The organism is Ideonella sp. FW305-24, assembly GCF_058788035.1.
The window spans coordinates 1-106,005 of sequence record NZ_JBYTAI010000020.1; the positions used below are offsets into that span (position 1 = coordinate 1).

Sequence of the window (106,005 nt, forward strand, 5' to 3'; positions counted from 1 at the left end):
GACGAGAAGGGCGACATCAAGAACGGCGCCCTGACGCTGTACACCTACAAGGGCGACGCCCGCGAGCAGATCGCCGTCATCCACTGATCTCGGCTTCCGCCGAGTCCAAGGCCGCCTCCGGGCGGCTTTTTCATTTCGCCGTGCGGGAACCGTCGGCGAACGTTTGAAGCCATGCCCCATGGCTGCCTAAGCGCAGCGACCCGCGCAAACCTCCGGCCCGATGAACAACGCCAACCTTGCCATTTTGACCATTGCAGCACTGGCCACCCTGGGCGTGCTGATCCGACCCTTCAAGCTGCCGGAAGCCGTCTGGGCCGCTGCCGGTGCTGTGCTGATCGTGGTGTTCGGCCTGCTGCCGGTGCCCGATGCGCTGCGTGCGATTGCCAACGGGAACGATGTCTACCTCTTCCTGACCGGGATGATGCTGTTGTCTGAAACGGCCAGGCGCGAAGGCCTGTTCGACTGGGTCGCCGGTCATGCCGTGCACCATGCGGCGGGTTCGCCACGCCGGCTGTTTCTGCTGGTCTACGGGGTCGGGATCGTCGTGACGACGTTTCTGTCCAACGATGCCACTGCGGTGGTGTTGACCCCGGCCGTCTTCGCCGCGGCGCGCAAGGCCAGGGCGGAGCCGCTGCCGTATCTGTTCATCTGCGCGTTCATCGCCAACGCAGCCAGCTTCGTCCTGCCCATCTCCAACCCGGCAAACCTGGTGATGTATGGCGATCACGTGCCTCCGCTCGGGCAATGGCTTGCCAGCTTCGCCTTGCCGTCCCTGCTGTCGATCTCGGCCACCTACGTGGCACTGCGGTTCAGCCAGCGCCGGCATCTGGAGCAGCGCTGCGATGTGGCGCCCCCGCCAGATGCGCTTTCACCGGGCGGCTGGACGGCGCTGCTGGGGCTGTCAGCGACGGCGGTGGCGCTCACGGCCGTCTCCCTGCTGGACAAGCCGCTGGGGCTGCCCACCTGCCTGCTGGGGGTGCTCACCACTGCGGCGGTATTGCTTCGCGGGCGGTCAACGCCCTGGGCTGTGGTCAGGGACATCTCCTGGTCCGTGCTGCCGCTGGTGGCGGGCCTGTTCGTGCTGGTGGAGGCGCTGAACAAGGCCGGTGTGACCCCCATGCTGGCCGCGGCGCTGCAAGACAGCGTCCAGGCCGGGGAACGTGGCGCTGCTGCGGGCGCAGGGGTGCTGCTGGCCGTGGGCTCGAACCTGGTCAACAACCTGCCAGCCGGCCTCATTGCCAGCACGACGATTGCCCACGCCCACCCGCCGCAGATCGTTGTTGACGCATTGCTGATCGGCGTCGACCTGGGCCCCAATCTGTCCATCACCGGCTCGCTCGCGACCATCCTCTGGCTCTCCGCGCTGCGCCGCGAAGGCGAAGATGTCGGCTTCCTGCAATTCCTGAAGGTGGGGGCGCTGGTGATGCCTCCCGCGCTGCTGCTGGCGATCGGCGCGCGGCTGCTGATGGGCTGAGATCAAAAGACCATGGCCTGTTCGAACTGCTGCTGATGTTCGGCGCCGTCATGCTCCGGGCGCCATGGCAGTGATGGGCCTGGCGGCGCTGGCGCACAAAAAGAAACGGCCCTGGACATCGTCAGGGCCGTTCATCTGTAGAACATTGTCTTTTCCGGGTGCCTCAAAGGGGCGACCGGGAACCGTTTGGACGGCTCAAAGCAAGTTCGCGTGGCGGAGGGGGCGGGATTCGAACCCGCGGTGGGGATTAACCCACACACGCTTTCCAGGCGTGCGACTTAAACCGCTCATCCACCCCTCCGCAGGGCAGCCCACGATCATAGCGGATTTGTGGGCGTTTTCAAAAGCACGGTGTGGGATTTTGGTGCCGCACGGCGCTGCGGGTTCGTCGCTTGCTTCGGTGGCAGGGCGGTGGCGAGCAGGACGACAGCAGTCGTCTGCGTGCGACGCGACAGTGAACTCGCGTGTGCTGTCATCGTTCAGCCCTACACTTCGCCCTTCGTTTTTTTCCTGTTCCGCCCGGGGCCGCCGCCATGCAGCGCTTTCACTTTCCCATCGTGATCATCGACGAGGATTTCCGCTCGGAAAACACCTCCGGCCTGGGCATTCGCGCGCTGGCCGACGCGATCCAGAAAGAGGGCTTCGAGGTCATCGGCGTGACCAGCTACGGCGACCTCTCGCAGTTTGCCCAGCAGCAGAGCCGCGCCAGCGCCTTCATCCTGTCGATAGACGATGAAGAGTTCCAGACCGGCGACGAGCCGGTGCCGGCAGTGTTGAACCTGCGCAATTTCATCAGCGAGATCCGTTTTCGCAACGCCGAGATCCCGATCTACCTGTACGGCGAAACGCGCACTTCGGAGCACATTCCGAACGACATCCTGCGCGAGCTGCACGGCTTCATCCACATGTTCGAGGACACGCCGGAGTTCGTGGCCCGCCACATCATCCGCGAGGCCAAGAGCTACGTCGACAGCCTGGCGCCGCCGTTCTTCCGCGCGCTGATGGACTATGCACAGGACGGTTCCTACTCCTGGCACTGCCCCGGGCATTCCGGTGGCGTGGCCTTCCTGAAGAGCCCGATCGGCCGCATGTTCCACCAGTTCTTTGGCGAGAACATGCTGCGGGCCGACGTCTGCAACGCAGTGGAAGAGCTGGGCCAGTTGCTGGACCACACCGGCCCGGTCGCGGCCAGTGAGAAGAATGCGGCGCGCATCTTCAATGCCGATCACTGCTTCTTCGTCACCAACGGCACCAGCACCAGCAACAAGATGGTCTGGCACCACACGGTGGCGCCGGACGACGTGGTGCTGGTGGACCGCAACTGCCACAAGTCCATCCTGCACAGCATCATCATGACCGGCGCTGTGCCAGTCTTCCTGACACCCACGCGCAATCACTACGGCATCATCGGCCCGATCCCCGAGAGCGAGTTCACCAAGGCCTCGATCCAGGAGAAGATCGCCCGCCATCCGCTGCTCAAGGGCGTGGACCCGGCCAGCGTGCGGCCCAAGATCCTGACCGTGACGCAAAGCACCTACGACGGCGTGCTCTACAACACCGAGTCGATCAAGGGGCACCTGGACGGCTGGGTCGACACCATCCACTTCGACGAGGCCTGGCTGCCGCACGCCGCATTCCACAAGTTCTATGGCAGCTACCACGCGATGGGCAAGAACCGCCCGCGCCCGAAGGAGGCCATGGTCTATGCCACGCAGTCCACGCACAAGCTGCTGGCCGGCATCAGCCAGGCTTCGCAGGTGCTGGTGCAGGACTCGCAGACGGTGCAACTGGACAAGCACCTGTTCAACGAGGCCTACCTGATGCACACCTCGACCTCGCCGCAGTACGCCATCATCGCTTCGTGCGACGTGGCCGCGGCGATGATGGAGCCGCCCGGCGGCACCGCGCTGGTCGAAGAAAGCATCCGCGAGGCGCTGGACTTCCGCCGCGCGATGCGCAAGGTCGACAAGGAATACGCGGCCGACTGGTGGTTCACCGTCTGGGGCCCGGACGAGCTCGCGCCACACGACATTGGCAAGCCCGATGACTGGGTGCTCAAGGCCAACGAGGAGTGGCACGGCTTCGGCAACCTGGCGGCCGGCTTCAACATGCTGGACCCGATCAAGTCCACCATCATCACGCCGGGGCTGGACATGTCCGGCAAGTTCGCCAAGACCGGCATCCCGGCGTCCATCGTCACCAAGTTCCTGGCCGAACACGGTGTGGTGGTCGAGAAGACCGGCCTGTATTCGTTCTTCATCCTGTTCACCATCGGCATCACCAAGGGCCGCTGGAACACGCTGCTGACCGCGCTGCAGCAGTTCAAGGACGACTACGACCGCAACCAGCCGCTGTGGCGGATCCTCCCGGAGTTCTGCGCCGCGCATCCGCGCTACGAGAAGATGGGACTGAAGGACCTGTGCCAGTCCGTGCACGAGGCTTATGCCGAAGGCGACATTGCGCGCCTGACGACCGAGGTCTACCTGTCGGACCTGGAGCCGGCAATGAAGCCCAGCGAGGCCTTCGCCTACATCGCTCGCCGCGCGACCGAGCGGGTCGAGATCAACCAGCTCGAAGGCCGCGTGACCACCGCGCTGCTGACCCCATACCCGCCCGGCATTCCGCTGCTGATCCCGGGCGAGGTCTTCAATCGCCGCATCGTCGACTACCTGCGTTTCACGCAGGCCTTCAATGCCAAGTTCCCTGGCTTTGACACCGATGTACACGGCCTGGTCGCGGAAGACAATGACAAGGGTGAACGCCGCTATTACGTGGATTGCGTGCGCCAGGAAGCGATCTGACGCCTTCTGCTGGCGGGCTGACCTGACCGGTCGCATGGGCTGGGCCGGGTGATGCGTGCACTGATCACCTCGCTGTCACAGGGTGGGCGCCTGATCGTTTCGGGCATGCTGATGGCGGCCGTTGTGCACGCGGCCTTCGTGGTCCTGTTCCTGGCGGCGGGCGTCACCGGCCTGGCGGTCTTCAACGTCTTCGGCTGCCTGCTGTACCTGCTGATGACGCTGCTGATGCGCCAGCCGCGCTGGCGCCGGCTGTGCGAGGCGATGGCCGGCATCGAGGTGGTGCTGCATGCCTGCTTGGCCTGCTACTGGCTGGGCTGGGACAGCGGCTTTCACTACTACCTGCTGCTCATGCTGCCCACGCTGATGGTCAGCACGCTGATGCCGCGGCGCGCCAAATGGCTGGGCTGCGCCGCCTGCGTGCTGCTCTACCTGGGGCTGGACCTGCTGTCGCACCGCGGACCGCCGCCGCAGGTACTGCCGGGTGGCTGGCTGCAGGCGCTGCGCATGTTCAATGCCGCGGCCACGCTGACGATGCTGGCCGGCCTGTCGGCCATCTACTACAACCTGGTGCTGCGGGCCGAGTCCGGCCTGCGCGAGATGGCCAGTCTCGACCCGCTGACCGGCTTGCTGAACCGCCGCAGCCTGGCCGAACTGGCCCACGATCAATTGGCGCGGCTCAACGACGCCAGCTCACCGCTGAGCGCGCTCAGTGTGCTGCTGGGCGACGTGGACCACTTCAAGGCCGTCAACGACCAGCATGGTCATGAGGTGGGTGACCTGGTGCTGCGCGCCATCAGCCAGGCGCTGCAAAGCGGCATGCGGCAAGGCGACCTGCTCGGGCGCTGGGGCGGTGAGGAATTCCTGGTGCTGCTGCCGGGCACCGAGCTGCCGGCCGCGCGCATGGTGGCCGAGCGCCTGCGGGCGCTGGTGCAGGCGCGTTCGCTGCGGCTGCCAGGCGCGGCCACGCTGTTGCCTGTCAGCATCAGCTTCGGCCTTTGCCAGGCTCGGCCGGGCGAGCCGCTGGCGCAGGCAATTGCCCGGGCGGACCAGGCGCTCTACCGTGCCAAGCAGGCCGGCCGCAACCGGGTGGCGCTGGCCGATCAGGTCATCGACACCCAGCCGCCCAGTACCTTGCCGCCCCAAGACTGGGCCGAGCAGGATGCGCCATCGGCGGAAGGCGACGGCCGGGCATGAAAAAACCCGGCCTGGGCCGGGCTTGCGTGGGGACCGGCAGGGCCGGCTTATTCGTCCAGCGGCATGCCGCTCATCACGTGGCTGAAGCCGCCGTCGACGTAGGTGATCTCGCTGGTCACGCCGGCTGACAGGTCCGACAGCAGGAAGGCAGCGACGTTGCCGACGTCCTCGATCGTCACGTTGCGGCGCAGCGGGGCGTTCTTCGAGAAGATTTCCAGCAGCTTGCCAAAACCCTTGATGCCGGAAGCGGCCAGCGTCTTGATCGGGCCGGCCGAAATGCCGTTGACGCGGATGCCCTTGGGGCCCAGGCTGGCGGCCAGGTAACGCACGCTGGCTTCCAGCGAGGCCTTGGCCAGGCCCATGGTGTTATAGGCGGGCACCACGCGCATGGCGCCCAGGTAGCTCAGGGTCAAAAGCGCGGCTTGCGGACGCAGCGAGGGCAGGGCGGCCTTGGCCAGCGCCGGGAAGCTGTAGGCCGAGATGTCGTGCGCGATGCGGAAGTTCTCGCGGGTCAGCCCGTCGAGGAAATCGCCGGCAATGGCTTCGCGCGGGGCGAAGCCGATCGAATGCACGAATCCGTCAAAGCCTTCGGGCCAGGCGGTTTTCAGGTCGGTGAACAGGCGCTCGATTGCGGCGTCGTCGCCCACGTCGCAATCGAATATGAGGCTGGAGCCGAATTCGGCTGCAAACTCGGTGATGCGATCCTTGAAGCGCTCGCCAACGTAGCTGAACGCGAGTTCGGCGCCTTCGCGGTGGCAGGCCTTGGCGATGCCATAGGCGATGGAGCGATTCGAAAGCAGGCCCGTGATCAGCAGGCGCTTGCCGGCGAGAAATCCCATGCGGTCTCCGTGGACGGTAAGGTTGCGGCAGGCTATGCCTGTTCCGCAGTGTTCTTCGATATGCTGCCGCAATTCTCGCATGCAGTCAGGCCCGCGGCTTGCTGAAGCTCTGCCTTCGAGCTACAATCAGACTCTTCGCTAGAATTGCACCGAAGCGCTAGAAAGAGTGGGCGGATTTTTCCAGCCCATTTTTTTTGGCGTTTGTGTTTTCAGCTGCGGTTTTCCGCTGCGTGTTTCTGGCGGTCAGGCGTTTCAAGCGCCTTTTTGCTTCTTACTGGAAGGTATTCGCACCCTGATGAGCTGGAGCCAGGCCGTTGATCGTACGGTGACCGGATTGGGCTATGAACTCGTTGATGTCGAGCGATCGGCAGGCGGGTTGCTGCGCGTTTTGATCGACCGGGTGCCCGGTCGGGCCTACCCCACCGGGCCACATGAGTTTGTCACGGTTGAAGACTGTGAGGCGGTGACGCGCCAACTGCAGTATGTGCTGGAAGTCGAGAACGTCGACTATGCACGGCTGGAAGTGTCTTCCCCCGGGCTTGACCGGCCGCTGAAGACGGCCGCGCATTACCAGCGCTTTGTTGGCGAGCAAGTGCAGATCACGCTCAAGCTGCCGTTCCAGGGGCGCAAGAAATACGAAGGTGTGCTGCAGAAAGCCGAGGAGGCCGAGCAGGTCGCGCCGTCGGCTGGCGAGCAGGCCACCGCCACGGATGAAGCCGGCTGGCAGCTGGTGTTCAACGATGGCAAGGTCGACCAGGTACTGGACTTCAGCCTGGGCGAAGTGCGCGAGGCCCGGCTGGTGCCGGTGCTGGATTTCAAGGGGCGGCGTGGCAAAGCCACCCCGGCTGTGCCGCAGACGGCGGACGGCGACTCGAACGACGGAGGTCAACAAGAATGAACCGCGAAATGCTGATGTTGGTGGACGCGATCTCGCGCGAGAAGAGCGTGGAGCGCGATGTGGTGTTTGGCGCGGTGGAGGCCGCGCTGGCGTCTGCGACCAAGAAGCTGCACGGTGGTGAAGTGGACATCCGCGTCACCGTTGACCGTGACACCGGCGACTACGAGACCTTCCGCCGCTGGCACGTGGTCCCGGATGAAGCTGGCCTGCAGATCCCCGATGCCGAAATCCTGCTGTTCGAAGCGCTGGAACAAATTCCCGACATCGAGGTCGACGACCACATCGAGGAGCCGATCGAGTCCGTGACCATCGGCCGCATCGGTGCACAGGCGGCCAAGCAGGTCATCCTGCAGAAGATCCGCGATGCCGAGCGTGAGCAGTTGCTGAATGATTTCCTCGCCCGTGGCGAGAAGATCTTCGTCGGCACCGTCAAGCGCCTGGACAAGGGCGACATCATCGTCGAGTCGGGCCGCGTCGAAGGCCGGCTCAAGCGCGGCGAGATGATCCCCAAGGAAAACCTGCGCTCCGGCGACCGCGTGCGGGCCTTCATGGCCGGCATCGACCCGCTTGCCCGTGGCCCGCAGATCATGCTGTCGCGCTCTGCGCCTGGTTTCATGGTCGAGCTGTTCGCCCAGGAAGTGCCGGAAATCGAGCAAGGCCTGCTGGAGATCAAGAGCTGCGCCCGCGACAGCGGCTCGCGTGCCAAGATCGCCGTGGTCTCGCATGACAAGCGGGTCGACCCGATCGGCACCTGCGTCGGCGTTCGCGGTTCGCGCGTCACCGCGGTGACCAACGAACTGGCCGGCGAGCGCGTCGACATCGTGCTGTGGTCGGAAGACCCTGCGCAGTTCGTCATCGGCGCACTGGCGCCGGCCAACGTGCAGTCCATCGTCGTCGACGAAGAGCGGCACGCGATGGACGTCGTGGTCGACGAGGAAAACCTGGCGATCGCGATTGGCCGTGGCGGCCAGAACGTGCGCCTGGCGTCCGAGCTGACCGGCTGGCGCATCAACATCATGACGGCCGAGGAATCGGCCGCCAAGCAGGCGGAAGAGTCGGGCTCTATCCGCGCGCTGTTCGTCGACAAGCTCGACGTGGACGAAGAAGTCGCCAACATGCTGATCGGGGAAGGTTTCACCAGCCTCGAGGAAGTGGCCTATGTGCCGCTGCAGGAAATGTTGGAAATCGAAGGCTTCGATGAAGACACCGTCAGCGAGCTGCGCAATCGTGCGAAGGATGCGCTGCTGACGATGGAAATTGCCCGTGAAGAAAAGGTCGACGATGTTTCGCAGGATCTGCGTGACCTCGACGGCCTCAACCCCGCTCTGATCGGCCAACTGGCCGATGGTGGTGTGCACACCCGTGATGACCTGGCCGACCTGGCCGTCGATGAACTGGTCGAGATGACCGGTGTGGACGACGTGCAGGCCAAGGCGCTGATCATGAAGGCGCGTGAACACTGGTTCAACGCCTGAGCGCCCAGCCTACCCGCACGTCCCGCACACGGCACCAAGATCAAGGAAACTCAAGAATGGCTGTGACTACCGTCGCCCAACTCGCCGCGGAGCTGAACCGGCCCGCCGGGACGCTGCTCGAGCAGCTGAAGTCGGCCGGCGTCGCCAAGATTTCGCCTGACGATTCGCTCAACGAATCGGACAAGGAGCGCTTGCTCGACTATCTCCGCATCTCCCACGGCTCCACTGCTGGCGCCGACCGCAAGAAGATCACGCTGACCCGCAAGTCGACCAGCGAGATCAAGCAGGCCGACGCCAGTGGCAAGGCCCGCACCATCCAGGTCGAAGTGCGCAAGAAGCGCACCTTCGTCAAGCGCGACGACATGCCGGGCGGTGTCGAAGATGACGGCGTGGCCGCCGCTGCCGCCGAGGAAGCCGACCTCTCGCGTCGCGAGGAAGAGGCTCGCCTGCAGGCCGAGCAGATTCGCCGGCAGGAAGAAGAGCTGGCCGAAAAGCGCCGCCTGCGTGAAGAGCAGGAGCGCCAGGAGCGCGAGGCCAAGGCCGCCGCTGAAGCCGCTGCCGCCAAGGCCGCCGCCGAAGCTGCCGCGGCCGCCGAAGAAGCCGCTGCCAAGGCCGCCGCTGAAGCCAAGGCTGCTGCAGCCCTGGCCAAGGCCGCAGCGTCTGCATCGGCACCTTCCGGCAAGGGCTCCGCCCGTACCCCTGCGCCGGCACCTGCTCCCGCACCTGCCGTGGTGGCTGCGCCTGCCCCGGCGCCGGTGGCTGCCGAGCCGGTTGCACCGCCCAAGCCCGCGCTGCGCGTGGTGAAGGCGGCCGACACCGAGGCCGAAGAGCAAAAGCGCATGGCCGATCTGGCTGCGCGCCGCCAAAAAGCCGAAGCCGAAGCCTCTGCGATTCGCGACATGATGAATCGCAAGAGCAAGGTGATGATCGCGAAGAAGCCGGAGGAGCCGCCCAAGCCGGTCGAAGTGCCCAAGGAAGGCATCAAGGGTACGATCCACAAGGCCAAGGGCGCGCCTGGCGCACCCGCGACCACGGCCGCCACCGCTGCGAAGCCGGGCGACAAGAAGTCGGTCAAGTCCGAGAAGCTGTCTTCCAGCTGGGCAGACGACGCGAAGAAGCGTGGCGTTGGCGCGGCCAAGCCGCGCACCGATGCGGGCAGCAACCGTCCGGGCTGGCGTGCACCGCGCGGCGGCCGCCGTGGCGACAGCCGCGACATGGGCAACGTCTCGAATTTCCAGGCGCCGATCGAGCCGACCATCCAGGAAGTGCACGTGCCGGAGACCATTTCGGTCGCCGACCTGGCACACAAGATGTCGGTCAAGGCGGGTGAGCTGATCAAGGCCCTGATGAAGCTGGGCCAGATGGTCACCATCAACCAGCAGCTGGACCAAGAGACGGCCATGATCCTGGTCGAGGAAATGGGCCACAAGGCGCTGGCCGCCAAGCTGGATGACCCGGAAGCTTTCTCGGAAGAGGAAGAAGCCGCAGCCTCCGGCGAGGCGCTCTCGCGTGCACCGGTCGTGACCGTGATGGGCCACGTCGACCACGGCAAGACCTCGCTGCTGGACTACATCCGCCGCAGCCGCGTGGCCGCTGGCGAAGCGGGTGGCATCACGCAGCACATCGGCGCGTATCACGTGGAAACCCCGCGCGGCATGATCACCTTCCTGGACACCCCGGGTCACGCGGCCTTCACGGCGATGCGGGCTCGCGGCGCCAAGGCCACCGACATCGTGATCCTGGTGGTCGCGGCGGACGATGGCGTGATGCCGCAGACCAAGGAAGCGATCCACCATGCCAAGGCGGCGGGCGTGCCCATCGTCGTGGCCATGACCAAGATCGACAAGCCGGACTCGAACACCGAACGCCTGAAGGGCGAGCTGGTGGCCGAGCAGGTCGTGCCGGAAGAGTTTGGTGGCGAATCGCCGTTCGTGGGCGTGTCGTCCAAGACCGGCGTCGGCATCGACGAGCTGCTGGAACAGGTGCTGCTGCAGGCCGAAGTGCTGGAGCTGAAGGCGCCGGCGCAGGCAATGGCCAAGGGCATCGTGATCGAAGCCCGCCTGGACAAGGGCCGCGGCCCGGTCGCCAGCGTGCTGATCCAGTCCGGCACGCTCAAGCGTGGCGACGTGATCCTGGCGGGCTCCAGCTTCGGCCGCGTGCGTGCCATGCTGGACGAAGACGGCAAGGCCCTGGCCGAAGCCGGCCCGTCGATCCCGGTGGAAATCCAGGGCCTGACCGAAGTGCCGCAGGCAGGTGATGACTTCATGGTGCTGTCGGATGAACGCCGCGCCCGTGAAATCGCCACCTTCCGCCAGGGCAAGTACCGCGAAGTGACCTTGAACAGGCGCCAGGCTGCAAAGCTGGAGAACATGTTCGAGACCATGGGCCAAGGTGCTGCCCAGGCGCTGCCGCTGATCATCAAGGCCGACGTGCAAGGTTCGCAGGAAGCCCTGGCTTCTTCGCTGCTCAAGCTGTCGACCGACGAGGTCAAGGTGCAGATCGTGCACGCCGCGGTGGGCGGCATCAGCGAGTCGGACGTCAACCTGGCGATTGCCTCCAAGGCCATCATCATTGGCTTCAACACCCGTGCCGATGCGCAAGCCCGCAAGCTGGCCGAGCACAGCGGTGTCGACCTGCGCTACTACAACATCATCTACGACGCCGTGGATGAGGTGAAGGCGGCAATGGGCGGCATGCTGGCACCGGAACAGCGCGAAGAAGCGCTGGGCACGGCCGAGATCCGCGTGGTCTTCGTGGCCTCCAAGATCGGCACCGTGGCCGGCTCGATGGTCACCTCCGGCCTGGTTCGCCGCAACGCGAAGTTCCGCCTGCTGCGCGACAACATCGTGGTCTACACCGGCGAAGTCGAATCCGTCCGGCGCGAAAAGGACGATGTCCGCGAGGTCAAGGAAGGCTTCGAGTGCGGTATCAAGCTCAAGAACTACAACGACATCAAGGAAGGTGATCAGTTGGAATTCTTCGAGGTCAAGGAAGTGGCACGCACGCTGTAAAAGCGGGGTCGGGTTTCACCCTAGAACCCCGCCGGAAACGGCGGGGTTTTTACTTGGGGACCAAGCCTGATGCAACGCTGAACCGGAGCACATCCAGATGCGACACAAACGCAACATCCCCAACCGCAGCTTCCGCGTGGCCGACCAGATCCAGCGCGACGTGGCCGAGCTGATCCGCGACCTGAAGGACCCGCGCATCGGCATGGTCACGATCAATGCGGTCGAGGTCACGCCGGACTACGCGCATGCCAAGGTGCTGTTCTCGCTGCTGGTGGGCGATCCGGTCGAGACCGAGATCGCGCTGAACGAGGCTGCCGGCTTTGTCCGCAACGGCCTGTTCAAGCGCCTGGCGATCCACACCGTGCCCACATTGCACTTCAAGTTCGACCAGACGACTTCGCGCGCTGCCGAGCTGAGCAGCCTGATAAACCGTGCCAACGCCACCCGGGCCAAGGAAGACGAACCCGGTGGTCCGCAGGACTGACCGCGTTTTCTCTTTTTCCAAGCCAACGCCGATGAATTCCGCCAAGCCCCGCATCCAACGTCGTGCCCTGCACGGCGTGCTGTTGCTCGACAAGCCGATCGGCCTGTCGAGCAATGATGCGTTGCAGAAGGTCAAGTGGCTGTACCGCGCCGAAAAGGCCGGCCATACCGGCACGCTGGACCCGCTGGCCACCGGCCTGCTGCCGATCTGCTTCGGTGCGGCGACCAAGTTCTCGCAGGTCAGCCTGGATGCCGACAAGGGCTACTTGGCCACGTTGCGCCTGGGCCAGACCACGGTGGGCGGCGACCGCGAAGGCGAGATCCTCGCCGAGCGGTCGGTCAATGTCACCGGCGAACAGCTGCTTCACGCGGTCGCCAGCTTTCTCGGCCCGATCGACCAGATTCCGCCGATGCAGTCGGCGCTGAAGAAGGACGGGCGGGCGCTGTACGAATACGCCCGCGCCGGCATCGAGGTCGAGCGTGCAGCGCGCCGGGTCACGATTCATCGGCTGGACATCGTCTCGTGGCAGCCTGACGAGTTGTTGCTCACGCTGGACGTGCGCTGCACCAAAGGCACCTACGTGCGCACGCTGGCCCAGGACCTGGGCGAGCTGCTGGGCTGTGGTGCCCACCTGGCTGCACTGCGCCGCACGCACAGCGGCGGGCTGGGCCTGGCGCAGGCCGTCACGCTGACTCAATTGGCCGAGGAGGATGCCGATGCACGCGATGCAAGGCTGCAGCGGCCCGATACGCTGCTCGCTGACTGGCCGGCCCTGAGCCTGCCGGACACCGAAGCGGCCCGTTTTCTCACCGGATTGCGCCGTCGCGTGGCGCTTCCAGACACCCCGGCCGTGCGGGTTTACGGCCCTCAAGGAGCCGAGGGGCCGCTCCCGAGGTTTCTTGGCCCCGATTGCTCCGCTGCCTTTTTGGGCAGTGGCCACATTCTTGCTGGCGAATTGATCGCCGACCGCCTGCTCAGCCCCGTCGAGGTGCAGGCCTTGCTGGTTTCTTAGAAAGACCTCTCCCATGAGCCGACAGATCCGCAACATTGCCATCATTGCCCACGTGGACCATGGCAAGACCACCATGGTTGACCAACTGCTGCGTCAGTCGGGCACCTTCGCCGACCACGAGAAGGTGATCGACACCGTGATGGACAGCAATGCCATCGAACGTGAGCGTGGCATCACCATCCTGGCCAAGAACTGCGCGGTCAGCTGGGAAGGCACGCACATCAACATCGTCGACACCCCGGGCCACGCGGACTTCGGCGGTGAAGTCGAACGCGCGCTGTCCATGGTCGACGGCGTGGTGCTGCTGATCGACGCCCAGGAAGGCCCGATGCCGCAGACCCGCTTCGTGACCAAGAAGGCGCTGGCGCTGGGCCTGAAGCCCATCGTCGTCGTCAACAAGGTCGACAAGCCGGGCGCCAAGCCGGACGCCGTCATCAACGCCGCTTTCGACCTGTTCGACAAGCTGGGCGCCAACGACGAGCAGCTGGACTTCCCGGTCGTCTACGCCTCTGGCATCAATGGCTGGACCTCGCTGACCGAAGGCGCGCCCGGTGAACAGTGGGGCCCGGACATGTCGGCCCTGTTCAACACCGTGCTGCGCCACGTGCCGGCCCAGGAAGGCGATCCGGAAGCTCCGCTGCAGTTGCAGATCTCGGCACTGGATTACTCCACCTTCGTCGGCCGCATCGGCGTGGGCCGCATCAGCCAGGGCACGATCAAGCCGGCGATGGACGTGCTGGTGATGGAAGGCCCGGACGGCAAGGCCACCAAGGGCCGTGTCAACAACGTGCTGACCTTCCAGGGCCTGGACCGCGTGCAGGTCACCGAAGCCGGCCCGGGCGACATCGTGCTGATCAACGGCATTGACGAGATCGGCATCGGCGTCACCGTCACCAGCGTGGCCAACCCGGCTCCGCTGCCGATGCTGAAGGTCGACGAGCCGACGCTGACGATGAACTTCTGCGTCAACACCAGCCCGCTGGCTGGCCGCGAAGGCAAGTACGTCACCAGCCGCCAGATCTGGGACCGCCTGCAGAAGGAACTGCAGAGCAACGTGGCGCTGCGCGTCAAGGAAACCGACGAAGACGGCATCTTCGAGGTGATGGGCCGCGGCGAACTGCACCTGACCATCCTGCTGGAAAACATGCGCCGTGAAGGCTACGAGCTGGCCGTTTCGAAGCCGCGCGTGGTGTTCCACGACGTGGACGGCGTCAAGCACGAGCCGATCGAGCTGGTCACCGCCGACGTCGAAGAAACCCACCAGGGCGGCGTGATGCAGGCGCTGGGCGAGCGCAAGGGCGAGCTGGTCAACATGGAGCCGGACGGCCGTGGCCGCGTGCGCCTGGAATACCGCATCCCGGCGCGTGGCCTGATCGGTTTCTCGAACGAGTTCCTGAACCTGACCCGTGGTTCGGGCCTGATCAGCAACATCTTCGACGGCTACGAGCCGCACAAGGGCGAGATCGCCAGCCGCAAGAACGGCGTGCTGATCTCGATGGATGCCGGTGAAATCTTCACCTACGCGCTGGGCAAGCTGGACGACCGCGGCCGCATGTTCGTCAAGCCCAACGATCCGGTCTACGAAGGCATGATCGTCGGCATCCACAGCCGCGACAACGACCTGGTCGTCAACGCGACCCGCACCAAGCAGCTGACCAACTTCCGCGTCTCCGGCAAGGAAGACGCGATCAAGATCACGCCCCCGATCGACCTGACGCTGGAATACGGCGTCGAGTTCATCGAGGACGACGAACTGGTCGAGATCACGCCCAAGAGCATCCGCGTGCGCAAACGCCACCTCAGCGAACACGACCGCAAGCGCGCCTCCAGGGGCTGAATGGGGCACCCGGTCCCAGGAAATACCTGAGACCACCCGCCGAGCGGGTTGGCGGTGCCGCCTTGGGGCGGCCCGACGCCGGCCCCGCTCTGCGGTCTCGCTGTGAAAGCCGCCTTCGGGCGGCTTTGTTCTTTTTGACGCGTAGCAGTGATGGAACCAAGACAAGCAATGGGTCACGGCCGAGCCGTGGCGACGATGATGCTGGCCACCTTGATGTGGAGCATCGCCGGCGTGGTCACGCGCCAGCTCGACGCGCCCGGGCTGGCGGCCGAGCAGACCTTCTGGCGCAGCGCCGGTGCTGCCGCGTCGCTGGCGGTGCTGTTGCCGTGGCTGATGGGGCGTGAGGCGCTGCGGCGCTCGCTCACGCAAGGCGGCTGGGCCTTGTGGGCGTCAGCCTTGTGCTGGGCCATGATGTTCACAGCCTTCATGGTCGCGCTGGCGTTGACCACGGTGGCCAACGTGCTGGTGGCCGAAGCGCTGGGGCCGCTGTTTGCCGCACTGATCGGCCGTGTCACGCTGGGCCATCGCCTGCCGCGACGCACCTGGGGCGCCATCGCGCTGGCGGGCGCCGGCATTGCCTGGATGTACGGCCCGCAGCTGGCCGGCGCCGAGCCGCGCCACCTGCTGGGCAGTGCGTTGGCCATGGTGCCGCCGCTGGCCGCGGCCAGCATGTGGACGCTGCTGCAGGCCAACGAGCGCAAGCACCCCGGCGCGCGGGTCGACATGCGGCCTGCCGTGATGCTGGGCGCCACGCTCTCGGCGCTGGCCTGCCTGCCCTGGGCCTGGCCGCTGCAGGCCGGTGCGCATGACCTGGCCCTGCTTGGCGGCCTGGGCCTGGTGCAGCTGGCCATTCCCTGTGCGCTGGCCGTGGCGGCCGGGCGGGTGCTGAGCGCGCCGGAAGCTGCTTTGCTGGGGCTGCTGGAAATCCTCTTCGGCGTCGCCTGGGCCTGGGTCAGCGGGGCCGAAGAGCCGCCGCCCAGCGTGCTGGCCGGTGGACTGATGGTGCTGCTGGCGCTCGCCGGCAACGAGGCACTGGCAATGCGTGCGCGCCGGGGCACCTGAGCCTGCGGGCGGCACAATGGCCGCCTTGCCCGCTGCAGCTCGGCGGGTCCTCATTGCATCATCAAGACGGGCCTCGACGCCCGCGGAGACACTGTTCCATGACCGCATCCGCTTCTTCTTCGTCTCTGCCCGAGCTGGTCTCCGGCGGCCAGGTGCTGGCCGAGCAGCTGGGCGACATCGGCGTCATCACGCTGAACCGGGCCAACGCTTTGAACGCGCTGTCGCTGGGCATGGTGCGCGACCTGACCACGTTGCTGCTGCACTGGCGCGAGGACCGCGGCGTCAGCGCCGTGCTGGTGCAGGGCGCAGGGCGCGCCGGCAAGGCGCCGGCCTTCTGCGCCGGCGGCGACATCCGCTTTTTCCACCAGGCGGCCCTTGCCGGCAACCCGCAGCTCGAAGACTTCTTCACCGAAGAGTACGCGCTGAACCACCTGATCCACCGCTACCCCAAGCCCTACATCGCGCTGATGGACGGCATCTGCATGGGCGGCGGCATGGGCATCAGCCAGGGCGCCAGCGTGCGCGTGGTCACCGAGCTGAGCAAGCTGGCCATGCCCGAGACCCACATCGGCCTGTTCCCGGACGTGGGCGGTGGCTGGTTCCTGGCGCGCTGCCCTGGCCACACCGGCGAATACCTGGCGCTGACCGGCCAGACGCTGACTGCCGCCGACGCCATTTCGCTGGGTCTGGCGGATGCGCTGGTGCCGTCCGCCGCACTGCCGGCCCTGGTCGCTGCGCTGGCCCAGCCGTCAGCCGTGCCGGGCGGCCCGGCCGACATTCCGCACACCACCGAAGAGATCGCCACCCGCATTGCCGCCGCGCTGAAGCCGCATGCGCAGACGGCAGGCGAGGGCAGCCTGGCCGCGCACCGCAGCGCCATCGACCTGCACTTCAGCCTGCCCACGCTGGCCGCCATCGAAGCCTCGCTGGCCTCAGACGACTCCGAGTTCGCCAAAGCCACGTTGGCCACGCTGCACCACCGCTCGCCGATGATGATGGCCGTCACGCTAGAACTCGTCCGCCGCGCCCGCAACATGACGCTGGCCGATGACCTGCGCCTGGAGCGCGACCTCGTGCGCCACTGCTTCCAGCTGCGCCCCGGCACCGCCAGCGAAACGGTCGAAGGCATCCGCGCACTGGCCGTCGACAAGGACCACCACCCGCACTGGAACCCGCCGCACATTGCCGACGTGACGCCCGAGCTGATCGCCCCGTTCTTCGCCAGCCCCTGGCCGGCGCACGTGCATCCGCTGCGCGAGTTGGATTGACGGGCAGGGGGGCGAGCCTTGGAAGCGGTCCCCACCGTGGTTCAAACAAATGGGGTCAGAGTCAATTTATCTGGGCACCCGAGCGGCGCTGCAATGAGGTATCTCAAGATAAATTGACTCTGACCCCATTTGTTTGTGCGCCAACCTTGCCACGTCTTTGAACGGATCCGCTCCGAGAGCCGGGCTGATCTGGAACGAAAAAGGCCTCGCATCGCAGCGAGGCCTTGTGCTTGTTGAATGGCCCCGCGTGTTCGCGAGGCCGGGTGCCCCATTCAAGCCTTCAGCTGCAACCCACCCATCATCGGATCGCTGATGCTCGGCTTGCCGTTTTCGATGTGGCCGGCCAGTTGCACCAGGAAGCCGGTGTCGCCGTCCACGCGCACGCTCACGTCGTACCAGCCCGAGGTCTTCACCAGGTTCCAGCTGACCGTGCCGGAAGCACCGGCGTGCAGCTTCAGGCTCTGGCTCTTGCGGCCGTAGGCATCGGCCAGGCGCACTTCCACCGAGCGCGGGCTGGTGTTGGTGATGTTCAGCGTCAGCAGCTGTTCATCGGCCGCGGTGTACTGCGCCTCGACCTGCAGCAGCGCCTTGCCGTCGCCACCTGTGCTGCCCTGGAAAGCGCGGTAGAAGCCGTTCGGGCCGTGCACCGCCAGCTTGTACTGGCCGTTCTTGGCGGCCCAGCTGCCGCTCAGCGACTTGCCGGCGCCCACGGTGTAGCTGCGCGGTGCGTCCTTGCCATGCAGCGCGTCGCGCACGTGGAACACGGCGGCCTGGCTGCCGAGGTTGCTGAAGCCGACCTGGTAGCTGCCATCGGCCGCCACGGCGCCGCTGGCATGCAGCACGTAGGGCAGGGGGCGCGCGTTGCGCACGCCGGTTTCCTGCACCGGCAGCGTCGGGTCGGTCGGTGCCACCACGTCGTAGTTGTCGTGGCGCACCAGATCCGGCGGCAGGTAGGCGGTGGTGCTGGGCAGAGCCGGCAGCTTGACGTTGGGCTTGGCGAAGTTGAAGGCGCTGGTCAGGTCGCCGGTCACCGTGCGGCGCCACGGGGTGATGTTGGTTTCGGTCAGCGCCGGGTTGCCCTGGCCGAAGCGGGCTTCGAGGAAGCGGATCACCGAGGTGTGGTCGAAGACCTGCGAGTCGACCCAGCCGCCCTTGCTCCACGGCGAGACGACGATCATCGGCACGCGCATGCCCAGGCCGTAAGGCGCCTTGGGGTGGCTGTCGTCGCCGTGGAAGATCTCGTTCTTGATGCTGACGGTGGACGCGCCCAGCTTGTCGTTCATCGGCGGCGTGGGTGGCACCATGTGGTCGAAGAAGCCGCCTTCCTCGTCGTAGTTGATGAACAGCACCGTCTTGCTCCAAACGTCCGGGTTGGCCGTCAGCGCGTCCAGGAACTGCGAGATGAACCAGGCGCCGTAGTCGGCCGGGTGGTTCGGGTGCTCGCTGTAGGCCTCGGGGGCGACGATCCACGACACCTGCGGCAGCCGGTTGTTGGCCACGTCGTCACGGAACTGCACCACCAGTTGCATCGGGTCGCGGTTTTGCGCGTCGATGTTGGTGCCGGTCTTGGCCTTGTCGGCCAGCGGCGTGCCCGCTTGCGCGTTCTGGTACTGGTGGAAGTAGAGCAGCGAGTTGTCGCCGTAGTTGCCGATGTACGGGTCGCTGGTCCAGCCCCAATAGCCAGCAGCGTTCAGGCCCACGCCCACGTCCTGGTAGATCTTCCAGCTGATGCCGGCGGCTTCCAGGCGTTCCGGGTAGGTCTTCCAGTCGTAGCCGGCTTCGGCATTGGTGATGACCGGGCCGCCGCCCGCGCCGTCATTGCCCACCCAGCCGCTCCACAGGTGGTAGCGGTTCGGGTCGGTCGGGCCCATCAGCGAGCAGTGGTAGGCGTCGCAGACGGTGAAGGCATCGGCCAGCGCGTAGTGGTACGGCAGGTCCGCGCGTTGGTGGTAGGTCATCGCCGAGAGGCCTTTGTTCGGCACGAACTGGTCCTGGCGGCCGAGGTTCCACGCGGCGTGGGTGTCGTTCCAGCCGTGCGGCGGGTCCGGCAGGAAGGTCAGGCCCAGGTTGTCCACCGGCGGGCGGAACGGCATCACCAGGTTGCCGTCGGCGTCCTTCTGGTACCAGACCGGCTGGCCCGAGGGCAGCGTGACCGCGCGCGGGTCGGCAAAGCCGCGCACGCCGCGCAGCGTGCCGAAGTGGTGGTCGAAGGAGCGGTTTTCCTGCATCAGGATCACGACGTGCTCGACGTCGTTGATCGTGCCGGTCTTGCTGTTGGCGGGAATTGCCAGCGCGCGCGCGATGCTGGGCGGCAGCGCGCCAGCGGTGGCGGCGCCGGTGGCCCCGAGCAAATGCAGGAACTGGCGACGATTGGTTTCGGTCATGTGGCTGGCCTTGAGGGTTGGCAAAGTGCGCGCAGGCTAGGCCTTGTGTTTGACAACAGCGTGTCGTGTACAAGACGGTTACCGTTGCGCGCGGCCACGCCGCCCGTTCGCTGCCACTTGCTGCCAGCGAATAAGTCTATGATTCGAACTAATTAATGGCCAACGTTTCCCAGCCCCGCTCCGATGGTGTCGCCACTGGCGACCAAAGCCTGCTCAAGCGCATCAACAGTGCTGCCTTGCTGCGGCTGGTCAAGACCGGCAGCGGCCTTTCACGTGCGGACCTGGCCAAGCGCAGCGGCCTCACCAAGTCCACCGTCAGCCTCTTGGTGCAGGAGCTGATCGACGACGGCTGGATCCGCGAGGCCGAGGTGCCGGTGTCCGGCGCCATCGGCCGCCGGCCCACGCCGCTGGAGATGGACAACAGCCGCCTCGCGCTGCTGGGCGCCGAGATCGGCGTGGACTACCTCAACGTCGTCGCCTGCGACCTGCAGGGCCGCGTGCTGGCCGAACAACTGCAGCCCTACGCGCCGGGCGAGCTGCCAGCCACGCTGGCCGCGCTGTCTGCCATGCTGGCCCAGCAGGACAAGGCACTGGCTCAGCAAGGCCGGCGGCTGCTGGGCGTGGGCGTGGGCATTCCGGGCACGGTGGACGCCGCCGGCCGGCGCATTGGCGTGGTGCCCAACCTCGGCTGGGCCGGGCAGGAGATTGCTGCGCCGCTGGCTGCGCTGCTGGCCAAGGCGGGGGTTCGCGCAGCGCCGGTGAAGGTGCTGAACGAGGCGAATGCCGCGGCGCTGTCCGAATACGTGTTCGGCGAGGGCGAGGGCATCCACCCCGATTCGCTGATCTACCTCAGCCTGGGCATTGGCGTGGGCGGCGGCATCGTGCTGGGCGACCGGCTGCACCTGGGGCATGACGGCAGTGCCGGCGAGGTCGGCCACACCATCCTGCAACTGGACGGCCCGCCGTGCCGCTGCGGCAGCCGCGGCTGCGCCGAGGCCTTTGTATCGCAGCGCGCCGTGAGCCTGGACCTGACCGGCGCCACCGCGCCCATCCTGCCGATTGCCGAACTGGTGGCGAAGGTGAATGCCGGCGAGCCCGCGGCCGTGGCCGCCACCGAGCGCGCCGGCCGCTACCTGGGCATGCTGATGCAGAACATCTGCAACGCGCTGGACCCAGCCGTCATCGTGCTCGGCGGCCCCATGGGCCAACTCGGCGCACCCTATCTGGCAACTGCCCGCGCCAGCTTCCAGGCCCTGCAAGGCCGCTATGCCTTCCACAGCACCGAGGTCCGGCTGTGCCGCTTCGGGCTGAACGCCTGCGCGGTGGGCGCTGCCGGCGCGGTGCTGCACGACGCCTTGCTGGCCTGAGAGCCGCCTGACACCTTCCTGCCGAAGCCCCCCACATGGGTGGCAGACATGGCCAGGGTCGCGTGCCAGGATGCAGCACTCTGGTGCCAGGGAGCAGGCCATGTCCATCGAGTACATGCTGGTCATTTGCCCGGACCAATGTCCGGTCCGAGCGGACGGCAACGGCGTCGGCTTCACCAACCACACGCTGCTGCTGCCGTCCGACGAATACACCGTCACGGTCGACACGCAGGGTTGCGTGCCCGAGAGTGTGGACGTGGTGCTCTCCGGCACTTCGCTGATGCGGCCCTGCGTGGTGATCTTCACCCGCGCACCGGCCACGCTTGCGGCACCTTTGCCGGCGCCACTGCCTGTGTCCAAACCAGCCTCTGCGCCAGCTCCTTCGCCCGTCTCGCCGCCCACGCCTGCGCCGGCGGTCGCTGCCAAGTCGGCCCCTGCGCCCACGCCGGCCCCGAAGCCCGCGGCCCCAGCGGTCGCCACGGCCAAGCCCGCCGTCAAGACTGCATCCACCGCACCGAAGAAGGCCTGACGCAATGCTGCGGCCTTCTTCTCATCGCCTCGCCTGGCTGCTCGCGGCTGTGCTCTGCACCGGCTGCGCCAGCACCCGGTTCGAAAACACGCCACTGTCCACCGCCGAGCCCAACCCCGAGCGACGCAGCATCGATGTTTCCGACGCGCAGCGCCCACTGGTACTGGTCGCCATTTCCGGTGGCGGCTCGCGCGCCGCGGCGCTGGGCTGGACGGTGCTGAGCCAGCTGCGAGATCAGACCATCAGCACGGGAGGCGGCGCGCCGCACAGCCTGGCCGACGACGTGGGCGTGGTCTCGTCCGTCTCCGGCGGCAGCGTCACCGCCGCGCACTTCGCGTTGGCCGGCAAGGAGGGCCTGGAAGACTTCCGCAAGGACTTCCTGGTGCCCGACAACATGGAAATCATCGCCGCCGATTTCCTGAACCCGTTTGCCATCCTCGGCCGCTCGTTTGCAGGCGAGTCCCGCACCGATGCGATCCGCGACATGTTCGACCGCGAGCTGTTCCACGGCAAGACCTTCGCCGCCGTCAACCAGCCCGGCAAGCCCTACCTGATCCTGAACGCCACCGAGATGTCCACCGGCGAAGTCTTCGCCTTCACGCCCGGCCGCTTCGACGACATCTGCGCCAGCCTGGACGAGCAGAAACTCTCGGTCGGCGTGGCGGCTTCGTCTGCCGTGCCCATCGCCGTTGCCCCCATCGCGCTGACCAACTTCTCCGGCCCCGGCTGTCCCGCGAAGCCGGCATCCAGCTGGCCCGAAAAGGAAGTCCGCAAGACCTACAGCCCCTTCATCAACCTCGAAGCCTTCAAGCGCGCCCGCTATGCCGTGGACCTGCGCCGCTCCAACGACGCACCCGGCCCCAGCGACCCGCCGGACTTCGCCCAGCGCCGCCGCATCCCCCACGTCTACCTGCTGGACGGCGGCATGGCCGACAACCTGGCGGTGCACGGCCTGATGGAAGTCCTCTCCGCGCCAGACGGCCCGCACCTCATCGCCAACCCGCTGCCCGGCACCATGATGACCCCCGGCAGCCTGCTCGCCGCCATCAACGGCGGCGCCTTGCGCACCGTCGTCGTCATCGTCATCAACGCACGTGCCGAACCGGCCAACGACCTTGCGCTGCAAGCCACGCGCCCCGGCATCATCCCGATGATCAGCGCCGTCACCTCGCAGCCCATCGACTCCGCCACCACCAGCATCGCCAGCCAGATGTCCGTGCTGATGGCCCAGTTCAACGCCGCATCCGGCGGCGCCACCGGCGACCCCAAATTCACCGGCCTGCGCGTCTACCCGGTGATGATCGACTTCGACCAACTCCCCGTTGCCACACCCGAGCAACGCGCCCTGCGCGAGAAGGTCAAGAACGTGCCGACCAGCTGGAAGATCACGGCGGGGAATCTGGAAGCGATCCAGCAGGCGGGCACGGTGCTGCTGCAGCGGCATCCTTGCTACGAGCGGCTGCTGCTGGATTTGTCGGCGCCCGCGTCGTTTGTGGATGCGAACTGGGCGAAGACGGGGTGCCGGTTTCCGAGTGACTGATGGTTGAACTACGACTTTTATCGAGGCGGCTTGCCCAGCCGTAGACTGGCACCGGTCTTTGCCCGCAGCCCTTCAAAACCGCGTCACGCCCGATGGGATTGAACCGGGTCGCTAAGGTCAGTTGACTGAACTTCGGAACGCGCTCAAATGCTTCGCTCCTTGCTTCAACTCAGTGGCGAGATGATCGTTCGCTGGGCGGGCCTAGAAATGGCTTTGACTGGCGGCAATTCGGTCGTCACCGACGACACTGTGACAAGCGGATGGGCCGGCGAGTCACCGGTGCGCTGGGAACATCCAGACATTCCGTATCGGCAATTCTTTAGTCTTGACATCGAAGTGAGCGCTGGGGGTTTCTACAGACTCGTCGCGAATCTTGACTCCGCGGAAGACCGCGAGGCATACAGCCTTCTTCTTTCTGAACTCGATGAAATGCAAAGGCCTTCGCTCCCAGAGGCTGGCAGCATCTTCCGATGGAGAGAGCTAGACGAACTGCCTGTAGGTCAAGTCGCCGTTGAGCTTCTCCGACAGGACGGTCCAAGTGAGATCCTCGAAGCATCTTTGACCATAGACGGCAAGGTGATTCGACTTCTGGCTGCCGAGGTTCATGAGCGCATGGATGGTACGTTTGACGTAGCAGGGCCGGACGAAACCATCCTCTTGCAAGTGGTGGATGGGCAAAGGCCGGCTTTAGACCCAGTCCCGGAGAGGGGCCTTGAGCCGGAAAGCAGCGAATTGCTGGAGGTCGAGCGGTTCAACGCCGCACCCGGTGGCGCCACCGGCGACCCCAACTTCATCGGCCTGCGCGTCTGCCCCGTGATGGTCGACTTCGACCAGCTCCCCGTCGCCACACCCGAGCAGCGCGCCCTGCGCGAAAAGGTCAAAACGTCCCCACCAGTTGGAAGATCACGGCGGGGAATCTGGATGTGATTCAGCAGGCGGGCATGGTGCTGATGCAGCGGAATCCTTGTTACCAGCGGCTGCTACTCGACTTGTCGGCAAATACGGAATTTATGGACAGGAAATGGGCGAAGACAGCATGTGGACACCCATTCCAAAATGGATACGGTCCTCAAATGGATGAGGCTATAAATTCGAAAACATCTTCACATTGCCGGTGCTGACAAGATGCTGAACCGCTTTAATATTTTCCTCTACTGCGCCGCCGTCCGATGTGGCAAACATCGCAACATGCCTCAAGGTCTCCACTAAAGGAAGAAGCATTCGATCCCTGGGGATCGCCCCCAATTCGGCCGCAGTCTCCAAAATATTACTCGGAACAACCGATTCAATTTTACTTGCCCGCCGCAATATTTCGTCTTTCTTCAAGGCTGGAGCCCTAAATCCAAGCTGATTTGACGAAAAGTCAGCCGCCCGCGTATCCGGTAGAAAGCTCAATTCGGAAAGCAGGCGCAGCAATAATCCTTCTTCGGCGGCAATCAACTTCAAAGCAAGCGCAGTTGCGGACTCGGTAGCTGACGTCATGTCTTTGCTCCAACTTGCTAGCGTTGTTTATTATAACGCAATAAGAAGCATAAGTCAATAGCAACTTTAAGTTGTTTTCAGTGTACCCGACTTGCTTTTCGCGAGAGCACGAGACCTGCGAAGCATCGCCACCGCAAAAGTCTCGTCAAAATTGCCGTGACCAGCTTGGTTTATGTCCACAGCCGCCGATAGAGCCTCGGTGCCGCAAACCTGACCCAAAGAGCGATAAGCCTCCATTTGAGCTTCCGTAAAGAATTGATCTGCAGTTGTTTCGTGCGGGAAGGACTTGGATGCTTTCCAATACTGTCTAACTTCAATTGGAATGTTGCCTCTATTGGAGACGATTGGCCGAATATATAGTATCCGACCGAATGGCATTCCATTTCCATAGTCAATGGTAAACCACCTCCAAGACTGCGACGCAGCCGCCATGCTCCTATTTTGTGGCGCCACGGAACGATGTCTGCGGCCGATGTCGGTAGGTGAGGCGCTGACTGCGCCTGATTCAAAAAGGAAATCGGTTCCGTCGTCATTGCGAATGATTATTCCTAAATCTATTCGAGCTCTGCGGATAGCGTTCGCAAGATCAGACTGGTGATCAAGGGGGTCGCATGAACCATCAATTGCAACTATTCGACTACAGCCTCGCCTCAATAATTCATATATCCCCAAATTCTCGAAATGCCCGCCGTCGCTCAAGTGAATCCACCGCATGAATTTTGAATGAATCCCCAGAAGCTCGCCCAAAACCGAAAATCCGGTGCTTGGTGGACTTTCTTGAGTAACAGCTTTTTCATCATTCGGATTGCCTACCCAAAGTCCTAGTCTGGCGTTTAGCAGACCCAGCAAAAAGGCTCGCAACGGATGACCTGTGCGCCCGGCCGTTGGAGATATCGCTGCACCAGATGCCGCCATCGCCGTTCCAAGGCTTAATGCCTTTGCCGTATCACTAGACTTAAAAATATGCTTGGCCGGACTGTATCCAATCCCAGTCGCTGGGCTTCCGCAGTAATGCGGACTAAACGTATACGGCCACTGGCGGATCACACGGCCTGTGACATCTCCCGGGCCGCTGCCGTTCACTGACGCATTTAGCAGGAACATCGGTAAGCGACGAGCGAGCCTCGATTGCAGCCGCCATAATTCCGGATTGTCATCATTATCTATATTCGTAATAGGATCCGATTTTCTTTCAAGGAATTGTGGCAATTCGCTTTCTTTGGCGTCTGGTGGGGCAGATATATTCCTGTTGCCAGAACATCGGCGGGACGCGCCAAGGAAGGTGCGAACTAGGCCCTCTCTATATATCGAATGAAGGGAAAATCGGTTAACGTTAATGGTATATCCCCATACTGACGCGATGATTGCCATGAACGCTATAATTCCCCAGGCCTCAAGCGGGGAGTTGATATTTGAAAATATGGGCGATACTACTGTTATAGATAGCGTGCATAAAAATATCAAGATCAAAAAAAAATGGGCGGCGCTATAGATTCGATAGATATAGATGAGGGCTGATAGCAGCCCTGCGACTACCGCCATCTCCGCCATGGGTAATATTTGCATCGATGTAAATTGTTCGAGTAGTTCGTTACTTGTTAGGGCGATGGACGACACGGCGGTCCATGCGACAGCCCCTGTAAATAGCCACCCTCCCATTTTTGCGAGCCAAGCTTTCTCCGTGTCTTGCATATATCGATGAAGAATTACTCCGTTGGCAAGTTCAGAAGACGCGATAAATAGCGTGAGAACCGCCGGACCAAATGCGGAGATATGTACGACGCTATCGTTATTCCGACCTATCTTGACCAAGAGAAGGGTAAATGCACTGCTAAACAATACACTTGCGAGAGTTGCAATCACCTTCTTCTCAAACGGTGCGTTTAGCTGAGCGAGATTGCCCCGCAAGTCTTTATTATTTTTATTGACCCGCAGGAGGGAGTCTATTATCCGTTGGGCGGATTGTGATGCCAGATATTTGGCTAGAATGGATGAGATGGAATATACCAATAGCCAAAAAACCAGTATTTTATAAAAAATCAGCAATTGATTATCATTACCTGACCTCAGCTTGGCCCAATGTAAAAGAACCGCACCTAGCGTCGACAGTGCTACCGTTGTTAATATGGAGCTTGCGACAACGATGGCAGGCAATCCGACGGATTCACGTTGACCCTTTCCTGGTGAGCGGTAGTACATAGTCAGCCTGCGGATTAACGCTATAAATAGCGCTATAATTATTGCAGCCAACAGTATAATATTATTATTATACTGAAGTTTCACAAGGGATTGCGCTATGGCTAGCAGTCCATGCGGTATTGATAATAAGACAATCAGTGCGGAGCAAAAAAGTAGAAATACCGGGACCCAGTTTGAAGCATATGCTATCAAGAGGCCTGCGGCATCACCTGTAACAGACATGTTGAGGCGCGGGGCCAAATAGGATGAGTATTTTCGGACCCACTTGATGGGGGGGATTTCATGGCCGCTGTTTGTTCGCAATTCTTCTGATACACCCTGAATCCCATCGGTGTGCCGGTACGCCCATGCCATCAGCCAACTTGCGGTATATCCACCGCCAGACACGGAGGATATCCATTGAAAAACCTCTAGAAGGTTTTTCTCCGCTAGCGACTGAAGCACGCCCATGGCGAAACTTGCACTTCTAATCCCGCCGCCGGATATTGAAAGTCCAAAAAAAGATGATTCGTGGCAGACTTTATTTCTTGGTTGATTATCTTTCCAATTTACCCCTCTTAGAACTCGGTGGCGGTGTTGAATGCATAGTGATTGATCTAACTCGTGAGCTATTGATTCAGGTAGTTCTTTGGCTCTGAGTCCAGTAATGAATTGAGCAAAATCTTCATTTGAAGATATTTTGATTGTCGATTTTATTCCTGAGGTTATATCCTTCTGTGAGCGCCAATATTTGATGGTTTTTTTCAATTCCTCTCTTATTGTTTCTGTAACATAAGTCTCACTGCCGGAGTTTAAGTTGTGCTTAATCAGTTTCCTCAGAATATTTCTTTGGTCCCATACCCGGCCGATAATCAAGAATCTAACAAATGAATGCCAATCCTCTTGTGTTCCGACATTTGCCGCCTCTAGAAATAACACGTCGCTCGCGCTAAACGCGCGGCGACCTTCATCCAATATAAATTTATTTCGTTTAAAATATTCCAGCTTGCTTCTTATGAAGTCTCTCGTTCGTATGAGCATGGTTGGCCTGCATGAGCGTTGATGCACGTAGCTATGACACTAGCAGCATTTCCGGCTTATGTTGCGGATGCATTTCCACAACATTGGTGACGAATAGCGGTGCATTTGCGAAGTGTTGGATCTATCTCGCTCAATTGGTGTTTCGCAATCTTCGATTGCTGCCATTGGCATTCGGCGAGGTTGTTGCCATTCGGCGCAGGATTTGAGCGGGTCTGTTCGGCCAGATGTGATCAATCCAGCGTCGATCCCGATGTGGATTGGCGGGGCGGTCTCGAGTGATTGGGGCTGGCTGTCAGGCCTCAACAAACGTCCACGTCTCCGCCCCATCAAACCGCCGCACCCTTACCGCCGCAATCAACGCCGGATCGAAGTTGCCCAGGTTGATGCCTTGGCGGGGGCAGGCGACCGGGTCCAGCGGTTCCCAGTGGGTGACGACGCCGCAGGTGCGGCAGCGGATGTTGCGCAGCGTGCGGTCGCCCCAGATGTATTCGGTGGTGCACTCGGGGTGGCCTTCGATCTTCACCGTGCCCAGCGGGAAGTAGACCCAGGGGCCGCCGCTGCGGCGGCAGAGGGAGCAGTTGCAGGCCGTGGCCACCTCCGGCGTGGAGGGCAGGGTCAAGCGGACTGCGCCGCAGTGGCAAGCGCCTTGGTGCATCGGTCGGGCTCCGTTGAACGAGGGGAGGGCATTGCTCGCAGGACAGCCGAGCCGCGCATGAGGTCCGATTCTGCGAGTCGCCCGCATTGCAGCCAAGCCCAACCCAGGCATGCCCCCGGAAAACCCCCAGCCCGCGCGTCTTGACGCGGTCACGATCCGCAGATATTGTTTGTTCGTCGATCAAACTAAATAAGCGAGCCGATCGGCGCTCCGTTTGCGGAGCTTCGCGAAGACGTGCTGCCGTCGCGCTGACGGTGGTCAAGGAGACAGACAAATGACCCTCAACACTTTTGCGGCGCGGCTGCTGCTGGCTGGCCTGCTGGGCGCTTCGGCGCTGGCGCAGGCCCAGGCGAAGGACTTGGTCGTGGGCGTGTCCTGGTCCAACTTCCAGGAAGAGCGCTGGAAACGCGACGAGAGCGCCATCAAGGCGGCGCTGGAGAAGCTGGGCGCGAAGTACATCAGTGCGGACGCGCAGGGCTCGAACGAGAAGCAACTGGCGGACGTGGAAGGGCTGATCACGCGCGGTGCCAACGCGCTGATCGTGCTGGCCTATGACGCAGACGCGGTGCTGCCCGCAGTGCGCAAGGCCAAGGACGAGCACATCCCCGTGCTGGCCTACGACCGGCTGATCCAGGACACCGGCGTGCTCTACCTGACCTTCGACAACGTCGAGGTCGGCCGCATGCAGGCGCGCGAGGTGTTGAAGGCCAAGCCGGCCGGCAACTACGTGTTCATCAAGGGCTCGCCCACCGATCCGAACGCCGACTTCCTGCACGCTGGCCAGCTGGAGGTGCTGAAGGCGGCCATCGCTGGCGGGAAGATCAAGGTCGTCGGCGAGCAGTACACCGAAGGCTGGTCGCCCGAGATCGCGCAGAAGAACATGGACCAGATCCTCACGCGCAACAGCAACAAGGTGGACGCGGTGGTCGCCTCGAACGACGGCACGGCCGGCGGCGCGGTTGCCGCGCTGAAGTCGCAGAACCTGCGTGGCATCCCGGTGTCTGGCCAGGACGCGGACATCGCCGCGCTGAACCGCGTGGCCCGTGGCGAGCAGACGGTCACCGTGTTCAAGGACACGCGCACCCTGGGCGAAGCCGCGGCCCGCTTCGCAGTGGCGATGGCCAAAGGCACGGCACCGGCTGCCGTGCAGGGCGCTGCGATCTGGAGCGGCGGCACCAAGAAGCTGGCCATTCCGTCGGTCTTCCTGAAGCCGGTGGCCATCACCACCGACAACCTGGACTACGTGGTCTCGGCCGGCTGGGCGACCAAGGCACAGGTCTGCGGCGGCGTGGACGCTTCCAGCGGCCCCAAGGCTTGCCGCTGAACGGCTGAGCGAAGTCCAGCAAGACGCACCCCACCATGACCACGCTGAGCCGCCCACCGGCGCCCACCCTGCGGCCCTCGCTGCAGGGCTTTTTCCAGAAGACCGGCTTCGACCCGCGCTTCACCTCGATGCTGCTGGTGCTGCTGGCCGTCTGGGTGGGCCTGGCGCTGATGACCGAAGGCACCTTCCTGTCGCCACGCAACCTGTACAACCTGTCGATCCAGACCTGCGTCACCGGCGTGATGGCCTGCGGCATGGTGTTCCTGATCGTGGCCCGGCAGATCGACCTTTCGGTCGGCTCGCTGCTGGCTTTCAGCGGCATGCTGATCGCCTACAGCCAGGTGCGGCTGTTCCCGCCGGAGGCCGGCTGGGGCTGGCCGCTCAGCATCGTCGCCGGCCTGGCCGGCGGGCTGCTGGTGGGCGCGTTCCAGGGCTGGTGGGTGGCTTACCGCCAGGTGCCGGCGTTTGTCGTCACGCTGGCGGGCTACCTGATGTACCGCGGCGCCGCCTTCCTGGTGGCAGACGGGCAGACGCTGGCCCCGCTGGCGCCTGACTACCAGTTGCTGGGCGGCGGCCTCTCGGGCGCCATTGGCCCGCTGTGGAGCAGCTTGCTGGGCCTGCTGGCCTGCGTGTTCGTGGTCTGGCAGCGGGTGCAGGTGCGGCGCAGCCGCACGGCTTACGGCGCCGATCAACTGGCGCTGTGGGCCGACGGCCTGCGCGTGCTGCTGCAGTGCGGCGCCATCATCGGCTTCGTGTGGGTGATGAACAGCTACACCGCGTTCAACGCGCAGCAGGAGCGGGTGGGCAAGGGCATTGCGGTGCCGGTGCTGATCCTGATCGCGGTGGTGCTGGCGATGAGCTTCGTTGCCACGCGCACCCGCTTCGGCCGCTATGTGTTCGCGATGGGCGGCAACCCGGATGCTGCGCTGCTCTCCGGCATTCCCACGCTGCGCGTGATGCTCACGCTGTTCATGCTGATGGGCGCGCTGGCGGCGCTGGCGGCGGTCATCACCACGGCGCGGCTGAATGCCGGCGCCAATTCCATCGGCCAGATGGCCGAGCTGTACGTGATCGCTGCCGCGGTGATCGGCGGCACTTCGCTGGCCGGCGGCGTGGGCTCCATTGCCGGTTCGGTGGTGGGCGCGCTGCTGATCCAGAGCCTGGACAACGGCATGGTGCTGATGGACGTGTCCAGCGCCAAGCGGCAGATCTGCATCGGCCTGGTGCTGATCGGTGCGGTGTGGTTTGACGTGGTCTACAACCGCAGGAGCAGCCGGTGATGCGCGATAACTTTTCCGGGCTGCCGCGGCTGGTCGAGGTCGACCGCGTCAGCAAACACTTTGGCGGGGTGATGGCCGTCGACGACGTCAGCTGCGACCTGCGGCCGGGCGAAGTCGTCGGCCTGCTGGGGCACAACGGCGCCGGCAAATCCACCCTCATCAAGATGCTCTCGGGCGTGTACGCGCCAGACAGCGGCGAGTTCCGCGTCGAAGGCAAGCCGGTGGCCTTCGCCAGCCCGCGGGACGCCCGCGCCGCCGGCATCGAGACCATCCACCAGACCCTGGCGCTGGCCGACAACCTGGACGCCGCCGCCAACCTCTTCCTCGGCCGCGAGCTGATGACGCGCTGGGGCACGCTGGACACGCCGCGCATGGAGCACGAGGCGCGGCAGATCATCGCCAAGCTGAACCCGCATTTCACGCAGCTGCACCGGCCGGTGAAAGCCATGAGCGGCGGCCAGCGCCAGACGGTGGCGATCGCCCGCGCGCTGTATTTCAACGCCCGCATCCTGATCATGGACGAGCCCTGCGCCGCCCTCGGTCCGGCCGAGACCCGCATGGTGATCGACACCATCCACCGCCTGAAAGCGCAAGGCATCGGGATCTTCCTGATCAGCCACGACATGCCGGATGTGTTCGAGGTCTGCGACCGCGTGACGGTGATGAAAAACGGCCGCGTCGTCGGCACCGAGGCGGTGGCCGATGTCACGCAAGACGAGGTGCTGGGCATGATCATCGGCGGCCGCCAGCCGGCGCACCGCACCGCGCGCAACCCCGATCTGCAACCGGTTTTGGCGACTGGAACCTGAGTCCCACGACTTCGTTACCCCGTGCCTGTGGCCTGAAACAGGCACCTTAAGAAAGCCCTCGATGTTCATTGGCATGGACCTCGGCACGTCCGAGTTGAAGCTGCTGCTTTTGGATGAGCGCCACCAGGTGCTCGCCACCGCCAGCGAGCCGCTGCAGGTCTCGCGCCCGCAGCCGCTGTGGTCCGAGCAGGCGCCGGGCGACTGGTGGACCGCGACCGACGCAGCCATGGCGCGCCTGGCCGCCGCCCAGCCCGAGGCCATGCGCCGCGTGCGCGCCATCGGCCTGTCCGGCCAGATGCACGGCGCCGTGGTGCTGGACGCCAACGACATGGTGCTGCGCCCGGCCATCCTGTGGAACGACGGCCGCAGCGGTGCCGAGTGCGAATGGCTGATGCAGACGCTGCCGCAGCTGCCGGCCATTGCCGGCAACCTGGCGATGCCGGGCTTCACGGCGCCCAAGCTGGTCTGGCTCTCGCGCCACGAGCCGGCGTTGTTCGAGCGCATTGCCAGCGTGCTGTTGCCCAAGGACTGGCTGCGGCTGCAGCTCACCGGCGACAAGGTCAGCGACATGTCCGACGCGGCCGGCACGCTGTGGCTGGACGTGGCGCGGCGGGATTGGTCGGACGAGCTGCTGGCGGCCTGCGGCCTGAGCCGCAGCCACATGCCGCGGCTGGTCGAGGGCAGCGAGGTCAGCGGCCGGCTGCGGCCTTCGCTGGCACAACGCTGGGGCCTGCCGGCGGACGTGCTGGTGGCCGGCGGCGGAGGCGATAACGCGGCCAGCGCGGTCGGCATTGGCGCGGTCAAGCCAGGGCAGGGCTTCCTGTCGCTGGGCACCTCGGGTGTGCTGTTCGTCTGCAATGACCGCTTCCGGCCCAATCCGTCTTCCGCTGTGCACGCCTTCTGCCACGCGCTGCCGGGCCGCTGGCACCAGATGAGCGTGATGCTGTCGGCCGCGAGCTGCCTGGCCTGGGCCGCAAAGCTCACCGGCCAGCCGGACGTGGCCACGCTGCTGGCCCAGGCCGCCACCTTGACCGAAGCCGAGAAAGCCGCAGCGCCGCTGTTCCTGCCTTATCTCTCCGGCGAACGCACGCCGCACAACAACCCGCACGCCAGCGGCTCGCTGACAGGGCTCACTCATGAGCACGGCCCGGCCCACATCGCCCACGCGGTGATGGAAGGCGTGGCGTTTGGGCTGCGGGACGGCTGGCGCGCGCTGGCCGCGGCGGGCACCGAGGTGGGTGAGCTGTCGCTCGTGGGCGGCGGCGCCCGCAGTGCGCTGTGGGCGCAGATGCTGGCCTCCACGCTGGACCTGCCGCTGGTCGGCCATGCCGGCAGCGAGGCCGGTGGCGCACTGGGCGCGGCGCGGCTGGGCTGGCTGGCCGCGGGCGGGGAAGAGACGCAGGTCTGCATTGCGCCGCCCGTGGCCCAGCGTTGGTTGCCGGACCCGGCAGAGCGTGAACGCCTGCTGGCCCGCTACGCGCGCTTCACCTCGTTGTACCCGGCGCTGCATGCCGCAGTGCTGGCGCACTGAACCGTCCCTTTCGTCCTTCTTCCTTCACGTCCGCCCGCGGGCAGAAAGCAAGCCACCATGAACACCGATTCCTCCTACTTCGCCAGCGTGGCGCCCGTCCGCTACCAAGGCCCTGCCAGCGAAGACCCGCTGGCCTTCCGCTGGTACGACAAGGACCGCCTGGTGCTGGGCAAGCCCATGGCCGAGCACCTGCGTTTTGCCGCCTGCTACTGGCACAGCTTCGTCTGGACCGGGCTGGACCCGTTTGGCGGCGACACCTTCCAGCGCCCCTGGTTCAGCGGCGGCAGCCCAATGGAGCTGGCCGCGCTGAAGGCCGAGGCCGCGTTCGAGTTCTTCAGCAAGCTCGGCGTGCCGTACTACTGCTTCCATGATCGCGACGTGGCCCCCGAAGGTGCCACGCCCCGCGAAACCCTGGCCAACTTCGAGCGCATGGTCGAGAAGCTGGCGGCGCACCAGCAGCGCACCGGTGTGAAACTGCTGTGGGGCACGGCCAACCTGTTCAGCCACCGGCGCTTCATGTCTGGCGCCGCCACCAACCCGGACCCGGAAATCTTCGCAATGGCCGCCACGCAAGTGAAGGCCGCGATGGACGCCACCAAGCTGCTGGCCGGCGAGAACTACGTGCTCTGGGGCGGCCGCGAAGGCTACGAAACCCTGCTCAACACCGACCTGCCGCGCGAGCTGGACCAGCTCGGCCGCTTCCTGAACCTGGTGGTCGAGTACAAGCACCGCATCGGCTTCGAAGGCACCATCCTGATCGAGCCCAAGCCGCGCGAGCCGACCAAGCATCAGTACGACTTCGACGTCGCCACCGTCTATGGCTTCCTGTGCCGCTACGGCCTCGAGAAGGAGGTCAAGGTCAACATCGAGGCCAACCACGCCACGCTCTCCGGCCACAGCTTCGAACATGAAATTGCCACCGCGCAAGCCCTGGGCATCTTCGGCAGCCTGGACATGAACCGCGGCGACGCCCAGCTCGGCTGGGACACCGACCAGTTCCCCAACAACCTGCCCGACACCTCGCTGGCGCTCTACCACGTGCTCAAGGGCGGCGGCCTCACCACAGGCGGCCTGAACTTCGACGCCAAGGTCCGCCGCCAGTCCATCGACGCCGTCGACCTGTTCCACGGCCACGTCGGCGCGATGGACCACTGCGCCCACGCGCTGGAAATCGCAGCCCGCATGGTCGAGGAAGGCCGCCTCGCCGGTGCCGTCGACCAACGCTACGCCGGCTGGCGCGAACCGTTTGGCCAACGGGTGCTGGAAGGCAAGGTCACGCTGGAGGCACTGTCCGAACACGTGCTGTCCCGCAACCAGGACGTGCTGCCGGTTTCTGGCCGGCAGGAGGCAATGGAGAACCTGGTCAACAGGTATCTGTGAGCCCGAGGCGAGTGCCAATGTCGCTCGCCTTAGCCATGCAGCCTATATAAGGTCTACAATTGGCCATATTTTGAAGATAAGGGCCTCTTTATGGGCCCATATATATGGCCAAAGCATGATCGATTTTCGCCTTGCTTCAGCCGGCCAGGTGCTCGATGAGCTTGGCGCGCGGCTGCGGCAGCAGCGCCAGGCCCTGAACTGGACCCAGCAAGAGCTCGCCACGCGGGCTCACGTCGCCCTCAACGCCGTCAAGGCGCTGGAGTCGGGTGGCAACACCACGATGACCTCGATGGTGAAGGTGGCTCAGACCCTGGGTGTGATCGGCGACCTGGCACAGGCGTTTGCGCCGAAGGCAAATGTCACCATTGCCGAGCTGGAGCGGGTGGCCGGTGCCACCCGTGTTCGCGTGCGAAAGGCCAGGCCGCAATGAAGAAGGTCGAAGTCTTCTTCCGTGGTTGGGGGCAGGAGTGGGCGCTGGGCACGCTCGCGCAAAACGGCTCCCAGGTTTTGTTTGAATACTCGCGGGCTGCCCTTGAGAAGCGGATCGAGTTTTCCAGACTGAACGTGCCGCTGACGCCGCAAACCTACTCAGGGTTCCCGCAGTACCTGTTGCAACTGCCCGGCTTCATTGCCGATGCGCTGCCAGACGGCTGGGGCATGTTGCTGATGGACCGTGTGTTCCGCAAGGCCGGTCGCGACCCCGTCTCGGTCACCGCACTGGACCGTTTGAGCTTCGTTGGCGACCGGGCCATGGGCGCGCTGAGCTTCAAGCCGAGCACGGACATCGAGTTGACGCCGGAGGACATCACGCTGCGCGAGCTGGCCGAGGCCGCCATCGAGGTCGTGGAAGGCCGGGACACTTCGGCGCTGCAGACGCTGGCGCTGCTGGGGGGCTCGCCGCAAGGCGCGCGCCCGAAGGCACTGGTACGATTCGACCAAGAGACTGGTGTGGTGAGCACGGCGGACGCAGCCGGCGGGGACCCCTGGTTGGTCAAGTTCCCGGCGCAGGGAGAGCATGTCGAGGTGTGCGGCATCGAAGTCGCATACGCGCAGTTGGCGCAGCAGGTCGGCATCGACTTGCCGCGGACCCACTTGTTCAAGATCAGCGCCAAGCTGGCTGCGTTCGGCATCGAGCGCTTCGACCGCTGCAAGGGCATGCGGGTGCCGGTGCAGTCCTTCGCCGCGGCCTTGCATGCGGACTTCCGAGTCCCCTCTCTCGACTACCAGGCCATTCTTCAAGCGACAAAGCTCTTCACGGCAAGCTACCCCGAAGTCGAGAAGGCATTCGTGCGTTGCGTGTTCAATGTCGTCTTCAACAACAAGGACGACCACGCGAAGAACTTCGCACTGAGGATGAACTCGGCCCTGGAATGGACGCTGGCTCCCGGTTTCGACATGACGTTCAACCAGGGCCCTGGCGGCTACCACCAGACATCGGTGATGGGCGAGGCCCGCCACCCATCGCGCGCATCGCTGCTTGCACTGGCCAAGGCCTGCGACGTGGACGCGGCATTCGCGCTGCGCACCATCGACCAGGTGTGCGGCGTCGCCCAATCCCTGGAGTCCCTGCTGGACAGCAACGGCGTCCGCCGCGCCACCCGCAAGACCATCGGCGACCTCGTCTCAGCCAATGTCGCGCGCTGCCTGGCGCCAACCATCACCCTGAGCCAAAGCTGATTCACAACGCAGCCCGTAGCGCCGCGAGGTACTCGGGCGCCTCCGAAATCGTGTTGTGGCCTGCGCCCGGAATGAACACCAGCGAGGCCACGCCCTTGGCGAAGGCAGCCCCCAGCCGCTCGGTACTGGCGCGCGGAATCACCTCGTCGAACTCCGCTGCCAGCAGCAGCGTGGGCACGCGGATGACTGGCGCATGGAGGACGGACTCGTACTTGTCCCGCAGCAGCCAGCGCACCGGGAACCACGAGAACTGCCTTGCCGCAATCTCCTGGATGCTGTCGTAAGGCGTGACCAGCACCAGCCGCGAAACCGGTCGCTCACTGGCCAGGCGCAACGCCACGCCGGAGCCCAGGCTGCGGCCGACGACGGCCACGTCCGCGTGCTCGGCATGCACCCGGTCGAACAGTGCCCGTGCATCGGCATGCAGCGCAGCCTCGGTGGGCTCGCCCGTGCTGCCGCCATAGCCGCGGTAATGCATCAGGTAGATCGCATGATCCGGGAAGGCGCTGGAAAACGAAGCCAGGTTCGCCGACACGTCTTCCCCATTGCCACCGAAATACACCAGCGCCTTCGGGCCCGCATGTGGCCGCACCGACAGCACCAGATCAGCCCCCGGCACCGAGAACTTCTGCGTAGACGAAGGCGTGTCGAAGTTGTTCGGCTGCGGGAAGTACATCAGCCTGCGCTGGCCGAAGAACAAGGCGGCGCAGGCGGCAACGTAGACCAGCAGCGCCGCTGAGACGAACCAGAGGAGGATGCGCAAAGTCTGTGAGGCTGCTCGTGAAGGTGCGGCAGCCTACCTGCGACGGGCGGGGCGTGCAAGGCGCCCGCCCGCTGCAGTGCGCATGCCCTATGCGATCGTCGGCAAGCCCGCCAACAACTTGTCCAGCGTGACCGGATACTCCCGCACCCGCACACCCGTCGCGTTGTAGACCGCGTTTGCAATCGCTGCGGCCACGCCGCAGATGCCGAGTTCGCCGACGCCCTTGGCTTTCATCGGGGACGAGATGGGGTCGGTTTCGTCGAGGAAGATGACGTCCTGGTGGGGCATGTCGGCGTGCACCGGGACTTCGTAGCCGGCCAGGTCGTGGTTGACGAAAAAGCCTTTGCGGTGGTCGATGGCGAGTTCTTCCATCAGCGCGGCGCCTGCGCCCATGGTCATCGCGCCAATAACCTGGCTGCGGGCGGACTTGGGGTTCAGGATGCGGCCGGCGGCGCAAACGGCCAGCATGCGGCGGATGCGGATTTCGGCGGTGGCAACGTCCACCGCAACCTCCACGAAATGACCGCCGAAGGTGGACTGCTGGTAGCGCTTGTCCAGGTCGCCGTAAGTCATCGTGTCTTCGGCGACGACGCCATCTTTGCCTGCAGCTTGGGCCAGCGACATGCGGCGGTCGCCGGCGCGGATCTCGCCGTCGGTGAACAAGGCCTCGGCCAGGTTGAAGCCATGGCGGGTGGCGAGGGTGGCGCGCAGCTTGGCGCAGGCGGCATAGACGCCGGCGGTGGAACTGTTGGCGCCCCACTGGCCACCTGAGCCGGCCGAGACGGGGAAGGCCGAGTCGCCGAGCTGCACGTTCACCTGCGACAGCGGCACGCCCATCATCTCGGCGGCGGTCTGCGCAATGATGGTGTAGCTGCCGGTGCCGATGTCGGTCATGTCGGTTTCGACGGTGACGATGCCGCGCGAGTCCAGTTTCACCCTGGCGCCGGACTTCATCAGCAGGTTGTTGCGAAACGCCGCGGCCACGCCCATGCCGATCAGCCACTGGCCTTCGCGGCGCTGGCCCGGTTTGGCAGAGCGCTTGGCCCAGCCGAAGCGCTCGGCGCCGGTGCGCAGGCATTCGGTGAGGCGGCGCTGCGAGAAGCGGCGGTCCGGCTTTTCGGGGTCGACCTGGGTGTCGTTGATGACGCGGAATTCGATCGGGTCCAGGCCCAGCTTCTCGGCCATTTCGTCCATGGCGATTTCCAGCGCCATCAGGCCCGGCGCCTCGCCGGGCGCGCGCATGGCGTTGCCCTCGGGCAGGTCCAGCACGGCCAGCCGCATCGCGGTCATGCGGTGGGCGCCGGCGTAGAGCAGGCGAGTCTGGTTGACGGCTGTTTCGGGCTTGCCGTCGGGCAGGTCGCCGGACCAGCTTTCGTGGCCAATGGCGGTGATCTTGCCGTCCTTCCCGGCACCGATGCGGATGCGCTGGATGGTGGCCGGCCGGTGCGTGGTGTTGTTGAACATGAAGGGCCGCGGCAGCATCACCTTGACCGGCCGGCCGGCGGCTCTCGCGCCCAGCGCGGCCAGAAGCACGTCCGCCCGCAGGAACAGCTTGCCGCCAAAACCGCCGCCAATGTAGGGCGAGACCAGGCGCACTTTTTCCTTGGGCATCTTCAGCGTGGCGGCCAGGTCGGTGCGGCCCCAGTCGATCATCTGGTTCGAAGTCCAGACGGTCAGCGAGTCGCCTTGCCAGGCGGCCAGCGTGGCGTGTGGCTCCATCATCGCGTGGGCATGGTCGGGCGTGCGGTAGGTCGCGTCCAGTTGAACAGGCGCGGCGGCCAAGGCGCCAGAGAAGTCGCCCACCGCACTGTCCGGCTCCGGGTCCTGCTTGGGCGTGGGTTTCTTCGCCGAGTCCTTGGCGGCGGCCAGGTCGAAGCTGCCTTCGGCGGCTTCATATTCGACCTTGACCAGCTGCGCTGCAGCCCGGGCCTGCTCGAAGCTTTGCGCAACGACCAGCGCCACGGCCTGGTGGTAATGCTGCACCTCGGGCCCGGCCAGCAGCTTGGCGGTGTTGCGCTTGCCCTTGCCGAGCTGGCCGGCGCTGCCTGCGGTGACGATGGTGATGACGCCGGGCGCGGCCCGCGCGGCGCTCAGGTCCATCGCGGTGATGCGACCCTTGGCAATGGTGGCGCCGATGGGGTAGCCGTAAGCCGGGTTGGTGGCCACGTCGTGCCGCTCATAGGCATACGGCGCGGTGCCGGTGGTCTTGCGCGGGCCGTCGATGCGGTCGGTCGGACGGCCGATGACCTTCAGCTGGTCAATCGGGTTGGTGCCCGCAGGGGTGTCGAATTTCATCGCTCAGCTTCCCATCTGTTTGGCCTGGAGCAGCACCGCGGCCAGCGTGCGCTCGGCGAGCTGCAGCTTGTAGGCGTTGTCGTCGCTGGTCTTTGCCCCGGCGAGCAGCTGGGCGGTGACCGCCTTGGCGCCTTGCGGCAGCGCGGCTTCGGCGGCTTCCACGCGCCAGGGCTTGTGTGCCACGCCGCCCAGCGCCACGCGGCCGCTGCCGTCCGGCTGCAGCACCGCCGCCACCGAGACCAGCGCAAACGCGTACGAAGCCCGGTCGCGCACTTTGCGGTAGACGTGCAGGCCGCCCAGCGGCTTGGGCAGCGTGACGCTGGTGATCAACTCGCCAGGCGCCAGCGCGGTTTCGACCTGCGGCGTGTCGCCGGGCAGGCGGTGAAAGTCGGCAATCGGAATGTGGCGGGCCTGGCCGTCGGGGCGGACGGTGTCGACCGTCGCGTCCAGCACGCGCATGGCCACGGCCATGTCGCTAGGATGCGTGGCAATGCAGGCCGCGCTGGTGCCGACGATGGCGTGCTGCCGCGTCACGCCGCCAATCGCGCTGCAGCCGCTGCCGGGCTGGCGCTTGTTGCAGGGCTGGGCAGTGTCGTAGAAGTACGGGCAGCGGGTGCGCTGCAGCAGGTTGCCGGCGGTGGTCGCGCGGTTGCGCAGCTGGCCCGAGGCGCCGGCCAGCAGCGCGCGCGACAGCACGGCGTAGTCGCGCCGCACGCGCTCGTCGGCGGCGAGGTCGGTGTTGCGGACCAGCGCGCCCACGCGAAGGCCGCCCTCGGGCGTGGGCTCGATCTGGTCCAGCGCCAGGCCGTTGACGTCGATCAGGTGCGAAGGCGCCTCGATCTGAAGCTTCATCAGGTCCAGCAGGTTGGTGCCGCCTGCAATGAACTTGGCGTTGGGGTGGTGCGCAGCGGCGGCTGCTGCTTCGGGGGCGGTGCGGGCGCGTTCGTAGGTGAAGGGCTTCATGCCTGACCTCCTTGCTGCTGCGCGACTTCGGTGATCGCCTCGGCAATGTTCGAGTAAGCACCGCAGCGGCAGATGTTGCCGCTCATGCGCTCGCGCAGTTCCTCGGCCGAGAGCAGCGGGCGCTCGGTCAGGCTGGCGCTCACGTGGCTGGGCATGCCGCGCTTGACCTCGTCCAGCATGCCGACGGCCGAGCAGATCTGCCCCGGCGTGCAGTAGCCGCACTGGTAGCCGTCGTGCTTTACGAAGGCGGCCTGCAGCGGGTGCAGCCGCTCCGGCGTGCCCAGGCCTTCGATGGTCGTGACCTTGGCGCCATCGTGCATGACCGCCAGCGTCAGGCACGAGTTCAGCCGGCGGCCATCCACCAGCACCGTGCAGGCACCGCACTGGCCGTGGTCGCAGCCTTTCTTGCTGCCGAACAGCTGCAGGTGCTCGCGCAGCGCGTCCAGCAGCGTGGTGCGGTTGTCCAGTTCCAGCGTGCGCGCCTGGCCGTTGACCTGCAAGCTGACCTTGGACATGGGCACGCCGGAGGCGGGCAGCGAGGGTGCTGGCGTGGGTGCGGCAGCGGCGTCTGCCGCGGGCACCACGCTGGCCGTGGACGCAGCGCCGGCAATCAGCAGGTCACGGCGGGAAATGGCGAGGTCTTGCTGGCAGTGCATGGCTTGATCGGCTCCCCGTAGGCATGTGGCGGAGGTGGGCAATCGGCGCGCCCGGCCATGCGGTGGCACGCGTCCCTGCCGGCGCCGAGGCTGTCACCTTGGTGGGCCAACCGGCGTCGCATACTGGTGACTGCCAAAGTCAAAACGGGAGCGTCAAATGGAAAAATTGCAGACCGGCTACCTCGGCCACTTCACGTTACGTGGCTTCAGCCAGGCGCAGCCGGACGGGCGTTTCGAGGCCCACTTCAGCGTCACCGAAGACGACCCCGAGGCCGACGCCTCGGCCACCGGCGACACCGGCATGCTGTATGGCACCGAAGAAGAGGCGGCAGATGCCGGCCTGCAGGCGGCGATGACCTGGGCCAACGAGAACAACCCGGACGACCGGGAAGGGCGGAGCTGAGCGGCTGACCCGGTCCCTGTCAGTCCGCGGTGCAGGCGAGCATCGCCAGCTGGGCTGCCAGCGTGGGTGGCGTGTCAGGTGCGGCCGGCTCGGCCTGAGCGCTTGGCGCAGCACCCAGCTTGATCTCGGCGCCCGCCGCGTGCATGCGGCTGGCGACCCGTTCCAGTTCCTCAGGCGTGAGCGCCAGCCGGGCCGCTGCAAAGAACAGCATGTGCAGGCCCATGCCGCGCGGCGCCTGGCCGCCGGTGTACTTGCGCCATTGCTGACCGCCGGCCAGGCCAAACAACTCGGCCATCTCGACCCCGGTCATGCCGAGTTCTTCCTTCAAGCGACGCAGGTCCGCAGGCGTGGGTGGGCTGTATTGCATGGGGCGACTGTCCGCTTCCAGCATGAACAGACTGTGACGGTGGCGCGCCGTTTGTGTCGGTTGTGCCTTGTTCCGGCGGGGGCGGTGTTCGCGGACTGGGTCAATCCTGCCCAGCCTTCGCAAGCGCATCGAAATCCTCATCGCCGATGTCGAGAGCGCTGTGCAAGACGCGCTCGATGCGAATACCCTCGCTGGCCTTGCGATGGAAGATGAACCTGAGCCTGTTCGGTCCGTAGGGAAGGGGACCTTGTGCGCGGAACGTCGTGCGCTCGCCTGCAGTCTTGTGGCTACGCATGCGAGCTGACTGGGGCCGATGATGAAGGGAGGTGATCTGCTCGATCTGCTTGCCGAATGGATACCCGATTCGTTGGCAGGGATCGGGTGCTGGTCGATAACGCTCATCGGTTGTACGGAGTTGGCTGTGGATGACCGGTCCATATCGGCTCGACTGCCGGTGACTGCCAGGTAGACGGCACCTCGCTCCGTCCTTCGATTCGGGAAAGCCCGAATAACGCTTCGCTCCGATTCTTCTAGAGTTGTGATCATACATTCATGCATGAATAAATATGCAAGCACAACAACAACACACCACAGCGTCTGCGGCGCTGGTGAGCGATCCGGTGGCGCTGGCACTCTGGCGCGCCAGGCGCGAGAGCTTTGACGCTGGCACGTCGGTGCAGCGAATTCCGCTGTTGCGGTCGAGCGCGAACCACATCCGCCGCCAGATCATCGCGACGATCGACAAGGCAGGTCTTGGGCACATCGGTGGTGACCTGTCCGTCACCGACATCCTGGTCACCTTGTTCGAAGGCGTGCTGCGGATCGACCCCGCTCAACCGGCATGGGAGCAGCGTGACCGCTTCATCCTGAGCAAGGGGCACTGCGCTGCGGCCTTGTATTCGGTTCTGGCCTCTTCGGGCTACTTCCCTCCCGCTCGCCTGGCCGACTTTGCGGCCCCGCTGTCGCCGCTCAACGGGCACCCGAACCGTCGCAAGGTGCCTGGTGTCGAAACCAACACGGGCCCGCTGGGGCACGGCCTGCCGGTGGGTGTCGGGTGCGCCGTCGCGGCCCAGATCATGAAGCAGCCCTGGCGCACGTTTGTCGTCCTCGGGGACGGCGAGCTTCAGGAGGGCAGCAACTGGGAGGCCGCGATGTATGCGGCACAGCGGCGCCTGGGGAGCCTGACCGCCATCGTGGACCGCAACCGCCTCCAGCAAGGTGCCAGCACGGCCGACACCAACGACCTCGAACCCTTGGCCGATAAGTGGACGGCCTTCGGCTGGGAAACGCACGTGATCGATGGTCATTCTTACGACGAGCTGTTGAATGTTCTTGGCCGCGCCCCGGGCGACAAGCCCAGGGCGGTGATCGCCAACACGATCAAGGGCAAGGGCGTCTCGTTCATGGAGAACGGCGTGGAGTGGCACCACAAGGTACCCAGCAAGGCACAGGTTGAAGCGGCGATCAAGGAGTTGGCAGCGTGAGCAAGGAAGACAGCAGCGCCGGCTTCGACTGCCGGCAGGCGTTCGCCGAAGAACTTGCCACACTGGCGCAGTCCGACCCGCGGATCGTGGCGGTGTGCAATGACTCGGTGGGTTCGAGCAACCTCGGGGCCTTCCGCAAGGCATTTCCGGATCGGCTCATCAATGTCGGCATCGCCGAGCAGAACATGGTCGGTGTCGCGGCGGGCCTGGCCAACGCAGGCCTGCGGCCCTTCGTCTGCGCGGCGGCGCCGTTCCTCACGGGACGTGCGCTCGAGCAGATCAAGGCCGATGTCGTCTACTCCGACTTCCCGATCGTGCTGTGCGGCATGAGCCCTGGCATGGCCTACGGTGAACTGGGGCCGACGCACCACTCGATCGAGGACATCGCCTGGACCCGTGCGATCGGCGACCTGGCCGTCATCGTTCCGGCCGACCCTGAAGAAACCAGATCGGCGATGCGTTGGGCGGTGAATGCCGCGCGCCCGTGCTACATGCGCATCGGGCGCACCAAAGTGCCGGCTGTGATGCCTGAAGGCCGTGCGTTCGAACTCGGGCGCGCCACAGTCCTTCGCCAAGGAAACGACGTGACGCTGGTAGCGATTGGAACCATGGTGACTCGTGCGCTCGCTGCGGCAAACCAACTCGCAGGCGAAGGCATCAGCGCGAGGGTCATAAATGCAGCATCGGTTCAGCCGCTGGACGCGCAGACGATCCTGGCCGCAGCGAGGGAGACGCGTGGAATCGTCACCGTCGAAGAGGCCATGGTGCGCGGCGGCCTGGGATCGGCCGTCGCTGAACTCGTATCGCAGCAGCACCCGACGCCGATGCGGATCATGGGCATCACCGATTTTGCCCCCACCGGCAATGCGTCGTTCCTGTTCGAGCACTTCGGCTTGACGCCGGCCAACATCGCCCGGACCGCCGGCGAACTTCTGCGGGCCCATTGAAGGCCATTTGGGACGATTGCCGTGGACCACGTACTTGCCATCGACCAGGGAACCAGTGCCACCAAGTGCGTTCTCGTCGATCGCGGTGGCCGCATTGTTGCCAAGGCATCGGTGCAACTCGGCGAGCGTTATCCGCAGGCCGGTTGGGTGGAGCAGGACTCTGAGGAGATCTGGGCGAGCGTGCGATCGGCGGTCGCGCAATGCCTGTCGCAACAGCAGGGCAGCTCAGTTGCCGCGGTCGGCCTCTCGACGCAGCGTGAGTCCGCATTGGTCTGGCGCAGGGATGACGCTCGGGCGCTGACGCCATTGCTGAGTTGGCAAGACCAGCGCACGGTCGAGTTGCGCGACCAGCTTGCCGCAGACGGCGGCGAAGCGCTCGTGCAAGCCCGCTCCGGGTTGCCCCTGGACCCGATGTTCTCGGCGCTGAAAATTCGTTGGCTGCTGGACCGCATCGATGCCGATCGACGTGCAAGCCGCAACGGTGAACTGCGCGCAGGAACCATCGACGCATGGCTGCTCGCCAGGCTGGGCGACGATGACGCCATCGAGGTCGGCAATGCCTCACGCACCCAGCTGCTGAATGTGCGCACGGCGAGTTGGGACGACGAACTCCTGAGGTTGTTCGGCATCCCGCAGCAAATCCTGCCCCAGGTCGTGCCCTCGCGCGCACCACGAAGCAATGCCGGGAAGCTCCACCCCGCGCTCGAAGGCGTTCCGGTTCATGCGGTGATGGCGGACTCGCATGCCGCGCTGTTCGCGCATGGCGCTCACGCCCCCGGCACCGTCAAAGCGACGATGGGCACCGGCTCATCCGTCATGGGGCTGACGCAGGACGCGACGCGCATGCCTGCGGGCCTGTGCTTGACCGTGGCGTGGGACGTCGGCCAGGGCCCCCTGCTGGCGTTCGAAGGCAACATCCGCGCTGCAGGCTCGACGCTGCGCTGGGCCGCCGATCTGTTTGGCCTCGACGCTGAATCCGCGGCAGCCGAAGCGTCAACAGTTGATGCCGCCGGGCTCTGCCTGGTGCCCGGCTTCAACGGCTTGGGTGCGCCGTACTGGGACCCTCATGCGGTGGGCTTGATCAGCGGCCTGACCCTGGCGACGAATCGGGCCCAGATTCTTGCTGCTGCGCTTGATTCCATCGCTCACCAGGTCGCCGACGTTCTGGATGCCATGGACACCAGCGTCTCCGGCGTGCGGCGGCTGCTGGTGGACGGAGGGCCTTCGCGGAACGCCAAGCTGCGCGAGCTTCTTTCTTCGTACATCGGTCGGCCGGTGGTTCACTGCACCGATCCCGAACTGTCTGCGCTCGGCGTCGCGCATCTGGCCGGCGTGGGTGCGGGGGTCTGGGACATGAATGCGTTGCGCGACCTCCCCAGGGCGCAGCAGACCACACCGGTACCGGCCTCCACAGACAAAGCAGGCGCGGCGCGCCGCACGTGGGCGCAGGCCGTCGCCCGCGCACGCCTTGCCACCGTCAACCAAATCAGGGGCGACAAGTGACTTCAGGAGTTCCCATGGCCCTCGAACCCACAAGCAACCCACGGGGGAGTGTCGCCGCGACCGCGCCCACGCGGCACGAAGCGAGGCCGCTGCTGGAACGCCTGGCCGACCATGTGCCGCTGTTCAGTCTGATCGCCCTGTGCATCGCGTTCTCGATGGCGACAGACACCTTCCTCAGCGTGCGCAACCTGGTCAACGTCATCGACCAGCTGACGGTGCTCGGCATCATGGCGCTCGGCATGACGGCGGTGATCGTCATCGGCGGAATCGACCTGTCCGTGGGGTCCGTCCTCGCCGTGTCCATGATGGTGATGGGATGGTTGTCGAATGCGAAGGGCATCCCGATGCCTGTCGCGATGATGGCGGCGCTGGTGGTGGGGGCCCTGTGCGGCACGTTTTCGGGGCTGCTCATCACGCGCGGCAACCTGCCACCGTTCATTGCGACGCTGGCGACGATGTCCATCGCCCGAGGCCTGGCCAATCTGATCACCGATGGCAGCCAGATCGTGGGCTATCCCGACTGGTTCTCCGCGCTGTCGATCGAGCGCTACTTCGGCTTCCTGTCGGTCACCGTCGCGCTGTTCATCGTCTTGACCATCGTGGCCGGGATCTACATGAAGTACCGCGCCGGCGGTCGCTCGCTGTACGCCATCGGCGGCAGCAGCGAGGTGGCCCGGCTCGCGGGGATTCCCGTCAAGCGGGTGACGCTTGCGGTGTACGCCGTCTGCGGCCTGCTGGCGGGGCTTGCAGGCGTTGTCATGTCCACGCGCCTGGACTCTTCGCAGCCCAGCGGCGGCCTGGGGTATGAGCTCGACACCATCGCTGCCGTCGTGATCGGCGGGGCGAGTCTGTCGGGTGGTATCGGATCCATCTTCGGCACGCTGATGGGCGTGTTGACGATTGGTGTGCTTCGCAACGGCCTGAACCTGGTCGGGACTTCGCCGTTCGTGCAGCAGATCGTGGTCGGCGTCGTGATCGTGCTCGCAGTCATGGTCGACGCCAACAAGCGCAAGTCCCGTTGAGACCCGTTTTTCAGATTCATTCCAACAAGGAGACAACCACATGTTCAAGTTTCGAAAGACTGCGCTGGCAGTCGTTGCTGGCGTCTTTCTCGCGGCGGCCCCGGCTGCCTGGGCACAGGGCCAGGGCAAGACGATCGGCCTTGCGGTGGCCAATCTGCAAGCCGACTTCTTCAACATGATCAAGCAGGGCGTCGAGGCCTACGGCAAGGAGAAGGGCTACAAGGTCATCACGGTGGACGCCAAGGGTGACGCCACGACGCAGGTCAACCAGATCCAGGACCTGATCGCCCAGAAGATCGACGCGCTGATCTACATCCCGGCCGGCGCGACCGCCGCTGCCGTGCCGGTCAAGGCAGCGCGGGCTGCCAAGATTCCCGTCATCAACGTGGACCGCAACGTCGACACCAACCCGGGTGACACCTTCATCTACGGGCAGTCCGTCGCCGCCACCACGGAACTGGGCAAGTGGCTGTGCCAGCAGACGGGCGGCAAGGGCAAGGCCGTGATGATCCACGGCCAGCGCGGCACCACGCCCGAAGTCGATCGGACCAAGGGCTTCACCGAAGGCCTGGCGTCCTGCGGCATCAAGATCATCCAGGATCAGTGGACCGAGCGCTGGTCGGCCGACGAAGGCAACCGCATCGCGCAGGACATGCTGCAACGCGACCCGACGATCAACATCATCATCGGCCAGGCCGATGGCATCGCCATGGGCGCTTCTCAGGCCGTGAAGCTGGCGAAGCTGCCGCAGAAAGCCTGGGTCGTGGGCTTCGACGGCGATCCGGGCGCTCTGATCGCGGTGAAGAACGGCACGCTGGACGCGACCGCGACGCAGCAAACCTGGACCATGGGCAAGATGGCCGTCGATGCCGTCACGGCCGTGCTGGCGGGCAAACCGCTTCCGAAGGATCAGCCGACCGACGCGAAGCTCACGCTCAAGTCGAACGTCGACGAATTCATCAAGCAGCACCCCTGACGCTGCCAGCCGGGCGCCCGCACCAGGGCGCCTGGCCTGCACGACATTGCCTCTCGGTCCTCCAATGAAGTCTGGCCATGAACGCTGACGATCTTGCACCCGAGCACGCGGGTCTCCGTGTGCGAAACGTCGGCAAGACGTACGGAGCGGTCACGGTCCTGAAGGGCGTCAATCTGGACGTTCGGCCCGGCGAGTGCGTTGCACTGCTGGGTGAAAACGGCGCGGGCAAATCGACCTTGTCCTCGCTGATCGCGGGGCTGCATCAGCCTGACGCGAGTGGACGGATGTGGTGGGCAGGGCAGGCGTATGCGCCGCTGTCTCCCGCCGATGCGCTGCGCGCCGGCATCGGGTTGATTCATCAGGAAATGCGTCTGTTGCCACACCTGACCATCGCCGAGAACGTCTTCGTTGGCCGGCTGCTGATGAAGAACGGCCGGGTGGACATGGACGCGATGGTGCAGAAGGCCCAGGCGCAGTTGCATCGCCTGGGGCTGGACGTCTCGGCGACTCGAAAGGTTGGCCTGCTCCGCGTTGCAGCGCAGCAGCAGGTTGAGATTGCGAAGGCGCTGACCCTCAATGCCAAGTTGCTGATCCTCGACGAGCCCACGGCCGCGCTCGGCGATGAAGAGACCAGCCGCCTCTTTGAGCAGGTCCAGCGGCTGAAGTCTGAAGGCGTGTCCTTCATCTACGTCAGCCACCGGCTGGCTGAGATTGCGCGCATCTGCGACCGGATCGTGGTGCTGCGCGATGGCGAGCAGGTGGCAGAGTACGCGACAGCCCAGATCCCACCGAGCTTGCTGGTGCGCGACATGGTCGGCCGCAACGTCGACCGGCTGTTCCCTGAAGTGCCGCTGCCCGCGAGCGATGCTCCGATCGCCTTGTCCGTGCGTGGCCTGACCGCACCGGACGGCAGTTTCAAGAACCTGAGCTTCGAGGTGCGTGCCGGGGAAATTCTCGGCTTCGCGGGCATTGCGGGAGCGGGGCGAACCGAGGCCATGCGTGCCATCGCCGGTGTGGACCCGATCGAGTCGGGTGACATCGCGCTCTGTGGGGCGGCACTGAAGGCCAGGTCACCGATCGATGCCATCCGCCAAGGGCTGGTGATGGTGCCCGACGATCGCAAGGCGCTCGGTGTGGTGCTGCCCCACTCGATCTGGGAGAACCTCGCGTACAGCAACCTCAATGAGGTCGCGCCCAAAGGCTGGCTCACGCCCTCGCGCGGGGTCGCCTTTGCCGAGCGGCTGATCAAGCGCCTGGGTGTCAAAGGGGCGCCCACGCAGACGGCCGGGTCGCTCTCGGGCGGCAACCAGCAGAAGCTGGTCATTGCGAAGTGGATCGCCTGCAACCCCAGGGTGATCATCCTCGACGAACCGACGCGAGGTGTCGACGTCGGAGCACGAGCGCAGATCTACGAGGTCATCGCGAGTCTTGCGCGGCAAGGCATGGCGGTCATCGTGGTCAGCTCCGATCTCGATGAAGTGCTGGGACTCTCGCACCGCGTGGTGGTGCTTTCCCGGGGCGAAGCACGCGGCGTGCTTCCCAAGGCGGAAGCGACGAGCGAACGTGTCATGGAACTCGCCGTGGCATGAGGCTGAGCTTCCTCGCGTCGGCGTAGCAGCGAAAATCGCGACCATGCCTGCCATGCCCACCGCCACCCCCGACCTCCTTCGGCTGACCACACGCGTCGCCAGCATGTACCACGAGCGCGGCATTGGCCAGGCGCGCATCGCGGAGCAGCTGGGCCTCTCGCAGGCTCGGGTCTCGCGCCTGCTCAAGCAGGCCGAACAACTCGGCATCGTCAAGATCACGGTGCATGTGCCGGAAGGCGTCCATGCCGAGGACGAGGTGAGGCTCGAAGAGCACTACGGTCTGGACGAAGTGATTCTTGTCGAGGTCGATGAGACCGCGCTTGCCGATGATGAAGCGATGGCCCGGGCGCTGGCCTCCACCGTGGCGAGCTATCTGGAGCTGATGGCCCCGTCACTGGAGTCGATCGGCGTCTCGTCGTGGAGCTCGACCTTGCTGGCTGCCGTCAATGCCATGCGACCGACGGTTCCGGGAGACACCAAGACCATCGTGCAGGTGCTGGGCGGGGTGGGTGTTCCCAGCGCGCAGCGGTTTGCCACCCGGCTCACCGAGCGGCTGGCCCAGGTGAGCAAGGCCGAACCCATCTTCATGCTGGCGCCGGGGGTTGTGGAGACCCAGGCCGCCAAGCGGGCCTTGCTGGCCGATGCCTCGTGCCGGCAGGCGATGGAGCGCTTCGAGAGCCTGTCTGCGTTGCTGGTGGGCATCGGCGCCATCCCGCCCTCGCGCATGCTCCGCGAAAGCGGCAATGTGTTCACTGACCAGGATCTCGAAGATCTCAAACATGTCGGCGCCGTGGGCGACGTCTGCATGCGCTTTTACGACTCGGCGGGTCGCCCTGTGAAGACCTCGTTCGACGAGCGCGTGATCGGCATCTCGACGGAGCAGATCAAGAGCACCCGGCGGCGCATCGGCGTGGCCGGAGGCCGCAGAAAGTTCGAAGCGATCCGCGCCGCTTTGCGGGGCGGATGGATCAGCACCCTGATCACCGATCTTGAAACGGGGCTGCGCCTTTTGAAGCAGCCCTGATACCCGCCCCGGCGGGGCAACCACTACCAGGAGTCAACGCGTGGACCTCTTCAATCTTCAGGGCGAGGTCGCCCTCGTCACCGGTGCCGGCAGCGGCATCGGACAGCGCATCGCCGTGGGCCTGGCCGAAGCCGGCGCCGACGTGGCGTGTTTCGATCTGCCGCAGCAAGTACAAGGGCTGGAGGCCACGGCCGAGCGCATTCGGGCGTTCGGCAAGCGTGCCATCGTCCAGACGGGCGACGTGACCAGCGCCTCCGACCTGGCGCGTACCGTGGCCGAGGTGGAGAAGCAACTCGGTGCCCTGACGATCGGCATGAACTGCGCCGGCATTGCCAACGCCGCGCCGGCTGAAGAGATGCCGTACGACCAGTGGCGCAAGGTGCACGCGGTCAACGTGGATGGTGTCTTCCTCAGTTGCCAGGCCCAGGCCCGCGTGATGCTGCCCCGCAAGAAGGGTGCGATCGTGAACATCGCGTCGATGTCCGGCTCAATCGTCAACCGGGGGTTGCTGCAGGCCCACTACAACAGCTCCAAGGCGGCCGTGATCCACATGAGCAAGAGCCTGGCCATGGAATGGTCGACCAGCGGCGTGCGTGTGAACACGATCAGCCCAGGCTACACCGCGACGCCGATGAACACGCGCCCCGAAGTGGCCGAGCAGGTGAAGATCTTCGAGCGCGACACGCCGCTGGGTCGCATGGCGACTGTGGACGAGATGGTCGGTCCGGCCGTCTTCCTGGTCAGCCGCGCGGCCTCGTTCTGCACCGGTGTCGACCTGATCGTCGACGGCGGTTTTGTCTGCTGGTGAACCCGCCTTGGGATGCTAGCGAAAGGACTGCGGCGGAACGAAGGCCTCGACGTGAAGGTCGTAGCCGCCCAGGCTCGGAAAGCGACGCTGATTACCGAGGATCTTCATGCGCGAGATGTTCAGGTCCCGCAGGATCTGAGCACCGACGCCGTAGGTGCGCAGTTCCGCTTCCTGTGACGTCGAGATGGTGGGCGCTGAATCGTCCTTGCCGACCACCCGAGCGAGAAGATCGTCCGCAGTCTCGGACCCGGCATTGAGCAGCAGTACCGCGCCACGCCCTTCGGACTGAATGGCGCGCAGGGCAAACGACAGTGGCCACGAGTGGTCTTGCGCCTGTGCATCTAGAAAATCCAGCACCGAAAGCGGTTCGTGCACGCGAACCGGAATGATGTCGTCACTCGTCCATGTTCCTGTGGTCAGCACGAGATGCGCGCCACCGAACTTGTCTCGGTAGGCGCGCATGTCGAATTGCCCATGCGGTGTCGCCAACTCGCGCTGGCTATCGAGTTCCACCAGTTGTTCATGTCGGCTGCGGTGGCGAATCAGGTCGGCGATCGTCCCCAGCTTGATGTTGTGCTGCTTGGCAAACTCGACGAGTTCGGGGACGCGGGCCATGGTTCCGTCGTCGTTCATGATTTCGCAGATGACAGCGGCTGGCTTCTTGCCCGCAAGTCGGGCCAGGTCGCAACCTGCCTCGGTATGGCCCGCTCGCATCAGTACGCCACCGCTGGCGGCACGCAGCGGAAACACGTGGCCGGGTTGAACGAGAGAGGCAGCGGTGGAGTCAGACGCGATGGCCACCCGAACCGTATGCGCGCGATCTGCCGCAGAGATTCCCGTATCGATGCCAGTCGCGGCTTCGATGGACACCGTAAAGGCCGTGCCATGTTTGGTGCCGTTGCGCCGAACCATGGGAGGCAATTGCAGCTCATCGCAACGTTCAGGGGACAGCGTCAGACAGATCAGGCCGCGACAGAAGCGAGCCATGAAGTTGATGGCCTCGGGCGTGACGTGCTCGGCTGCAAGGATGACGTCACCTTCGTTCTCTCGCCCCTCGTCGTCGACCAGCACGACCATACGGCCGGCGGCGATTTCGGCCATCAATTCGGGGACAGATGCAAATTGACTTTCACTCATGGGTCGATCTCCAGGATGCTGCGCTCGGGCACGATTTGCATGTTCACGGTATTGCACTGGGCTGGCGCACCTCGATTGTGGCAGCAGTGGCGGAGAAGGTCCGGAGGTCGGCCCGGGTCGACAGCTCCCGCTGCATTGATGCCTTCGCGGTCTGGCGAGTGAGGTCGAGGCAGGAAGGGCAATTGCGCGAGGGTGGCGGGCAGGCCAAGTCGGGCGACCGCTACCAACGCAACCGCAATGCAGCGCTCGAAGCGTGGCTGCACAGTTCGGACGTGAATCCGCGTACTTGCAGGAAGCCGCGCAACGCCAGCGGCCCGTGGTGGCCCCTGTGAACGGGGACCATTGCCGACTGACCGCGGCCTCATCCGACGTCGCCTTTCAAGCCTTAACTTCAGCTGACCTTCGGCGCGCCGATTCAGTCTAACGAAAGCAGTCACCACCATGACCGCGTGCCACTCAGGACCTTGCTCGGTATTTGAGCGGTCCATCAAGCAGCGGGCGTCCGAACGTCGTGCTTTGGCGAAACCCTTGCGCACAACCCATTGATTAAGATGGACAAATGGTCCTCCTGCCGTCCAAGACTTCATGTGGTCCGCCCCATTTCCAACTGGACCGACAGACTGACGATCAATTCATATGAATCAACAACTTAGCCCATGGCGCTTGTGTACAGCGCCGATGATGGATTGGACTGATAGGCATTGCCGGGTCTTCCACCGTTTGCTGACCCGCCACACCCGGCTGTACACCGAGATGGTGACGACCGGGGCTTTGCGGCATGGGGACCAGCCGAGGCACCTGGACTTTGATGCGGCGGAGCAGCCGCTGGCCTTGCAGCTGGGGGGCAGTGAGCCGGGCGAGCTGGCATACAGCACCGAGCTGGCGCGGCAGTGGGGCTACCAGGAGGTGAACCTGAACTGTGGTTGCCCCAGCGAGCGGGTGCAGCGCGGCGCGTTTGGTGCCTGCCTGATGGCCGAGGCGCCACTGGTGGCGGACTGCGTGCGGGCGATGGTGGAGGCGGCCCAGCCGCGGCGGGCGGGTGAGGCGGCGCTGCCGGTCACGGTCAAGCACCGCATTGGCATCGACAAGGAAGAGAGCTACGCGTTTGTGCGCGACTTCGTGGGCACCGTGGCCGAGGCCGGCTGCGAGGTGTTCATCGTGCATGCGCGCAATGCCTGGCTCAAGGGCCTGAGCCCGAAGGAAAACCGCGAGATTCCGCCGCTGCGCTATGAGCTGGTGCACCAGCTCAAGCGCGAGTTTCCGCAACTGACCATCGTGCTGAATGGCGGCGTGAAGACCTCGGACGAGATCGCCCATCAACTGCAGTTCGTGGACGGCGTGATGATCGGCCGCGAGGCTTATCACAACCCGTGGGTGATGGCCGACTGGGACCGGCGCTTCTTCGGCGAAGCGGCAGCCGAGCGCGACCGCATCGACATCGAACGCGCGATGGCGCTGTACATGGCCGAGCGCCATGCTGAAGCCGGCACGCCGTGGGCGCACATTGCCCGCCACATGCTGGGACTGTGGAATGGCACGCCAGGCGCGCGCCGCTGGCGGCAGGTGTGGTCGGACCACAAGCTCAAGGGCGAAACGCCAGAGGCCGTGCTGCGCATTGCACATCCGGAATTGGCCACGGAGGCCGCGTGACTGCCCAGGTGCTTGGCGTGCTGGGTGGCAGCGGGCTCTACGAGCTGCCTGGCCTGACGGACACCGCCTGGGTCACGGTCGACACGCCCTGGGGTGCGCCCTCTGACCAATTGCTGGCCGGCCGCCTGAACGGCGCGCAACTCGTCTTCCTGCCGCGCCACGGCTGCGGCCACCGTGTGCCGCCGGGCGAGGTGAACTACCGGGCCAACATCGCGGCGCTGAAGCAATTGGGCGTGACGGACGTGCTGTCGGTCAGCGCAGTGGGCGGGCTGCGGGCGGACCTGCCGCCGGGTACCTTCGTGGTGGTGGACCAGTTCATCGACCGCACCGTGGGCCGGGCATCGTCCTTCTTCGGCACCGGCCTGGTGGCGCACGCGGCGATGGCCAGGCCGACCTGCCAACGGCTGGGCCGGCATGTGCTGGGCCAGTTGGCGGCGCAAGGCGTGCCGCATGCGGATGGCGGCACCTACCTGGCGATGGAAGGCCCGCAGTTCTCCACGCTGGCCGAAAGCCGCATGTACCGCAGCTGGAACTGCGATGTGATCGGCATGACCAATCAGCCCGAGGCCAAGCTGGCGCGCGAGGCCGAGCTTTGTTATGCCTCGGTGGCGATGGTGACGGATTTCGACTGCTGGCATCCGCAGCACGACAGCGTGACGGTGGACGCCATCGTCAAGGTGCTGCTGGGCAACGCCGACACGGCACGTTCGCTGGTCGCAGCACTGGCCGGCCAGATCACCGGCGACAGCCACGGCGCGGGATGCGCCTGCCGACGGGCACTGGACCACGCGCTGATCACCGCCCCTGCGGTGCGCGACCCGGCGATGGTGGCGAAGCTGCAAGGCATTGCAGGCCGCGTGCTGGGCAGCACGGGGCCGTGAGGTTCTGGTGGCCTGACATAAACCGTCAGTTTCCTTACGGCACAGAAACTGCTGATTGGCGGGGCAGTTGATGCGATCGGCGCATCAACTGCTCACAGCTTCCCGAAGGCGACCCCGGCAGAATTTTGTCTGTTGCCCGGGTTTGCTTTTCCGGTGACCTGACCCGCCTACCTTGCCACTGACAACGGGCTGCTTTGCACGGCCCGAAGGGACTTTGACATGCCGACTCCTGTTCGCCACGCTGGCGTAGACGCCAGCGTGTGCCGGCGCTCGCCTGCGCTTTCCAAGTTGCCATGGCGCCGCGCCGGCGCCGTCCTCGGTGCCGTCGTCATCAGCTGGGGGCTCGCCGGCTGCGGCGGCAGTGCCAGCGAGGGCAGTTCGAACGAGGCAGCTGCTGCCGAAGCCCGCCGCAGCGCGCTGGCCGTTTCGCAGCTGACCGCGCCTTCGCAGCTGGACGCGGTCCGCTTCGCCCAGCAGGCGACGATGGGCGCCAACGAGGCCCTCATCACCACGCTGCAGAGCCGCGGCCTGCCAGGCTGGCTGAAGGACCAGATGGCGCTTTCCAGCTCGCGCTACACCTCGGGCGCTGCCAACGGCGATGCGATCCACAAGAACGTCAGCGAGGTCGGCTTCTGCGACCAGCCGGCCCAGTCCGGCAACCCGAACTGCTGGCGCGACTACTACTCGACCGACCCGCTGATCTGGGACTTCTACCGCAACGCCACCGGCCAGACGGACCAGCTGCGCCAGCGTGTGGCGCTGGCGCTGCACCAGATCCTGGTGGTCAGCGGCTATGAGGTCAGCGGCACCTACGGCATTCGCAATTACCAGAACAACTTCCTGACGCTGGCCTTCGGCAACTACCGCGACGTGCTGCGCAAGGTCGTGCTGTCGCCGGTGATGGGCGACTACCTGGACCACGTCAACAACTCGCCCACCGCACCGAACGAGAACTTCGCGCGCGAGATGCTGCAGCTGTTTTCGCTGGGCACCTGCCAGCTGCAGAAAAACGGCAACTACGTGGGCGGCAAGTGCCAGCCGGTCTATGACAACGACATGGTGCGCAACTACGCCTTTGCCCTGACCGGCTGGACCTACCCGGTGGGCGGCAGCGCCAGCTGGGGCTGCTGGCCCACCGGCGCGAATTGCCAGTACTACGGCGGCGACATGGTGCCGGCCCCGGCGCTGCGCAACAGCAGCGCCCGCACGCTGCTGGGTGGCGTGGCCGTGCCGGCAGGCGCCGACGCCGCGACCTCGCTGGAACGCGTGCTCGACAGCGTGATGGGCCACGCCAACATCGGCCCCTTCCTGGCCAAGCAGCTGATCCAGCAACTGGTCAGTAGCAACCCGACGCCGCTGTATGTGCAGCACGTGGCCACTGCCTTCAACAACGGCAAGTTCAAGTACGTGGATGGCGACAAGACCATCAGCTTCGGCGCTGGCGTGAAGGGCGACCTGGCCGCCACCGTGGCCGCGGTGCTGCTGGACCCGGAGGCGCGCGACACCACGGTCAACCCGGCCAATGGCGGCAAGCTGCGCTCGCCCGCGCTGTTCTTCACCAGCGCGCTGCGCGTGATGAACGGTTTCAGCGACGGCGCGTCGCTCAGTTGGTGGTGGGGCGAGTCGCTCAAGCAGCACATGTTCAACCCGCCCTCGGTGTTCAGCTACTACCCGCCGCGCTACCCGGTGGCCGGCACGAGCAAGCTGGTCGGCCCGGAGTTCGGCATCCACAATGCCAATGGCGCACTGAACCGCCTGAACTACCTGACCTACCTGTTCGACTGGGACGGCTCGACGCCGGACGCGACGATCCCGAACGCCATCGGCACCAAGATCAAGGTCGATGCCTTCCTCAGCAGCGCCGCTGACGCGACCGCGCTGGTCGACCGCATGTCGCTGGTGATGCTGGGCCAGCCGCTGGCCGCCACGCCGCGGCAGAAGGTGATCGACGCAGTGGGCTGGTGGACCTCGCAGCGCGACAGCCAGAACTGGCAGTCCAAGCGTGTGCGTGCCGCCGCCTACCTGATCATGGCCTCGCCCGACTACCAGGTGGCCCTGTGAGCCGGCCCCGTCAACGATCCGGAAACACCTCCATGTCGCACGATCATCACGATTCCTTTTCTCCCGCCCGCCGCCAATGGCTGCGCCGCTCCGGCGGCATGCTGGCTGCATCGCTGGGCGCCGGCAGCGTGGCCAACCTGCTGAGCATGGGCCCGGCCTATGCGGCCGACTACAAGGCACTGGTCTGCGTCTTCCTCTATGGCGGCAACGACGGCATGAACATGGTCGTGCCCAGCGACACCAGCCGCTACAACCAGTACGCTGGCGTGCGCGGCAAGCTGGCGCTGCCCAAGGATCAGCTGGTGGCGCTGACCGGCAGCGACTACGGCCTGCACCCGGCCATGGCCGCACTGCAGCCCTGGTGGGCCAACGGCCAGCTGGCGCCTGTGGTCAACGTCGGCCCACTGGTGGGCCCGCTCACCAAGGACCAGTACCGCGCCGAGCCCGAAGGCTCGTCGCTGATTCCCGACAGCCTGTTCTCCCACTCCGACCAGCAGGCCCTGTGGGAAACCGGCACCGGCGACTCGGACTACCGCACCGGCTGGGGCGGCCGCAGCTCGCAGGTCCTGAAGACCATCAACCCGGTGATTGCCATTGGCAGCAACGGCCGCTTCGGCGTGGAAGACACCCGCACGCCGCTGGTCTTGCCCACGGCGGGCAACGTCTTCGGTGCCTACGGCCTGCAGCCCTCGGACCTCACATGGGAGCCCAACGCGCTGCGCAAGGCGGCCATCGACGCGTTGTACGCGCAGACCAGCGGCGTGGGGCTGCGCGATGCCTACAGCAGCCAGCAGCGCGATGCCTTCGAGGTCTCGCAGCGACTGGGCACGCTGGTCGCCTCCAAGCCGGGCGACGCGAACTCGGTGCCGGCGGTGGACAGCGCATTTGCGGCACTGATGGTCAACGGCGTGGTCAGCGAACCGCTGGCCGCGCAGCTCTACCAGACGGCCCGGCTGATTGCGCAGAACGCCGTGGTGCAGGGCAACCGCCAGATCTTCTTCGTGACCCAGGGCGGTTTCGACAACCACAACGGCCAGATCGGCCAGACCTCGCTGGACGGCGCGCACGCCGGCCTGATGAACACGCTGGCCGTGGCACTCGCGGCCTTCCACACGGCCATCACCGCCATCGGCCTGGGCCCCAAGGTCACCACCTTCACGCAAAGCGATTTCGGCCGCACCTTTGCGCCCAACGCCAGCGCCGGCACCGACCACGCCTGGGGCAACCATCAACTGGTGCTGGGCGGGGCGGTGAAGGGCGGCCAGGCCTATGGCCGCTACCCGGAGCTGGTGCTGGGCGGACCGGACGACGTGGGTGTGGACAGCTGGGAACTGCAAGGCCGCTGGATCCCCAGCAGCTCGGTGGACCAGTACGCCGCGACGCTGCTGCACTGGTTCGGCGCGAAGGATGCGCAGCTCGACAAGATCCTGCCGAACCTGGTGAACTTCGGCAGCGCGAGGTCCCTGGGTTTTGTTTGAGCGGCGGGGGCTGTGGATGCTCATCGCTACCCTTCGACAGGCTCAGGGCGAACGGTTCAAAGTCCCCCGTTCGGATAGCACCCACCGTTCGGGCTGAGCCTGTCGAAGCCCAGCAACCGCGGCAGAACCTCTACAGTGCCGGCCGGGCCAAGGCCCGCTGCACTTCCCCGACAAACTCGCCATGCGCGAAGTCGGCGTGGGTCACCAGGCCCTGGATGCGGCCGTTGAGTTGTTGCCGGTCGGCCAGGCTCAGGTCGCCCGCGGTCACCGCAACGATCGGGATGTGCCGCGTGGCCGGGTGGTTCTTCAATGCCTCGGCCACGTCGAAGCCGCTGACCTCGGGCATGGCCAGGTCCAGTGCGATCAGGTCCGGCCGGAAGCGCTGCGCCAGTTCGATGCCTTCCTGCCCACCCAGCGCGCGCAGCACCACGCAGCCACGCTGGCGCAGCTGTCCAGCCAGTCGCTCGACGGCGATCGGGTCGTCGTCCACCACCAGCACCGTGGCCTTGCGCTCGGCGTCTGCCGCCAGGCCCATGCGCTCCAGGCCTCGGGCCAGCGCGTCACGCGCAATCGGCTTTTGCAGCACCAACGCGGCGCCCAGTGAATAGCCGCGGCCATGGTCGGCCACGACAGAGACGACCACCACAGGCACGCTGGCCCAGGCCGGCAGCGTGCGCATGTGGGCCAGGAATTGCCAGCCGTCCATGCCGGGCAGCATGATGTCCAGCGTGATCAGGTCCGGCGTGCATTCGGCGGCCAGCGTCAGCGCCTCTTCGGCTGAATGGACCCAGCGCACCTCGAAGCCCTGTTCCTCCAGCTGCACGCGCATCAGCGCCGCGGCGTCGGCGTTGTCTTCCACCACCAGCGCCAGGCGGTGAACCGTGTCGCTGGACCGGTTGCTTCCAGGCGCCCAGGCTTGCTGCGCCGCATGGGCCGTCTCGTCCCGCAACGGCAGCCAGACGGTGAAACAGCTGCCACGACCGGCCTCGCTGGTCACGGCGATCATGCCGTTGTGCAGCTCCACCAGCCGGTGCACCATCACCAGGCCCAGGCCGGTGCCCTCCGCTTGGCGGGTCACCGAGTTGGCGATCTGGGTGAAGGGCTTGAACAGTTTGTGCAGGTCGGCGGCGCTGATGCCGATGCCGCTGTCGGTGACCGAGATCTCGACATAGCGCGTGGGGCGCGCGGGAGCGGCCTCGGTCTGCACCGGCGGCTGCATGCGCAGGCCTTCGCGGAAGCCGGGCAGGGCGCTGCTGGCACGGTCGGCGTCGGCCCACTGCACCTGCACGCTGACCTGGCCACCATCGGGGCTGAACTTGATCGCGTTGGACAGCAGGTTCAGCAGCAGCTGCTTGAGCCGGCGGCGGTCGGCCTGCAGCATGCCCAGCGGGCCGGGCTTGGCCAGCAGCAGCCGGACCTGGCGGGCGCGGGCGCGTTCGTCGACCATCGCCAGGGTTTCGGTCAGCAAGGCCTGCAGCGGCACCGCTTCCAGCTCGATGTCGACCTTGCCGGCCTCGATCTTGGACAGGTCCAGGATGTCGTTGATCAGCGCCAGCAGGTGGTGGCCGCTCTGGAAGATGTGGGTGGCGAAGGTGCGCTGCCGGTCACTCAAGGGTCCGGCCATGCTGGCCTTCAGCATCTCGGAGAACCCGATCACCGCGTTCAGCGGCGTGCGCAGCTCGTGCGCCATGTTGGCCAGGAAATCCGACTTGAAGCGGCTTTGTTCTTCCAGCTGCCGGTTGCCCGCGGCCAGCTGTGCGTTGGCCGCCTGCAGCTGCTCGGTCAAGGCGTTCAGCTCGGCGCTGCGCCTGCGCATGCGGTCATGGGCATGGGCCAGCTTGGTGTAGAGCACATTGCTTTCAAGCAGCAGCCGGCCCAGCACGAAGCTGGCCCCCATCAGGCCGAAGATGCGGCCGGCGTAAAAGCCCAGGTCGAAGCGGGCCGCGTTGAACAGCGCCGACAGCCCCACGTCCAGCAGCCACACCGCCATCACCACGACCAGCCACAGGTCCAGCACGGTGAGCGGACGGCGCTGCCAGATCAGCGTGCCCAGTGTGACCAGGCAGATCAGCCAGACGGTGCTGACGACCAGCGTGAGGCTGGAGAGGTAGCTGTGCTGATCGGTCATCAGCGCGGGCAGGCTGTCCTGGCCCAGCGTGGTCCATGCAACAGCCAGGCCGGCCGCCAGCAGTGCGAGGCCAGAACCTGCCAGGCTGGCCAGCAGCGGTGAGCGGCCATGCCGCAAGGCCTCCCGCCGGCTGCCGCGCAGCAGCGCGTAGGCCAGCACATAGAGCGGAAAGCCGCCGTGCCAGAACATGTAGATCCAGGCCGTGGTGTGGCGCCCCGCACCGAGCAGGCCGGCGGGGCTGAACACGCCGGGGTAGGTCAAGGCATGCAGCGTGGTGATGCTGGCAGTGAACAGGTAGCCGCAGGCCAGCACCAGCAGTGCACGCGAGCGGGTCAGCCGGAACTGGCCCAGCAGCAGCACGAAGGTGATCAGGTCGGTGACGACGAGCGCCGCCTCATAGGCCGGGATGAAGGGCCAGAGCTGCCCCAGCGGCTCCTTCGCAAACGGCACCGCGCAAGCGAACAGCAGCGCGCAAATGCACAGCAGGGACAGCGCCATGCGGCGCTCCCTGTGGCTGGCCAGCCAGCCGGCCAGCGAAGTGGGCTGCAGGCTTGGGTCGGACCTGGCGTTCAAGGTGTTGGGTGTTGCGCTAGCACCCGTAGAAGTCATGCCTTATTACAGCAGAGCATGCTGGGAGAACACAGCTGTCAATGTTGACAGTCAGGTTTCCTCACCCCGCGGGCTGGCGCCTACCTGGGGAAGACCCTGGCCAGGTCGCCAGCAGCAGGCCAGCCAGCGCCAGGCCCAGGGCCAGTGCCTGGGCAAGGCCCAGCGACTCGCCCAGCCACAACACGCCGACCGCGGTGGCGGCAAGCGGCAGCATCACGCTGAACACCCCCGCCTGCTGGGCCGGCACATGGCGCAACCCGACCATCCACAGCCACACGGTGACCATGCTGGCAGCCACCGCGTAAAACAGCAGCAGGCCCCAGGCCGAAGCCGCCACGCCGGCGAAGTCAAAACGCATCGCCTGCCACAAGCCCAGCGGCGTGACCAGCACCAGGCCCCAGAGGTTGATCAGCGCGCTGATGCGCTTGGGCGAGACCTGGGCCGTCAGCCGCTTGCCGATGACCACGTAGCAGGCCTCGCAGAACACCGCGCCCAGCAGCAGCGCGTAGCCCCACCAGGGTGCCTGCTGCGCCGCCGGCTGGCTGCCGCGAGCCAGCGCCAGCAGCGCAATGCCGGCCACCGCGCAGGCAATGCCGGCCAGCACCCGCGGCTGCAGCTTCTCGCCCAGCCAGAAGCGCGACAGCAGCGCCACCGCTGCCGGGATGCCCGCCATCACCACGCCGGCCGCCACGGCCGAGGTGGCCTGCACGCCGAACAGCATGCAGATCGAAAACAGGAAGTTGCCCAGGAAGCTCTCGAAAAACAGCAGCTTGCGGTCGCCCCGGCTCAGCCGCTGCTCGGCGTGCGGGCGCCGCACCCAACCGGCCATGGCCACGGCGGCAATGCCAAAGCGCAGCCAGGCCAGCAGGAACACGGGAAAGACGGCGACCAGGGATTTCGACAGGCCCACATAGCTGCCCACCAGGACCATGCTGGACGCCAGGCTGGCGTACGCCAGCGCGCGCACAGGTAACTTCAGGAACATGCGCGGCAGGTTAACCCAGGCCAAGGCGGCGCCTGCGGCCGGAGGAATAGGATGCCGGGCATGCGCATCTTGCTGGTGGAAGACGACGAACTGCTGCCCGCGGGCCTGCGCGAGGCCTTGGGCCAGGCTGGCATGGAGATGGACCACCTGGAAGCGGCAGAGCCCGCGCTCGACGCGCTGGCCCACGGTGTGCACGACCTGGTCATCCTCGACATCGGGCTGCCGGGCATGGACGGCCTGGCCTTGCTGCACCGGGTGCGCGCCAGCGGCAACAAGGTGCCCATCCTGATGCTGACCGCGCGCGACGGCCTGCAAGACCGGGTGCGCGGCCTGAACGATGGGGCCGACGACTACCTGATCAAGCCCTTCCTGCTGCCCGAGTTGCTGGCCCGGGTGCAGGCACTGATCCGCCGCAGCCAGTCCGCCGCCAGCTCGCGGGTGGCCGCCGGGCCGCTGCTGCTGGACATTGCCACCCACGAGGCCACGCTGGCCGATGCACCGCTGGCCTTGACCGGCCGCGAGTGGGACCTGCTGCTGGCGCTGATGCTGGCCATGCCGCGGGTGCTGCCCAAGCGCAAGCTGGCCGACAGCCTGAGCTGCTGGGACAAGGAGATCACCGACAACGCGGTCGAGATCTACGTCTCGCGCGTTCGCAACAAGCTGGCCGGCAGCGGCGTCTCGATCCGCACCGTGCGTGGCGTGGGCTACCGCATGGACACCGAATGAATCTGCGGCCCGCCTCTCCGCGCAGCCTGCGCGGCCGCCTGCTGAGGCTGCTGTGGTGGCCACTGCTGGTGGTGCTGGTGCTCAGCGCGGCATATGACTATCGAAGCGCCCTGAACCGGGCGCGCGACAACCAGGACCTGGCGCTGCGCCGCGTGGCGATCGCGCTGGCCACACGGCTGGACGTGGATGCCGACGACGCGCGTGACGACGACCTGGGCCTGCACCTGAGCCGCACGGTGCAGGCGATGCAGCGGGTTGACGGCCAGGACAGGCTGTACGCGCTGGTGCTGGACGAGCACGGTGGCGTGATCAGCGGGGACCCTGCGCAGGCGGCGCTGGTGGAACGCGACGAGCGCGACCGGCCACGCTACACCGACCGGCGCTGGGACAACCACGATGTGCGGGTGATCAGCTTTCCTCACCCTTCGGCGCTGGGGCCGGTGATGGTGGTGGTGGCCGAAACCACCGAGCGCCGCCAGGCGCAGACCCGGCAGGTGCTGCTCGGCACGCTGATGCCCAACCTGGTCCTGCTGGGCCTGACGCTGGCGCTGGTGTGGCTGGGCGTGGACGCGGCGATGCGGCCGCTGGACCGGCTCAGCGAGGCCGTGGGGCAGCGCTCGCCGGACGATCTGGGCGCCTTGCCCGAGGCCACGCTGCCCGCGGAGCTGCGCCCGCTGGTGGCGGCGCTGAACCGGCTGATGTCGCATGTGCGCGCCGCGGCGCAGGCGCAGCAGGCCTTCCTGTCGCAGGCCGCGCATCAGCTGCGCACGCCTTTGGCTGGCGTGCAGACCCAGGTGGAGCTGATCGGCAAGGAGGCAACACCGGAACAACGCAGTCGGCTCGCCGCGGTGACGGGCGCGCTGCAGCGCATGGCGCGTTCCACCCAGCAGATGCTGGCCCTGGCCCGCTCGGCCCCTGAGGCCGCAGTGCCCGAAGCCTTCCATCGCGTGGACTTGCGCGATCTGCTGGAAGACGACGCCTCGATCTGGCTGGACCCGGCGCTGCAGGCCGGCATTGACCTGGGCTTCGACGCCGCGCCTGCGCCGGTGCAGGGCTCGGCCTGGATGCTGCACGAGTTGATCGGCAACCTGGTCCACAACGCCATCCGCCATGCGCCCGCCGGTGGCCGCGTCACCGCCAGCTGCGGCATGGCGCAGGGCGGCGGCGCCTGGCTGGTGGTGGAAGACGATGGCCCCGGCATCCCCGCCGAGGAACGCGAGCGGGTGCTGCAGCGCTTCTACCAGGCACCGGGGGCAGCCCGGGGCGGCTCCGGCCTGGGCCTGGCCATCGTGCGCGAAGTGGCCTTGCGGCACGGGGCCAGGCTGGCGCTGGGCGAGACCGGGCCCGCGGGCGGCCTGCGGGTGCGGCTGGAATTCCCACCGCTGCACGACTGAGTCATTCCTGCGGCAGGCGCGACTGTCAGGCTTTTGAAGGGCGGCCCCTCTTAGCCTAGGGCTTCTGTCCGATTCAGGGGTCCTGCATGGCCTTTCCGTCTTCCGAACAGCGGGCCGCCGCGGCACCGCTGGCGCGCCAACCTCGTCCGCTGGCGGTCGCCCATTGGCTTACCGCGCTGGCCTTGCTGGCCGTCTTCGCGCTGGTGCTCGGCCGGGAATCGATCGATGAGAAGGCGGTGCGCGCGACCTGGCTGCAACTGCACCGGGTCATGGGACTGCTCGTCTGGGCCCTCGCGTTGACTCGGCTGGTGATGCGCAGCCGTTGGCGACTGCAGGAGGTGCTGTCCGATCAGCCGCGCTGGCAGGCCTGGCTGGCCTCGGGCATCCACGGCTTGCTCTATGTCTTCCTGCTGGGTTTGCCGCTGCTCGGCTGGGCCCTCACCAATGCCGCCGGCAAGCCGGTGGTGCTGCCACTGCTGGGCACGCTGCCCACCTTGCTGGCGCCTGACCCCGATCTCGTCGACTCGCTGGAAGACTGGCACGGCACGCTGGCCTGGATCCTGGCCGCCATGGTTGGCGCCCATGCTGCCGCGGCGCTATGGCACCACCTGGTGCTGCGTGACGGCGTGCTGCGCGCCATGTGGCCCTGGGCACGAGCTCGCAGCTGAGCGCCCGGCTGCGCAGTCGGCGCGAACTGCACACCTTCATGCCTCGGCCCAGGCCGAGGCCACCCCATCTTTTGCCTGACCTCCGGGAGTCTCCATGACCTTGTTAAGTTCGTTTCGCCGCAGTGCGGCCTTGCTGGGCCTGGCTGCAGGGCTGATGGCCGCTGGCAGCAGCCATGCGGTGCCCAGCTATGCCCGCCAGACCGGGCAGGACTGCGTGGCCTGCCACGTCGGCGGCTTCGGCCCGCAGCTCACGCCGTTTGGCGTGAAGTTCAAGATGGGTGGCTACACGGATACCGACGGCCAGTCCGGCAAGGTGCCGCTGTCCGGCATGGTGGTGGGCTCGTTCACCCACACCGGCAAGGACCAGGCCGAAGCGCCCGCGCCGGGCTCGCGCCTGAACGACAACCGCACGCTGGACGAAGCCTCGCTGTTCATCGCCGGCAAGCTGGCCGACCAGCTGGGCTCGTTCATGCAGATCACCTACGACGGCGTGGGCAAGAGCAGCTCGCTGGACCAGATGGACCTGCGCTTTGCGCACGCCACCGACATTGGCGGCAAGGACCTGATCCTGGGCGCCACGTTGAACAACAACCCCGGCGTGCAGGACCCGTTCAACACCTTGCCGGTGTGGAGCTTCCCGTATGCCGGCTCGCCGCTGGGCTTCGGCGGCGTGGAGACCGGCACGCTGATCAATGGCGGACTGGAGCAGCATGTGCTGGGCCTCACCGGCTATGCCTTCTACGACAACAGCTGGTATGCCGAGCTGGGCGCCTACCGCGGCCTCTCGCGCACTGCGCAGGAGCGCATGAGCCTGGGCACTGCGGACGACCCTGGCCGCGTGGCCGGCAACACCGCCTACTGGCGCCTGGCCTGGTTCCAGGACCTGAAGCGCCAGGCCTGGTCGGCGGGTGTGTTCGGCTTCAATGCCGGCATCCAGCCTGACCGCTTGTCAGGCGGCCCAACCAACCGCTATCACGACCTGGGCGTGGACGCGCAGTATCAGTTCCTGGGCACGCGGGACCACATCTTCACGGTGCAGGGCAGCCACATCTGGGAGCGCCAGAGCCGCGATGCGATGCTCGCCGCCGGCGAGGCCGCCCATGCCGGCGGCTACCTGCGCGAAACCAAGCTCAATGCCTCGTACACCTGGCTGCAGACCTGGGGCTTCTCGGTGGGCCGCTTCCTGACCACGGGCGACAGCGACGCCACGCTGTACAGCGCCAACGCGCACAACAAGCCCAACACCCTGGGCACCACCTTCCAGGCCGACTGGACGCCCTGGGGCAAGGAAGGTTCGTGGCTGGCGCCGTGGGCCAACCTGCGGCTGGGTGCGCAGTACACCGCCTACAGCGAGTACAACGGCGCCGCCCGCAACCACGACGGCAGCGGCCGCAAGGCTTCGGACAACAACACGCTGTTCCTGTTCGCCTGGACCAGTTTCTGACCTGAAAGCCGCCAACATGACCCGACATCTCTCCTCATGGGCGGCGCCGGCCGCGATGCTGGCGCTGGCCGCCATGCTGCCGGCCGCCCGGGCCGCTGGCGACATGGCAGTGGGCGGCAAGCTGTACGCCGAAAACTGCGCCGAGTGCCACAGCGTGAAAGAAGGGCGCAACAAGAAGGGGCCGTCGTTGTTCGGCAGCTTCCAGCGCAAGGCGGCTGCCTTGCCGGACTTCGCCTATTCGGACGCGCTGAAGGCCAGCGGCATCGCCTGGACGCAGGAACAGCTGGACGCCTACCTGACCCTGCCCAAGAAGGCCGTGCCCGGCGGCAAGATGAAGTTCGACGGCCTGCCAGACGCCAAGGAACGGGCCGACCTGATCGCCTACCTCAGCACGATCAAGTGAGGCTGCGCTCGGCCGCGCTTCGCGGCGATCAGAACATCGTCGCGTAGCGCTGCAGTTCCCAGTCGCTGACGTGGCGGGCGTAAGCCAGCCACTCGGCTTTCTTCAGCCGGATGAACTCTGCGCTCAGCACCGGGCCCAGCGCAGCGCAGACGATCTCGTCTGCCGCCAGCGCGTCGGCTGCTTCGTCCAGCGACTGCGGCAGCAGCGCGATGCCACGCGCGCGGATCTCGCCCAGCGACAGCGCGAACAGGTCCTCGGTGCAGTCCGGCCCTGGGTCCAGTTGGCGGTCAATGCCATCCAGCCCGGCGGCGATCAGCGCAGCCGTTGCCAGGTACGGGTTCGCGCTGGCGTCCGGCAGCCGCCATTCGAAACGGCCGGGCAGGGTGCGGACGACCGCGGTGCGGTTGTTCGGCCCGTGCGCCACATAGGCAGGCGCCCAGCTGGTGCCGGACAGTGACTCGCCAACCACCAGCCGCTTGTAGCTGTTCACCGTGGGCGCCGCCAGTGCACACAGCGCCGCTGAATGGGCCAGCACGCCGCCGATGAAGTGGCGCGCCAGCGGCGATAGCAGCGCGCCCGGCTCGTCCGCCACCGGCGCGAAGACGCAGCGGTTCGCCTCGTCCCACAGCGACACATGGAAGTGCAGCCCGCTGCCCGGCTGGTTGGCAAAGGGCTTGGGCATCATCGAGAACACGGTGCCGTGCTGCTCGGCCAACGTGTGTGCGGCGAGCTTGAACAGCATCAGGTGGTCGGCGCTGGCCAACGCTTCGTCGAACGCGAAGTTCACTTCGTACTGGCCGTGCGCATCCTCGTGGTCCAGTTGCAGCACGTCCAGCCCGGCGTCGGTCAGCGCCTGGCCAAGCGCCTGCAGGAAGGCGGCCTGGCGCGGCATGGACTTCAGGTCGTAGCTGGGTTTGTCCAGACGGTCCGCCTCATCTGCCGGCAGCCAGCGGCCGTCCTTTGCTTTCAGCAGGAAGAACTCCGGCTCGATGCCGGTCTTCAGCCGCCAGCCGCGCTCGGCCAGCCGCACGGTGGCGCGCTGCAGCACCTGACGCGGGCAGGCCTCGAAAGGCTGGTTGTCCACGAAACCGCTGCTGGTGGCCAGCGCGTAGCCGGGCATCCACGGCAGCGCCTGGATGTTGTCCTCGGTCGGCCGCGCGTAGTACTCGGCCCGCGCACCAGTGCGCGGCAAGGCCGTGCCCCAGATGGACGGGCCGGCAAAGCCAGCGCCCGTCTTGAGCAGATCGTCCAGATGCGCCAAGGGCACGTACTTGCCCTTGGCCGTGCCGTGCACGTCTGCGAACTGGGCGATCAGCGTGTGAACGCCCTGCGTGGCAAGGCGCTGGTGGAGGTCAGTCAAGGCGGATCCAGGTCGTCTTCAGTTCGGTGTACTTGTCGAACGCGTGCAGCGACTTGTCGCGGCCGTTGCCGCTCTGCTTGTAGCCACCGAAGGGCACGGTGATGTCGTCTTCGTCGTACTGGTTGACGTGCACGGTGCCGGCTCGCAGCGCACGGGACACGCGGTGGGCGCGGTTCAGGCTGTCGCTCCACACGCTGGCCTGCAGGCCGTAGCTGGAGGCATTGGCCATGGCCACGGCCTCGGCTTCGGTCTTGAAGCGGATGATGCTCATCACCGGGCCGAAGATTTCCTCGCGGGCGATCTTCATGTCGTTGGTCACGCCGTCGAACACCGTGGGCTCGACGTAGTAGCCACCGGTTTCGCTGCGCGCCTGGCGGCCGCCGGCCACGCAGCGTGCGCCTTCGGTGTTGCCGGCGTCGATGTAGCCGAGCACGGTGCGCATCTGGGTTTCATCGACCAGCGCGCCCAGCTCGGCCTTGCCGCTCAGCGGATCGCCCGCGGCGTACTTCGGCGCCTCGGTAGCCACCAGCTTGACGAACTCGTCGGCCACGCTGTCGTGCACCAGCACGCGCGAGGGTGCGTTGCAGCTTTCGCCCTGGTTGAAGAACATGCTGCCGGCAACGGTTTGCGCGGCGCGGGCGATGTCCTTGAAGTCTTCGAACACCAGGAAGGCGGACTTGCCGCCCAGCTCGTTGTAGACGCGCTTGAGGTTGGAACGGCCTGCGTAGTCCAGCATGCGGCGGCCCACGCGGGTCGAGCCGGTGAAGCCGATGGCGTCCACGTCCATGTGCAGCGCCAGCGCTTCGCCGGCCTCGTGGCCGTAGCCAGGCACGACGTTGAACACGCCTGGCGGCAGGCCGGCTTCAACGGCCAGTTCGGCCAGGCGGGCGGCGGTGTACGGGCTCTTTTCGCTGGGCTTGAGCACGACGGAATTGCCGGCGGCCAGGGCCGGGCCCAGCTTCCAGGCGGCCATGATCATCGGGTAGTTCCAGGGCACGATGGCGCCGATCACGCCCATGGCTTCGCGGGTGATGAGGGCCAGCGCGCTGTCGCCGGTCGGGGCGATCTCGTCGTAGACCTTGTCCACGGCTTCGCCGTACCAGGCAATGCAGCGGGCGGTGGCCGACACGTCCACGCCCAGCGAATACTGCACCGGCTTGCCCATGTCCAGCGTCTCCAGCAGCGCCAGTTCTTCACCGGCGGCCAGGATCTTCTCGGCGAAGCGCTGCAGCACCTTCTTGCGCGCGGCGGGTGGCTGGCCGGCCCAGCGGCGGTCGTCGAAGGCGGCGCGGGCGGCCTTCACGGCGGCGTCGATGTCGGCCGCCTGGCCGCGGGCGACGGCGCCGAGCAGGCGGTTGTCCACGGGCGAGTGCTTGGCGAAGGTCTGGCCATCCAAAGCGGCGACCCGTTGGCCGTTGATCACGGCGCGGCCGTCGAACTGCAGCGAGGTGGCGCGTTCGGTCCAGTTGATGGGGGTGCTCATCTGAAGTCTCCGGAGTGTCGAGAAAGAAAGGGCCGCCGTCGGCTTTCTGCCAAGTCAGCGGCCCTGCAGGCAAGGCGGTGGTCCGCCTTTGTATGGCTTGCAGGCGCGAGGCGGTGTGTTCGCCCTGCGCTCTGTGCAGCTTAGAACGCGACGACGACCGAGGTGGCGATCATGTTGTTGGTCTTCTTGAACGTGCCGTTGCGCACGTCTTCGAAGACCGGGCGGTCGGCGCCGTCCAGGCGGTATTCCAGCTTCACGGTGGTGGCCGTGTCGACCGCGTACTTGCCGCCGATGGTCACAGCGTAGCGGTTGGCACCCTTGTCCAGGTCGCCGCTCAGGTCCGGGCCCAGGCCGTTGCGGCCGTCGTTGCCATAGGCCAGGTCGCCGTTTTCGTCGGCACCGGAGTAGCCGTTGTAGCCGAACAGGCCGCCGCCGTTCTTGCGGTTGTAGATGTAGTCGGCGCGCACCAGGCCCTGCAGGCGCGGCGTGAACATGAAGCCGACCAGGCCGGAAGCGCCAAACCAGCGCGAGTCGCGCCAGCTGCCATCGGCCGCCGGCGTGATGGCGCCTTCCTTCTGCTGGCCATAGGCGAGCTGGCCCTGCAGCGTCAGGTCGCCGCGGGTGAAGTAGCCATCCGCCTCGGCGATGAAGGACATCGTGTTGGTGCCGGTGTTGAAGTTCGGGGTCTTGCCGACCACGCTGGCAAAGCCCCAACCGTCGTACTCGCCCTTGGCGTAGTCCAGCCGCAGCGCCCACACGGCGGACTTGTCGCCCGCCTGGTGGACAGGCGCGTTCAGGTTGGCGATGGCGGTGCGCACCCACCACTTGCCGTCCTTCAAGTCCAGGCCGGCACCGGTGTAGCCGACAGGCAGCGTGAAGTCATACAGCAGGTTGTGGCTGGTCAGCGGGTTCAGCGTGGGCTGCTGGTACTCGTAGCCGGACCAGTCTGGGATCTGGCCAGCGATGAAGCGGGTGTTTTGGTCGGTCAGCGCGACCGAGACGCTGGCTTCCTGCACGATGCTGGCGCCGTCGATGGCCGCGCCCACGCCGCGGTTCGGGGCCAGCGTCAGGTGCCAGATGGTGCCGCTGTCGGTTTCCTTCAGGAAGTCGATGGAGGCGGCGCCGAAGTACGAGGTGTCGTAGGCGTAGCCGTCGGACTGCTGGTTCAGGAACTGGAAGCCTGCCCGGTTCTGGCGCTGGTTCCAGACGTAGGTGGGCTCGATGTAGCCGGAGATCTTCAGGCCCATGAAGCCTTTGTCCTGCAGGTTGTCCTGGATGGCTTCGGTCTTGGCGGCAATGCGGTTGAACTCGGCCGCCTGCTCGGGCGTCATGCCCCATTGCGGCTGCGTGGCGGGCGCTGCCGGCGCGGGCGTTGCGCCCAGCTTGGCTTCCAGCTGGCCGATGCGGGCCTTCAGGGCTTGCAGTTCCTTCAGCAGTTCCTCGTTGGACTGCGCCATTGCCGGGAAGGCAGCGGCCAGCGCGAGCACCAGCAGGGAGGGGCGGAGAACGTTCATCGTGGATTCCTTCTATCTGGGTTTTCGACGTGAGCTGCAGGTCCGGGTGGGACCGATCCGGGCCGTGCTGGCGTGCCTCCTCAGGCAGCGGCCAACCGGCGAAAAAAGCAAAGGTTCAGTTGCGCGCCGCGGCGGCCATCTCCTGTTGGCGGCGGCGCTCGCCTCGGGCGATCAGGTAGCTGGCCGCGATCACGCCGATGGAGACCACCAACACGATCAAGGTGGCCACCGCATTGACGCTGGGGTTCAGCCCCAGTCGGGCGCGCGAGAAGATCACCAGCGGCATGGTGGTGGAGCCGGGGCCGGACAGGAAGGCCGACAGCACCACGTCGTCCAGCGACAGCGTGAAGGTCAGCAGCCAGGCCGACATCAGCGCCTGCGAGATCATCGGCAGCGTGACCAGGAAGAACACCTGGCGCGGGCGGGCGCCCAGGTCCATCGCAGCCTCTTCCAGCGAGGGGTTCAGCTCCTGCAGCCGGGCCTGCACCACCACCGTGGCGTAGGCCATGCCCAGCAGCAAATGGCCCAGCCAGATGGTGCTGGCGCCGCGCTCGGGGAAACCGGTGATGCGTTGCACCGAAACCAGCATCAGCAGCAGCGACAGGCCGACCACGACCTCGGGCATCACCAGTGGCGCGTTGACCATGCCGGAGAACAGCGTGCGGCCGAAGAAGCGCTTGTACTTGACCAGCGCGAAGGCCGCGAAGGTGCCCAGGATGACCGAGCCGCAGGCGGTGAAAAACGCGATCTTGGCCGACAGCCACAGGCCGCTGATCATCTCGCCGTCGCGGGCCAGCGCGCTGTACCACTTCAGCGTGAAGCCGCGCCAGACGTTGGCCACCGGCGAGTCGTTGAACGAGAACAGCACCAGCGCCAGGATGGGCAGGTACAGGAAGGCGTAGCCGAGGACCAGCCAGGCGCGGCCGAAGCCGCGGTTGAAAGCAGGAGAGGTGCGCAGCATCAGCGGGCCTCCTGGGCTTCTGCCTGGTATTTGCTGAAGAAGGCCAGCGGCACGATGATCAAGAGGATCATCACCACGGCCACGCTGGAGGCCATGGGCCAGTCGTTGTTCGAGAAGAACTCGTCCCAGACCACGCGGCCGATCATCAGCGTCTCGGGGCCGCCCAGCAGTTCGGGAATGACGAACTCGCCAACGCAGGGGATGAACACCAGCATCGTGCCGGCGATGATGCCGGCCTTGGACAGCGGCACCGTGATCTTCCAGAACGCGACCCAGGCGGTGGCACCCAGGTCGGCCGCTGCTTCCAGCAGCCGCACGTCCATCTTCGAGAGGTTGGAGTACAGCGGCAGGATCATGAAGGGCACGTAGGTGTAGACCATGCCCAGCACCAGCGAGAACGGCGTGTTCATCAGCTTGCCCGGCGCGGGAATCAGGTGGGCCCAGGCCAGCACCTGGTCCAGCCCGGTGCCGATGAGGAAGTCCGAGACCCAGCCATGTTCGCTCAGCAGGCCTTTCCAGGCGTAGACGCGCAGCAGGAACGAGGTCCAGAATGGCAGCATCACCAGCATCAGCAGCGTGGGCTGCAGCGTGCTCTTGGCGCGGGCCATGAAGTAGGCGAACGGGTAGCCGATCAGCAGGCACAGCACGGCGGTGATGGCCGCGTACTTCAGGCTGGCGACGTAGGTCATCCAGTACAGCTCGTCTTCGGTGATGAAGACGTAGTTGCCGAATTTCAGCGTCAGCGTCAGCAGGCCGTCCTTGTAGCTGACCAGGTCCTTGGCCACCACCGCGCCCATTTCGGACACGCTGAAGTTGACCAGGATCAGGAAGGGCAGCAGGAAAAAGACCAGCAGCCAGCCGTAGGGCAGGGCAATGACGCCGAAGCGGCCAGTCAGCCACTTGGGCCGTTTGCGGGCAGGCGCGGTTGCGGCGGCAGGGGTCGACACGGCGGCGCTCACTGGGTCAGCACCACGTGGGACGAACGCGACCAGTGCGCCCAGACGCTGTCGCCCCAGGTCAGCGCGTCTTCGCGCTGGCGCACGGTGTTGGCCATGCTCACCTTGAGCATCTCGCCGCTGGCCAGCTTGAGTCGGTAGACGGTGAAGCTGCCGAAGTAGGACATTTCCTCGATGGTGCCCTGCACGCGGTTGAACTCGTCGGGCGGCGGGTTGCGGTCGATGACGATCTTCTCCGGCCGCAGCGCCACCGTGACCGGCATGCCCAGCGTGCCGGTGATGCCGTGGCCGACGTAGTGCCTGCAGTCCGGGCTGGCGATGATCACGTGGTCCGCCTCGTCGACCTCGACCGTGCCGTCCATCAGGTTCACGTTGCCGATGAAGTCGGCGACGAAGCGGGTCTGCGGGGTTTCATAGACTTCGCCCGGCGTGCCGACCTGCAGGAACCGGCCTTCGCTCATCACCGCGATGCGCGAGGCCATGGTCATGGCTTCTTCCTGGTCGTGCGTCACCATCACGCAGGTCACGCCAACCTGCTCGATGATGTTGACCAGCTCGATCTGCGTTTCCTCGCGCAGCTTCTTGTCGAGTGCGCCCAGCGGCTCGTCCAGCAGCAGCATCTGCGGCTGCTTGGCCAGGCTGCGCGCCAACGCCACGCGCTGCTGCTGGCCGCCGGAGAGCTGGTGCGGCTTGCGCTTGGCGAACTTGCCCAGTTGCACCAGCTTCAGCATGGCTTCCACGCGCTCGGCGACCTGCTCCTTGGGCAGACCGTCGCGCCGCAGCCCGAAGGCGATGTTGTCCCACACCGTGAGGTGCGGGAACAGCGCGTAGGACTGGAACATCATGTTCAGCGGCCGCTCGTAAGGCGGCAGCCCCGCCAGGTCCTGGCCGTTCAGGATGATGCGGCCTGAAGTCGGCGTCTCGAAGCCCGCCAGCATGCGCAGCAAGGTCGTCTTGCCGCAGCCCGACGAGCCGAGCAGCGCGAAGATCTCGCCCTTGGCGATGTCCAGGCTGACGTTGTTGACGGCCTTGTAGCCACCGAAGTCCTTCACCACGTTCTGGATTTGGAGGTAGGTGCTGTCGGCAGCGGAAGTGCCGACGGGGCTGGTCGGGCGAGAGACGCTGGCGGGGGAGTTCGTCATGATGCGGGCGGGCGCCTTACAGACCGGTCTTGAACGAGGTGTAGGTGCGCGTCATCAGGCGGCGCAGGTCGTTGTTCAACGAGTCCGGTGCGGCCATCTTCTGCAGGTCGGCCGGAGACAGGAAGACCGTCGGGTTGTTCGCGACCTCGGGCTTGACGAACTTCAGCGACTCCTTGTTCGGGTTGGCGTAGAAGACCTTGTTGGTCAGGCCGGCGTCGACCTCGGGGCGCATGATGTAGTTGATCCACTTGTGCGCGTTGCCAGGGTGGGCTGCGTCGGCCGGGATCACCATCACGTCGAAGAACAGCAAGCCGCCGGTCTTCGGAATCAGGGCCTCGAGCTTCTGGCCCGTCTTGCCTTCGATGGCGCGCTGGCGCGCGATGTTGATGTCACCTGACCAGCCCAGTGCCAGGCAGACCGAGCCGTTGGCCATGTCGTTGATGTAGCCCGAGGAGCTGAACAGCGTGACGTAGGGGCGCACGGACTTCAGCAGCGTGGTCGCGGCGGCGTAGTCCGACGGGTTCTTGCTGAACGAAGGCTTGCCCAGGTAGTGCAGCGCGGCCGGCACGATCTCGGTCGCCGAGTCCAGGAAGGACACGCCGCAGGACTTCATCTTCGAGATGTACTCGGGCTTGAAGACCAGGTCCCAGACGTTGTCCGGCATCGGCGTGCCGCCCAGCGCGGCCTTGACCTTGTCGACGTTGATGCCGACGGTGGTGTAGCCCCAGAGCCAGTCGACCATGTACTGGTTGCCCGGGTCCATGTTGGCCAGCTGGGCCTGGATCGCCGGGTCCAGGTTCTTCAGGTTGGGCAGCAGCGATTTGTCGAGCTTGCGCAGCAGGCCGCCTTCGGCCTGCAGCTTGGCCCAGTTCGACGAAGGCACGACCACGTCGTAACCCGTCTTGCCGGCAACCAGCTTGGCATGGACGATTTCGTTGTTGTCGAAATTGTCGTAGCGAACCTTGATGCCGGTTTCCTTCTCGAAGTTCGCAATCGTGTCTTCGGCGATGTAGTCGGACCAGTTGTAGATGTTGAGGACCTTTTCCTCTTCCTGGGCCATGGCGGCGCCGCCGACCAATGAGAGCGAGAGCGCGGCCATGGCCAGCGACAGAACCGAACGCACAGACTTGAACTTCATGAAGATATTCCTCCGGGGGTCACAGATGCGGGTTGTCAAACTCAGGGCACACGCCGGTGGGGCAGCGGTGCACAAGCTTCAGCTTGCAGTCTAGGAGACGAACAGGGCAGTGACGCCCCGGGCGAACACGAAAAAAGCTGGCGCAGCACGTGGGCGCGGTAACGCCCGGGGCAGGGGGGCCTGACGCGAAGCGACAGGCCCGGGGGCACCCTTAGATCCAGCCGTTCTTCGTGGCATCGGCCAGCGTCAGGTCGAGGCAGCGGCGGATCAGCGCCATCATTTCGTCGATCTGAGCGCGTGTCATCACCAGCGGTGGCGCGATGATCATGCGGTCGCCCACCGCACGCATGATCAGGCCGTTGGCGAAGCAATGGCCACGGCACACCATGCCGATGTCCACCTCGCCTGGGAAGGTCGTGCCGGTGGATTTGTCCTTCACCAGCAGCATCGCACCCATCAGTCCGCATGTCTCCGTTTCGCCGACCAATGGATGGTCGCGCAAGCTTGCAAACTGCTGTGCAAGATACGGGCCGACGTCGTCGCGAACATGCTCGACCAGCTTGAGTTGCTGGATCAGCTTGATGTTGGCCACGGCCACTGCGCATGCCACCGGATGGCCCGAGTAGGTGAAGCCGTGCTGGAACTCGCCGCCTTGCTCGATCAGCGCCTTGGCAACACGCCCGCCGACGGCCACGCCACCCAGCGGGATGTAACCCGAGGTCACGCCCTTGGCGAAGGTCATCAGGTCCGGCTTGCTGCCCATGGTTTCGCAGCCAAACCAGTTGCCGGTGCGGCCGAAGCCGCAGATGACTTCGTCGGACACCAGCAGGATGCCGTACTTGTCGCAGATGCGCTGGATCTCGGGCCAATAGCTCTTCGGCGGGATGATCACGCCGCCAGCGCCTTGCACCGGCTCGCCGATGAAGGCCGCAACCTTCTCCGGGCCGACGGCGAGGATCTTGTCTTCCAGCCAGCTTGCGGCCTTCAGGCCGAAGGCGTCACGGTCCATGCCGCGGCCGTGTTCAAACTGGTAGGGCTGGTCGATGTGCACGATATTGGGGATCGGCAACCCACCTTGTGCATGCATGCCGCTCATGCCCCCCAATGAGGCGCCGGCCATCGTTGAGCCGTGGTAGCCGTTGACGCGGCCGATGATCACCTGGCGTTCCGGCTGGCCCAGGATGTCCCAGTAGCGGCGCACCATGCGCACCACGGTGTCGTTGCCTTCGGAGCCCGAGCCGGTGAAGAACACATGCTCGAAACCGGGCGGCGTGACCGAAGAGATCAGCTCGGCCGCTTCGATGGACGGCGGCGTGGCGGTCTGGAAAAACGCGTTGTAGAACGGCAGCTCTTTCAGCTGCCGCGTGGCCGCGTCGATCAGCGCCTGCTGGCCGTAGCCGACGTTGACACACCACAGCCCGCTCATGGCGTCCAGCAGCTTGTGGCCTTCGCTGTCCCAGAGGTAGATGTTCTCTGCCTTGGTGATGATGCGCGAGCCCTTGCTGCTCAGGCCGTGGTGGTCGGTGAACGGGTGCAGGAAGTGCGCCGAATCGGCTTGCTGCCATTCGCGCGTCGTGCGCTTTTGCGCCACGGCGGGCGCCTGGATGACGATGTTGTTTTGCATGAGGGGCTCCTTGAAAAACGGCCGCCCTCGTGAGGCGACCGTGCAGTGTTTTTGAGTGGCAGTGACGCCGCTGGAAGTCGATCAGACGTGAAGCAGCAGGTGCTCACGCTCCCAAGGCGAGATCACCTTCATGAACTCGGCGTGCTCGATCTCTTTCACCTCGGTGTAGACCGTGATGAAGTCCTTGCCCAGCACTTCGGCCAGGTCGGTGTCCTGGCGCAGCAGTTCCAGCGCTTCGCCCAGGCTGCGTGGCAGCTGGTATTCGCCCAGATAGGCGTCGCCCTTGCATTCGGCGGCCGGTGCGATTTTGTTCTTGATGCCCAGGTAGCCGCAGGCCAGCGTGGCGGCCAGTGCCACGTAGGGGTTGGCATCGGCACCGATCACGCGGTTCTCGATCCGGCGGGCCGAAGGCGAAGCCACCGGTGAGCGGATGCCGACGGTGCGGTTGTCGGAACCCCACTGGATGTTGATCGGCGCTGCAGTGTTGCGCGACAAGCGGCGGTAGCTGTTGACGTACGGGGCGAACAGCGCCATCGCCGCCGGGATGTACTTCTGCAGGCCGCCGATGTACCAGTAGAACTCGTCGCTGGCAGTGCCGTCTTCATTGCTGAAGATGTTCTTGCCGGTCATCTTGCTGACCAGGCTTTGGTGCACGTGCATTGCGCTGCCCGGCTCGCCGGCAATCGGCTTGGCCATGAAGGTGGCGAACATGTCGTGCCGCAGCGCGGCCTCGCGCACGGTGCGCTTGAAGAAGAAGACTTCGTCGGCCAGTCCCAGCGGGTGGGCGTGGAAGAAGTTGATCTCCATCTGGCCAGCGCCGACTTCGTGGATCAGCGTGTCCACGTTCAACTCCATCTTCTCGCAGTAGTCGTAGACGTCTTCGAACAGCGGGTCGAACTCGTTGACCGCGTCGATCGAATAGGCCTGGCGCGAGGTTTCGCTGCGGCCGCTGCGGCCGACCGGCGGCTTCAGCGGCATGTCGGGGTCGGTGTTGCGGGCGACCAGGTAGAACTCCAGCTCCGGCGCCACGACGGGTTCCCAGCCCTCGGCGGCGAACAGGTCGCAGACGCGGCGCAGCACCGAGCGCGGCGCAAACGGCACCAGGTTGCCGTCGCGGTCGTAGCAGTCGTGGATGACTTGCGCGGTCGGGTCGGTGGCCCAGGGCACGATGCGCACGGTGGCCGGGTCAGGCCGCAGGTGCATGTCGCGGTCCGTCGGGTGGATCACGTCGTAGTACGGGCCTTCTTCCGGGAATTCCCCGGTCACGCCCATCGCCACAATGGCTTCGGGCAGCCGCATGCCGCGGTCCTCGGTGAACTTCTGGCGTGGCAGGATCTTGCCGCGCGCCACACCGGTGAGGTCGGGCACGAGGCACTCGATCTCGGTGACACGGTGTTGGTTGAGCCAGTTCTCCAGCTCGCTGAAATTGAATTGTTCTCTGCTGGCCATGGTGGCACCTGCTTTGACTTTTGCATTGCGCGCGGAATGTCGCCTGGCAGACTGCTGCGCCCGGCGCCGGGCCGCGCGGGCCCCGGGGTTCTGTTGGGTCAGGCCTTGTTTGCGCCCGGTTGAATGGCGGCCGGATGGTGTGCAGCCTGATGCTGGCGGCAAGCATCGCCAAAGGCGTTCAGCATCACGACCGATTGCGGGTTTTGCGCAGCCTGCCACTCCGGGTGCCATTGCACGCACAGGCTGAAGCCAGCGCCGCCTTCGACTGAAAACGCTTCAACCAGCCCGTCCGGCGCGCGGGCTTCGACCCGCAGGCCGTCCGCCAGCCGGTTCACCGCCTGACCATGCACCGAGTTGACCGGGAAGTCGCCGCTGCCGAACAGGCTGGCCAGCACGCCGCCGGCCTGCACCTGCACCGCATGCGCCGGGCCGTACTGCACGGCAGCCGGTTCGCCATCGGGCGCGCGGTGGTCATGGTGGCCGGCCACGTCGTGCACGGCCTGGTGCAGCGAGCCGCCCAGCGCCACATTGGTCTCCTGCGCACCGCGGCAGATTGCGAACAGCGGGATGCCGCGCGCAAGCGTGCGGCGGATCAAGGGCAGCGTCCAGCTGTCGCGCAGCGGGTCCAGCGGCAGGGCCGGGTTCAGCACTTCTTCGCCGAAGTGGCTGGGGTGCACGTTGGATGGCGAGCCGGTCAGGAACACGCCGTCGGCCAGATCCAGCAGCGCGTCGATCTCATCGGCCTCGGCAGACGGCACGATCAAGGGCTGGCCGCCGGCCAGGCGCACGGCATCCAGGTACTTCTTGCCGGCGATGTGGAAAGGGTGCTCGCCCAGCATGCGGTTGCACGCGGGCACCAGCACCACGGGCTTGCGTGCCGGTGCGGCCGCGGCGTCGTGGGCGGCGGTGATCGAGGAGGGCAAGGTCATGTCGTTCATGCCGATGTTCCTGAATGAGTGGGGTTCAACCCAGCAAGTCCCGCAGCTGGTACCAGGCCATGCCCAGCACCAGGGCCGGAGTGCGCAACAAGCGCCCGCCCGGGAAGGCATGGTGCTTGATGCGTGCGAAGACGTCAAAGCGGCTGGCGTCGCCGGTCATGGCTTCGGCCACCAGCCGGCCAGCCAGGCCAGTCAGCGCCAGGCCGTGGCCGGAGAAGCCTTGCAGGTAATACACGTTCTGGTGGCCGTCCGGCAGGCGGCCGAAGTCCGGCGCGCGGTTCATCGTGATGTCCACGAAGCCGCCCCAGGCGAACTCGGCCTTGGCGTCTTTCAGCTGCGGGAAGGTGCCGACCATGAGCTTCCTCATCGTCTCGGCCAGGTTGGGCGGCGTCACGGTGCTGTAGCTGACGCGGCCGCCGTAAAGCATGCGGTGGTCGGCCGTCGGGCGGAAGTAGTCCAGCACGAAGTTGGTGTCACAGACTGCCGAGCCCGAAGGCACCAGCGACGCGGCCAGTCCAGGTTCCAGCGCCTCTGAGCAGACGATGTAGGTGCCGACCGGCATGATGCGCTGCTCCAGCGCCTGGGCCAGGCCCTGCAGGTAGACATTGCCGGCCAGCAGCACCTGCGGCGCGCGCACCTGGCCGCCTGCGGTGTGCAGCGTGACCGTGGCGCCGGGCGTCATCGCCGTGACGGGTGAGTTCTCGAAGATCTGCACACCGGCTTCGGCCGCGGCGCGGGCGATGCCCAGCGCGTATTTGAGCGGATGCAGGTGGCCGGAGTGCGGGTCGTGCAGGCCGGAGTGGTAGCGCGGGCTGGCGATCCAGTCGCCAATGCGCTCGTGCGGCACCGGTGTGAACCTGGCGTTGTAGACCCGCGCCATGCGCTCGGCCCATTCGGCCAGCGCCGCGCCCTTGCGTGCACTGGTGGCCACGCCCAGGTAGCCATCGCGCCAGTCGCAATCAATCTGGTGATGGCGCATGCGCTGGCGCAGCAGGTCCAGCGCTTCCAGCGTCATGCCCCAGACCTTGCGGGCGTCGTCCAGGCCAAGTTGGGCTTCGATTTCGGTCTGGTCGCAGGCCAGGCCGTGGATGGCCTGCCCGCCGTTGCGCCCACTGGCACCCCAACTGACCTGCCTGGCCTCCAGCAGCACGACCTTGCGGCCCAGCCTGGCCAGGTCCAGCGCGGCGGTCAACCCGGCCAGGCCGCCGCCGACGATGGCCACGTCGGCTTCGAGGTCGCCGGAAAGCGCAGCAAAACCCTGCATGCGCGGGGCGGTGGCGGCGTAATACGAATGGCGGGCGAGATCGCGGTCGACGCTGAGGAAGGTCATAAGGTAGGCGCTAGGCAAAGCCCTCTGAAAGTCAGTTACCGCAGGGTTGGAAGAATGGGAGTGGAAGTGCTCAGGCCACGCGACTGATCGCGTTGCGCAGTGTGCTGACGATCTGGTCGATCTGCTCGCGGCTGATGATCAGCGGCGGCGACAACGCCACCGTGTCGCCCGTGGTGCGCACCATCACGCCGGCGGCGTAGCAGTCCAGGAACACGTCGAAGGCGCGTGCGGTCGGTGCGCCGGGACGCGGCGTCAGCTCGATGCCGCCGACCAGGCCGATGTTGCGCACGTCGATCACGTGCGGCGCGTCCTTCAGCGAATGCAGCGACTCGGCGAAGTAAGACTGCAGCTCGCCAGCGCGGGTCAGCAGGCCTTCTTCCTCGTAGGTGTCCAGCGTGGCCAGGCCGGCGGCGCAGGCCAGCGGGTGGGCCGAGTAGGTGTAGCCGTGGGCGAATTCGATCGCCTGTTCCGGTCCCTGCATGAAAGCGTCGTACACGTGTTGGCGGGCAATCACCGCGCCCATCGGCACGGCGCCGTTGGTCAGGCCCTTGGCGCAGCTCATCAGGTCTGGCGTGACGCCGAAGGTCTGCGCGGCAAACGGGTTGCCGGTGCGGCCGAAGCCGGTGATGACCTCGTCGAAGATCAGCAGGATGCCGTGGCGGTCGCAGATCTCGCGCAGGCGCTGCAGGTAGCCTTGCGGCGGGATCAGCACGCCGGTGGATCCTGCCACCGGCTCGACGATCACCGCGGCGATGGTCGACGGGTCGTGCAGCGCGCACAGGCGCTCCAGGTCGTCTGCCAGCTCGGCGCCATGGGCTGGCTGGCCGACGCTGAAGGCATTGGCGCCTAAGTCGTGGGTGTGGCGGATGTGGTCCACGCCGCTCAGCATGGTGCCGAACATCTTGCGGTTGCCCACGATGCCACCGACCGACATGCCGCCGAAGTTGACGCCGTGGTAGCCGCGCTCGCGGCCGATCAGCCGGGTGCGCTGGCCTTCGCCGCGCACGCGGTGATAGGCCAGGGCCATCTTCAGCGCCGTCTCCACGGCTTCGGAGCCGGAGTTGGTGAAGAAGACCTTGTTCATGTCGCCCGGCGCCAGGTCCGCCACGCGGCGGGCCAGCTCGAAGGCTTTGGGGTGGCCCATCTGGAACGGCGGCGCGTAGTCCATCTCGGCGGCCTGCTCGGCAATCGCCTGCACGATGCGCGGCCGGGCGTGGCCGGCGTTGACGCACCACAGGCCGGCGACGCCGTCGAGGATCTGCCGGCCTTCGTCGTTCCAGAAATGCATGCCGGAAGCCTTGGTCAGCAGGCGCGGTGCCTTCTTGAACTGGCGATTGGCCGTGTAGGGCATCCAGTAGGCGTCAAGGTCGGCGGTCATCGTCATTCCTCAAGGACTTGGCAGTGGCGGCGTGATCCACATCACGCTTCGGCGCTGCTTCAAGTGGCATTCAGCAACGAAGAGCAGTCTAGCCAAGCCGGCGCGCAATGTGCTTGCGCGTTGGCGAGGTCCCAGGCCTCGCGGCGCAATTTCATGCGAAGCAGAACTACAATATTGAAACAATATGCGAAGCATCCCCAAATCGCCGCAATTTTCATCACAGGCTGGCATGCAACTGATGCATCTGGACGCCATTGACCGCGCCATCCTGTCGGAGCTACAGATCGACGGCAAGCTCACCAACGTGGAGCTGGCGCAGCGGGTGCATCTGTCGCCCTCCGCCTGCCTGCGGCGGGTCAAGCAACTGGAAGATGAAGGCGTGATCGCGCAGTACGTGGCGCTGCTGAACCCCAAGGCCGTGGGCCAGACAGGCACCAGCTTCACCATCATCAACCTCGAAACCATGAGCAACAGCCTGCTCGAAGCCTTCGAGCAGGCTGTGCGGGCCGAGCCGCAGGTGCTGGACTGCTATTACGTGGCCGGCTCGAACGACTACCTGATCCGCTTCGCCTACCGCGACGCCGAGGACCTGGAGCGTTTCCACACCCAGGTGCTGATGCACCTGCCGGGCGTGGAGCGGTCGAACTCCATGCTGGTGCTGCGGACGGTCAAGAAGACCACCGCCTTGCCGTTGTAACCGCTGGGCCTGGAACGGACTACACTCACTGCGTCGCAAGTGCAACGCAATCCATTCCACCCATGAAGTCCGCAACGTTCCCCTCGCTGCGCGTCGAAGCCGAGCTTCGCGAAGCTGCCGAAAGTGTCCTGCAGGAAGGCGAGTCCTTGTCAGGTTTCATCGAGTCGTCGGTGCGAGAGACCATCGACCGTCGACGCAACCGCGCCGAGTTCATTGCCCGCGGCTTGGCCGCGCGTCAGGACTTCGCTCGCACTGGCGTCTCGTATTCCGCGGACGAGGTGCACGCAGAACTGAAAGGCCGGCTTGAGGCCGCCAGAAAGCGGATCCTCGGTTGAGCTTCGCAGTCCGCTACCTGGCCCAGGCCCGCGCCGACCTCATTCGCCTCTACGACCATTTGGTCGACAAGGCCGAGACGGTGGAGGACCTGACGCATGCTGACATCGCCTATGAAGCAATCGTGAGCGCGATCGACAGCTTGCGACGCACCCCATTCATCTACCGCAAGGCCGCCGAGAGCCCTTTCCTGCGCGAGTTGTTGATTCCATTCGGTGCGGCCGGCTATGTTGCGCTGTTCGAGATCGTCGATGCAGGTCTGGTTCAGGTGCTCGCCATCCGGCATCAGCTGGAAGACGACTACCACTGACCTCCGCCTCGATTGGCTAGGGGCTAAAGTTAGCTCAGACGACGTTGCCAATCCGAGTCAGATGCCCAAGCGCCTGCGCTGGCCGCTGAGGTAGGTCCAGACGATTTGCGAGGCGGCCAGGCTGGTCAGCTCGCTCTGGTCGAAAGGCGGGGACACCTCCACGCAGTCCATGCCGATGAAGGGCAGGTCGGCCAGTTCCTCGAGGATGCTGAAGACCTGGTTGGTCGTCATGCCGGCCGGCTCGGGCGTGCCGGTGCCAGGTGCAAAGGCCGGGTCCAGGCAGTCGATGTCCAGGCTGAGGTAAAGGGGCGGGTGCCCGTGTGCGGCCAGGCGCTCGCGGATGGCGCGGAACACCGGCGCCAGCTGCGTCGGGTTCTCCAGGCCGCGCAGGTCACGCGCGGTGAAGATCTGGCCGCCCTGGTCGCGCACGTATTCGCGGGCTTCGCGCACCCCGGCCGAGCGGATGCCCAGTTGCGTGAAGCACTCGGGCAGCACCAGGCCTTCCTGGATGGCCTCGTAGACCCAGGTGCCATGGCCACTGGGCTCGCCGAAGTGGTCTTCCCAGGTGTCGCAGTGGGCGTCGAAATGGATGATGGCCAGCGGCTGGCCGACCTGGGCGCGGTAGGCGCGCAGCAGTGGCAGCGTGATCGAGTGATCGCCGCCCAGCCAGGCCATGTGGTGGCTGGCAATCAGCGGCTGGATCAACGGCATCATCGCTGCGCGCATGCCTTCCAGGCTGGTGTTGGGTAAGGGCAGGTCGCCGGCGTCGCCCACGCAGCCGTCCAGCGCCACATCGAACAGCGGGTGCGTGCCGTCGCACAGCATGTGGCTGGCCTGGCGGATGTTGCGCGGGCCGAAGCGCGCGCCAGGGCGGTTGGTCACACAGCCATCCCAAGCGACGCCGGCCAAGCCGAAGGTGTGGCCTTTGGCGAGCGGTGGCACCTGCAGGAAGGTGGTCTGGGACAGGAACGGGAAGCCGGACATCGGGCAGCGCTTTCTAAGGAACCTGAACGGGGATCGCCGAAGGGGTTTCGACCCTGCCGATCAGGTCGACGGCGGCCATCATAAAGAGCATCGCGTTGCCCGGCGCACGCATCGGGGGCTTGCATCGGCATCCACTGCTGCGGATTTCCCATCGCGAAAAGGCTATTTCACGATGTGGAATCAAGAGGATTCGAAGGTGAGTTTCATTTTTCATAGTGAAATCTCCACTCTCACATTGCGATATGTTGAAGTTAAGTCATTGATTTCATTGAAAACAAACTTCAGTCTTATATAAGACATAAGTCTTCCCGCCAGCGAGTTCGGCGCGCACACTTGTCTCCAGGTTGTCACCTTGTTGACCTCAATTTCCGACACCCGATCGACCCCGATTCGACCTACCTGATGGAGCTCCCGATGACGAAGCTGACCCGCGAACAACAGATTGCCGCCCTGCAAAAAGACTGGGCCGAAAACCCCCGCTGGAAGGGTGTCAAGCGTGGCTATTCCGCTGCTGACGTGGTGCGCCTGCGCGGCAGCCTGCAGCCCGAGTACACGCTGGCCCAGCGCGGCGCCGAAACGCTGTGGAACAAGATCAACGGTGGTGCCAAGAAGGGCTATGTGAACGCCTTCGGGGCGATCACCGCCGGCCAGGCGATGCAGCAGGCCAAGGCCGGCCTGGAAGCGGTGTACCTGTCGGGCTGGCAGGTGGCCGCCGACGGCAACACCTCCGAGACCATGTACCCGGACCAGTCGCTGTACGCCTACGACTCGGTGCCGACCATGGTCCGCCGCATCAACAACACCTTCAAGCGGGCTGACGAGATCCAGTGGTCGCGCGGCATCAACCCGGGCGACGAGCAGTTCGTCGACTACTTCCTGCCCATCGTGGCCGACGCGGAAGCCGGTTTCGGCGGCGTGCTGAACGCCTTCGAGCTGATGAAGAACATGATTGCCGCGGGCGCTGCCGGCGTGCACTTCGAAGACCAGCTGGCGGCCGTGAAGAAGTGCGGCCACATGGGCGGCAAGGTGCTGGTGCCGACGCAGGAAGCCATCGAGAAGCTGCTGGCCGCGCGTTTCGCTGCCGACGTGATGGGCGTGCCCACCATCGTGCTGGCCCGCACCGACGCCGAAGCCGCCAACCTGATCACCAGCGACCACGACGCCAACGACAAGCCCTTCCTGACCGGCGAGCGCACGCAGGAAGGCTTCTACCGCGTCAAGAACGGCCTGGAGCAGGCCATCAGCCGCGGCGTGGCCTATGCGCCCTATGCCGACCTGGTGTGGTGCGAAACCGGCACGCCGGACCTGGGCTTCGCCCGTGAGTTCGCGCAGGCCGTGCATGCCAAGAGTCCGGGCAAGCTGCTGAGCTACAACTGCTCGCCGTCCTTCAACTGGAAGAAGAACCTGGACGACCGCACGATCGCGCGCTTCCAGGATGAACTGTCGGCCCTGGGCTACAAGTACCAGTTCATCACGCTGGCCGGCATCCACATCAACTGGTTCAACACCTTCAAGTTCGCCCACGCCTATGCGAACGGCGAAGGCATGAAGCACTACGTCGACATGGTGCAGGAGCCCGAATTCAAGGCCCGCGAACAAGGCTACACCTTCGTCTCGCACCAGCAGGAAGTGGGAGCCGGCTATTTCGACGACGTGACCACCGTGATCCAGGGCGGCAGCTCCAGCGTCAAGGCACTGACCGGCTCCACGGAAGAAGAGCAGTTCCATTAAGAATGGGGCACCCGGTTCGCCGGGTACGGCAAACCACCCGCCGGGCGGGTTGGCGCGGCTGCCTTGAGGCGGCTCGGCGCCGGCCGCGCTGCGGTGACGACGGTCAAGGTCGTCAAGCCAAACAAAAGGCCCGGTTGCCAAACAGCAACCGGGCCTCTTTTCGTCAGCGCGGGCCTGTCAGCGCAGGCTGCCCACGTAACGGGCCGGCGGCGGCGCGCTGGGGGCGGAGGGTGCATTGGTGCTGCGTCCGAAACGGCTCTCGCCGAAGCCAGAGGGGGCATGGCGCTCGGCCATGCTGCGGGTGGGCTGCGGCCGCACTTCGGCTGGCGGCGGGAACATGGCGGCCAGGAAGCGCTGGCCCCATTCGACGAGCTCCGGGTGCGCCACCTCGGCCAGCGCCACGCGGATGATCTCGCGGGCGTACTCGGGGCTGCGCACCAGCCACTCCACGTCGGTGACACGGCCCACCTTGCGCCGCATCACCACATGCAGGTGGGCGGCAATGGCCAGCTTTTCGCTCTCCAGCATCTTCACACCTCCGGCTAAGTTGTCGTCAAAAGAAGAAAACTGCCTTGCTGCGCGCTCGTGAACCACCTTCGGATCACTCGACGCGCTCGCCGTGCTGGCTCAGGTCCAGCCCGTCGGATTCCTGCTTCTCGGTGATGCGCAGGCCGATCACCCAGTCCACCAGCTTCAGGATCAGTGCGCTTGCCAGGCCGCTGTAGACCAGCGTGGCCAGCACCGCCAGGCCCTGCGTGAGCACGCTGCCTTCGACACCGCCGATTTCCGGATCGGCCAGCCAGCCGGTCATCAGCGCACCGATGATGCCGCCCACGCCGTGCACGCCAAACACGTCCAGCGAGTCGTCCGCCCCCAGCAGGCGCTTCAGGCCGGTGGCGCCCCAGTAGCAGCCTACCCCGGCGGCCACGCCGATCAGCACTGCGCTGCTCGGGCTGACAAAGCCGGAAGCCGGCGTGATGGCCACCAGGCCGGCCACCGCGCCGCTGCACAGGCCCAGCAAGGTGGGCGTGCGCCGCACGATCCACTCGGCCAGCATCCAGGCGAGCGCTGCCGCTGCGGCGCCCAGTTGCGTGACCAGCATCGCCATGCCGGCGCGCCCGTCCGCAGCACCGGCCGAGCCACCGTTGAAGCCCATCCAGCCCACCCACAGCAGCGACGCGCCGATGGCCGTGTACGCGAGGTTGGACGGCATCAGCGCCACTTGACCGTAGCCTTTGCGCTTGCCCAGCATGAAGGCCGCCACCAGCCCTGCAATGCCGGCATTGATGTGCACCACCGTGCCACCGGCAAAGTCCAGCGCACCACGCTGGGCCAGCCAGCCATCACTCGCCCAGACCCAGTGCGCCACCGGCGAATACACCAGGATGGACCACAGGCCCATGAACCACAGCAGCGCTGCGAACCGCATGCGCTCGGCAAATGCTCCGACGATCAGTGCCGGCGTGATGATCGCGAAGCTCAGCTGGAACATCACGTACACCGACTCGGGTATGGTCGGCGCCAGTGGATGAGTGGTGACCAGGCCTGCCATCTTGTGGAACTGCACCGTGGACAGAAAGGTCGCGATGCCGCTGCCCAGCCATGGCGAGCCGGGCATGAAGGCCAGGCTGTAGCCCCAGCCAAACCACAGCAGCGAGACCAGCGCGCAGACCGCCAGCACCTGGGCCATCGTGCCCAGCACGTTCTTCTTGCGCACCATGCCGGCGTAGAACAACGCCAGCCCGGGGATCGTCATCAGCAGCACCAGCGCGGTGGCGCTGATCATCCAGGCGGTGTCGCCGGCACTGATCTGGGCGACCGGCGTCAGCAGGGGCACGCCGGTGGCGACCGCGCTGGCGGCCGCACCCGACGCGGCGGCCACGCCCTCAGGCGCTGAAGCGGCACCCGATGCCACCCCGGAAGCCGCCGTCGCGGCAGCGTCCGAAGCAGCCTGCGCCCATGCACTTGCTGTTGCCCAGCAGGCAACGCCCACCCCGGCGGCTTTGAGCCGCCGCCCCGTCACTGCGCACTGCATCAACAACGTCCTGTAGGTTTAGTGATACCTGTTTTCCAAGCAAGTATCAGACCTGTATCAGGACGTTTCGACCGCAGACAGCCGCGGTTTCACATCGAGTCGTGCAGCAGCTGCAGGTAGTCTTCGCGGGTTGCGAGCCTAGGGTTCGTTGCATGGCAATGGTCGACCATCGCGCCGTCGATCACGGCCTCGAAGATCTCGGGCGACACCCCCATCTGCGCCAGCCCCGTCGGCAGGCCCAGGCGGGCGTTCAGCTCGCGCACAGCCTCGGCCAGCTCGGTGCCCTGGCTGTCGCAGCCGGGCAGGCCGATGGCGTGCGCCATGCGAGCCAGCCGGTTCTCGCGCCGCATCGAGTCGGCCGAGGCGTTGAAGCGGATCACGGCCGGCAGGAAGACGGCGTTCAAGGTGCCGTGGTGCAGGCGCGGGTTCTTGCCGCCCAGGCTGTGGCTGAGCGAATGCACGCAGCCCAGGCCCTTCTGGAAGGCCAGCGCGCCCTGCATGCTGGCACTCATCATGGCCCAGCGGGCGTCGCGGTCCTGGCCGTTGCGGGTGGCGCGTTCGATGTGGGCCCAGCCGCGCGCCAGGCCGTCCAGTGCAATGCCGTCGGCGGGAGGGTTCACCGCGCCGGACATGAAGGTCTCAAGGCAATGGGCGATGGCGTCCATGCCGGTGGCTGCCGTCAAGGAAGGCGGCAGCGTCAATGTCAGCGCCGGATCCAGCAGCGCGGACTTGGGCATCAGGTTCCAGTTGTGGAAGCCCAGCTTGCGGCCATCGTCGACGATCAGGATCGCGCCGCGCGCGACCTCGCTGCCGGTGCCCGCGGTGGTCGGCACCGCAATGACCGGCGCCGCGGCCGTGCTGATGCGCCCGGCGCCGCCTTCGATGGTGGCGTACTGGCTCAGCGGGCCGGGGTGCGTGGCGGCGATCGCCACGCCCTTGGCCAGGTCGATGCTGGAGCCGCCCCCCACGGCCACCAGGCCGTCGCAGCCATGCTGCTTGTAGACCGCCACCGCGGCGCGCACGGCAGCCTCGGTCGGGTTGGGCGGCGTGGCGTCGAACACCGCGTGGGGCAGGGTGCCCAGCGCACCCAGCGCCTGGTCCAGCACACCTGCAGCGCGCACCCCGGGGTCTGTCACCACCAGCGGCTTGGCAATGCCCAGCCGCTCGCATTCGGACTGCAGCAGCGAGAGCACGCCGAAGTCGATGTCGATCTGGGTCAGGTAGAGGATGCGCGCCATGGCCTGCCATCAGGAAAGGTTGGGGTGCAGCCAGTATGCTGGCGGCCGCACGCCTCGTGCCACAAGACAAACCTTGAGTTCCTGTCCCCGAGATGACACTGCATTCCAAGCCACCCACAGTCCCTCATCTCACGTCGCAGATGAGCGCCTTGCTGGCGCGCATCCGCCGCGCCAACCGGCCGGCTTTCCACACGCTGTCTCCAGAGCATGCGCGCCTGGCCTACGGCATTGGCTCCGAGATCCTGGACCTGCCGCGCGCGCCGCTGCCGCGGGTCGAAGACATTCAGGTGCCTGTAGCGCCTGGCGTGCAGTGTGCCGCGCGGCTCTACGCGCCCAGCGCCGAGAAGCTGCCGGTGCTGCTGTACCTGCACGGCGGTGGTTTCACCATCGGCGGCATCGAGACGCACGACAGCCTGTGCCGCCAGCTGGCCCTGCGCAGTGGTGCCGCCGTGCTGTCGCTGGACTACCGGCTGGCGCCCGAACATCGTTTTCCTGCCGCCGTGGACGACAGCTTCGGCGCTTTGCGCTGGCTGGCCGGCCCGGGCGCTGCCGAACTGGGTCTCGATGCCTCGCGCATCGCGGTGGGTGGTGACAGCGCCGGCGGCACGCTGTCGGCCGTCTGTGCGCTGATGGCACGCGACCAGGGCCTGACGCTGGCGCTGCAGTTGCTCATCACGCCCGGCACCGGCGCCTACGCCAACACCGATTCGCACCGCCGCTTCGCCGAAGGCTACCTGCTGGACGCCGCCAGCATCGAGTGGTTCTTCAACCAGTACATCGCCCACGCGCAGCGTGAAGACTGGCGCTTCGCGCCGCTGCTGGCGCCGGAGCTGGAAGGCCTGGCGCCCGTCTGCATGATCCTCGCCGAGTGCGACCCGCTGGTCGACGAAGGCGTGGCCTATGCCGACCGGCTGCGGCTGGCAGGCGTGCCGGTCGCGCTGGAGCTGTACCGTGGCGTGACCCACGACTTCATCAAGCTCGGCCGGCAGATCCGCGAAGCCGATGCTGCCCAGGCCGCCGCAGGCCTTGCCCTGAAAGAGGCGTTTTCATCATGAGCACCCCCCGCCTGCAACGCACCGATTTCCGCTGCTTCGAACGCTTGCGCGTGCGCTGGTCCGAAGTGGACATGCAGCAGATCGTCTTCAATGGCCACTACCTGAACTACGTGGACACCGCCGTCGGCACCTACTGGCGCGCGCTGGCCTTACCGTACCAGGCCGCCATGCAACTGCTGGGCGGTGACCTGTTCGTCAAGAAGGCCACGGTCGAGTACCACGCCGCGGCGACCTTCGATGACCTGCTGGAAGTCGGCGTGCGCCACGAGCGCACCGGCAACAGCTCGCTGGGCTTCACTGCCGCGGTGTTCCGTGCCGAGCAACTGCTGGTCACGACTGAGCTGGTCTATGTGTTTGCCGACGCGCAGGCCCGCACGCCGCTGGCCGTGCCCGCCACGCTGCGCGAGATCCTGCGCGGCTTCGAGGCTGGCGAGGCCATGGTGGAGGTGCAGGTGGGCGACTGGGCCACGCTGGGACAGGCTGCCAGCGAGATCCGCCAGGAAGTCTTCGTGCAGGAACAGAACATCCCGGCGGCGATGGAATGGGACGATGGCGATGCGCACTGTGTGCACGCGGTCGCCTACAACCGCCTGGGCATGGCGCTGGGCACTGGCCGGCTGCTGGAGCACGTGCCCGGCGTGGCCAAGATCGGCCGCATGGCGGTGCGCCGCCCGGTGCGTGGTGGCGCGGTCGGTCGCGCCGTGCTGGACGCGCTGATGCAGGCCGCCCGCCAGCGCGGCGACCACGAGGTCATGCTGCACGCCCAGACCAGCGCCGCGCCGTTCTACAGCCGGGCCGGCTTCACGCCGCGTGGGCCGGTCTTCGAGGAAGCCGGCATCCAGCACGTGGAGATGGTGCGGGCGCTGCGCTGAAGCAGCAGCTCGCCGTCAGTGCTGTATCGGCACCAGCAGCGGCGCGAAGCTGCTCTGGACCGGCGGCCAGTCCAGCAACTGGCGCTGCACCGGCGGGCTGCTGGCCTGGCCGGGGCTGTGGGTCTGTTCAAAGACCTGGGTGATCAGCCGGGTGCCGACGCGTTCGGTGATCAGCACGGTGGAGCAGCGTGTGCCGTAGCGGCCATCTGCGCTGTGGATGAAGGCGGGCGAGAGCATGCGCTCAACCGTCAGCGGCACGCCGGTCTGCGGCAGCGAGGCGTCGGGTGCCTGCTTGTTGTCGGCCAGCGCGGCGAACAGCTGGGTGCGCAATTGTTCGACCGGGCCGGTCTGCGACAAGGCCTGCGTGAGCCGCGCCTTCAGCGCCTGGACCTTGGGCCAGGGCGTGTCCAGTGCGGCATTGCTCAGACCAAACACGCCACGGTCCAGCCGGCGAGGGTGGCTGTGTTCGTTGCTGGCCCAGAAGCATTCGCCGCGCTGGAAGTCCGCGGCAATCAGGTTGAAGGGCGCGTAGCCGGCCATCGCGACCGACGGCCAGAAGCGGTCGGCTCGCGCCGTGCTGCCCAGCCAGCGCAGCACGATCTCGCCACGAGAGGGTGCGCCGGGCTCGGTCAGCATGGGCCGGCGCACATTCGTCACCAGGCCGAAGCGGCCAGCGGCCGTCATGCCCAGCCAGGTGCCACCGGCCTTCAGGTCGCGGCCGGCCAGCACGGCCGGGCCGTCACCAGGCGGTGTCCACCAGTCCAACGTGCTGGCCGGACGGTCCAGGTACTCGTCGCGATTGGCCGCGACCACCAGCGGAAAGCGCGGGTGCTGATCCAGCGCAATGGCGGCTAGGCACATGGCACGAAACATTCGGTGTGGCGTGGGCCGGCCAGGTGCGGCGCCAGCACGCTGGCTGCCGCTTCGATGGCCTGCGGCAGGCCAGCAGCGTCCGCTGCCGAGACCTGGGGCAGCAGGCGGTACACCTCCATCAGCGTGACGCAGCCGTCGTTGGCTTCTGGCCGCCGCATGACTTCGGTAGCCAAGCCGGGCCAGTCGCCGCGCAGGCGTTGCTGGAAGGCATGCACCAGCGCGCTGGCAGTGGCCAGCTCGGTTTCCGGGAGGCGGTAATAGATGAACCAGGCCGGTGGCGCGCCGGCGGCCGCCGGTTCAGCTTTCATCCTGCAGCAAGGGGTACGGCAGGGCTTGCGGCTGCAGCAGCGGGCCGTCGGCGGCGCCCAAGTGCAGCGCGCCTTCGGCCGTCAGCGCGGCCAGCTTGAGTTCGACGAACGCCAGGCTTTGCCCGCCCAGCGAGGCGCTGAGCGCCACCAGCCCGGCGGGCTGGCCGGGGTCGGCGGCATGGAAGACTTCCTGGCCCGGCTGCATTTCAGCGCTGCCGGCGAGCAGCGCGCCGCGGCGCTTCAGCGTGCCGCGGTACTGGCTGCGCGCAACGACTTCCTGGCCAGGGTAGCAGCCCTTCTTGAAGTTCACGCCGCCCACGATCTCGAAATTCACCATCTGCGGCACAAAGGCCTCGGCCGTGGCAGCGACGATGCGCACCACGCCGCTTTGCACTTCCAGCCAGCGCCAGGCATCAGCCGACAAGGGCGCCAGTCCGGCGGGTGCCGAAACCGCGGGCCCAGCCCAGAGGCAACGCGGCACGCCGTCTACATCCGGCAGGCGCACTGCCTGGCCATCAGCCATCGCCGCGACGCCCCAGGCCTGGGGCGGCAATGCGTTGCCCAGCCAAGCGCTGGCTGCGTCGCCTGCCAGGCCCCACAGCGGCAACTCGGCCGAGGCATTGCTGAGCTGGCACTTGGCGCGCAGCACGAACATGGACAGCCGCTTGAGCGTAGGCGCCAGCAGGTCGGCACTGCAGGCAAGCAGCCATTCATCGGGCGCGGCGCGCCAGGCCACGAAGCTGGCCATCAGGCGGCCCTTGGCCGAGCAATAGCCGGCGAGGCGGGCCTGGTCGGCTCCGGCCAGCGCCAAGTCGTTGGTCAACTGGCCTTGCAGAAAACTCAGCGCGTCGGCTCCCCGGGCCCGGATCAGGCCCCAGTCGGCCAGTGGCAGCGCACCGCCCGTGCGAAGCGAGGCAGGCAGGGCCGCAGCGGCGGCGGGGCTTGTTTCAGAGGGGGGCGAAGCAGCAACAGTCATGCAGACGATTATCATGCGCGCCCATGCCAGAGCAAGCGCCAGGGTTTGCGCCTCACCCATGAAACTGATGAAGAAGTTGCTGGCGTTGCTGCTGTTCGCCGGCTTGGCTGCCGCCGGGGCCGCCTGGTGGTGGACCGAGCAGCCGCTGCCCTTGCGCGGCGCGCGGGTCGAGCTGTCGATAGAGCCCGGCACCTCGCCGCGCGAAGTGGCTGAGCAATGGGTGCAGGCCGGTGTGGACGTGCCCGCCGAGTTGCTCTACCAATGGTTCCGCTGGTCCGGCCAGTCGCGCAAGATTCGCGCGGGCAGCTACGAGATCGAGGCTGGGGTCAGCCCGAAAGCGCTGTTGGACAAGATGGTGCGCGGCGAGCAGGTGCTGGAGCTGTTGCGCATCATCGATGGCTGGAACCTGCGCCAGGTGCGCGAGGCAGTGGCCAAGGCGCCCGGGCTGCGCAACACGCTGGCCAGCATGAGCGACGCGCAGGCCGCGGCCGCGCTGGGCTTGTCCGAGAACACGCCCGAAGGCTGGCTGTTCCCCGACTCGTATGCCTACAGCAAGGGCGTGAGCGACATCACGGTGCTCAAGCGCGCCCGCGCCGCGATGCAGCAGCGCCTGGCCCAGGCCTGGGAACAGCGGGCACCGGACTCGCCGTTGAAGTCCCCCGCCGAGCTGCTGGTGCTGGCGTCGGTGGTCGAAAAGGAAACCGGCCAGGCCAGCGACCGCGGGCTGGTCGCCGGTGTGTTCAACAACCGGCTGCGCATCGGCATGCCGCTGCAGTCCGACCCGACCGTGATCTACGGCCTGGGCGCCAGCTTCGACGGCAACCTGCGCAAGGCCGACCTGCTGGCTGACACGCCGTGGAACACCTACACCCGCCGCGGCCTGCCGCCCACGCCCATCGCGATGCCTGGCGCCCGTGCCTTGCTGACCGCCGCCAGGCCCGACAAGACCGACGCGCTGTACTTCGTTGCCCGAGGCGATGGCAGCAGCGTCTTCAGCGGCAGCCTGGCCGACCATAATCGGGCGGTGAACCAGTTTCAGCGAGGCGGCAGCCGGTGACTTCTTCAGGCGCGTTTTTCATCAGCTTCGAAGGCATTGACGGCGCCGGCAAGTCTTCCCACATCGAAGCCGTGCACGAGGCCTTGCTGCAGCGCGGCCACCGTGTGCTGCTGACCCGCGAGCCCGGCGGCACCGAGCTGGCCGAGCAGTTGCGCGCGCTGTTCCTGCATCAGTCGATGGATGCGCTGACCGAGGCCTTGCTGGTGTTCGCGGCGCGACGCGATCATTTGTGCCAGCGCATACTGCCGGCGCTCTCGCGTGGCGAAACCGTGTTGTGCGACCGTTTCACCGATGCCACCTTCGCCTACCAGGGCGCCGGCCGCGGCTTTGACCTCGCGGTGCTGCGCCAGCTGGAAACCTGGGTGCAGGAAGGCCGGCAACCGGACCTGACGCTGTGGTTCGACCTGCCGCCGGACGTGGCCGCCACGCGCCGCGCCGCGGCCCGCGCGCCAGACCGGCTGGAACGCGAGGACCTGGCATTTTTTGAACGTGTGCGCGAAGGTTATGCGCAGCGTTTCGCAGAGCAGCCGGCCCGGTTTGCGCGCATTGACTCGTCGCAGGCCATGGACGCAGTGCGTGCCCAGGTGCTGCAGGCCGTGGCAGACAAGGTAGGCTGACCCATGCGCACCGAAAAAGACCTGCCCTGGCTGGCCGAGCCGCTGCGCCAGCTGCGCGACGGCCAGCGCGGCCATGCGCTGATCCTGCAAGGCGGTATTGGCGCTGGCCTGCTGGAACTTGCGCTGCGCCTGGCCCAGGCCTGGCTGTGCGAACAGCCACCCGGGCCATGCGACCAATGTGCCGGTTGTCACCTGGCCCTGGCCCACACCCACCCGGACCTGAAGGTGCTGATGCCCGAGGCCTGGCAGCAGCGCCTGGAATGGTCGGGAGAGGAAGAGGGCGGTGCGGCGGAAGATGGCAGCAAGAGCAAGAAGAAACCGAGCCGCGAGATCAAGGTCGAGGCAGTGCGCCAGGCCATCGACTGGAGCCACACCAGCAATGCCCGTGGCCAGGCCAAGGTGCTGGTGCTGTTCCCGGCAGATGCAATGAACGCAGTGGCCGCCAATGCCTTGCTGAAGACGCTGGAAGAACCGGCGCCCGGCACGAAGGTGTTGCTGGCGGTCGAAGACCCGGAGCATTTGCTGCCCACGCTGCGCAGCCGCTGCCAGCGCTCGCGGCTGGCGCCGCCCGATGAAGCCAGCGCGCTGGCCTGGCTGGGCCAGCAAGGCCTGGCGCAGCCGCAGGCCTTGCTGCGCGCCGCCGGAGGCCAGCCGCTGGGCGCACTGGAGCTGGCCTCGCAAGGCTTGTCCGGCGACGCCTGGGCCGGCCTGCCGCGCCAACTGGCGCAAGGCGACTGGGCGATGCTGGCCAGCTGGCCGCTGCCGCAGGCGCTGCACACCTTGCAGTGCCTGTGCCATGACCTGATGGCGCGCAGCTGTGGCGGCGTGCCACGTTATTTCCCCACCGAAGCCCTGCCGGCGGTGGCCGATTGGGCGGCGCTGTCCGAATGGAGCCGCGAGCTGCAGCGCGTGCGTCGCCATGAAGACCACCCGTGGCAGGCCGGCCTGGTGCTGGAATCCCTGCTGGGCCAGTTGCAGCCCTTGCTGCGCAAACGCGCGAGCCGGGCTTGACCCCACATCCCGGCCCTGGCCCGTCTGAAACCTGCCTACACTAGCCCCATGAGCGACATTGACAGCCGCAGCCCGCAGACTCCCCCCGGATCTGCCTCGCTGCCCGCCGTGCCTGCCACCCCCAGCACCAGTGGAGGCGGGCGCCCCAGCGTCATCCAGCTGGTGTTCCGCGAAAAGGGTGCGCTGTATGCCGCCTATGTGCCGCTGTTTTCCGATGGCGGCCTGTTCGTGCCGACCACCCGCGACTACCAGCTCGGCGATGACATTTACCTGCTGCTTTCGCTGCCTGGCGACCCCCAGCGCTACCCGGTTGCCGGCAAGGTCGGCTGGATCACGCCGCCCAACACCTCCGGCGGCCGCACCCAGGGGGTGGGTGTGCGTTTCCCGAGTGATGAGAAGACGCGCATGCTGAAGGTGCGCATCGAGGAAATCCTCGGCACCTCGATCTCGTCGTCCAAGCCGACCCAGACCATCTGACTTCCCGCCTCGTACCGTTTCCCATCCGGATGTTCGTCGACTCCCACTGCCACCTGATCTTTCCTGAGCTGCGCGAGCGCCTGTCGGAAATCCGCGCCGCGATGGCGCAAGCCCAGGTCGGCGCGGCCTTGTGCATCAGCACCCGTGTCGAGGAGATCGAGCAGGTCGTGGCGCTGGCCGAGACCGACCCGCAGTGGTGGGCCAGTGCCGGTGTGCACCCCGACACCGAAGGCGAGACCGAGCCCGACGAAGCCTTGCTGCTGCGCTGGGCCGCGCATCCCAAGGTCATCGCCATTGGCGAAACCGGGCTGGACTATTACCGCCTGAACGGCCGCAGCATTGCCGACATGGCCTGGCAGCGCGAGCGCTTCCGGGTGCACATCCGCGCGGGGCAGGCCACCGACCTGCCGCTGGTCATCCACACCCGCCAGGCCAGCGAGGACACGGTGGCGCTGCTGCGCGAAGCCGCCAGCGCAAGCCAGCCCGCGCCGCGCGGCGTGTTCCATTGCTTCACCGAAACCATGGACGTGGCCCGCGCCGCGCTGGACCTGGGTTTCCTGATCTCGTTCTCCGGCATCCTGACCTTTCGCAATGCCGAAGATCTGCGCGAGGTCGCACGCTATGTGCCGCTGGACCGCTGCCTGATCGAGACCGACAGCCCCTACCTGGCACCGGTGCCGTTCCGTGGCAAGACCAACACGCCTGCGCTGGTGCCGCATGTGGCGGCCGAGCTGGCCAGGCAGAAGCAATGCAGCGTCGAGCAGATCGCGGACGCGACCCGGGTCAACTTCGAGCGCCTTTTCGGCGTCTCGGTGGCGCCGGTGAACAAGGAAGGTCGAGGCACCACGGCATGAAGCGGCGCGAATTGTTGAAGCACGGTGGGCTTGCCGCGATGGCCGCCACCGGACTGATGGTCGGGCAGGGCGCCCGGGCCGACAGCTACAGCGACTTTTTCCTCTACATCGAGCTGGATCGACCGGAGGGCCTGCAAAAGCTGCTGCGCGCCGGTTTCGACGTCAATTCCCGCAACCCCAAGGGCCAGCACGGCTTGTACATGGCCTTCCGCAACGATTCGGAAAAGGCTGCCGAGCTGCTGCTGGGCTGGCCCGGCCTGGACCCTGAAGGCACCAACGCCCAGGGCGAAACCCTGCTGATGATGGCCGCGATGAAGGGCCAGATCGACGCGATGAAAAAACTGATCGCGCTGGGTGCTGCCGTGAACCGCAAGGGCTGGACGCCGCTGCACTACGCTGCTTCGGGCGGGCAACAGGCCGCCATCATCCTGCTGCTCAGCCATGGCGCCGAGCTGGAAGCCCGCGGGCCGAATGGCAACACGCCGCTGATGATGGCCGCAGGCTACGGCACGATAGACAGTGCCAGGCTGCTGCTGAGCCGTGGCGCCGACCCGAAACTGGTGGATGGGGGCGACCGCCACGCCAGCGACTACGCACGCAAGGCTGGCCACGAAGGTTTGGCCAAGGACCTCGAAGCGCTGGCGGCGAAGCCAGGCTGAGCCTGCGAAAACAGGCGGCGCTCGGGTCCTTTCCTCACCACCGCCGCCCGGCTCCGCTGACACCCTTGTCAGATGAATACCGACAGAGGCTTTGTCGGCGCTCCGACTTATGTCCTGACAAGCGTCGCCCTACAGTGCGTTCCATGGGTTCCACACCGGAGCCCGCCTAGAGAGCCCACCACCATGCGCGACATCCAGAGCCTGAGCAACCCGTTCATGATGATGACCGACCCGGAAGTCATCCTCCAGGCCATCGAACGTTCAGACCGCCTGAACCGCCTGCAACGCCGCGTGTGCCGCCCGCTGGACCGCCCACTGATCCCGAAGATCGGCGGCGTGGCCGACTTCGACGCAGAGATCGACCACGAACCCGACATGGAACTGAGCGACGAGTTCCTGGCTGACTGACCACGGCTCGCAGCCCCGGCTGCAGCGTGAAACGAACGGACGGACTGGTGGCGTCCGGCTGGCCTGAACCGCCGCACAGCGACAGGCTGCCACCGTTGGCAAGCAAGTGCTGCCAACGATCACCAATGGCGACTACAGCCATCCCCAAAGCAGGTAAGCCAGGCGCGTCAAGCGAATGGAACGTGCGGGGCGGTAGTTCTCGCGGTAGTGGGTTTGCATGGTGAATGCCTGATGCTGTATGTTCATACAGTATCCGCATCGCTGCTCACCGAGTCAAGCAAGACTGTCCATCTCGAAGCTTGGAGGCCAGCTCGCCTGACGAGCCACGCCGGCACCTTCAGCAACTTGCTGCCAGACCGGCAGCCTTGCCGCGAGGCAACGGCCATGAATGCGTGACACTGTATATTATGTCAAATCGTGCAGGTGGGCTTTTCCGACGTTTACGTCAGCGAGCTATCGCAATGATCCAGGCCCTTCGGGGCCTTTTTTTTGGCCCGCACTTTCAGGGATCTTGAATGCTCAACCGCTTTCCGAATCAGCCTCCAGAGCTGTCCGAATTGCTGACCGACGCACTGCTTGGCCAGCTCACAAATACCCAGCTTGCAAAGCGCTTCGGCGTCAGCGAACGCACGTTCAGACGCTGGAAAGACCACGGCGCACCTGTGGCCGTCAGGCTCGCACTTTGGTCGATTTCGTTGCAAGGACTCGACACTTTGCAATGCGAATCCGACAACGCACTGGCGCTTTACCGTGGCCTCGCGGGTGCGCGAGCCAATGAAATGGCAGCGCTGCAGCGCGAAATCCAGCGGCTGCTAAGGCTTGGCGACTTCGGCGCAGCAAACGACGCCACGCAAATGTCCGCTCAGAGAGCCCCGGCGCTGTACGACGCTTCGAAGGCGCGGCGAGCGCGAATGTAGTCATTCCCACAGTCAACCGAAGCAACGCCGGCGCATGCAGCCGGCACCTTGTAATACCGCCCCCAAGCAGCGTCCTTTCGGGCGCGCTCAGCAGCCTGAGAGCGCGCCAAGTCTGACTTGGCCTGCTCCTGCTCCTCTTTCATCTGGCGCAGAACCACCTGGCGGCGCCGCTCGGCATCGGAGCGGGCCCGTATGTCCACCTGCATACGCGCCAGCTCAGCACTGGCACGCTCGGAGGCGGCACGCAACTCCCGCTCAGCAGACCACTTGAGGTAAGTCACGATAAGGAAAGCCGCAGCCACGATGCCAACAGAGACTCCGGCCGCAATTTGCCAAAACAGCGCGGGGCTGGGTTGCGGCCGCATCCATGTAGGTGGCGGTGCGGACGACTCTGACGCCCCGACTTCATCCGAGATTGACCCGTTAGACATCCCTACCCTCGCTCTTCTAAGCCGAACTCGCAGGCCCCCAAACGGACCGGCAAGCGCACGCTCTCGACTGTAACGCCAGGTCACAGATCGGTCGGCGTGGTGAGGCCCGCTGCGGCTACGCGCCCAGGCTCTCGGCTTCGCACTCGCTCTCGCACTTGCCCTCGCTCTCCCCTTCGCGCTGCGGCTCGCACTTGCCCCGAGCCACTCCGGCAGGGCCTGCGGGTCGAGGCGATGTCCCGCAGCCTGGCGCGCAGGCACTGCGCATCGGCCTCTCCGTCTGAGCCATCGGCCTGCATGGGGGTGTGCGCAGGCGCACACCCCCATTTCAGGCCTCAGTGCACATCCGTCGGTGCTCGATGCTCGGTCCGGCTGCGCCTGGCTGCTGGCAACGTCCGCGCGTCCTCGCTCCAGCCTGTCGGCGCACGGAGCGCGGTCTACGTCCTCACGTCTACAGGGTCGGTCTACGGGCGCGGTCTACGAGGTCGGTCTACAGCCTCGGTCCGGGGCGCTTCGCCTTCGCTCGGTGGTGCCGATGGTTGCCGGGGACTGAATACGGCTTTGAGAACGCGGTGTCACCCTTGGTGGCTGGGTAACGGCTGGCGCCCGCAGGCGGCAGCTTTGCCGCGCGAACCCGCTGGCGCGTGCTTGCTTGGACGGTTGGCGACTGGCCGGCCCTTCGGGCGCTTGCCAGGCACCGGCGGAAAGGGCCTGCACGGCCCTCAGACAGCCGAACGAACCTTCGGTAAGGGCGGAAGCGCTTAGCCTGGCTGTTTCCCGGCCACGGCTTGGCGCCATGGCTGGGTGATCTGGCCGTCAACGGGCTCGACCGGCCACATCATGGCGACAACTGACCAGGTGCCACGGTCCAGATACAGCATGCCGTCCTGTTGGCGCACCTTCACACCCAGGCTCTCGAGCTGATGCACGGTAAGGCGCTGGAGCACTCGACCGCCGCGCTCCACCCACTCGACCACGCCAACCCACTCGCCGCTTTGACGTTGCATCAGGCCGGCCAGCCTGATCTGCCCATCGTGGCCGAGCTGGTCAAGCCTGGCTTGGATGCTGTCCAACGGAGCGGACGCGGCGCCTACAGCGGCCGTAGCGGTGGCCGTAGCCACGCCAGGCGCAGAGGCACCAGCAACAGGCGGCACGACCTTGGATGCGACGTAGCGAACGGGCGCGACACCATCAACGCTCTCGGGCACAGCCTGGGCGGTTGCGCCGTGCTTCTTCGCCGATGCAATGGCACCGCCTGAGAAGTACCGCACCACGTACCAGGCGGCGCCAATGGCGAGCAAGCCCAGCAGCACGGCTCGAATCCAGAACGCGCCGCCGAACACGTTCGCACGGGCGTCCTGATAGTTGGCGGTCTGAATGTCGCTGCCGGTGTGGCTGGCGTAGGTGCCGAAATACGCCTTGTCGTAGCGGCAGCGCTCGCTACCGACTTTGACGTATTTGTCATTGCCCTCGTGCCGCTCAGTGACCACGCGATAAAAGCCCTCTGCGCCGACGGCCGAGAGCTTCAGAAAGCTCTGCTTAATTTCGATGCGACGACGGAACAGCACATGGGTGTCCCGCACGTCCTGCCCCATCAACACAATGTCCATGCCGCGGTGGCCATGCTCAGTCACGAACTGAGTCATACCGGCGTCCAGCTTGGCCTTTTGGCCGAAGAAGTTCTGCACCTCGTCGATGACGACAAGGGCGTTATCGCGGGCGATGGTGTGGATCTGCGGCACCTCGTCACGAGTGACCTGGCGCAGCAGCTCGCGCACACGCTCAACAGGCAGCTCTGCGCATTCGGCGATGCGCTCGAAGTTCAAGCCCTCAACGTAGGCGTCCACCTGGCGCCCTGCCTTGAGGGCGGGAATGATGCGGCGGACCAGGCATTCAAAGGACTTGCCAGAGCGAGGGAGGCCGGCGTGATAAATGATCATTGCGTCACCACTGAAACAGGGTCACAACCTTGCGGATGAGCCGGAAGACGACAGCCGCGCCGAGCATGGCGAGGCACTCAGGCAGACCGAAGGCGCTCACGAAGAACAGCACGCCGGAATCCAGTGCGCCGAACAGCGACTGCAATCCTTGCGACAGCGCCTGAGGTACAGGAATGAGCGAGAACAAGGCGACGATGGCGTCCATGATCCCGCCAACGATGGACATGGCGGCATCGCTGGCAACGTCGATCAGCGCCGTAAGAAACGCCTTGATGACGCCGCCGAGCCAAGCAGTGAATTCGGCCAGCATGTCAGAGCACCGCGAAGCGGAAAGCGAGGAAGGCGGCGACGATCAGAAAGCACGCCTTGATGGCGGGATAGATCGCGAGCGCCCAAGGCTGGCACAGATGGTCGAAGGTGCCAGAGAAATGCAGGTACGGGATGGACAGCGGGACCACGGGGCAGGTGCCGCCGCCGCTCACGGTGAAAAAGTTTGCTGTCGCACTGCCGAAAGGCGTTGCAAGCATCGCATCCTTTTTGGCGGTCAGCATGGTGCCCCAGGTTGACGTGCCTTTGGTGTAGAGCGCGCCGGTCGGAGCGGCAACACCGCCGCAGCCAGCGCTAGACGGCAGCTTCTCGCATTGGTCCTTCTGCGCCTCGTCCGGCTTGGTTTCCGTGGTCGTGCAGTTGCCGGCAGAGTCGCATGTCTTAACGATGGTGCCGGTGCTCACCGTGCCGTCAGGATTCGTGGTCGTGGTCGTGGTCGTTGTAGTGCTGCCACCATCGGGATTCTGCGTTGCAGGCCCCTCGGTCGTGACGGTCGTTGACGGAGGTGGAACGCTGCCAGGAACCACATTGCCGGTGTTCTGGTCGATGCACACGAAACGGCCGTTCACCTGGCCGGCTGCCTGGCCTGCAGCGCAAGTGTTGTCAGGCTTGTTGGGATCGCCTGTGTCGGGCTCCGGCGTGGGCGGCGTGCAGGTCTTGCCGTCGAAGTAGTACGAACCCTGGGCGTAGTAATGCAGCACGCCCTCAACAACGGAAGATCCGGCCGGAGACACGCCATCGAACGTGGCGGTACAGCCGTTGAAACAGGGATAGATGGGCGGGGAACCGCCAGGTGCTATGCCAACGTCGAAAAATCCTTCTGCGGCCAGCTTCCCCGCCACACAAGCAGGCACACACGAGGTAGCGGCTGCGTCGGGCTTGTACGAGGCAGCACACACGCAGGACCCGGAAACATCGCTTGAGTTTGCGGGACAGGCGCCGGGGACGGTCTGCGTCACCTGCTTTGTCTCGCGCGTAGAGCTCACACAGTTAGAACCGGCAGAGGTACAAAAACGACAACTACCGAAGCCGTTGGAAGCTTGATAGTTCGCGTCATATAGGCGCAGGGGCCGGCCTGCCTCCCAAGGATTGACGCTGGCGCAAGCATCAGATCCAGACTCAGACCAAATGCCTTTGGTGTAGCTTCCACCTGCCTGCGCGAATCGAACCTGCCACACCGACTGACTACCGGACGATGGCAAGCGCGAAACGATGCCGTCAGCGAACACACCACAGGCAAAGACAGAAAGCAGCACGGCAAGCGCGGCGCGCACAACCCTAACCACGGGACAGCCCCACCACGCAGGCGGCGCCACAGACGACGCCAAGGAAGAAGATCAGCAGCAGCCACATCACGAGCACCTCACAAAAAAAAGAGCCGGACCACTCACGCAGCCCGGCCCGGGAAGCCCGAGGCCGATCAGCCGCCGCGCAGCATGCCCATCACTTTCTTGGCGCCGGTCTTGGCGAGGTCAACCACCACCATGGCGGCGGCGATCGCGAGAACGGCGGTCGCGGCGGTTTCGAAATCGACAGCGGCAATCAGGGTCGTGAAATCCATTTGAGTATCTCCATGGTGCGGATTGAAGAAGCCCGGCCGGTACACCAGCCGTCCGAGCGGAGGAAATCAGCGCAACATGCCGACGACAGCGCCTATCGCTCTGCCGAGCAGCCAAAACGAAATGGGCGTGGCGCAGGCGATCGCGAAGGCTTGCGCGCCATCAGCAGGCGTTGGCATCTGCGAGAGGAACGAGAGCATGGGCAAATCGGCGCCTTGCAGCACCACGGCCTGGCACTGGGCCAGCTCGACGGGCTGCGCCTGTGCCAGCACAAGCTGGCCGGACTGGTTGAACTCAGCGCACAACATCCGGTGCCTTCAGGACGGGCGAAACGGAGTCAGCGGACACCACGGGCGGGTTTTGCATCCGGTCGCCCAAAGGGGCCTTGTCGGCGGCATTGAGGTACCCGCAAAGGGCGATGATGATCAGCAAGGCCATGGGATGTCCATTTCTGCCAGGTAGTCGGCGAGCGAGCGGGCGAGCCATGGGACGAAGCACGCCACCATGAAGCCGAAGAACACAAGTCCGAGGCATTCACCGTAGGGGTCCAACGCGTTCAAGGCGCCGAGAAAATCGGTAGGCGGGTACATCAGGCCGCGAGCGAGTACCAGGCAGGCATCGCGGCCGGCCGGAGGTTGATGACGCGCACGCGGGGCTGGAAAGGCTTCACGTTGCGGATGGCGATGTCGATGCCGTAGGGCAGCAGCTCGCGACGGTGCTTGTAAAAGCTGGCCTTGCTCATGGTGGCCTTGCAGTCACCGCCAGCCAAATAGTCACGCGCAGTAGCGCGGAAATGGCGCGGCAGATGATCGAGGTCATCGGTGCAGCGCTCTGCACGGCCCAACACGGCCGCCTTCTCTTCGTACAGCTGAATCAGCTTGCCCATGGCGTTCCCCTTCTCGTAGTCGCCCAACCAGGCGCACCCGTTGTCGGTCAGCCACTTGGTTCTGACCGTGCCTTCAAAGCGCACGATGCCGACGGCGCGGCAGTGCTCGTAAACCTCTGTGCCCTCCCCTCCGTGGCGCGCCACGTCGAGGTGCTTGATGTAGGCCTTCCAGTACTGGCGTGAGCCCTTGCCGCCGCCGAAGCTGACGGTCTCGCCCTGCCCTAGCGTCTTGCCGCTCTGGCGGCCGGCGTGCTGGCTCCCGAGCCAGGCCATGAAGGCGTGAGCGTTCTCGGCGTTGCCGGCTTCGAAATTGGCGGTCAGGTCCAGGCGACTGATGCGCGCGCCGCTGTATCGGTAGTCCGCGTCACCGTCGCGCCTGGTCAACTCAATGCGCTTGCCTGGCGTGAATGGCGGCAGGCCGTAGGCGTTCAGGATGGAATTGACCCGGCCGAGGCATTCCCACAGGTCGAAGCCGAAAAGGTTGTCCGGCCGGCAAAAGCGGCTCACGTTGCCGCTGAACTCGACCCGGTGGCCGTCGCACTTCACGTTGACCGTGGTTTCGTGCGAGCCCTTGAACTCGACGCGCTTGGTGGTCTTCCACTCCACTTGGCCATCAGGGCCGGCAGACCAGACCACGCCGGCAGACACCACGGGCAGCGGCTGCGCGTGCTCCTGGCTGACCGTCATCCAGTCCACGAAAAACGGGGTTTCGACGAGCCCGCGCGCTGAAGGCGCGGCACGGCTTTTGGTGTGGCGAGCTACCCCGAAAGTCTCACCCGTGAGACTTCCGGAAGGTGTTACTAGCGCCCTTCCGCTGCGCGGGGCTGAATGCACCACTGCGGTGCGCGCGTCGGCAAGCTGGTGAACAGTCATTGCAGGGTCACCACCTGTTGCGCCCAGAACAACGCGGCGTCTTGCGCGGACTGCCACTTGGCGAAGAGAACTTCAGCGCTGGCCCGATAGCCCAGGCCCTGCATGGCGTCGGCACGGGCGCGGTATTCGGCCGCCAAGGCCTCCTGCCGGGCCTGCTGCGACCGCGCGTGCAGGAGCTGGAGATTCGGGCGGGCCATGGTCAGCGGGGCGCGAAACCGGCCTGACCGAGGGCGACGCGCAGGCGATCAACCGCCTGGCGGATCACGTAGGCCTCTTCGTCATCCACGGCGCAACCGCGGATGTCCGACCAGCACAGGCGCTTGACCAGCTGGGCGAGCGCCATGGCTTCGACCTCGGTCAGCTCGACCGTAAGGTCAAGAGATGCCGCCGCCATGTCAGATCACGTCCAGG

97 protein-coding genes, 1 tRNA gene and 1 pseudogene are annotated in these 106,005 nt (G+C 65.9%); 55 read left to right on the plus strand and 44 right to left on the minus strand.

The features are described from left to right. Positions 1 to 199: 199 nt before the first annotated feature. Positions 200 to 1,474 (plus strand): annotated as a pseudogene (locus tag AC3WR5_RS31220) (arsenic transporter); the annotation flags it as partial. A 211-nt stretch (positions 1,475 to 1,685) separates the two neighbouring features. Here AC3WR5_RS31220 and AC3WR5_RS31225 read toward each other — a convergent pair. Then, positions 1,686 to 1,775, minus strand: a tRNA-Ser gene (locus AC3WR5_RS31225). A 232-nt stretch (positions 1,776 to 2,007) separates the two neighbouring features. Between AC3WR5_RS31225 and AC3WR5_RS31230 the strand changes: the two genes are divergently transcribed. Together AC3WR5_RS31230 and AC3WR5_RS31235 are read left to right on the plus strand one after the other, a co-directional pair. Beyond that, positions 2,008 to 4,275: an Orn/Lys/Arg family decarboxylase gene (locus AC3WR5_RS31230; protein ID WP_492489614.1), complete on the plus strand. Its 2,268-nt coding sequence runs from the start codon at positions 2,008 to 2,010 to the stop codon at positions 4,273 to 4,275. Positions 4,276 to 4,326: 51 nt separating this feature from the next. After that, on the plus strand, positions 4,327 to 5,469 hold the full coding sequence (locus AC3WR5_RS31235) for a GGDEF domain-containing protein (RefSeq protein WP_492489616.1): 1,143 nt from the start codon (positions 4,327 to 4,329) through the stop codon (positions 5,467 to 5,469). Positions 5,470 to 5,516: 47 nt separating this feature from the next. Here AC3WR5_RS31235 and fabI read toward each other — a convergent pair whose 3' ends face one another. After that, positions 5,517 to 6,308 (minus strand): enoyl-ACP reductase FabI, encoded by a 792-nt coding sequence (fabI, locus tag AC3WR5_RS31240; RefSeq protein ID WP_141287612.1) that lies wholly within the window; start codon positions 6,306 to 6,308, stop codon positions 5,517 to 5,519. 295 nt (positions 6,309 to 6,603) lie between these two features. On the opposite strand from fabI, the gene rimP reads away from it, so the two are divergent. The 8 genes from rimP (at position 6,604) to AC3WR5_RS31280 (ending at position 17,355) form a co-directional block, all read left to right on the plus strand. Beyond that, positions 6,604 to 7,206, plus strand: coding sequence for a ribosome maturation factor RimP (rimP, locus tag AC3WR5_RS31245; RefSeq protein ID WP_492489733.1), 603 nt, complete (start codon positions 6,604 to 6,606; stop codon positions 7,204 to 7,206). Next, positions 7,203 to 8,681 (plus strand): transcription termination factor NusA, encoded by a 1,479-nt coding sequence (nusA, locus tag AC3WR5_RS31250; RefSeq protein ID WP_141287613.1) that lies wholly within the window; start codon positions 7,203 to 7,205, stop codon positions 8,679 to 8,681. Before rimP ends, nusA begins: the two co-directional genes overlap by 4 nt. 56 nt (positions 8,682 to 8,737) lie before the next feature. After that, positions 8,738 to 11,692: a translation initiation factor IF-2 gene (gene infB, locus AC3WR5_RS31255; protein WP_231012176.1), complete on the plus strand. Its 2,955-nt coding sequence runs from the start codon at positions 8,738 to 8,740 to the stop codon at positions 11,690 to 11,692. A gap of 97 nt (positions 11,693 to 11,789) precedes the next feature. Continuing rightward, entirely contained in the window at positions 11,790 to 12,176 is a 387-nt protein-coding gene (gene rbfA / locus AC3WR5_RS31260; RefSeq protein ID WP_492489618.1) for a 30S ribosome-binding factor RbfA, read from the plus strand. Positions 12,177 to 12,207: 31 nt separating this feature from the next. Next, positions 12,208 to 13,188 carry a tRNA pseudouridine(55) synthase TruB gene (gene truB / locus AC3WR5_RS31265; RefSeq protein ID WP_492489620.1) on the plus strand — a complete coding sequence of 327 codons (981 nt, stop codon included), beginning with the start codon at positions 12,208 to 12,210 and terminating at the stop codon, positions 13,186 to 13,188. A 13-nt stretch (positions 13,189 to 13,201) separates the two neighbouring features. After that, entirely contained in the window at positions 13,202 to 15,025 is a 1,824-nt protein-coding gene (typA, locus tag AC3WR5_RS31270) for a translational GTPase TypA (RefSeq protein WP_141289441.1), read from the plus strand. A gap of 168 nt (positions 15,026 to 15,193) precedes the next feature. Further along, complete coding sequence (locus AC3WR5_RS31275; protein ID WP_492489622.1) at positions 15,194 to 16,087, plus strand: DMT family transporter; 894 nt, start codon at positions 15,194 to 15,196, stop codon at positions 16,085 to 16,087. A gap of 98 nt (positions 16,088 to 16,185) precedes the next feature. Next, complete coding sequence (locus AC3WR5_RS31280) at positions 16,186 to 17,355, plus strand: enoyl-CoA hydratase/isomerase family protein (protein ID WP_492489623.1); 1,170 nt, start codon at positions 16,186 to 16,188, stop codon at positions 17,353 to 17,355. A 272-nt stretch (positions 17,356 to 17,627) separates the two neighbouring features. Here AC3WR5_RS31280 and AC3WR5_RS31285 read toward each other — a convergent pair whose 3' ends face one another. Beyond that, the gene (locus AC3WR5_RS31285; protein WP_492489625.1) at positions 17,628 to 19,739 is read right to left on the minus strand and encodes a phosphocholine-specific phospholipase C; all 2,112 of its coding nucleotides are present in this window, start codon (positions 19,737 to 19,739) and stop codon (positions 17,628 to 17,630) included. A 155-nt stretch (positions 19,740 to 19,894) separates the two neighbouring features. On the opposite strand from AC3WR5_RS31285, the gene AC3WR5_RS31290 reads away from it, so the two are divergent. The 4 genes from AC3WR5_RS31290 to AC3WR5_RS31305 all read left to right on the plus strand — a co-directional run bounded on the left by AC3WR5_RS31290 (position 19,895) and on the right by AC3WR5_RS31305 (position 24,102). Further along, positions 19,895 to 21,106, plus strand: a complete 1,212-nt coding sequence (locus tag AC3WR5_RS31290; protein ID WP_492489627.1) for an ROK family transcriptional regulator — start codon at positions 19,895 to 19,897, stop codon at positions 21,104 to 21,106. 100 nt (positions 21,107 to 21,206) lie between these two features. Continuing rightward, positions 21,207 to 21,635: a hypothetical protein gene (locus AC3WR5_RS31295; protein ID WP_492489628.1), complete on the plus strand. Its 429-nt coding sequence runs from the start codon at positions 21,207 to 21,209 to the stop codon at positions 21,633 to 21,635. 4 nt (positions 21,636 to 21,639) lie between these two features. Continuing rightward, entirely contained in the window at positions 21,640 to 23,175 is a 1,536-nt protein-coding gene (locus AC3WR5_RS31300) for a patatin-like phospholipase family protein (protein WP_492489629.1), read from the plus strand. Positions 23,176 to 23,322: 147 nt separating this feature from the next. Further along, positions 23,323 to 24,102 (plus strand): hypothetical protein, encoded by a 780-nt coding sequence (locus AC3WR5_RS31305; protein WP_492489630.1) that lies wholly within the window; start codon positions 23,323 to 23,325, stop codon positions 24,100 to 24,102. 156 nt (positions 24,103 to 24,258) lie between these two features. On the opposite strand, the gene AC3WR5_RS31310 is transcribed toward AC3WR5_RS31305, so the two are convergent. The 3 genes from AC3WR5_RS31310 to AC3WR5_RS31320 form a co-directional block, all read right to left on the minus strand. Next, on the minus strand, positions 24,259 to 24,657 hold the full coding sequence (locus AC3WR5_RS31310) for a hypothetical protein (RefSeq protein ID WP_492489632.1): 399 nt from the start codon (positions 24,655 to 24,657) through the stop codon (positions 24,259 to 24,261). 66 nt (positions 24,658 to 24,723) lie between these two features. Then, positions 24,724 to 27,876 (minus strand): hypothetical protein, encoded by a 3,153-nt coding sequence (locus AC3WR5_RS31315; RefSeq protein ID WP_492489633.1) that lies wholly within the window; start codon positions 27,874 to 27,876, stop codon positions 24,724 to 24,726. 292 nt (positions 27,877 to 28,168) lie between these two features. Then, positions 28,169 to 28,642 (minus strand): GFA family protein, encoded by a 474-nt coding sequence (locus AC3WR5_RS31320; RefSeq protein ID WP_492489634.1) that lies wholly within the window; start codon positions 28,640 to 28,642, stop codon positions 28,169 to 28,171. A 163-nt stretch (positions 28,643 to 28,805) separates the two neighbouring features. Between AC3WR5_RS31320 and xylF the strand changes: the two genes are divergently transcribed. The 7 genes from xylF to AC3WR5_RS31355 all read left to right on the plus strand — a co-directional run bounded on the left by xylF (position 28,806) and on the right by AC3WR5_RS31355 (position 36,532). Then, positions 28,806 to 29,855, plus strand: a complete 1,050-nt coding sequence (gene xylF / locus AC3WR5_RS31325; protein ID WP_492489636.1) for a D-xylose ABC transporter substrate-binding protein — start codon at positions 28,806 to 28,808, stop codon at positions 29,853 to 29,855. 35 nt (positions 29,856 to 29,890) lie between these two features. Continuing rightward, positions 29,891 to 31,135 (plus strand): sugar ABC transporter permease, encoded by a 1,245-nt coding sequence (locus AC3WR5_RS31330; RefSeq protein ID WP_492489637.1) that lies wholly within the window; start codon positions 29,891 to 29,893, stop codon positions 31,133 to 31,135. After that, entirely contained in the window at positions 31,135 to 31,944 is an 810-nt protein-coding gene (locus tag AC3WR5_RS31335) for an ATP-binding cassette domain-containing protein (protein WP_492489638.1), read from the plus strand. Before AC3WR5_RS31330 ends, AC3WR5_RS31335 begins: the two co-directional genes overlap by 1 nt. 61 nt (positions 31,945 to 32,005) lie before the next feature. Continuing rightward, the gene (gene xylB / locus AC3WR5_RS31340; protein WP_492489641.1) at positions 32,006 to 33,475 is read left to right on the plus strand and encodes a xylulokinase; all 1,470 of its coding nucleotides are present in this window, start codon (positions 32,006 to 32,008) and stop codon (positions 33,473 to 33,475) included. A 57-nt stretch (positions 33,476 to 33,532) separates the two neighbouring features. Further along, positions 33,533 to 34,855, plus strand: coding sequence for a xylose isomerase (gene xylA, locus AC3WR5_RS31345; RefSeq protein ID WP_492489642.1), 1,323 nt, complete (start codon positions 33,533 to 33,535; stop codon positions 34,853 to 34,855). Positions 34,856 to 34,970: 115 nt separating this feature from the next. Continuing rightward, positions 34,971 to 35,285, plus strand: coding sequence for a helix-turn-helix domain-containing protein (locus AC3WR5_RS31350; RefSeq protein WP_141286188.1), 315 nt, complete (start codon positions 34,971 to 34,973; stop codon positions 35,283 to 35,285). Further along, positions 35,282 to 36,532, plus strand: coding sequence for a type II toxin-antitoxin system HipA family toxin (locus AC3WR5_RS31355; protein WP_492489644.1), 1,251 nt, complete (start codon positions 35,282 to 35,284; stop codon positions 36,530 to 36,532). The genes AC3WR5_RS31350 and AC3WR5_RS31355 overlap by 4 nt, the downstream gene beginning before the upstream one ends. Position 36,533: 1 nt before the next feature. Here AC3WR5_RS31355 and AC3WR5_RS31360 read toward each other — a convergent pair whose 3' ends face one another. The 4 genes from AC3WR5_RS31360 to paoA form a co-directional block, all read right to left on the minus strand. Then, positions 36,534 to 37,295: an alpha/beta hydrolase gene (locus AC3WR5_RS31360; RefSeq protein WP_492489646.1), complete on the minus strand. Its 762-nt coding sequence runs from the start codon at positions 37,293 to 37,295 to the stop codon at positions 36,534 to 36,536. A gap of 87 nt (positions 37,296 to 37,382) precedes the next feature. After that, the gene (gene paoC, locus AC3WR5_RS31365) at positions 37,383 to 39,590 is read right to left on the minus strand and encodes an aldehyde oxidoreductase molybdenum-binding subunit PaoC (RefSeq protein ID WP_492489647.1); all 2,208 of its coding nucleotides are present in this window, start codon (positions 39,588 to 39,590) and stop codon (positions 37,383 to 37,385) included. Between the two features lie 3 nt (positions 39,591 to 39,593). After that, entirely contained in the window at positions 39,594 to 40,553 is a 960-nt protein-coding gene (locus AC3WR5_RS31370) for an FAD binding domain-containing protein (protein ID WP_492489648.1), read from the minus strand. Further along, positions 40,550 to 41,209: an aldehyde dehydrogenase iron-sulfur subunit PaoA gene (paoA, locus tag AC3WR5_RS31375; RefSeq protein WP_492489649.1), complete on the minus strand. Its 660-nt coding sequence runs from the start codon at positions 41,207 to 41,209 to the stop codon at positions 40,550 to 40,552. Before paoA ends, AC3WR5_RS31370 begins: the two co-directional genes overlap by 4 nt. Before the next feature lie 157 nt (positions 41,210 to 41,366). On the opposite strand from paoA, the gene AC3WR5_RS31380 reads away from it, so the two are divergent. Beyond that, positions 41,367 to 41,612, plus strand: coding sequence for a hypothetical protein (locus AC3WR5_RS31380; RefSeq protein ID WP_141286177.1), 246 nt, complete (start codon positions 41,367 to 41,369; stop codon positions 41,610 to 41,612). A 19-nt stretch (positions 41,613 to 41,631) separates the two neighbouring features. On the opposite strand, the gene AC3WR5_RS31385 is transcribed toward AC3WR5_RS31380, so the two are convergent. Then, on the minus strand, positions 41,632 to 41,979 hold the full coding sequence (locus tag AC3WR5_RS31385) for a hypothetical protein (protein WP_492489650.1): 348 nt from the start codon (positions 41,977 to 41,979) through the stop codon (positions 41,632 to 41,634). 100 nt (positions 41,980 to 42,079) lie between these two features. Further along, entirely contained in the window at positions 42,080 to 42,274 is a 195-nt protein-coding gene (locus tag AC3WR5_RS31390; protein ID WP_492489651.1) for a hypothetical protein, read from the minus strand. A gap of 271 nt (positions 42,275 to 42,545) precedes the next feature. Between AC3WR5_RS31390 and AC3WR5_RS31395 the strand changes: the two genes are divergently transcribed. From AC3WR5_RS31395 to AC3WR5_RS31430, 8 genes are all read left to right on the plus strand, one after another. Next, a complete protein-coding gene (locus tag AC3WR5_RS31395) occupies positions 42,546 to 43,463 on the plus strand; it encodes a transketolase (protein ID WP_492489652.1) in 918 nt (305 codons plus the stop codon). Further along, a complete protein-coding gene (locus AC3WR5_RS31400; protein ID WP_492489653.1) occupies positions 43,460 to 44,410 on the plus strand; it encodes a transketolase family protein in 951 nt (316 codons plus the stop codon). Before AC3WR5_RS31395 ends, AC3WR5_RS31400 begins: the two co-directional genes overlap by 4 nt. 21 nt (positions 44,411 to 44,431) lie before the next feature. Further along, positions 44,432 to 45,913 carry an FGGY family carbohydrate kinase gene (locus AC3WR5_RS31405; protein ID WP_492489654.1) on the plus strand — a complete coding sequence of 494 codons (1,482 nt, stop codon included), beginning with the start codon at positions 44,432 to 44,434 and terminating at the stop codon, positions 45,911 to 45,913. Between the two features lie 14 nt (positions 45,914 to 45,927). After that, positions 45,928 to 46,935 carry an ABC transporter permease gene (locus AC3WR5_RS31410; RefSeq protein ID WP_492489656.1) on the plus strand — a complete coding sequence of 336 codons (1,008 nt, stop codon included), beginning with the start codon at positions 45,928 to 45,930 and terminating at the stop codon, positions 46,933 to 46,935. 40 nt (positions 46,936 to 46,975) lie between these two features. After that, positions 46,976 to 47,911, plus strand: a complete 936-nt coding sequence (locus AC3WR5_RS31415; protein WP_492489658.1) for a sugar ABC transporter substrate-binding protein — start codon at positions 46,976 to 46,978, stop codon at positions 47,909 to 47,911. A 77-nt stretch (positions 47,912 to 47,988) separates the two neighbouring features. After that, entirely contained in the window at positions 47,989 to 49,500 is a 1,512-nt protein-coding gene (locus AC3WR5_RS31420) for a sugar ABC transporter ATP-binding protein (RefSeq protein ID WP_492489659.1), read from the plus strand. 52 nt (positions 49,501 to 49,552) lie between these two features. After that, on the plus strand, positions 49,553 to 50,524 hold the full coding sequence (locus tag AC3WR5_RS31425; RefSeq protein WP_492489660.1) for a sugar-binding transcriptional regulator: 972 nt from the start codon (positions 49,553 to 49,555) through the stop codon (positions 50,522 to 50,524). A 40-nt stretch (positions 50,525 to 50,564) separates the two neighbouring features. Continuing rightward, complete coding sequence (locus AC3WR5_RS31430) at positions 50,565 to 51,332, plus strand: SDR family oxidoreductase (RefSeq protein ID WP_492489661.1); 768 nt, start codon at positions 50,565 to 50,567, stop codon at positions 51,330 to 51,332. A gap of 15 nt (positions 51,333 to 51,347) precedes the next feature. Here AC3WR5_RS31430 and ribBA read toward each other — a convergent pair whose 3' ends face one another. After that, a complete protein-coding gene (gene ribBA, locus AC3WR5_RS31435) occupies positions 51,348 to 52,469 on the minus strand; it encodes a bifunctional 3,4-dihydroxy-2-butanone-4-phosphate synthase/GTP cyclohydrolase II (protein ID WP_492489662.1) in 1,122 nt (373 codons plus the stop codon). On the opposite strand from ribBA, the gene AC3WR5_RS31440 reads away from it, so the two are divergent. The 5 genes from AC3WR5_RS31440 to AC3WR5_RS31460 all read left to right on the plus strand — a co-directional run bounded on the left by AC3WR5_RS31440 (position 52,448) and on the right by AC3WR5_RS31460 (position 58,539). Continuing rightward, on the plus strand, positions 52,448 to 52,801 hold the full coding sequence (locus AC3WR5_RS31440; protein ID WP_492489664.1) for a hypothetical protein: 354 nt from the start codon (positions 52,448 to 52,450) through the stop codon (positions 52,799 to 52,801). The two genes, ribBA and AC3WR5_RS31440, sit on opposite strands and share 22 nt — an antisense overlap. 304 nt (positions 52,802 to 53,105) lie before the next feature. Then, positions 53,106 to 54,119: a tRNA dihydrouridine(20/20a) synthase DusA gene (dusA, locus tag AC3WR5_RS31445; protein ID WP_492489666.1), complete on the plus strand. Its 1,014-nt coding sequence runs from the start codon at positions 53,106 to 53,108 to the stop codon at positions 54,117 to 54,119. Continuing rightward, positions 54,116 to 55,000, plus strand: a complete 885-nt coding sequence (locus AC3WR5_RS31450; protein WP_492489667.1) for an S-methyl-5'-thioadenosine phosphorylase — start codon at positions 54,116 to 54,118, stop codon at positions 54,998 to 55,000. The genes dusA and AC3WR5_RS31450 overlap by 4 nt, the downstream gene beginning before the upstream one ends. Before the next feature lie 219 nt (positions 55,001 to 55,219). Next, positions 55,220 to 57,061 carry a DUF1800 domain-containing protein gene (locus AC3WR5_RS31455; protein WP_492489669.1) on the plus strand — a complete coding sequence of 614 codons (1,842 nt, stop codon included), beginning with the start codon at positions 55,220 to 55,222 and terminating at the stop codon, positions 57,059 to 57,061. Between the two features lie 32 nt (positions 57,062 to 57,093). Next, positions 57,094 to 58,539, plus strand: a complete 1,446-nt coding sequence (locus tag AC3WR5_RS31460) for a DUF1501 domain-containing protein (RefSeq protein WP_492489671.1) — start codon at positions 57,094 to 57,096, stop codon at positions 58,537 to 58,539. A gap of 130 nt (positions 58,540 to 58,669) precedes the next feature. Here AC3WR5_RS31460 and AC3WR5_RS31465 read toward each other — a convergent pair whose 3' ends face one another. Further along, complete coding sequence (locus AC3WR5_RS31465) at positions 58,670 to 61,240, minus strand: response regulator (protein WP_492489673.1); 2,571 nt, start codon at positions 61,238 to 61,240, stop codon at positions 58,670 to 58,672. 97 nt (positions 61,241 to 61,337) lie between these two features. Then, positions 61,338 to 62,261: a DMT family transporter gene (locus AC3WR5_RS31470; RefSeq protein WP_492489735.1), complete on the minus strand. Its 924-nt coding sequence runs from the start codon at positions 62,259 to 62,261 to the stop codon at positions 61,338 to 61,340. 60 nt (positions 62,262 to 62,321) lie between these two features. Here AC3WR5_RS31470 and AC3WR5_RS31475 point away from each other — a divergent pair, with 60 nt between their 5' ends. The 5 genes from AC3WR5_RS31475 (at position 62,322) to AC3WR5_RS31495 (ending at position 66,896) form a co-directional block, all read left to right on the plus strand. After that, positions 62,322 to 62,987 (plus strand): response regulator, encoded by a 666-nt coding sequence (locus AC3WR5_RS31475; protein ID WP_492489674.1) that lies wholly within the window; start codon positions 62,322 to 62,324, stop codon positions 62,985 to 62,987. Continuing rightward, positions 62,984 to 64,381, plus strand: coding sequence for a sensor histidine kinase (locus tag AC3WR5_RS31480; RefSeq protein ID WP_492489675.1), 1,398 nt, complete (start codon positions 62,984 to 62,986; stop codon positions 64,379 to 64,381). Before AC3WR5_RS31475 ends, AC3WR5_RS31480 begins: the two co-directional genes overlap by 4 nt. A gap of 86 nt (positions 64,382 to 64,467) precedes the next feature. Then, positions 64,468 to 65,049 (plus strand): cytochrome b, encoded by a 582-nt coding sequence (locus AC3WR5_RS31485; protein WP_492489677.1) that lies wholly within the window; start codon positions 64,468 to 64,470, stop codon positions 65,047 to 65,049. A gap of 94 nt (positions 65,050 to 65,143) precedes the next feature. After that, entirely contained in the window at positions 65,144 to 66,493 is a 1,350-nt protein-coding gene (locus AC3WR5_RS31490; protein WP_492489678.1) for a cytochrome c1 protein, read from the plus strand. A 16-nt stretch (positions 66,494 to 66,509) separates the two neighbouring features. Beyond that, positions 66,510 to 66,896 (plus strand): c-type cytochrome, encoded by a 387-nt coding sequence (locus AC3WR5_RS31495; protein ID WP_141289257.1) that lies wholly within the window; start codon positions 66,510 to 66,512, stop codon positions 66,894 to 66,896. A 28-nt stretch (positions 66,897 to 66,924) separates the two neighbouring features. Here AC3WR5_RS31495 and glnT read toward each other — a convergent pair whose 3' ends face one another. From glnT to aptA, 12 genes are all read right to left on the minus strand, one after another. Next, positions 66,925 to 68,256, minus strand: a complete 1,332-nt coding sequence (gene glnT / locus AC3WR5_RS31500) for a type III glutamate--ammonia ligase (protein ID WP_492489680.1) — start codon at positions 68,254 to 68,256, stop codon at positions 66,925 to 66,927. After that, a complete protein-coding gene (locus AC3WR5_RS31505) occupies positions 68,249 to 69,739 on the minus strand; it encodes an aldehyde dehydrogenase (protein WP_231012167.1) in 1,491 nt (496 codons plus the stop codon). The genes glnT and AC3WR5_RS31505 overlap by 8 nt, the downstream gene beginning before the upstream one ends. Positions 69,740 to 69,879: 140 nt before the next feature. After that, positions 69,880 to 71,253: a DUF3138 family protein gene (locus tag AC3WR5_RS31510; RefSeq protein ID WP_141285510.1), complete on the minus strand. Its 1,374-nt coding sequence runs from the start codon at positions 71,251 to 71,253 to the stop codon at positions 69,880 to 69,882. A gap of 115 nt (positions 71,254 to 71,368) precedes the next feature. Next, entirely contained in the window at positions 71,369 to 72,214 is an 846-nt protein-coding gene (locus AC3WR5_RS31515; protein WP_492489683.1) for an ABC transporter permease subunit, read from the minus strand. Beyond that, positions 72,214 to 73,161 carry an ABC transporter permease gene (locus AC3WR5_RS31520; RefSeq protein WP_492489685.1) on the minus strand — a complete coding sequence of 316 codons (948 nt, stop codon included), beginning with the start codon at positions 73,159 to 73,161 and terminating at the stop codon, positions 72,214 to 72,216. Before AC3WR5_RS31520 ends, AC3WR5_RS31515 begins: the two co-directional genes overlap by 1 nt. An 8-nt stretch (positions 73,162 to 73,169) precedes the next feature. After that, entirely contained in the window at positions 73,170 to 74,312 is a 1,143-nt protein-coding gene (locus tag AC3WR5_RS31525; RefSeq protein WP_492489687.1) for an ABC transporter ATP-binding protein, read from the minus strand. A 16-nt stretch (positions 74,313 to 74,328) separates the two neighbouring features. Continuing rightward, entirely contained in the window at positions 74,329 to 75,411 is a 1,083-nt protein-coding gene (locus tag AC3WR5_RS31530; RefSeq protein ID WP_492489736.1) for a polyamine ABC transporter substrate-binding protein, read from the minus strand. Between the two features lie 250 nt (positions 75,412 to 75,661). Next, positions 75,662 to 77,074, minus strand: coding sequence for an aspartate aminotransferase family protein (locus tag AC3WR5_RS31535; protein ID WP_211361300.1), 1,413 nt, complete (start codon positions 77,072 to 77,074; stop codon positions 75,662 to 75,664). An 81-nt stretch (positions 77,075 to 77,155) separates the two neighbouring features. Continuing rightward, positions 77,156 to 78,523, minus strand: coding sequence for a glutamine synthetase family protein (locus AC3WR5_RS31540; RefSeq protein WP_141285500.1), 1,368 nt, complete (start codon positions 78,521 to 78,523; stop codon positions 77,156 to 77,158). A gap of 98 nt (positions 78,524 to 78,621) precedes the next feature. Then, positions 78,622 to 79,452 carry a gamma-glutamyl-gamma-aminobutyrate hydrolase family protein gene (locus AC3WR5_RS31545; protein WP_141285512.1) on the minus strand — a complete coding sequence of 277 codons (831 nt, stop codon included), beginning with the start codon at positions 79,450 to 79,452 and terminating at the stop codon, positions 78,622 to 78,624. A 34-nt stretch (positions 79,453 to 79,486) separates the two neighbouring features. Further along, entirely contained in the window at positions 79,487 to 80,791 is a 1,305-nt protein-coding gene (locus AC3WR5_RS31550; RefSeq protein WP_492489689.1) for an NAD(P)/FAD-dependent oxidoreductase, read from the minus strand. Between the two features lie 70 nt (positions 80,792 to 80,861). Continuing rightward, a complete protein-coding gene (aptA, locus tag AC3WR5_RS31555; RefSeq protein WP_141285496.1) occupies positions 80,862 to 82,169 on the minus strand; it encodes an omega-aminotransferase AptA in 1,308 nt (435 codons plus the stop codon). A 238-nt stretch (positions 82,170 to 82,407) separates the two neighbouring features. Between aptA and AC3WR5_RS31560 the strand changes: the two genes are divergently transcribed. The 3 genes from AC3WR5_RS31560 (at position 82,408) to AC3WR5_RS31570 (ending at position 83,509) form a co-directional block, all read left to right on the plus strand. Next, a complete protein-coding gene (locus AC3WR5_RS31560) occupies positions 82,408 to 82,866 on the plus strand; it encodes an Lrp/AsnC family transcriptional regulator (protein WP_492489737.1) in 459 nt (152 codons plus the stop codon). A 62-nt stretch (positions 82,867 to 82,928) separates the two neighbouring features. Beyond that, positions 82,929 to 83,201: a YlcI/YnfO family protein gene (locus tag AC3WR5_RS31565; RefSeq protein WP_141285492.1), complete on the plus strand. Its 273-nt coding sequence runs from the start codon at positions 82,929 to 82,931 to the stop codon at positions 83,199 to 83,201. Further along, positions 83,198 to 83,509, plus strand: coding sequence for a type II toxin-antitoxin system RelE/ParE family toxin (locus AC3WR5_RS31570; protein ID WP_141285490.1), 312 nt, complete (start codon positions 83,198 to 83,200; stop codon positions 83,507 to 83,509). The genes AC3WR5_RS31565 and AC3WR5_RS31570 overlap by 4 nt, the downstream gene beginning before the upstream one ends. 57 nt (positions 83,510 to 83,566) lie before the next feature. Here AC3WR5_RS31570 and speB read toward each other — a convergent pair whose 3' ends face one another. Together speB and AC3WR5_RS31580 are read right to left on the minus strand one after the other, a co-directional pair. Continuing rightward, positions 83,567 to 84,493, minus strand: coding sequence for an agmatinase (gene speB, locus AC3WR5_RS31575; RefSeq protein ID WP_492489691.1), 927 nt, complete (start codon positions 84,491 to 84,493; stop codon positions 83,567 to 83,569). A 13-nt stretch (positions 84,494 to 84,506) separates the two neighbouring features. Beyond that, positions 84,507 to 84,707, minus strand: coding sequence for a hypothetical protein (locus tag AC3WR5_RS31580; protein ID WP_492489692.1), 201 nt, complete (start codon positions 84,705 to 84,707; stop codon positions 84,507 to 84,509). Positions 84,708 to 84,907: 200 nt separating this feature from the next. Between AC3WR5_RS31580 and aceA the strand changes: the two genes are divergently transcribed. Continuing rightward, positions 84,908 to 86,224, plus strand: coding sequence for an isocitrate lyase (gene aceA, locus AC3WR5_RS31585; protein ID WP_141285486.1), 1,317 nt, complete (start codon positions 84,908 to 84,910; stop codon positions 86,222 to 86,224). Between the two features lie 177 nt (positions 86,225 to 86,401). Here the strand turns inward: aceA and AC3WR5_RS31590 are convergent, their stop codons facing one another. The 3 genes from AC3WR5_RS31590 to gbd all read right to left on the minus strand — a co-directional run bounded on the left by AC3WR5_RS31590 (position 86,402) and on the right by gbd (position 89,497). Beyond that, complete coding sequence (locus AC3WR5_RS31590; RefSeq protein ID WP_492489695.1) at positions 86,402 to 86,752, minus strand: hypothetical protein; 351 nt, start codon at positions 86,750 to 86,752, stop codon at positions 86,402 to 86,404. 73 nt (positions 86,753 to 86,825) lie between these two features. Further along, on the minus strand, positions 86,826 to 88,259 hold the full coding sequence (locus tag AC3WR5_RS31595; protein ID WP_492489697.1) for an ammonium transporter: 1,434 nt from the start codon (positions 88,257 to 88,259) through the stop codon (positions 86,826 to 86,828). An 89-nt stretch (positions 88,260 to 88,348) separates the two neighbouring features. Further along, positions 88,349 to 89,497: a 4-hydroxybutyrate dehydrogenase gene (gbd, locus tag AC3WR5_RS31600; RefSeq protein WP_492489699.1), complete on the minus strand. Its 1,149-nt coding sequence runs from the start codon at positions 89,495 to 89,497 to the stop codon at positions 88,349 to 88,351. A 140-nt stretch (positions 89,498 to 89,637) separates the two neighbouring features. On the opposite strand from gbd, the gene AC3WR5_RS31605 reads away from it, so the two are divergent. Both AC3WR5_RS31605 and AC3WR5_RS31610 read left to right on the plus strand, forming a co-directional pair. Continuing rightward, on the plus strand, positions 89,638 to 90,552 hold the full coding sequence (locus tag AC3WR5_RS31605; protein WP_492489700.1) for an alpha/beta hydrolase: 915 nt from the start codon (positions 89,638 to 89,640) through the stop codon (positions 90,550 to 90,552). Further along, positions 90,549 to 91,424: a YbgC/FadM family acyl-CoA thioesterase gene (locus tag AC3WR5_RS31610; RefSeq protein ID WP_492489701.1), complete on the plus strand. Its 876-nt coding sequence runs from the start codon at positions 90,549 to 90,551 to the stop codon at positions 91,422 to 91,424. Before AC3WR5_RS31605 ends, AC3WR5_RS31610 begins: the two co-directional genes overlap by 4 nt. A gap of 15 nt (positions 91,425 to 91,439) precedes the next feature. Here the strand turns inward: AC3WR5_RS31610 and AC3WR5_RS31615 are convergent, their stop codons facing one another. Genes AC3WR5_RS31615 through ygfZ form a run of 3 tightly spaced genes read right to left on the minus strand, consistent with a single transcriptional unit; the run spans position 91,440 to position 93,581 of the window. Continuing rightward, positions 91,440 to 92,285, minus strand: a complete 846-nt coding sequence (locus tag AC3WR5_RS31615; protein ID WP_492489702.1) for an NRDE family protein — start codon at positions 92,283 to 92,285, stop codon at positions 91,440 to 91,442. After that, entirely contained in the window at positions 92,276 to 92,605 is a 330-nt protein-coding gene (locus tag AC3WR5_RS31620; RefSeq protein ID WP_492489704.1) for a DUF4936 family protein, read from the minus strand. The genes AC3WR5_RS31615 and AC3WR5_RS31620 overlap by 10 nt, the downstream gene beginning before the upstream one ends. After that, entirely contained in the window at positions 92,595 to 93,581 is a 987-nt protein-coding gene (gene ygfZ / locus AC3WR5_RS31625) for a CAF17-like 4Fe-4S cluster assembly/insertion protein YgfZ (RefSeq protein WP_492489705.1), read from the minus strand. The genes AC3WR5_RS31620 and ygfZ overlap by 11 nt, the downstream gene beginning before the upstream one ends. Before the next feature lie 58 nt (positions 93,582 to 93,639). Between ygfZ and mltG the strand changes: the two genes are divergently transcribed. From mltG to AC3WR5_RS31665, 8 genes are all read left to right on the plus strand, one after another. Next, positions 93,640 to 94,638 carry an endolytic transglycosylase MltG gene (mltG, locus tag AC3WR5_RS31630; RefSeq protein ID WP_492489706.1) on the plus strand — a complete coding sequence of 333 codons (999 nt, stop codon included), beginning with the start codon at positions 93,640 to 93,642 and terminating at the stop codon, positions 94,636 to 94,638. Continuing rightward, positions 94,635 to 95,255 carry a dTMP kinase gene (gene tmk, locus AC3WR5_RS31635; RefSeq protein WP_492489708.1) on the plus strand — a complete coding sequence of 207 codons (621 nt, stop codon included), beginning with the start codon at positions 94,635 to 94,637 and terminating at the stop codon, positions 95,253 to 95,255. The genes mltG and tmk overlap by 4 nt, the downstream gene beginning before the upstream one ends. A 3-nt stretch (positions 95,256 to 95,258) precedes the next feature. Then, positions 95,259 to 96,266, plus strand: coding sequence for a DNA polymerase III delta subunit-related protein (locus AC3WR5_RS31640; RefSeq protein ID WP_492489709.1), 1,008 nt, complete (start codon positions 95,259 to 95,261; stop codon positions 96,264 to 96,266). 48 nt (positions 96,267 to 96,314) lie between these two features. Continuing rightward, on the plus strand, positions 96,315 to 96,743 hold the full coding sequence (locus AC3WR5_RS31645) for a PilZ domain-containing protein (protein ID WP_141284439.1): 429 nt from the start codon (positions 96,315 to 96,317) through the stop codon (positions 96,741 to 96,743). 29 nt (positions 96,744 to 96,772) lie between these two features. Then, on the plus strand, positions 96,773 to 97,597 hold the full coding sequence (locus tag AC3WR5_RS31650) for a TatD family hydrolase (RefSeq protein ID WP_492489712.1): 825 nt from the start codon (positions 96,773 to 96,775) through the stop codon (positions 97,595 to 97,597). Beyond that, positions 97,594 to 98,256: an ankyrin repeat domain-containing protein gene (locus tag AC3WR5_RS31655; protein WP_492489714.1), complete on the plus strand. Its 663-nt coding sequence runs from the start codon at positions 97,594 to 97,596 to the stop codon at positions 98,254 to 98,256. The genes AC3WR5_RS31650 and AC3WR5_RS31655 overlap by 4 nt, the downstream gene beginning before the upstream one ends. Before the next feature lie 183 nt (positions 98,257 to 98,439). Further along, positions 98,440 to 98,664 (plus strand): hypothetical protein, encoded by a 225-nt coding sequence (locus AC3WR5_RS31660; RefSeq protein ID WP_141284445.1) that lies wholly within the window; start codon positions 98,440 to 98,442, stop codon positions 98,662 to 98,664. 515 nt (positions 98,665 to 99,179) lie between these two features. Next, positions 99,180 to 99,581, plus strand: a complete 402-nt coding sequence (locus AC3WR5_RS31665; protein WP_492489715.1) for a hypothetical protein — start codon at positions 99,180 to 99,182, stop codon at positions 99,579 to 99,581. 1,189 nt (positions 99,582 to 100,770) lie between these two features. On the opposite strand, the gene AC3WR5_RS31670 is transcribed toward AC3WR5_RS31665, so the two are convergent. From AC3WR5_RS31670 to AC3WR5_RS31710, 9 genes are all read right to left on the minus strand, one after another. Further along, on the minus strand, positions 100,771 to 101,949 hold the full coding sequence (locus AC3WR5_RS31670) for a zonular occludens toxin domain-containing protein (RefSeq protein ID WP_492489717.1): 1,179 nt from the start codon (positions 101,947 to 101,949) through the stop codon (positions 100,771 to 100,773). 4 nt (positions 101,950 to 101,953) lie between these two features. Then, the gene (locus AC3WR5_RS31675) at positions 101,954 to 102,259 is read right to left on the minus strand and encodes a DUF2523 family protein (RefSeq protein ID WP_492489719.1); all 306 of its coding nucleotides are present in this window, start codon (positions 102,257 to 102,259) and stop codon (positions 101,954 to 101,956) included. Position 102,260: 1 nt separating this feature from the next. Then, the gene (locus AC3WR5_RS31680; RefSeq protein ID WP_492489721.1) at positions 102,261 to 102,977 is read right to left on the minus strand and encodes a hypothetical protein; all 717 of its coding nucleotides are present in this window, start codon (positions 102,975 to 102,977) and stop codon (positions 102,261 to 102,263) included. A gap of 719 nt (positions 102,978 to 103,696) precedes the next feature. Next, entirely contained in the window at positions 103,697 to 103,837 is a 141-nt protein-coding gene (locus AC3WR5_RS31685) for a hypothetical protein (RefSeq protein WP_492489723.1), read from the minus strand. A 66-nt stretch (positions 103,838 to 103,903) separates the two neighbouring features. Next, the gene (locus tag AC3WR5_RS31690) at positions 103,904 to 104,143 is read right to left on the minus strand and encodes a hypothetical protein (protein WP_492489725.1); all 240 of its coding nucleotides are present in this window, start codon (positions 104,141 to 104,143) and stop codon (positions 103,904 to 103,906) included. Further along, the gene (locus tag AC3WR5_RS31695; protein ID WP_492489727.1) at positions 104,130 to 104,273 is read right to left on the minus strand and encodes a hypothetical protein; all 144 of its coding nucleotides are present in this window, start codon (positions 104,271 to 104,273) and stop codon (positions 104,130 to 104,132) included. The genes AC3WR5_RS31690 and AC3WR5_RS31695 overlap by 14 nt, the downstream gene beginning before the upstream one ends. 151 nt (positions 104,274 to 104,424) lie before the next feature. Continuing rightward, positions 104,425 to 105,651: a phage/plasmid replication domain-containing protein gene (locus AC3WR5_RS31700; RefSeq protein ID WP_492489728.1), complete on the minus strand. Its 1,227-nt coding sequence runs from the start codon at positions 105,649 to 105,651 to the stop codon at positions 104,425 to 104,427. After that, positions 105,591 to 105,791 carry a hypothetical protein gene (locus tag AC3WR5_RS31705; RefSeq protein WP_492489730.1) on the minus strand — a complete coding sequence of 67 codons (201 nt, stop codon included), beginning with the start codon at positions 105,789 to 105,791 and terminating at the stop codon, positions 105,591 to 105,593. The genes AC3WR5_RS31700 and AC3WR5_RS31705 overlap by 61 nt, the downstream gene beginning before the upstream one ends. Positions 105,792 to 105,793: 2 nt before the next feature. Beyond that, positions 105,794 to 105,988 (minus strand): DUF7706 family protein, encoded by a 195-nt coding sequence (locus AC3WR5_RS31710; protein ID WP_492489732.1) that lies wholly within the window; start codon positions 105,986 to 105,988, stop codon positions 105,794 to 105,796. Between the last annotated feature and the right edge of the window lie 17 nt (positions 105,989 to 106,005).

What these genes read in the sequence shown, in the direction of transcription:
- AC3WR5_RS31230 (WP_492489614.1), top strand. Translation starts at nt 2,008, where the DNA reads ATGCAGCGCTTTCACTTTCCCATCGTGATCATCGACGAGGATTTCCGC.
- AC3WR5_RS31235 (WP_492489616.1), top strand. Translation starts at nt 4,327, where the DNA reads ATGCGTGCACTGATCACCTCGCTGTCACAGGGTGGGCGCCTGATCGTT.
- fabI (WP_141287612.1), bottom strand. Translation starts at nt 6,308, where the DNA reads ATGGGATTTCTCGCCGGCAAGCGCCTGCTGATCACGGGCCTGCTTTCG.
- rimP (WP_492489733.1), top strand. Translation starts at nt 6,604, where the DNA reads ATGAGCTGGAGCCAGGCCGTTGATCGTACGGTGACCGGATTGGGCTAT.
- nusA (WP_141287613.1), top strand. Translation starts at nt 7,203, where the DNA reads ATGAACCGCGAAATGCTGATGTTGGTGGACGCGATCTCGCGCGAGAAG.
- infB (WP_231012176.1), top strand. Translation starts at nt 8,738, where the DNA reads ATGGCTGTGACTACCGTCGCCCAACTCGCCGCGGAGCTGAACCGGCCC.
- rbfA (WP_492489618.1), top strand. Translation starts at nt 11,790, where the DNA reads ATGCGACACAAACGCAACATCCCCAACCGCAGCTTCCGCGTGGCCGAC.
- truB (WP_492489620.1), top strand. Translation starts at nt 12,208, where the DNA reads ATGAATTCCGCCAAGCCCCGCATCCAACGTCGTGCCCTGCACGGCGTG.
- typA (WP_141289441.1), top strand. Translation starts at nt 13,202, where the DNA reads ATGAGCCGACAGATCCGCAACATTGCCATCATTGCCCACGTGGACCAT.
- AC3WR5_RS31275 (WP_492489622.1), top strand. Translation starts at nt 15,194, where the DNA reads ATGGGTCACGGCCGAGCCGTGGCGACGATGATGCTGGCCACCTTGATG.
- AC3WR5_RS31280 (WP_492489623.1), top strand. Translation starts at nt 16,186, where the DNA reads ATGACCGCATCCGCTTCTTCTTCGTCTCTGCCCGAGCTGGTCTCCGGC.
- AC3WR5_RS31285 (WP_492489625.1), bottom strand. Translation starts at nt 19,739, where the DNA reads ATGACCGAAACCAATCGTCGCCAGTTCCTGCATTTGCTCGGGGCCACC.
- AC3WR5_RS31290 (WP_492489627.1), top strand. Translation starts at nt 19,895, where the DNA reads ATGGCCAACGTTTCCCAGCCCCGCTCCGATGGTGTCGCCACTGGCGAC.
- AC3WR5_RS31295 (WP_492489628.1), top strand. Translation starts at nt 21,207, where the DNA reads ATGTCCATCGAGTACATGCTGGTCATTTGCCCGGACCAATGTCCGGTC.
- AC3WR5_RS31300 (WP_492489629.1), top strand. Translation starts at nt 21,640, where the DNA reads ATGCTGCGGCCTTCTTCTCATCGCCTCGCCTGGCTGCTCGCGGCTGTG.
- AC3WR5_RS31305 (WP_492489630.1), top strand. Translation starts at nt 23,323, where the DNA reads ATGCTTCGCTCCTTGCTTCAACTCAGTGGCGAGATGATCGTTCGCTGG.
- AC3WR5_RS31310 (WP_492489632.1), bottom strand. Translation starts at nt 24,657, where the DNA reads ATGACGTCAGCTACCGAGTCCGCAACTGCGCTTGCTTTGAAGTTGATT.
- AC3WR5_RS31315 (WP_492489633.1), bottom strand. Translation starts at nt 27,876, where the DNA reads ATGCTCATACGAACGAGAGACTTCATAAGAAGCAAGCTGGAATATTTT.
- AC3WR5_RS31320 (WP_492489634.1), bottom strand. Translation starts at nt 28,642, where the DNA reads ATGCCTGGGTTGGGCTTGGCTGCAATGCGGGCGACTCGCAGAATCGGA.
- xylF (WP_492489636.1), top strand. Translation starts at nt 28,806, where the DNA reads ATGACCCTCAACACTTTTGCGGCGCGGCTGCTGCTGGCTGGCCTGCTG.
- AC3WR5_RS31330 (WP_492489637.1), top strand. Translation starts at nt 29,891, where the DNA reads ATGACCACGCTGAGCCGCCCACCGGCGCCCACCCTGCGGCCCTCGCTG.
- AC3WR5_RS31335 (WP_492489638.1), top strand. Translation starts at nt 31,135, where the DNA reads ATGCGCGATAACTTTTCCGGGCTGCCGCGGCTGGTCGAGGTCGACCGC.
- xylB (WP_492489641.1), top strand. Translation starts at nt 32,006, where the DNA reads ATGTTCATTGGCATGGACCTCGGCACGTCCGAGTTGAAGCTGCTGCTT.
- xylA (WP_492489642.1), top strand. Translation starts at nt 33,533, where the DNA reads ATGAACACCGATTCCTCCTACTTCGCCAGCGTGGCGCCCGTCCGCTAC.
- AC3WR5_RS31350 (WP_141286188.1), top strand. Translation starts at nt 34,971, where the DNA reads ATGATCGATTTTCGCCTTGCTTCAGCCGGCCAGGTGCTCGATGAGCTT.
- AC3WR5_RS31355 (WP_492489644.1), top strand. Translation starts at nt 35,282, where the DNA reads ATGAAGAAGGTCGAAGTCTTCTTCCGTGGTTGGGGGCAGGAGTGGGCG.
- paoC (WP_492489647.1), bottom strand. Translation starts at nt 39,590, where the DNA reads ATGAAATTCGACACCCCTGCGGGCACCAACCCGATTGACCAGCTGAAG.
- AC3WR5_RS31370 (WP_492489648.1), bottom strand. Translation starts at nt 40,553, where the DNA reads ATGAAGCCCTTCACCTACGAACGCGCCCGCACCGCCCCCGAAGCAGCA.
- paoA (WP_492489649.1), bottom strand. Translation starts at nt 41,209, where the DNA reads ATGCACTGCCAGCAAGACCTCGCCATTTCCCGCCGTGACCTGCTGATT.
- AC3WR5_RS31380 (WP_141286177.1), top strand. Translation starts at nt 41,367, where the DNA reads ATGGAAAAATTGCAGACCGGCTACCTCGGCCACTTCACGTTACGTGGC.
- AC3WR5_RS31385 (WP_492489650.1), bottom strand. Translation starts at nt 41,979, where the DNA reads ATGCAATACAGCCCACCCACGCCTGCGGACCTGCGTCGCTTGAAGGAA.
- AC3WR5_RS31390 (WP_492489651.1), bottom strand. Translation starts at nt 42,274, where the DNA reads ATGCGTAGCCACAAGACTGCAGGCGAGCGCACGACGTTCCGCGCACAA.
- AC3WR5_RS31395 (WP_492489652.1), top strand. Translation starts at nt 42,546, where the DNA reads ATGCAAGCACAACAACAACACACCACAGCGTCTGCGGCGCTGGTGAGC.
- AC3WR5_RS31410 (WP_492489656.1), top strand. Translation starts at nt 45,928, where the DNA reads ATGGCCCTCGAACCCACAAGCAACCCACGGGGGAGTGTCGCCGCGACC.
- AC3WR5_RS31415 (WP_492489658.1), top strand. Translation starts at nt 46,976, where the DNA reads ATGTTCAAGTTTCGAAAGACTGCGCTGGCAGTCGTTGCTGGCGTCTTT.
- AC3WR5_RS31420 (WP_492489659.1), top strand. Translation starts at nt 47,989, where the DNA reads ATGAACGCTGACGATCTTGCACCCGAGCACGCGGGTCTCCGTGTGCGA.
- AC3WR5_RS31425 (WP_492489660.1), top strand. Translation starts at nt 49,553, where the DNA reads ATGCCCACCGCCACCCCCGACCTCCTTCGGCTGACCACACGCGTCGCC.
- AC3WR5_RS31440 (WP_492489664.1), top strand. Translation starts at nt 52,448, where the DNA reads ATGCAAATTGACTTTCACTCATGGGTCGATCTCCAGGATGCTGCGCTC.
- ribBA (WP_492489662.1), bottom strand. Translation starts at nt 52,469, where the DNA reads ATGAGTGAAAGTCAATTTGCATCTGTCCCCGAATTGATGGCCGAAATC.
- dusA (WP_492489666.1), top strand. Translation starts at nt 53,106, where the DNA reads ATGAATCAACAACTTAGCCCATGGCGCTTGTGTACAGCGCCGATGATG.
- AC3WR5_RS31455 (WP_492489669.1), top strand. Translation starts at nt 55,220, where the DNA reads ATGCCGACTCCTGTTCGCCACGCTGGCGTAGACGCCAGCGTGTGCCGG.
- AC3WR5_RS31460 (WP_492489671.1), top strand. Translation starts at nt 57,094, where the DNA reads ATGTCGCACGATCATCACGATTCCTTTTCTCCCGCCCGCCGCCAATGG.
- AC3WR5_RS31470 (WP_492489735.1), bottom strand. Translation starts at nt 62,261, where the DNA reads ATGTTCCTGAAGTTACCTGTGCGCGCGCTGGCGTACGCCAGCCTGGCG.
- AC3WR5_RS31475 (WP_492489674.1), top strand. Translation starts at nt 62,322, where the DNA reads ATGCGCATCTTGCTGGTGGAAGACGACGAACTGCTGCCCGCGGGCCTG.
- AC3WR5_RS31480 (WP_492489675.1), top strand. Translation starts at nt 62,984, where the DNA reads ATGAATCTGCGGCCCGCCTCTCCGCGCAGCCTGCGCGGCCGCCTGCTG.
- AC3WR5_RS31485 (WP_492489677.1), top strand. Translation starts at nt 64,468, where the DNA reads ATGGCCTTTCCGTCTTCCGAACAGCGGGCCGCCGCGGCACCGCTGGCG.
- AC3WR5_RS31490 (WP_492489678.1), top strand. Translation starts at nt 65,144, where the DNA reads ATGACCTTGTTAAGTTCGTTTCGCCGCAGTGCGGCCTTGCTGGGCCTG.
- AC3WR5_RS31495 (WP_141289257.1), top strand. Translation starts at nt 66,510, where the DNA reads ATGACCCGACATCTCTCCTCATGGGCGGCGCCGGCCGCGATGCTGGCG.
- AC3WR5_RS31505 (WP_231012167.1), bottom strand. Translation starts at nt 69,739, where the DNA reads ATGAGCACCCCCATCAACTGGACCGAACGCGCCACCTCGCTGCAGTTC.
- AC3WR5_RS31510 (WP_141285510.1), bottom strand. Translation starts at nt 71,253, where the DNA reads ATGAACGTTCTCCGCCCCTCCCTGCTGGTGCTCGCGCTGGCCGCTGCC.
- AC3WR5_RS31515 (WP_492489683.1), bottom strand. Translation starts at nt 72,214, where the DNA reads ATGCTGCGCACCTCTCCTGCTTTCAACCGCGGCTTCGGCCGCGCCTGG.
- AC3WR5_RS31525 (WP_492489687.1), bottom strand. Translation starts at nt 74,312, where the DNA reads ATGACGAACTCCCCCGCCAGCGTCTCTCGCCCGACCAGCCCCGTCGGC.
- AC3WR5_RS31530 (WP_492489736.1), bottom strand. Translation starts at nt 75,411, where the DNA reads ATGGCCGCGCTCTCGCTCTCATTGGTCGGCGGCGCCGCCATGGCCCAG.
- AC3WR5_RS31535 (WP_211361300.1), bottom strand. Translation starts at nt 77,074, where the DNA reads ATGCAAAACAACATCGTCATCCAGGCGCCCGCCGTGGCGCAAAAGCGC.
- AC3WR5_RS31540 (WP_141285500.1), bottom strand. Translation starts at nt 78,523, where the DNA reads ATGGCCAGCAGAGAACAATTCAATTTCAGCGAGCTGGAGAACTGGCTC.
- AC3WR5_RS31545 (WP_141285512.1), bottom strand. Translation starts at nt 79,452, where the DNA reads ATGACCTTGCCCTCCTCGATCACCGCCGCCCACGACGCCGCGGCCGCA.
- AC3WR5_RS31550 (WP_492489689.1), bottom strand. Translation starts at nt 80,791, where the DNA reads ATGACCTTCCTCAGCGTCGACCGCGATCTCGCCCGCCATTCGTATTAC.
- aptA (WP_141285496.1), bottom strand. Translation starts at nt 82,169, where the DNA reads ATGACCGCCGACCTTGACGCCTACTGGATGCCCTACACGGCCAATCGC.
- AC3WR5_RS31560 (WP_492489737.1), top strand. Translation starts at nt 82,408, where the DNA reads ATGCATCTGGACGCCATTGACCGCGCCATCCTGTCGGAGCTACAGATC.
- AC3WR5_RS31565 (WP_141285492.1), top strand. Translation starts at nt 82,929, where the DNA reads ATGAAGTCCGCAACGTTCCCCTCGCTGCGCGTCGAAGCCGAGCTTCGC.
- speB (WP_492489691.1), bottom strand. Translation starts at nt 84,493, where the DNA reads ATGTCCGGCTTCCCGTTCCTGTCCCAGACCACCTTCCTGCAGGTGCCA.
- AC3WR5_RS31580 (WP_492489692.1), bottom strand. Translation starts at nt 84,707, where the DNA reads ATGAAAAATGAAACTCACCTTCGAATCCTCTTGATTCCACATCGTGAA.
- aceA (WP_141285486.1), top strand. Translation starts at nt 84,908, where the DNA reads ATGACGAAGCTGACCCGCGAACAACAGATTGCCGCCCTGCAAAAAGAC.
- AC3WR5_RS31590 (WP_492489695.1), bottom strand. Translation starts at nt 86,752, where the DNA reads ATGCTGGAGAGCGAAAAGCTGGCCATTGCCGCCCACCTGCATGTGGTG.
- AC3WR5_RS31595 (WP_492489697.1), bottom strand. Translation starts at nt 88,259, where the DNA reads ATGCAGTGCGCAGTGACGGGGCGGCGGCTCAAAGCCGCCGGGGTGGGC.
- gbd (WP_492489699.1), bottom strand. Translation starts at nt 89,497, where the DNA reads ATGGCGCGCATCCTCTACCTGACCCAGATCGACATCGACTTCGGCGTG.
- AC3WR5_RS31605 (WP_492489700.1), top strand. Translation starts at nt 89,638, where the DNA reads ATGAGCGCCTTGCTGGCGCGCATCCGCCGCGCCAACCGGCCGGCTTTC.
- AC3WR5_RS31610 (WP_492489701.1), top strand. Translation starts at nt 90,549, where the DNA reads ATGAGCACCCCCCGCCTGCAACGCACCGATTTCCGCTGCTTCGAACGC.
- AC3WR5_RS31615 (WP_492489702.1), bottom strand. Translation starts at nt 92,285, where the DNA reads ATGTGCCTAGCCGCCATTGCGCTGGATCAGCACCCGCGCTTTCCGCTG.
- AC3WR5_RS31620 (WP_492489704.1), bottom strand. Translation starts at nt 92,605, where the DNA reads ATGAAAGCTGAACCGGCGGCCGCCGGCGCGCCACCGGCCTGGTTCATC.
- ygfZ (WP_492489705.1), bottom strand. Translation starts at nt 93,581, where the DNA reads ATGACTGTTGCTGCTTCGCCCCCCTCTGAAACAAGCCCCGCCGCCGCT.
- mltG (WP_492489706.1), top strand. Translation starts at nt 93,640, where the DNA reads ATGAAACTGATGAAGAAGTTGCTGGCGTTGCTGCTGTTCGCCGGCTTG.
- AC3WR5_RS31640 (WP_492489709.1), top strand. Translation starts at nt 95,259, where the DNA reads ATGCGCACCGAAAAAGACCTGCCCTGGCTGGCCGAGCCGCTGCGCCAG.
- AC3WR5_RS31645 (WP_141284439.1), top strand. Translation starts at nt 96,315, where the DNA reads ATGAGCGACATTGACAGCCGCAGCCCGCAGACTCCCCCCGGATCTGCC.
- AC3WR5_RS31650 (WP_492489712.1), top strand. Translation starts at nt 96,773, where the DNA reads ATGTTCGTCGACTCCCACTGCCACCTGATCTTTCCTGAGCTGCGCGAG.
- AC3WR5_RS31655 (WP_492489714.1), top strand. Translation starts at nt 97,594, where the DNA reads ATGAAGCGGCGCGAATTGTTGAAGCACGGTGGGCTTGCCGCGATGGCC.
- AC3WR5_RS31660 (WP_141284445.1), top strand. Translation starts at nt 98,440, where the DNA reads ATGCGCGACATCCAGAGCCTGAGCAACCCGTTCATGATGATGACCGAC.
- AC3WR5_RS31665 (WP_492489715.1), top strand. Translation starts at nt 99,180, where the DNA reads ATGCTCAACCGCTTTCCGAATCAGCCTCCAGAGCTGTCCGAATTGCTG.
- AC3WR5_RS31670 (WP_492489717.1), bottom strand. Translation starts at nt 101,949, where the DNA reads ATGATCATTTATCACGCCGGCCTCCCTCGCTCTGGCAAGTCCTTTGAA.
- AC3WR5_RS31675 (WP_492489719.1), bottom strand. Translation starts at nt 102,259, where the DNA reads ATGCTGGCCGAATTCACTGCTTGGCTCGGCGGCGTCATCAAGGCGTTT.
- AC3WR5_RS31685 (WP_492489723.1), bottom strand. Translation starts at nt 103,837, where the DNA reads ATGGATTTCACGACCCTGATTGCCGCTGTCGATTTCGAAACCGCCGCG.
- AC3WR5_RS31690 (WP_492489725.1), bottom strand. Translation starts at nt 104,143, where the DNA reads ATGTTGTGCGCTGAGTTCAACCAGTCCGGCCAGCTTGTGCTGGCACAG.
- AC3WR5_RS31695 (WP_492489727.1), bottom strand. Translation starts at nt 104,273, where the DNA reads ATGGCCTTGCTGATCATCATCGCCCTTTGCGGGTACCTCAATGCCGCC.
- AC3WR5_RS31705 (WP_492489730.1), bottom strand. Translation starts at nt 105,791, where the DNA reads ATGGCCCGCCCGAATCTCCAGCTCCTGCACGCGCGGTCGCAGCAGGCC.
- AC3WR5_RS31710 (WP_492489732.1), bottom strand. Translation starts at nt 105,988, where the DNA reads ATGGCGGCGGCATCTCTTGACCTTACGGTCGAGCTGACCGAGGTCGAA.